Genomic DNA, 115,343 nt, shown 5'->3' on the forward strand with positions numbered 1-115,343 from the left:
GGCAAATGGGTAAAACATGTTTCTCCCCTGCCAGATGTTATCTACGAACGAGTTCCTAATCGAAAAACAGAAAATTTATCATATGTTAAAAATTGCATCACACGTTTAAAGACACTTACCAAATGTCAAATATTTAACCAAGGTTTTTTTGACAAATGGTCTGTTCATGAATGGTTATATCAAGATAAAGAAACACGAAAATATATACCAGAAACGGTACTATCTCCATCTGTCTACATCCTTCAACAAATGCTGGAGAAACACGATATGGTCTATCTAAAACCAATTCGTGGGAGTCTCGGACTAGGCATCTTTCGCATTACACAACATCCGCAAAAAGGATATTATTGCCGTTTTCATGGTGGAGACCGCAATGTACTTCATCGTTTTGCAACTCTTGAATCTCTTTTGGCCCATTATTTCCGTAAAAACGGAGAACGATTTAAAGGATATTTAGCACAACAAGGTATTCGTCTGATCCGTGTGCAAAATAGACCAGTCGATTTTCGAGTTCATTTACACAAAGATAGTACAGATAAATGGAAAGTTATAGGTATAGGTACAAAACTAGCTGGAATCGGCTCCGTAACTACACATATACGAACCGGAGGAACTCTATTATCTACAAAACAATTGTTCGAGAAAAATTTTGGTCGCCGAGCTTCTCGGATCCTGGAAGAACTAAAAGCAACTGCTATATCTATATCAGAAGTACTAGAAGAAAATGCAGATGGACCTCTTGGAGAAATCGGGATGGACATGGGAATTGATCAAGATCATCATATTTGGCTATTTGAATGCAATGCCAAACCCGGAAGACACATTTTTGATCACCCTACCCTACGAGAAGCAGGTCGACAATCTGCGAAATGTATCACAGAATACAGCTTAAGGTTAGCCGAATTTGTTGGAGGGGAGAAACATGCAAATTCCTGAAGTTGGCTGGTTAGAACTAAAATACTCTTCTTCTCCTCTTCGATTTTTTCCAACAGAAGGAAAAAGATATCATCACACAACTCCAATCGATGTCACACTCGGAAAAAACTTTCCTTCGTCTATTCAAATACAATCGAAACCTGTTCATCAATTCCCATTCCATTACCTACCTGTTCATAGCAAGAAAACACCTCAGGGAAATGTGCAACTCGGGCCTTTTGTTGCCATACTCACCAGCGATAGTAGAATTCCTTTTGCTGGTAACCATCGAAATTTTGCAGATTTAATCCAAATGGGAAAACGAATGGGAGTCACGGTTTATGTACTAACTCCAAAAGGAATATTGAACGGGAAACCATACGTAAAAGGTTACTTGTTGCAACAATCAAAGCCCACTCCCACTTTCCGAAAGGAGATCCTGCCATTACCTAATGTGATCTACAATCGGGTTCCTAATCGGAGTGAAGAGCAATCTTATCCTATCGTCCATACCATTGAATATTTTAACCATAAAAATATTCCTATCTTTAATCCAGGCTTCTTTAATAAATGGTCGTTGTTCCGTGCTTTATCTCCTACCGAATGCCGATCAAATCTACCCGCAACTGAAAAATTTGCTGGTTATACCTCCTTTCGCCAAATGTTAATAAAACACAATGAACTGATTTTAAAACCAGTAGATGGAAAAGCTGGGATTGGGATGATAAAAGTAGAAGGTAAAGGACCCTTTATTCTTTATTATCAAACAAAAACATTGAAACAACGAATTGTACTCCCGCGATTGGAACAAGTTTACCAGCAAATAAAGAAGCGTGTTGGAGAACAGAACTATTTAATCCAACAAGGAATTTCACTCGCCACATACCAAGGCAGACCATTTGATATCCGCATGCTGATTCAAAAAGACAGCACAGCAGAATGGCAAGTTTCCGGTATTGGAGTACGCATAGCTGGCCAAACAGCTATTTCTACCCACGTTCCCATGGGAGGAAGAATTGAGAGTTTTCAACGTGTCTTATCTGCAACTTTCCCCAACAAAAAAAATCTCCTCCAACATAAGTTGACACAACTAGGGATAAAATTTGCAAAAGAAATCGAAAAGCAAACTGGAGCAAGACATGGAGAGATGTCAATGGATATCGGGATTGATAAACAGGGGAGACTTTGGTTTTTTGAAGCAAATGCCAAACCACAAAAATTCGATGAACCCACGATTCGAAAAACATCTTTACAAAGAATCTTGGAATATGCACTCTACCTTTCCGATTTCCAACCATATCGAAAGGTAAAAAAAGCATGAAGATAACTACCTTTACATTGCCAAATCTCATGCCTTATCGTCAAAAAGTCATTTTATTTTTACGAAAAAATGGTGAAGGTCGGATTACTCATCGAGCACTGCGCTGGTTATCCAATATTTCAACGAGCGAACACACACCTGGCTCCATCGCTTTGGTCGCTCTAGAAGAGAAACAATTGGCTGGAGTAATGATATTCAGCCGTTATGGAATCGAGGAAGCAATCACAGCCGTTCATCCTCGGTATCGGAAGCAAGGGGTAGGGGAAGCTCTCCTGATGGAGGCAAAAGAGAAATTAGGAAAAGTTTATACAAGAGTGGCTTGTGACAATATCCCAAGTTTAAAACTATGTTTTCGTTGTGGATTCACAGCATTTCAATTATTCAAAGGACCAACTGGAAAGCCTACCTTGTGGTTAGGCGGCGGCGAATATGATCCAAAGGATATTCTTTAATCAAAGAAGCACATGCTTTTAGGATGTGCTTCTTTTTCATGCAATTGAATTGCTATAATTAAGTTATCCCAAGGATGCGGATAATGGCGAGGAGCATGATGGAGACAGATATGGAATCGTTGGAAAAAATGCTAAAAAAGCTTCGAGAAGAAGCAGAAACAAATATCGAACCATATAACGATCAGACTCCTTACTCCCTTGGTAACATTCTGCAAGAGGCTACTAAGTCGTTCGAGGAATAACCTATTCCCCACCTGCTAGTACCTAGAAGGTGGGGAAAAATCTAATGGGATTCCATTATTATGTACCAAACGAAAGACTCTTATGAGCATTTCGTTGTATTTATTTGTTCCGTATGAAAAAACTATCTGACCGACTTCATTGCAAAAAATCTTGTTGAATATCATTTATAATTTCTTTCATAATATCACTGGCACTTTGGTCCTCATCCAAACTCCCAACACCTTGTCCAGCCCAAAGTGATAAATATTGGGGATTGTTTTGTTTACTAGCTGCATCCTGAATATCCCTTGTTAATGTATTTTGAATTGGGAATAGCATCGGTTTCACTCCGCTTTTGTTCCACTTTTATAAACGAATTCACAATTCCTCTTGTATGTTACCAGAAAAAGCTGTTGATGGACCTCTCCCACTTATAGAAGTGGGAGTTTCTTGCTATACCATCTCACTATTTTCACGTACCATGGGTTTCACCATTGGCACTCGACTTTTTTAGATCGGAAAACACTAAAATGGCTTTCACAAGCAACAGACACGGTGTGTCTGGGTCGGAACAAACCATCTACTACTTCATGCCTAAGCAATCCGTAGATACATTGCCTGCGTCGGCACATCGAAATGGCGAATTTCACTCCATATGCCTTTGGCCAAGATGTTTCGTGCCCCGTGAATATCGCGGTGCTCACAATAGCCGCAACAACAACGGTAATTTCTTGAAGAAACTTTTCGTTTCTCCTTGCAGACAGGACATGTCTGACTGGTGTAAGACTCCTCTACTTCATGTAAGCGAATCCCTTGCATCGCCAACTTATACGCTAAATAAGCACGAACTTTACCAAAGGACCAATTCGACAAACGCTGTGCTTGTTTGCGATTCGCCTTCTTTTTCTTGCGCGTATTTCGCTGCACACCATCCGGATTACCGAGGTGTACATCCGAAACTTCTTGCGCTAAGCACCAATCGACGAATTGCTTCGTTGTCTTGTGCAACGCATCACGCAATTGTCGTTCCGATTTCGCACGAATAAATTGTTTCACCTTTTGATATCGCTTCCAATTGCGCGATCCTTTCTTACATTTCGCTAATAAACGCGAAATGGCAGCCAATTTTTTATTGCGCAAACGGTGGATCGAACGCACTTTACGTCCTGTGATCACGACTGCATCACCTGTTTCACAAAAGGCGGCAAGTGTATGAATCTCCCCCGGATCGATCCCGACTGCTCGCTGTTGCTGATAGGGCTCAGCTGTAGTGCTGTCTTCATAGGTAACAGAAAGATAGAGTTCTTTTTCGTAACAAAGCTCCATCTCTTTGATCTCGCCTTCCGGCAAATTGCGCGTACGTATCACAATCGGATTTTCCCGTTTCCCATCATGAATCCCCATACTCAGTTCGATTTTGCCATCCGCATGGATCGTAAATCCATCTTTTGCCCATTTGGTATTGAAGTGTAGTTTTTGCCGGTAAGGATAACGTATCCCTTTGACCTTTTTGTGCAGCGCTTGTCGTGCACTTTCTCGCGCGAAAAGATATTTATGGCAAACGGCTTGCGTCGATTGGCTAAGCAAATGAAATTGCTGCTTGGTGGCACGTTGTAATTGGGTTTTGGAGATCCACTTTCCGGCATGGTTCAGCGCAAATTGTTTCGCGATTTGTACACAGGTATTCCAGACTTTGGCCGATTCGCGATTGCAAGCAAATAAACGGTCAAGGTCGCTGGTAGATGCGCGAAACGATACTTTTTTACCGCGAATCATCGTCTTCACCTCTCGCTACATACAGGAACAAATGATCTGAATACTGAATATGACCAAAAAAGAGAATAAATAACAATAAAAGATGAATGGTGCGTGAGACGAGGTCTGGCACTCCGTTAAGGGTACCAGATCGAAAGTTTTACAATTTTTGGTTCGACTATTTGTTAAAACAGTATTCTCCCCTTTACTTGTGAGCAGCATTTGTTTATAAACTGAGTGAGCACCAGATTCTACAGCTGCCGAAAAAACGCGTGCCCATCTGCACAGCTTGTGCACCAAGAGTTAGAGCTCTCAGAATCCCACAACCATCCATTACACCCCCCGGCTAGGGATCAATCGACTACCTTTCCATTTCCCTTTATAAATGGATCGACCGGCTGTGACAAAGTATGTCACAGCCGGTCTTTTTGCTCACATCAGTTACTAACTCTCACAGGGTTTCCTTGTGAAATAGGAATCCGCCGCTCTTTCGGACTTTCTTATCCCATCGCTCAAGCTTGTTTCGATCATTTTTGCAATAGGTAGCTTTGTTGGCAATTTGAGGAGAATTGTTATGATTAGGGATGTAGATGTAATATTCATCCTCTGGCTTATCTGAAAGCGCAAGCACCAGGACTCGCCCCTTGTTTGTATTATTTGCGGGGTCATCGCGGTGGATTTTCCCATTTGCACGTGCAACGCTTATCAGATAGGAAAGATCATGCACTTGGTTGTTGAGCTTAACACTTGTCATTTCAGACCTTTTTCTCTGGTCAAAAGAAAGCCATTACATACGTAATTATAACAAAAAATCCGTGAAAAAGCTTCACGGACGCATATCTTTCCATTATTTTATTACTCGTTTTGCTCCCACATAACCTTGTTTCAACCATGCTTTATCTAAGCTTTCGTATTGTACTCCTTTTGATCCCCAAGTATGAAGAATTTTGTTATCTCCTGCGTAGATACCAACGTGTCCAATTTTCCCACCGGAACTAGAAAGGGTAAAGAAAAGAAGGTCACCTTTTTTAATTTGATCACGAGCTACGCTTGTCCCTTGTGTATATTGCTGACGGGAACTACGAAGTAAAGAAATACCATTTTGCTTAAAAACATATTGAGTAAAGGAAGAGCAATCAAAAGTTTTCGTCTGACCAGATGCAGCCCCATATTGGTAAGGAGTGCCCAGGTATTTTTCCCCAGTTGCGATAATCTTGTCAGCGAGAGCTACGCTTGATTGATCTGTTGATCCGCTCTCAGAAGGTTTAGTGGTTGAGTTTGAGTTATTTGAATCAGTGTTAGTAGAACCTGTGTTAGCAGAGTCAGTATTGCTTGTAGAACCAGTACTATTCGAGGTGCTACCACTGTTATTATTGAAATTTTTTGTATCTATATTTGCCGTAGGAGCCTTTTTACCAGATATATTGTAATACATTTGGTTTACTAAGCTCATGGTTGAACTAGGAGCAGCATTACTTTGAATAAATGGAAATGCAAATGTGGATATAGCTACAGTTGCTATTGTTGCAACACCTATTTTGATATTTTTTTGAGTTAGCATCAAATCCTCCTTAAGATTGCTTTTTTTCTTCCGCGGAAGTACCTGTAGTGTAACATATATATACCTTAAAATTTTATCCAAAATATGTAATCTGTTCCTAACTTTCCAAGCAGGTGTTGAAATTGGGGAAAATAAACCGTTTCGTCAGAGATTATACTCAGAAGTCATTTTTCATTTGTCTGCTGATTTCCTCAACTCTATAACTACTTACCACAACCCAAACCGTACTGGTTTTGCTGAAAAAAATAGAAAAGAGCTGAACTGATCAGCTCTGTTATTTATGATCTAAAAACTATCCAACGATATTTACTGAGGAAATATCATCGTTTAAACCTTTAATCTTTTTAAAATTAGAGATCTTACTACCAGGATTTAGAAAGATATGTTTACCTTTAAAATTGACATGTTGGAATAAAATAACGCCTTCTCCCGACTTGGATACCTTTACAGAGGAAGCCTTATCATTAAAATTATACTTCGATAGCTTTTTTACATCTCCACAAAGGGTAATACTCCTTCCTTTATAATTAATATGTTCATACAGCGTTACACAAGTATTTTTCGATTTAGCCAGTACAGTTATTGTGGTTGGAAAAACAAGAGCAAAGCTGGCAAATACAACCAAAGGTATAGCAATCCATTTCTTCATAAAAGCAACCTCCTTTTTATTTATCATAATTAAAAATCTTACTAATAGTATAATTGTTGTTAACATTTATATTCTTTGTTACCAATCCCCATCTACATATACCAACCTATCTTTTTTCCATGATAAATTTGGTATATGTTACTCGATTTCGTTTTTTAAATTCTACGCGAAGAGCATCCATAATAAAAACAGTTTTCATACCTATAACTTTTTAGAAAGATTTTGACTCTCTTTCCAACTATTCTAACGTTTAGAGGCGGCGGATTCTTGGATAGTTCTCAGAACCCCAAGGAAATGAACCAAGCTCAAACCGTAGTCCCTATAGCGATTACTCTCAAACTTTCTTGCAAGATATTCGTAGCTGCGTTGATATCTCGATCATGAGGAAGGCTACATCTTGGGCATGTCCATTCTCTTCATTGGAGATCCTTTACCGCTTTGTTTTTGTATCCACAACGAGAACAGCGTTGGCTGGATGGAAAGGTTTTCCCGAGCTTCTCTAGCGTCCTTCCGAACCATTGTACTTTGTATTCGAACATGGAAACAAACTCAGACCAAAATGCATTGGTGATGGACTCGCCAAATAGGTAAAACACAAGAGATGGAAAACTTATAATATGTAGAAAATAAATACAATAGTAGATATACTATAAAAGAATACCAAATCGGTACTCATTAAGATCGAGAGGAACGATCATGCAGATCACACTCTTTCATCATGGGGGTAAGCAGGACCCAGAGGGGCCCAACCCGGACACTCCGGGTGACCGCGAACCGACTCCGCCTGCTCCCCCGATTCGTATAGCAGGGAGTTCTAATTCCTGAATCCAAAGACGGCTCTCCTGCTGTGCAGGAGAGCCGTCCCCGATCATTATAAAAATCTGCGGGCACACTTTTTTCCATTGTAACTAAACACAACATCTCGCTTATCAATCACTGTTTGCAAATGGATGTTTCTGCCCCATAATTGATAAATATGAGGGAGCGTCTTCTCTAGATATTTCACATCTAGTTCCATCCCTTCATACATATGCTGCAAATACATCTCACCATTACGGGAAAAATCTCCATCTTTCACCACAATGACTGGATGCCCGCCATTTACTCTACTGGTCACCAATTGGTCTCGGACATTTTCCCATTCTTTATCTGACACTTTCCAATCATTACCTTGTTTTTGAAATACATACATGTCTAATTGGTCCACAAGGTCACGCGTCAAATAATTACGAATAAAGGATATATCTGAGTCTAGTTCTCTGATTTCAAATAATTTATTTCTCCCCTGTCCCGGCTTCCTCCTGAGTTCTCTTATCTCTTCTTCTGTTGGATTATCCCAACGCCGCTCAATATCTTCCAACATTTTCAACCCCAAGTAATAAGGATTAATGGATGTCTTAGAAGGTTGGAGTACAGATGAATTTAACTTTGCAAATTCAATCGTCTCTGCTTCTGTTAAGTCAAGCTCCCTCATGATTCGAATATGCCAGTAAGAAGCCCAACCTTCATTCATGATCTTCGTCTCTAGCTGTGGCCAGAAATAAAGCATTTCTTCCCGCAAAATAGTTAGAATATCTTGGTGCCAATCTTGTAAAATTCGGCTGTGATTCATAATAAAAAGTAACAAATCTTTTTCAGGTTGTTCGGGAAACTTTCGAACGAGACTTGGTTTTTGGGGTTCTTCTTGGCCATCTAGTTTCCACAGATCATCGTAAGGATTTGTTTTTTGTTGAGTAGGAGAAGAAGGTCTTCTTCGAGGTCGAGGATCAAGTAGACTGGGATTTACATGCTCTTGAATAGCGAGCACATGATCCAAAAAAGTTTCCACTTCCTCTTTTCCATATGTTAGTTCATATTCGCGAATACGTTCTGCACTCGCAGACATGCTCTCTACCATATCGCGGGATGTTTTGGAAAAACGAACATTGTTTTTGAAAAAATCACAGTGTGCTAACACATGAGCAACAATAAGTTTATTTTGAATAAGACTATTTCCTTTTAGTAAAAAAGCGTAACAGGGGTTTGAGTTGATCACTAGCTCATAAATTTTGCTCAAGTTGAAATCGTAGGATAACTTCATCTTGTGAAAAGCTTTCCCAAAGCTCCAATGAGAAAAACGCGTTGGCATTCCATAAGCGCCAAATGTATAAATAATATCTGCCGGGCAAATTTCATAGCGCATGGGATAAAAATCAAGACCAAAGTGAGTCGCAATCTCCGTTATTTCACCGATTGCGTGTTCCAAAGCTTTTTGCTCATCCAACAAGACTCACCCCTTCACTAGTTATATTCTTCTTTTCCCTTCTCCTATCATGATTGAAACGTACATTGCCATTTTATGATTCATTTTTATAGCTGTAATCCAAGATGTATATACTAAAGCAGATTTATCAAAAGGAGGAGAATAAGAGTTGGATTATACACTGTTACAAGATCACGTTCGTTTAAGCTTGAAAGACTCTTCTCACGATGTATACGACATACTCGCATCTCTTCAACCTTATGATATCTCCGAAGTGGTGAAAGGTTTAGAACATGAAGAACAGATAAAACTTCTTCCACTCATACCGATCCCTTTAGCAGCTGAAACATTGGAGTATTTGGAACCAGAATTGCAATACCATATCTTGCAACATCTACCTATTTCATTTTCTACTCCGCTTTTTAAACAAATGTCTAGTGATACAGTCGTGGATATGCTGCTTGCTATTCATCCTCTTCAAGCGGAGCGCTTGTTAGATTTGCTGCCATTGGATTATCGAAAAAAAATCAACCAACTAATGACCTATCCAGAAGATACTGCTGGAAGTTTGATGACAGTAGATTTTATTTCTGCAAGAACCTATTGGAGTTGTGAACAGACACTACAGCATATTCGAAAAGTTGGTCATGAGGCAGAGCTCGTTTCCTATATTTATGTGACAGATACCCGCGGAATTTTAGTAGGAGTGGTGTCCTTAAAAGAACTGATCTTCGCTTCTCCAGATACACACCTAGAAAATATCGTAACGGAAGAAATCGTCAGTGTTCCTGCCGAGATGGAACAAGAAGAGGCTGCCATTATTTTATCTCGGTATGATCTCATTGCTCTGCCTGTCATTAATCACGAACGAAGATTAGTTGGGATTATCACAGTAGATGATGTTTTTGATGTCATCCAAGAGGAAGCTACAGAGGATTTTCAAAAATTAGGCGGTAGCCAACCATTAGAGGATGCTTATTTTAAAACAAGCAGTTTTCAACTCTTTGGAAAGCGAATCATCTGGCTACTCGTTTTATTTATAGGTGGAGCGTATACATCTAATGTCCTGTCTCACTATCAAGATGCTGTCAACAAAGTAGTTGCATTATCTTTTTTCATTCCTTTGCTAATTGGTACTGGCGGCAATACTGGATCTCAAATTGTCAGCACGCTTGTACGTGCCTTAGGGGTTGGAGAAGTGGCTTTCAAAGATGTTTTTCGAGTTATTCGTAAAGAATTGCTAACAGGTCTGTTACTTGGTTTCTCGCTTGGAATTGTCGCCTATATTCGTGCTTTGCTTCTACATGTTGAATTGAATATTGGATATGTTGTTGCTCTGTCAGCATTAGTAATTGTGCTATGGGCTTCTCTTGTTGCGGCGTTTTTACCATTGCTGTTACACCGATTAAAGATAGATCCTGCTGTTGTTTCTGGTCCATTGATCTCTACATTGGTGGATGGGACTGGGTTAATCATTTATTTCACCACCGCCCAACTGATTTTACATGTTTAATTTTTACTTAAATCAAATAATAGTTACCAATTGTCTACACACCCTATATAATTGTAAATAAGGTCTAATCCCTACCCAAGATCGGAAAGACATGCTATCCAAAATCCAAAAGAGAAAGCTATTTCTTGCTGCTGGTGTCCTGTATGCTGCTGCTTCTATTGGACATGCAGTGATGCAACGGCGTTATGCACTTCACTCGAAGAACATGGAGACATCGTCTACGAGGAGAACTGATCTCCCAACGCTTGATGTCATCATTCCCGTACACAACGAAGTGCCAGAAAGGCTTTATGAAACCCTGCAGTCTATTGATGGACAATATCCATCGGACAAGCTGAATGTCTATCTGGTGGATGATGGCTCCAAAAACCGTCATCACCTTGATCCCATTTACGAAAAGTACAGGGGTCGTCCAGGTTGGCATATCCTGCTCCTCGAAGAAAATGTAGGAAAGAGACGAGCTCAGGATGCTGCCTTTCAGATTTCTAATGGGGAAATGTTCCTCACTGGAGATGGTGATTCTCCATTTCTTCCTGACTCGTTTCTCCCGATGGTTACGCGCATGCGAGAAGATGACCAAGTGGGCGCGGTTGCCGGAAAGGTAAGTGTCGCAAACAAAAACAAGAATTGGCTGACACGACTGCTGGCAGAGCGCTATCGGCAGATGTTCGAGCTGGAGCGCGCAGCACAGGGAAAGTTTGGGGCTGTATGGACTTGCACTGGACCTATCTCCCTATACCGCCGAAGTCTGCTTGATCCGCTCTGGTCTGACTATTTGAATCAGACGTACAAGGGGAGTCTGTGTCTTTCTGGCGACGATCTCCAGCTAACAAACCTTGTCATCGCAGCAGGGTTTCAGGCTGTCTACGAAAGCAAGGCGGAGGCAAGGACTTATGTCCCAGAAACACTCCGAGAATACTGGAGCCAGCAGACCCGCTGGAACCGAAGTATGTTCCGTGATCAATGTCCCACTATTCGGTCTTCCATTTACCGATCACGATGTTCTGGTAACTGGTTTCCCCTAGTGGACACGTTGGTGCGAACCTACTTCCCCCTGCTGCTTGTCTTCCCTCCAGCGCTGTCTATCGTACACGCTCTCAAGCGAACGAGTGCACGCGATGGGATGACAGTAATGCTCAGCATGCTTAGCGTTCGTGCAATAATCACCTACTGGAATTCTAAGCCGGAGTTGGTCAGCAGAGCTAGGTACACCGTTGTCTACGGGGCCATCCATGTGTTCGCACTAGTTCCCGCTCGAATCCGGGCCTATCTGACCCGTGGAAATAGCAACTGGGTGACACGTCTCTAACCCGATTGTGGGTAAAATTGAACAAACGCCCCAAGCTGTCAAAGTTTGGGGCGTCCGCATTTACATGAATAACCTATCAAATTTCCCACAACAGCACTTCATGTTTCCCCTTGAAATATAAGGGTCCAACTGTCACTATTACCTATATCGTGTTTGTCTTACATTTTTAAATAACAGAAGTTCTTTTATGGAAAAGGATGAACAGTCGCAATGAAAAGTTATCAAATATCATCACAAACGAAGAGGTATATGTTCATTTCTGTAGTCGTATTTTCCATTTTTGTCGTTACCTTTGCAGAACTGGTTGACGAATTGCTAGAAAAAGAAATCCATCATTTTGATCAAATCATCATTCAGTGGATACACTCCTTTAGACCTAACCTTACTCCTGCGATGAAATTTTTCACTTTTTTTGGTTCCATTGATGCTTTAAGTCTGTTCCTGTTTATTTCTTCCGTTCTGATGATCTGGAAGAGAAAACATTGGGAGGCGGTTTTTCTTATTGTCGGCATAGGAGCAGGAGGTATTTTTAATTTATTGCTCAAATGGATCTTCCAGCGCCAAAGACCCACCTTTCATCGTTTAATTGAGGAAACTGGATTTAGTTTCCCCAGTGGGCATTCCATGGGATCATTTATTTTTTATGGCATGCTGTGTATGGTGGTAATTGTGTTCTTAGAATCCAAACCCGTAAAAGTAAGTATTATTCTCATAACCATTTTTCTTATTTTCATGATTGGCTTTAGTAGAATATATCTGGGGGTTCATTTTCCTAGCGATGTTTTAGCTGGATACGCAGCCGGGGGAGCATGGTTAACCATTTGTTTAATGGGACTGAGAATTATTTTGGAGACAAGAGGAAAAAATCGCAGCTATCATTTCTATTGGAAGAAGTAGTAATAAGGTGTTTGTCTTATCCCCTTTTAGATACTAAATTTTAATAATTATATTATGAAAGGTTTGTGAATTAAATTTAAAAGCATACTAGACGTAATTACAGATGTAAGCCGTCTGATCTTTACATATTCTATTTCTTATAGTTATTCGATCAATTATATGACATAAAAAACCATTTTCGGAAAAATAGATGCATAATTTGGATTATTTCACTAGTTGAAATATCTATTTTTTTTATTTAAAATATAAATACTAGCATACAAATTAAATTCTTAAAAATCAAATATCGATAAGAAGGATTGCGATGAAAGCCATCAATACAGTTTTTTCAAAAAAATTATTAGGTACAGCGTTGTTATTAGGCTCCGTTATATTCACTGCTAGCAGCCAAGTTTATTATGGAAGTTTTATCCAAAATTTTAGTCCATATCTTTTTCTACTCATTAGCTTTTCGATTACCTTGCTTTTTTTTCATCTTATGGACAGGTTATCATTAAAAAAATCTATCTCCATCACGAGCAGTCCAACTGTCTGGAAAGATGTCTTGTTCATGAATATTGTCTCTGCAACCATATTCATCTGTTTTTATATCGCTTTAAAATATATAGAACCTGCGGTAGTAAGCTCACTTGAATGGGGAATTGGTCCAGTTGTCGCTTTAATGCTCGTTCGTTTGCAGAAGCCTGAAAACAAATTAGGAACGCTCAACTTACTAGCTAGTTGTGGCGTATTAATTGGAAGTATCTTTCTGGCTTGGGCTTCATTAAGTGGTGCATCTGGAATTCTAGGCACTTCCCGTTCTTATCTGTTTATTGGTTTGCTTTTTGCTGTTTTCACTGGCATTGGAAATGTGTTGATAACCTTTTATTCCAAAAAATTGAGCGAACAAGGATGGGGTACTGCAAAAATATTAGCTCATCGATTCTATTTGGTCGTCCTCCTTTCTGGTCTAGTAGTTCTATACGAGAAATCATATTTGTTGATCAGTGTGACAGATATGATCGGAATTATTCTTATCACTATAACAGGAACCATTCTCCCGTTGTACTTCATGCAGTCAAGTCTGAAATATACTAGTCCTTTCTCTTTTCTTATTATTAGTTCGTTAGTCCCTTGTTTCACCTATTTGTTCCAATTATTCGATCCTAGAATCAACCTATCTTACTTTACATTAATTGGTGTAATCATTATCACGGTATTCGGATTTTTAGTTATCTTCAAAAAGGAAACTGAATAGGGGGAAAACAAGCATGTCAAAAAAAGTTGCTGTTATCATTGATGCATTCTCAACTGGACACCAATTAGGATCTTACTTTAAAAAACATAACTTTGATTTGATTCACATTGAATCAGCAAAAGGAATTCCAGCCTCCTTTAAAAAATACTATCGTTCAGAAGACTTTCAAATAGACATTCTCCATGAAGGAGATATCAAGCAAACGGCTGAAAAACTGAGAGCTTACCATCCACAATTTGTTATTGCTGGTGCTGAGACAGGGGTTGAATTAGCTGATTACCTATCCCTAGAACTAGGACTTGTCACTTGCAATTCAAAACAACTTATCGAAGCAAGAAGAGATAAATATTTAATGATTGAAACAATTGCTCAAGCTGGCCTTCCAACAGCAAAGCAATTGAAAACGAATGAACTAGACGAATTATTAAGTTGGGTTAAAGAAACCAATGACTGGCCAATTGTCATGAAGCCAGTAAAAAGTGCTTCATCTGACCATGTTACTTTTTGCTACACAGTAGATGAGGTTGAACAGGCTTTTCAATCTATCTTTGGTACAACCAATATGTTTGGATTAGAAAATCAAGAAGTTTTAGCACAAACTTTTGTTACTGGACAACAATATATTGTCAATGCAATTAGCTTTGAGGGAGAACACTTCATCACAGATATTTGGGAAGAGAATTTTATAGAATCTAGCGATAATAACGTGATGTATGACACATTTAACCTAGTAGAAAACCACGGAACCATCCAATCTGAATTAATCGAATATGTAAAGAAAGTTTTGACAGCTTTAGGTATTCAGCATGGTCCAAGTCACACGGAACTTCGTTACACCAAAAATGGCCCTGTAATCATTGAGACAGCTGCTCGTATGATGGGTGAATCATTTGATGAGCAAGTTTATGATGAAACACTAAATTATAATTTACCTTCCATCACAGCCGAGTGCTATATAGATGGTAAAAGCCTCAAACAACGTTTTGCAAAAGGATATCAAAAAAAGCAACACTTAGTAGCAGTATTTATGATTTCACATCATGCTGGAATGATAGAGAGCACAAGCGGCCTTGAACACATACGTTCTTTACCAACATTTGCCCAGATCCGAACAAATGCAAAAGTAGGCTCTATATTAGAAAAAACAACAGCTGCTATGTCTCATACAGGAGTTATTTTATTGGCTGGAAAAGATAGAGAGCAAATAGATAAAGATACCTTAACGATTCGAAATTTAGAAAAAGACGGAAAACTGTTTACTCTCACAGAATCATCGATTCTCATTTAGATTTATCGAACGCAAAAACGCCCCAAATCTTTTGATTGGGGTATTTTTGTTTATATAAAATCAATGTAACCGACTCTTTTCTATACAGAAGTCAGTTACATTAAGTCTAAACGTACATTTTCAAAATGGGATTACTATAACCCTTATATATTAAGGCAACTGAGAAGCTCCCATCAAATATTTATCACATTCTCGTGCTACTTCTCGTCCTTCATGTATCGCCCAAACGATTAAACTCTGTCCTCGTCGCATATCTCCAGCAGCAAACACTCCATCGATGTTGGTAGTGTAGTTCCCATAATCCGCTTGTACTAGGCTGTTTTTGTTATCCAAACCTAACTGATCCAACAACTTCTCTTCTGCACCAGCGAAACCAATGGCCACAAAGATAAGGTCAGCTGGCCATACTTTTTCCGTACCCGCCATTTCCTGGACATACACTTGTCCACTACTCTTTTTGATCACACGAGCTTCGATCGTGTGTACTTCTGTGACTTGCCCATGCTGATCACTGACTATTTTTTTGGTAATCACAGAGTATTGACGTGGATCTGTTTTAAATTTTGCTGCAGCTTCTTCATAGGCGTAGTCTAATGTGAACACATAAGGAAACTCCGGCCAAGGGTTATCTTCCGCACGTTCTTGAGGAAGCTGCGGATGTTTTCCGAATTGCACTACGCTTTTACACTCTTGCCGCAATGCAGTCGCAATACAGTCTGCTCCTGTATCTCCCCCTCCAATTACGATAACATCTTTACCTTTGGCAGAAATCGATAGAGGCTCATTGGGATCTAACATATGCTTTGTCGATTGGGTAAGATAATCCATTGCATAGTGAACACCTGAATAGGTTGATCCTTCTACATCCAATTTTCGTGGTTCTTGTGCTCCTGTGCATAAAATTACAGCGTCATACTTGATTAGAAGTTGATCGAGTGTGATATCCTTACCTAGCTCTTTATTGGTAACGAATTGAACTCCTTCTTGAGTTAACAGATCTACGCGACGCTTGATCACATGCTTTTCTAACTTCATATTTGGAATGCCGTACATGAGTAATCCACCGATTCGATCTGCTTTTTCCATTACGGTTACCAGATGTCCCGCTTTATTCAACTGATCAGCTGCTGCTAATCCAGCAGGACCAGAGCCAACTACCACAACACTTTTTCCCGTTCGTTGTTTAGGAGGCTGTGGAGTAATCCAACCTTCTTCAAAACCTTTGTCCACAATCGCTTGTTCGATACTTTTAATCGCTACTGCGGAATCATGCAACGCAACTGTACAAGAACCTTCACAAGGTGCAGGGCATACCCGACCTGTGAATTCAGGAAAATTGTTGGTCATCATCAAACGATTGAGCGCTTCTCTCCAGTTCCCTTTTGCCACAAGTTCATTCCATTCTGGGATTAAGTTGTAGAGAGGACAACCAAAACTCCCATTTACAAATGCACCTGTCGAACAAAATGGGGTACCACAATCCATACAGCGTGATCCTTGCTCCTCTAGCTTCCTTTCGGAGAAGGGGAGGTAGTATTCTCCCCAATTTTGTTGTCGCTTCAATGGATTTTTTGCCTTGGGAACTTCTCTTTTAATCGTTAACATATTTCTCCCCTCCTCTTAGTTGAAAGATGATGCTTGCAGGATAAGCGATTCTTCGTGTGAGATCTCTTTTTGTTCCAAAATTTGTTTGTATTCCTTTGGAATAACACGGATGAGATTTTCTCTGCACTCATCCCAATTTTCTAACAAATACTTGGCACTTTTGCTGCCAGTAAACTGTATATGCTTTTGTATCATCTGCTTTACCTGGTGTAACTCTTGATCACCAGAGACAGACTCCAATAAAACCATATCAAGATTACAATTCTGGCGAAATTCATCCTTACTTTCAGCAAAAGCATATGCAATCCCACCAGACATGCCCGCCGCAAAGTTCTTCCCAACAGAACCCAGGATCACAACTCGACCACCTGTCATATACTCACAACCATGATCTCCGACACCTTCTACAACTGCGTGTACACCGCTGTTACGGACAGCAAAGCGCTCTCCTGCAATACCACTGATATATGCTTCACCAGAAGTAGCCCCATAAAATGCTGCATTACCAATAATCACATTCTCTTGGGAAGAAAAAGTAGCCTTTCGGGATGGATACACGATCACCTTTCCACCAGATAAGCCTTTTCCAGTGTAATCGTTGGCATCTCCTTCTAGTGACAATGTTATTCCTTTTGGGACAAATGATCCAAAACTAACACCAGCAGATCCATAGAAACGAAAACGGATCGTATGATCTGGCAATCCATCTATGCCAAACTCTCTTGTCACTTCGCTGCCTATAATGGTACTAACAACACGATTGGTATTAGAAATTGGTAAAACAGCATGCACTGCCTGCCCGTCTTGCAGAGCTCTTGTGCTCAAAGGCAGTAGCCTTTGTAAATCCATCGTCGTCTCTAGCTGATGATCTCTCCCTTTATTCGTATAGCTGCCGACTTTTGCATCTGTAGCTGGACGATATAACAAGGAAGATAAATCGAGATACTTTGCTTTCCAATGCTGTTGCTGGCGAATTCCGGCAGTCAAGATATCCGTTCTTCCAACCATTTCTTGCAAAGAACGGAAGCCTAGTGATGCCATGATTTCTCGTACTTCTTGGGCAATAAATTGCATGAAATGTACAACATGATCAGGGTCTCCTGCAAAACGATCACGCAGTTTTGGATTTTGTGTTGCAACTCCTACAGGACAAGTGTCTAAGTGACATGCACGCATCATGATACAACCCAATACAACAAGCGGCGCTGTAGAAAATCCAAATTCTTCTGCTCCCAGCAGAGCTGCCACCACTACATCACGACCAGTCATCAGTTTCCCATCGGTCTCCAAGATGACCTGATCTCGAAGATTATTTAATAATAGGGTTTGATGTGTTTCTGCAAGGCCAAGTTCCCAAGGTAATCCTGCGTGTTTCATACTTGTTTTGGGAGATGCACCTGTACCCCCATCATGTCCACTGATCACAATGACATCTGCTAAAGCTTTTGCTACTCCAGCAGCGATGGTTCCTACTCCTGCCTTCGCTACCAATTTGACACTGATGCGTGCATCGCGATTGGCATTTTTAAGGTCATAGATGAGCTCTGCCAAATCTTCGATCGAATAAATATCATGATGAGGAGGTGGTGAGATTAAACCTACTCCTGGTGTAGAATTTCTCACTTTGGCTATCCATGGATTTACTTTCGATCCTGGTAATTGCCCGCCTTCCCCGGGCTTAGCACCTTGTGCCATTTTAATTTGTATCTCTTTGGCATGTACCAAATAATCACTCGTCACACCAAATCTGCCCGATGCTACTTGTTTGATGGCACTAGAGCGAGAGTCACCATTCTCATCTGCTGTATGACGAGAAGGATTTTCTCCACCTTCACCACTATTGCTCTTTCCACCTAAACGATTCATCGCAATAGCTAATGTTTCGTGTGCCTCCTGACTGAGAGCACCTAATGACATGGCTCCTGTTTTAAAACGCTGAACAATCGATTCCACGGACTCTACTTCTTCCAATGGAACAGATGGTAGTGGTGAATCAAAATCTAGGAGATGTCGTAAAAAGATTAACTGCTCCTTATTTGCCATCTCGGTATACTTTTTAAATAGAGAGTAGTCGTTTTTCCGACAAGCTTGCTGCAAGATGTGAATGGTTTGAGGCTCAAATGCATGAGCTTCACCTGTGCGCCTCCACTGGAAATCACTGCCGGGATCTAGGTCTCGTATCTGTAGGGCTAAAGATTTATATGCATTCGTATGTCGTAAAACCGTCTCTTTGGCGATAACATCAAGGGTTACTCCTCCGAGTTGCGAAGGCGTACGTGTAAAATATTTGTCCAGCACCCCTTCTTCAATTCCAATTGCCTCAAATATTTGCGCTCCCCGATAACTTTGTATCGTGGAAATTCCCATTTTGGACATGACTTTTACTATGCCCTCTGTTGCAGTTTGGATATATCGATCAACAGCTTCGCTCAACTCCATTTCTTGGAGCGATTGATCCCGAATCGCTTGATCCAAAGTAGCAAAAACAAGATATGGATTGATCGCGTCTACTCCATAACTGATCAACATCGATAATTGATGAACATCCCGTGGTTCTGCAGATTCTACAATAATACTCACTTGTGTCCTTGTCCCAGCTCGAACCAAATGATGATGCAGTCCAGCTGATGCCAGCAATGCTGGGATAGGTGCATATTGTTCGCTCATTTCACGATCGGAAAGAATCAGCAGTGTCTTACCTGCTTCAATCGCTTCATCTGCCTTCGCAAATAATTGATCCAGTGCTTCTTCTAGACTCATCTGTGCAACAGCAAACAGCATGGGGATAGTCTCCGTTTGAAATACGGAAAAAGTTTGATTGCGAATTTGCGTCATGTGCACATCAGAAAGAATTGGTGTTTGCAGACGAATTCGTTGACAATCTCGAGAATCGGGTTCCATCAAATTGCCTTCTGCTCCAAGTAACGAAATCGTAGAAGTCACCGATGCTTCTCGTATTGCATCAATAGGAGGATTGGTCACTTGTGCAAAAGATTGTTTAAAATAGTTATAGAGAAGCTGAGGTCTGTCTGAAAGCACAGCTAAGGGAGTGTCACTTCCCATCGAACCAATAGGATCTTTTCCTTCTGTCACCATTGGGAGAAGACTTTTATGCAGTTCTTCCCATGTGTATGCATGTGCTTTTTGCATAACAAATAAAGCATCATCGCTTAACTTAGGAGAAACTTGCCTAGCTGGAATATCTTCTAACTCCATCATATTTTGATCCAACCAACTACGGTATGGATGTTCATTGGCAACTTGTTCTTTCAACTCTTTATTGTCTATAATCCGCCCTTCTTCTAAATCAACCAACAACGTTTGCCCAGCCTGTAAACGTTTTTTATACAAAATATCTTCTTGAGCAATATCCACTACTCCAACTTCAGAGGAGAAAACGATATGATCATCTTTGGTCACACAATATCTTCCTGGACGTAAACCATTGCGATCCAAAATAGCTCCAATCTGGGTACCATCGGTAAATGCAATAGCGGTAGGTCCGTCCCAAGGTTCCATGACACTACTATGGTACTCATAGAAGGAACGAACAGGGTCAACAATTTCTGTGTTTTTCTCCCATGCCTCTGGAATCATCATCATCGCGGCATGCGCGAGTGATCTGCCTGATAAAACTAGAAATTCAAAACAATTATCGAGGATAGCAGAGTCTGTTCCGTCCATATCAAGAACTGGAAGAATTTTCTCCAAATCATCGCCAAATAGTTTCGAGGAAAAAGCCTTTTCTCTTGCAATCATGCCGTTTACATTTCCTCTTAATGTATTAATCTCTCCATTATGCAAGAGATAGCGGTAGGGATGAGAACGCTTCCAGCTGGGAAACGTATTGGTGCTAAAGCGGTTATGAACCATAGAAAATGCAGAAGTAAATGTTTCATCTTGAAGGTCAAGGTAGTAAGTACCTAATTGAAATGCAGTTAACAAACCTTTGTATACGATCGTCCTACTCGATAAACTAACGATATAAACATGATTATCCGTTATCTTTTCAAACTGTTTGCGAATCACATACAACTTTCTCTCAAATGCCAATTGATCTATACCGGCTGCACGTCCAATCACAACCTGTCGAATGACAGGAGCTGTATCTTTAGCAATCGATGTAAGAGTTGTATCATCGACTGGAACTGTTCTCCACCCTATCAGATGCTGACCTTCTTTTCTGATTAACTGTTCTAACTCTTGCTCCCACTTTTTCCGTTCATTTTCTACTTGTGGGAGAAAGATCATCCCTACAGCATAGTGACCCCGTCTTAGTAACTGTTCTGCAAACTGCTGCTGAAAAAAAAGATGAGGAATTTGCATTAAGATTCCTGCACCATCACCAGTACCATCATTTTCTCCACCCCGATGGTGAAGTTGAGTCAACATGTGAATACCTTGTTGGACAATTTCATGTGATGGCTGCCCTTTTAGATGAGCGATAAAACCTACTCCACATGCATCGTGTTCATGTTGAGGGTCATATAGTCCCTGTTTTTGAGGATAGTTAGTGAAAGTCACGAATCTTCTCTCCTTTTGCTTGGAATGGCCACATATCTCAAATTAGAATTATTTTCTTTAAATTTTATACTTATCTTATATTTCCAAAACGATGCAAACAATATATATTTAAGATAGAAATGATCTCGAAATGAGATGGATTTGATTAGAAAGAGGTTTTAGTATGGAACTAAGACAAATTCAATACTTTATCGAGGTTGCAGAACGACAACATATGACAGAGGCGGCGTTGGCTTTACATGTCGCTCAATCAGCGGTCAGTAAGCAGATCGCAAATCTAGAAGCTGAACTTGGAGTCCAATTGTTTATCCGCGAAGGAAGAAATATAAGAATTACACCAATTGGAAAGATATTTTTACATCATGCGAAAGCGGCTGTCCGAGCGATTACAAATGCAAAAAAAGAAATGGATGAGTTTCTCGATCCAGAACGAGGAACCATTCGCATTGGATTCCCTAGTAGTTTAGCAGCACATACCTTGCCGACAGTGATTTCTGCATTTCGCAATCAGTATCCACATATCGGATTTCAGTTGAGGCAAGGCAGTTATCTCCATCTCATTGATGGAGTAAACAAAGGAGACATCGATCTAGCATTGCTTGGTCCAATTCCTATGGATCAAAAGCAGATAGAAGGAAAAATCTTATTTTTGGAACAGATTGTTGCTTTGGTTCCTACGACTCATCCTTTGGCGTCTGAGCGATCGATTGATTTGCATGATCTACGCAATGATTCCTTTGTCTTGTATCCGCCTGGCTTTATTTTGCGAGATATTGTCATACAAGCATGTACCCAAATTGGATTTTCCCCAAATATCTCATTTGAGGGAGAAGATATTGACTCCATAAAAGGTTTGGTAGCCACAGGCTTAGGGGTTACACTTTTACCAGAAGTAACTCTGATTGATAATGTACCAAGGGGAACAGCAAAAATCCCTATTCGCAAACCAAACATAACTCGTAATGTAGGGATCATCACTCCAAAAAATCGTAAACTACCACCTTCTGAGCAATTGTTCTATGATTTTGTCACACGTTTCTTTTCTTTGCTCAATGATTTTAATAACTGAGCCTGTTGCATTATTCGTATCAAAGCGCAGATGTAAGTGGATGGAGCGTCCTTTGTGTTTTTGAACAACAGACGCGGAAAACACAGCGCGACTTGCCACTACAGTGGCATAGTGCGATTTGTGCCTTATGCACATACATCAAGCAACTTTACCCAGATTTCTCATTTATTTATGCAACAATCTCAACTATTAAGGTTAGTCGTTTTCAGGAAAGGAGTGCTCATATGTATAACAATCAAAATTCACTCATTCGTAGAGATGTTCGTTTACTTGGCAATATCCTTGGCGATGTTCTTACCCTTCATGGTGGAGAAGCATTATTTGAACATGTGGAGAAAATCCGCGAGTTGACCAAACAATTGAGAAATGAATTTAGCCCTGAACTTCTAGCAACTTGTAAACAAGAGATCGCACATCTAGAACCAACCATGCGTTACGATGTTATCCGTGCTTTTTCGATTTACTTTCAATTGGTAAACATAGCAGAGCAGAATCACCGGATGCGGCGTAATCGGTATCATCGACGATCAAAAGAAGGGGAAATCCAACAATTTTCCATTGAATATACCATCCAAAAATGGGCGGAATCAGGGGTAACAAAGGAAGAAGTGGAGCAAATACTTTCCTTTTTATCATTAGAAATGATTATTACTGCACACCCTACTGAAGCAGCTCGTCGTACTGTATTAACGATCCATAAAAGAATTGCGAATGAACTGATAAAACTGGATCAATTTGATGCGTATTCAGACGAATATGAGCAAATCTATCAGATGCTGTTCTCTGACATCAGCACCCTATGGCAAACAGACCCCTTGCGTAAAAGAAAGCCTACTGTATTAGATGAAGTGACTAATGGACTTTACTATATGGATCAAACCCTTTTTGATGTACTGCCCCGGGTACACCAAGAGTTGAAACGTTGTTTAACTCACTACTATCCCGATCATCAGTGGGATGTTCCTTCTTTTCTTAAATTTGGATCTTGGATCGGTGGAGATAGGGATGGTAATCCATCTGTCACTCCAGCTATCACTTGGCAAACATTAGTGATGCAAAGAGACTTGGTCATTCGAAAATATGAGAAAGCGATTGAGAATTTAATCCCTTATTTAAGCCATTCCTCAGAAAAAGTTAAGGTTTTACCTGCCTTATTCGAATCAATCGAGAAGGACAAAACAGAGGTAAATGGAGAAGATCTTGTTCAGGGAATATGGCGAAACAAAGAAGAACCTTACCGAATAAAATCTACTTATATACTAGCCCGCTTAAAACATACGCGAAAAAATCAAAAAGAAGCAGGTTTCTATTCCAGTCCTGATGCTTTTCTAGCAGATTTAAAACTGATCCAAGCGAGCTTAAACGCTCATCAAGCAGTTGGATTTGCTAGCAATCAAATCGATTTGTTGATCCATCAAGTAGAAATATTTGGCTTTCACCTTGTTTCCCTCGATTTACGTCAACATAGCGGAGAACATGAAAAAGCGATTGAGGAAATTTTAGATACGCTCCAAATCGCACATGGGTATGCTTCGCTGTCAGAGGAAAAGAAAATCGAACTGCTTACCGATTTGATCGCAGATCCACGACCTCTTACTTCAAGCTTTATGGATTACTCGGATGAAACCAAACAATTATTAGAACTTTTCCAATTGGTGATCCAAGCGAAAGAAGAATTTGGGGAGAACTGCATTGCCAATTATTTAATCAGCATGACACAAGGTACTAGTGATCTGCTGGAAGTGGTATTGTTTGCAAAAGAAGTGGGACTCTATCGACACCATCATGCTTCCCGTCTTCATGTGGTACCTCTTTTAGAGACAATTGATGATTTACACCATGCTGAAGAAATCATGGAAAAATACTTTCAAAACCCAGTATTTAAACCAGGTATTGTTCATGGCAGAGCGTATCAAGAAATAACGCTGGGTTACTCCGACAGCAACAAAGATGGTGGGATGATCAGCGCAAACTGGGAGCTGTATCGTGCACAACTACGACTTTGGAAATTAGCACAGAAGTACCAGCTAGAGGTAAAATTTTTTCACGGTCGAGGCGGAGCATTAGGCAGAGGTGGAGGTCCGCTGCATCGTAATATTATGGCAAATCCTCCACATACCGTACTCGGTGGGGTAAAAATTACCGAACAAGGGGAAGTTTTGTCCTCTCGATATGCGATGAAACCGATTGCTTTGCGCAGTTTGGAACAGGCAACTTCCACCTACTTACATTCTGTTTCGTTAGCACTGAAAAAAGAACAAGGTCAACTGCCGCAACAATGGATGGAAACGATGGAAACGATCTCAAATTATTCCTTAAAACAGTACCAAGACTTGGTATTTCATCATCCTTCTTTCCTTCCTTTTTTTCATGAAGCTACCCCTCTGCAAGAAGTTGGAGAGTTGAAAATTGGTTCTCGTCCAACCAAACGTAAAAATGGACAAAACTTTTCGGACTTACGTGCGATTCCATGGGTATTTTCTTGGACACAAACAAGATATCTCTTCCCTGCATGGTATGCCGCGGGAACAGGAATTTCTAAATATCTAGAGGAAAACAAAGAAGGTTTGGCTGTTCTGCAAGACATGTACCAAAACTGGCCTTTCTTCTCTTCCTTGATCAATAACTTACAGATGGCACTTTCCAAAGCAGATATGGTGATAGCTGAACAATATACATCCCTTGTTCATGAACAGGATCATGCCGTTAAAATCCATCAAATTATTCAAAATGAGTTTCATCTCACCAAACAACAAATACTTGCCATCACAGATCAAACCGAGTTACTGGAACAAAACCCAGTCATTCAGGAATCGATTATTTTACGCAACCCTTACGTCGATCCTTTAAGTTTGATCCAAGTACATCTTTTGCAAGAAAGAAGGCAAGCTAATGCTTCCCAAAATGAAGCATATTTGTTGGAACAAGTACTGCACACCATCAATGGCATAGCAGCAGGGCTTCGTAATACTGGCTGAAAACAGACCCATCCACTTACGGATGGGTCTGCCTCATTATTAAATAAGTCATGGGAAAATTCTCATCTTTTATTTTTCTAAGATTATATGAAAAAATGCTGGAAGCAAATGATATAATAACGACGTTGGTACATTCGTTCCTCTTCATTGGGAGAATCTCTTGAAGAACGTTAATTACTGCTATCAAATCTGGTGACAAAAACACGGATGTCCACGTTCTACTGTGGAGTTCCTTGAGTCTGGAGGACATTAGCGCAAAACCCGAGAATAGGGAAAGTTCTAAGGGTAAGGTTAAACGAGCAATTGCGAATATCGAAGCACTAGTAGCTAGTGCTCCAGCCATGAAGATCCTCAACACACATACAGATGCTTCTGGAGAACTGGCTGAAGCAAAGAAAAAGATGTAAATTCTCCTTAAACGACTGGAGTCTGGCGAAAACTTCGGTACTTCTGGAGCAGTGAACTCCATTAACACTCATATCCGAAATCTGCGCCGGCACTAGGTTTCCCTCCTAAATATCCATAAATGCGTGGATCTTTTAGGTGCAATCGAGTCTCTGAACGTACTGTTCAGAGACTCGATCTAATTTTCATGAGAATAAGCCATTTAAATATATTTAGGATCTCAAAAAACACATATGTCATATACTTACTTCAGTTATATTAATTCCGCTAATCTATTCTTTCACGCTAATCATTTTAACATTACATCTCTTCACTCTGCCAAAGTTATAAACAGAATATAAAATAATCTTTATATACTATTATGCTAAATAAGATGGAGGTGTATATTATCTATTAATCATCTCCATTTCCACAAAGAAATGAAGAGAGACTGTTATTCAAAAAGGAGACAGTATCATGAATCATCTGGCAAATACATTTCAACTAAAAAATTTGCATCTTAAAAATAGAATTGTCATGCCACCCATGTGTCAGTATTCTGTAGAGGCAAAAGACGGAAAACCAAATGACTGGCACTTTGTTCACTACGTATCTCGAGCAATTGGAGGAACAGGACTTATCATCATCGAGATGACAGATGTGGAACCAGATGGTCGAATTTCAGACTATGATCTGGGCCTTTGGTCAGATGAACAAATCCCTGCATTTCGTAAAATTATTGATGAAATACATAAATATGATACAAAAGTTGGCATTCAAATTGCACATGCAGGTAGAAAAGCTGAAGATGCTGTTGTACCGGTTTCTTCCTCTCCAATCGCTGCCAATAAACACTATAAACAGCCAAGAGCTTTGGCAACAGAAGAAGTAAGACAAATGGTTATTCAATTCAGAGAAGCTGCCGAACGTGCGATAAAAGCTGGGGTAGATACAATTGAGGTTCATGGAGCACATGGTTACTTGATCCACCAGTTCCATTCTCCAGGAATCAATCAAAGAGAAGATGAGTATGGAAAAGATCTCGCCTTGTTTGGGGTAGAAATAATCCAAGCTATCAAAAGTGTGATGCCAGAAGGCATGCCGTTGGTCATGCGGATATCTGCGGTAGAGTATATGGATAACGGCTATGACTTAGAGCATAGCATCGAACTATGCCGACGATACCAAAAAGCGGGTGTCGATATGTTTGATGTCAGCAGCGGTGGCGAGGGACCATCTGGTAAGAAAAAACCGGGAAATCACCCTGGATACCAAGTACCATATGCACGTGCGATCAAACAAGCTCTTTCCATTCCTGTGATTGCAGTTGGGATATTGGATGATCCTATACTTGCCGAAGCGACAATCGCAAACGAAGATGCAGACTTAGTTGCCGTTGGTCGCGCGATGCTGCGTGATCCTTATTGGGCATTACACGCACTTAAAGGGGAAGAACGTAAAAGTTTGATTCCCAAACAATATGAACGAGGATTTTAAGCAACATTTATCCTATTTCACCTCGAATCCCTTCTAGCTTTGTCTCCTAGAAGGGATTTCTTCCTATATCACATAAAAATCTAATTCTACCATCTAAAGTTATAAACATCAATGAATTTTCTAAAGAATAACTAATTTGGAAATTACATTATGCAAATAGAGATATTGGTGTATATTATGTATGATCCTTATACATCAATGTGGTGGAGGAATTTCAATGTTAAAGAAATTCAAACGGGTTTTAATCGGAAAACCGATGAAATCGAATGAGGCCCAGAGCCAAAAATTGAGCAATTATAAAGCTTTAGCAATTCTTTCATCGGATGCTCTTTCTTCCATCGCATATGGTCCAGAGCAAATTCTAATCGTCCTAGCTACTGTTAGTGTAATCGCTTTTTGGTATTCCCTGCCGATTGCAGTTGGAGTACTTATTTTGTTAGCTGCACTCATCCTATCTTACCGGCAAATCATTTACGCTTATCCAAATGGCGGTGGAGCCTATATGGTTGCAAAGGAAAATTTGGGAACTATATTTGGTTTGTTTGCTGGAGGTTCCTTGTTAATCGATTATGTTTTAACCGTTGCAGTGAGTGTTTCCGCTGGAACGGATGCGATTTCTTCTACTTTTCCAGAGCTTCATTCACATAATGTAATCATTGCTGTAGGATTAGTGGCGATTATTACATTGGTAAATCTGCGAGGTTTAACGGAATCTGCTTCTATTTTGGCTTACCCTGTCTATGCTTTTGTTGCAGCTCTCCTTTTCTTAATGATAACAGGTATTTATCAGGTAGTAACAGGACATGTCTCATCCCATATTCACCCCCAAGTCGGAACACCTGTGATGGGTATTAGTTTATTTCTTATACTAAAAGCATTTTCATCTGGTTGTTCCGCTTTGACAGGGGTAGAAGCAATATCCAATGCTGTTCCAAATTTTAAAGAGCCAGCTCCAAAAAATGCAGCATCAACCCTTGCAGTTATGGGCATCATTTTAGGTATACTTTTTTCAGGCATTGTATTTTTAGCTTATTGGTATGGCATAGCTCCAACCGAAAAAGAAACCGTATTATCTCAACTGAGTTCTTCTGTCTTTGGACGTAATATTTTTTATTATTTTATACAAGCAACAACCGCGCTTATTTTAATATTAGCAGCAAATACAGGCTTTGCAGCCTTTCCTTTACTTGCATTCAATCTAGCAAAAGATAAATATATGCCTCGAGCCTTTACTGCAAGAGGCGATCGTTTAGGGTATTCAAATGGCATCATAACGCTCGGCCTGGCATCAATGCTATTAATTGTCATTTTTGAGGGGAACACAGAAAATTTAATTCCCTTGTATGCCGTTGGGGTATTTATTCCATTTTCGTTATCTCAAACAGGGATGATCATCAAATGGATTCGAACAAAACCGAATGGTTGGATGGCAAAATTAACAATAAACCTTATTGGTGCTTTGATCTGTTATTTGATTTTGATCATCTTTTTTATCACCAAGTTTGGGCAAGTTTGGATGAGTCTGATCTTCATTCCATTAGCTGTTTTTATCTTCCATAAAATTCATCAACACTACATTGCAGTTGGCGGCCAATTAAAAACAGATATAACAGAGCATCTCATCAACATCAAAGATACAGAAAATGTGGTAATTGTCCCTGTAGCAGGAGTAACAAAAGTAGTGAGACAATCGATCATATACGCCAAATCCTTATCAGATAATGTTATCGCGGTTTACGTAGGATCAAGTAAGGAGTCTCTCCATGATATGCATAAGACTTGGAGCAAATGGAACACAGGTGTCAAACTGGTGACGTTGCTTTCTCCTTATCGAAGTGTACTAACACCACTGAGCCAATTTATTGATACCGTCAAAGCAAAAGCCGATGCATCGCATTCACAAGTCACCGTAGTCATGCCCCAATTTATCGCGAAGAAATGGTGGCACAGCATCCTTCATAACCAATCTGGCTTTCTTATTATGGCGAACCTAATCCGAAGAAAAAGTGTAATTGTCACCATCGTTCCCTACCAATTAGAAGAATAACAAAAAAGCCAAAACTTCTCCTCGGAGGGGAAGATAATTGGTTCGTTTACAAACTCCTGATGGAGTGGTAATTCGTAAACGAACCAATTATCAAAAACACCTATTATCAGCATAAGCTTTCTAAAGAATGAAACGCTGATTTATTAGAACTGATTTGCTTATGAAAACTTGAGGCTAATCAGTTGTTGAGCAGGATGCACTATTATAATCGAGATGACCATGTAACGAGAAGATTTGGAGAAAAACACGGCACTCCCTGGCAAATACAAGAAAAGTAAGCAGAGCACCTTCACTCTGGAGCATGGCAGGGATCCATCCGCTGGAGGAAAAAGCAGATTGGAAGCTCAATGATGAGCATAATATTATCTTCATGGATTTTGATGATAATACAAGTTCCACTACTCCAATTGCCAAATACTCGATTACCTATAAGGGGAAGAAGAATGAAGGTGACGCTTACGAGGTAAGTATTGGCTCCTCCAATCTAAATCATCTTCCGAAAAATGATCCGAAGTATAGTGCTTTCCATATCAGTATCAAAACTTGTAAAGGAAAACGCCTGATGATTAATTTTGGTGATGATAAAAAGATCAAGGGATTTTATGAACTGAACATCCCGCGATAAGATTTCCTATAAATATACGTTTTTCGATAAATGAAACAGCAATACATGATATGGATATAAAACCACATTCGATAGATGGATGTGGTTTTATCTATGCTTCCATATAACCGATAGCAAACCTTGAAAGGAGGTCAATAATAGTAGTGGTTTGTTTTTTTGAACCCCTGTGGTAACTATTCACCATAAAAAGGGATGGATCAACCGAATTCATCTCTTTCCCAACTTATATCTTCCCCTTTACTCCAAACCACTTCCCATAACCCCAATGCTTTATCCTGCTGTTCCTGTTTCTTTGGCGGTAAACAGCCGCATGGAACATCTTTTGAAAAAGAACATCCTCCTGCGATCAAAAGAAAAGCGAAACCCCCTGCTAACACCATCTTTTTCCCAATATAAATCTCACCTCACTCCTATGTAGTAAGCAAATCAAAAACATCCCAGCCTTGTTTTTCACACTGCCAACATAAATGCAAATTCTTCTTCGTCGGCTGCAAAAGCCTAATATGAAATTATTGTCTCGATTTTTACTATTGCCTTTTCTACTACCTCTTGTCTTGGAGCTTGCCTCATCTTACCCAGAGTATAGCAAAAACCTAGCAAATATTTCTTTTCGTTTAGTTCTCTTTTTTCCAAATCAAAATTAATATTTTTCAATTTGACATACTCAACCAAATAGTGTTAACTGTTTATATTATACAAAACATTGTTTTATATACTAAACATAAAGAGAGCGTTTACACCGAGAGGAGCAACAACACATGCAAATGAAAGCTAACCATTTGCGCTGGTTTGGCGTATTTTCGATTTTAGCCATTGTCATCTTCTCTTATGTAGACCGAATTAATGTATCTGTGTTAATTACCAATCAACATTTTTTAAACTATTTAGGCATCGCTGGAGATCGTGTAGCACAAGGGGAACTCATGACCCTATTTTTAATTGGTTATGGGATTGCTGCCTTTTTTCTCAGTCCTATTTACGAGACCTTTCTCGGTGTACGAAAAGGATTACTTATCAGTATTTTTATATGGGGATTTTTCACGATTATCTCTCCATTTGCAGGAACCGTAACGTTATTTTTACTCTTCCGGTTCTTTCTTGGAGCTAGTGAAGGTCCTCTTTTTTCATTGAAAACAATGTATGTAAAGGATGAATTTAAGGTAAATGAGCGAGGTAAACCCAATGCGATTACTTCTATGGGAGTTTCCATTGGACTAGCAATCGGATTTCCGATCATAACCTTTTTGATATACCAATTTGATTGGAAGATGTCTTTCTATATACTGGGTTTACTCAATCTCATTATCGGTGTCCCTCTTATTTATTTCTTTATTCGAACTACTAAAGCAAACAATACCAATCAAAACCATCATACGAGTAAACTTACTTTTCAAGGTTTAGGAAAAACGATGAGGTTGATTGGTTGGCTGTCACAGAACCAGCCATCTTTTATAGCCCTCATCAAGCCGATGAAACACTTTCATATGCGATAGATGATTGATGTAATCAGCCATCTCAAATAACAAAAGAACCGGAAATATTTTACAAAATATTCCATATAACTTAAACTAAAAATAGTTTCCATTATCTCTTCAGGAGGCAAAATGATGAAAAAGAAGCTCTTTGTTTCTTGTATGATGCTCAGTTTTTTCTTAGCACTCACTATGCCACATATGGCTTTAACAGTTAATGCGCAAGCATCGGCTGCTGGCTGTGTTACTGTCTACGAAGATATCAACTATGCAGGAAGATCTACCACTTTTTGCGGGAGCACTGGTTATGTAAGTGACTTTTGGAATGATCGCATTAGTTCATTTAAAGCTGATTGCTCCATGAATGCCATCACGGTTTATGATAATGCGAATTTCGATGGAAATTCGGAGTCGATACGCTTAAATGGCGGATGTCGGAAAATTAGCGATCTGACCATTTATAATTTCAATGATCGGATTTCATCTATTAAAATCGAGTAAGAAGTTTATACAGGAAAACAACCATCTGATATATTGTAGATGGTTGTTTTCCTAAATTTGTATAAGATGAAAACTTCACTTTTGCTTGATAGGAAGACGGAACAATGGATTGAAAAATGCAAAACTTATCAGGCAGAATAACCCTGATACGATTTTTTCACAAACCTCTACCCAGGAAATACAATCGTTTTATTCCCATGCACCAATACCTGATCATTCACATGCCACTTCACTGCTCTAGCTAAAACAATCCGCTCTACCTCACTGCCGATGCGGATCAGATCCTCTGGTCGATGCCGATGACTCACTCGATGTACATCTTGTTCGATAATTGGTCCCTCATCTAGTTCTTCGGTAACATAGTGTGCGGTAGCACCTATTAATTTTACTCCACGTTCAAATGCACGCTCATATGGATTTGCTCCCACAAATGCAGGTAGAAAAGAATGATGGATATTGATGATTTGATTTGGAAAAACATCAATCATACGTTTTGGAATGATCTGCATATAGCGGGCAAGAATGATCGTATCTATCTCTTCCTTTTTCAAATACTTCAGTTGTTCCAAAGCAGCTTCTTCTCTTATCTCTTTTGTCACTGGAATATGGTAGTAAGGCAATCCATATGGTTCTACCAATGGTTGGCAGTCCATGTGATTACTGATTACCATCTTAATCTCTGCATCCAACTCACCGATGCGCCAGCGCCACAATAATTCTTGCAAACAATGATCGTATTTGGAAACAAATAGAGCAACTTTCTTTTTCTGAGAAGATAAGGAGATTTTCCATTCCATCGCAAATTTTTCTGCTACTTGTTGAAATTGATCACATAAAAATACTTGCTTTTCTTCTAAATCATCCAATTGAAAAGTAATCCGCATAAAAAAGATACCATCTTCTCGTTCTATCGCATGTTGATCTGAATGTATAATATTTGCACCGTGCTTATGTAAAAACTCAGAGACTGCTGCTATAATTCCTACTCGGTCTGGACAAGAAATGAGCAGTCTGCCCACATCTTTTTTTACTGAAACGGATTTGAATAGATTCAAATTGGCACACCTCGTTTATAAACATGATAAGTTGACAACTCCACACGGCTAAAGTCGTGGGATTCTTGGGTAATCCTCAGTACTCCAAGGAAGTTTACCAAGCTTAGACCGTGAGCCCCACGGCAAGTAATCTTCTACCTTCTTGCAAAATGTTTTTGGCCGCATTGATGTCTCGGTCATGGTGCTCGTTGCAATTGGGGCATATCCATGCTCGCAGCTTTAGTTGCTTCACTTCTTTGTTTATATAGCCACAACACGAACAAAGCTGGCTGGATGGGAAGGATTTTCCTACTTTCACTACTTTTCTTCCGTATTCTTTCGCTTTGTATTCCAACATCGAAACAAACTCCGACCACGAAGCATCTGTGATCGATTTCGCCAGCTTATGATTTTTCACCATGTTCTTCACTTGTAAATTTTCGAGACAGATGACTTGGTTTTCGTACACCAGTTTCGTTGATAGTTTATGTAAAAAATCATGGCGGGCATGGGTGATTTTTTCATGGATACGAGCAACTTTGATGCGGGCTTTGTGCCAGTTAGAGCCGTCTTTTTTTCTTCGTGCCATCGCTTGTTGCACGTTTGCTAGCTTTTGTTCATACTGGCGAAAAAATCGATTTGGACTCCATTTCGTCCCATCATCGAAAATGGCAAAATCTTTCAGTCCTAAATCAATGCCAATGGCTTCTTTTCTCGCGGGAACGGATTGCAAGTAGCATCCCTCGCAAAGGATGGATATTTTGTATTTTCCCGCCCCGGTACGACGGATCGTAGCTGACAAAATACGACCACTTATTTCTCGTGATGGGATAAACTTTACCCAGCCTAATTTCGGCAATTTGATTTTGTTTGCCTCTATTTCGATGGTTGGTCTGTTATTTTTGGGATAGTTACACTGACTGGTATAAGCTTGTACCCGATTTTTCCTGCTTTTAAAACATGGGGCATCGTTTTGTTTTTGGAAAAAGCGCTGGAAGGCATCAGCAAGATGTTTCAGTGTGTTCTGTAGGGAAGTGGAATCGACTTCTTTTAGCCACACAAACTCCCGCTTTTTCTCCGTCAGGACGCGGGAACAGGTGGTATAGGTCAGCCCTTTTCCGGTTTCTTGATACACTTTGTTCCATTCGCCAAGAAAATGATTGAATACAAAACGGCTACAGCCGATAGATTTGTGGATCAGCGTTGCTTGTGCTTTGGTTGGTCGAAGACGGTAAGAAAATGCTTTATACATGGAATCACCTCCTCGTTGGAATTTTGCGAACATTATAGATCGTATGTTTGCTTTTTGTCAAGTATATCCAGAAATAGTCAGATCTCAAAGATGACAAAAGTTATCCCTCGTCTGACACTCGCTTTCATCCCACGATTCAAACCGTGGGTTTTCTCGCTCGCAATGTTATAAATATAAGGCAACACCTAGTTGAAGGATAATCCATGAGTGAAAGCAAAAAGGACAAGCTCCTTCGCAAAGCGATGAAGGCAGAAGCGAATGGACAGGAACTCGCAGGAGATGGTACAAAACTTCTCTTACTGGCGGTTTTTCCACCGTTCGCGCTGATCGCTTTTCTGGGCTTTCTCCTCTACCTCTGGCTTGCACAGATGGAAGAGAAGGAGGCACGTCGACTGCGGAAGAAGGCAGCGAAGCTGTAATCCTTTCATCCCCGTGTACCTTCACCAGCCCACAGGAGATCCAACTCCTGTGGGCACTACATGTTATTGGCTATACATAGCGGTCCACTATTTCATCTATTTGTATTCCATATGATTCACCATAATAGTTTAGATGGATCAATAAGTAGTATAACTGATAGATGGATTTTCGGTCATGATAGGCCTCTTCTAAGGGCATAATTTCCTGATAGGCATCATAAAAACGAGCAGAAAAACCTCCAAATAGTTCTGTCATTGCTAAATCTACTTCTCGATCCCCATAACTTACAGCTGGGTCAATAAATACAGGTACACCTGATGTATCCACAAACGAATTTCCACTCCACATATCTCCATGTAAAAGAGAGGAAATAGGTTTATTTGGCAAGAAATCATCCAAACGTGCAAATAATTTCTCTATTTTTTCTCTTCTTTTTGAATGCAGTAGTCCTTTTTGTTCGCTGATCTCTTTTTGTACCTGCAATCGATTATCGCGAAAAAAAGAAACCCAATCATCTGACCAGGCATTTGGTTGTGGAAAGATACCCAGGTAATTATCTTCGATAAACCCATAAGATGTATGAGTAGATTGGTGTAATTGAGCTAATTTTCGCCCTCGTTCCTCTTCTGCTTTTTCACAGATCTGCCCAGTGGGAATCCATTCTAACCATAACTGCCCTTCACTTGTAGTCTCTTCGAACTGAAAGTTGTATACCTGTGGAACACGAACGCAACAAGATAATGCCGACAATCCCAATGCTTCCTGTATGAAAAAGTTTTTAGGCACATTTGAATGCGCTTTCAAAATATACTCCTTTTTATCGGTCTGGACATACGTAATCTGATTGATACTTCCACCAGAAATAGATTTCACCTCACGAATAACAGTTGTATCTCCCAACTCAAGCAATGCTTCTTGCAAATGATTCAATGCAGATTCCCTCCCTTTTCTACCCCTTTATTTGAATATTGTTTATGCTACAATATCATTTATACTACTAGAGGGGTGACAAGCATGTTTGGTTTCCGATATCTCAAGACCAGCCCAACACAATTTGTACTGCATTACCAAAAAGGCAAACTTAAGCAAAGCGGAAAAGGACTTTCTTTCTTCTATTTTAAACGTTCTGCATCTATTTCCGTAGTCCCAATTTCCAGTAAAGATACATCTTTTATTTTTAATGAAATAACTGCTGATTTTCAAACGGTAACCGTTCAAGGACAAGTGACCTATCGAATCACAGACCCGGAATTAGTGGCAAGTATGTTAGATTACACCATCAAAGATCGTTCGAACCAATACATATCCGATGATCCTGAAAAATTAGAACAACGTATTGTTAATCTGCTCCAAGTACATACACGCACCGAAATACAAAAAAGATCCCTCAAAGATGCCATCCAAGTTTCTGATGAAGTAGGTCTTGAAGTACGAAAACAATTAACAGGGTCTGGAGATCTAGAAAAATTGGGAGTTGAAGTTCAAACATTAGCTATTTCTGCAATCAAACCAACACCAGAGATGGCTCGCGCACTAGAAGCAAAAGCACGAGAAGAGTTATTAAAAACAGCAGATGATGCTATCTATGAACGCCGTAATGCTTCGGTCGATCAAGAAAGACGTATCAAAGAAAATGAACTCCAAACGGAGATTAAACTAGAAGAAAAACAGCGCCAAATACGCGAAACAAAAGCAGAAGCCAATCTAGCGATAGAGATGAAAGACCAAAAAATTCGTGAAGCAAAACTTCAAGGAAAAGTAAAATTGGAAACCGAAAGGAAACTACTCGTCACAACTAGGGTAGAAAATGCGAAAGCAGAAGCGGATGCTCAGGCTTATGCCTTAGAGGCAACACTCCGTCCACTTGCAGAGCTCGATTCATCGCTCATCCAAGCACTAGCGATTCAAACAGGCGAACCACGTCTAGCGGTAAGCATGGCAATCAAAGAACTCGCGAAAAATGCATCCAAAATAGGGCAACTGAATATTTCTCCTGATTTACTAGAATCTTTGATGGATGAAAAACAAAAGAGACGATGAACTACGAAAAAATCGTTATTGTGACGAGAGAAACTCGACTTGATGGATTAGTCAGACGCTTTAATACCCGATCCCAAGCGAAATTTTATGTCAATCAAAGCTTAAAACAAGCTTCTCATTCACCATCAGAAGAAACGACACAAGACTTTAGCTTATTCGAAGCGGAACATCAAACTTATTTGTCCGCAGTAGAGACTGTGAAAGAACAGTTGCGTGAAAATTATAAACTGCAAGTGATCGATCGTTCTTTTTTACCAAATTATATTTTTTCTCCCCAAGATATTGTGGTGACTATTGGTATTGATGGATTGGTGGTCAATACGGCAAAGTATTTATCTGGACAACCACTCATTGCTATCAATCCTGACCCTGATCATATTGATGGCATTTTGCTACCTTTTCAAGTAACCGATGCTCGTGCTGCTGTTGAAAACGTATTCAATGGAAGAGAAACATACAAACGGATTACTATGGCAAAAGCCACGCTAAATGATGGACAATCTTTGCGTGCATTTAATGACTTGTTCATTGGGGCTGCTACCCATGTTTCCGCTCGATATCGTCTTGGATACCAGCAACCAAGTGAAACGCAGTCTTCCAGTGGAATCATTGTCTCTACTGGTGCCGGTTCGACAGGTTGGATTAGCTCTGTATTCCATATGGCAAACGGCGTAACTCGCTCTTACCAACCGAAAAGTAAACCATTACTAGCTCCAAGAGTCAAATGGGAAGACGAATCCCTCTTGTTTGCCGTCCGAGAACCTTTTGTAAGCAAGACAACATCTGCACAGATCGTCGCTGGTTCGATTACTAAACAAAAACCACTTGTCATCGAATCACAAATGGAACAAAATGGTGTGATATTCAGTGATGGTGTAGAAAGCGATTTCTTAGCGTTTAACGCTGGAACGACAGCTACGATTACGATTGCTGAGCAGAAGACAAATTTAGTAGTGAAATCATAATTTTTCTCATGTAAAACAGCCCAAGTGTATGCTTGGGCTGTTTTACCTTTGGCTATCCAGCTAAAGGTGGAAATATTAATGATACGTACTGCATATATGTCCATTTTTTATTTCTTTCATCAAGTACTTAATAAAATACGCAGCGACTGGAACCCCTAATAGCTAAAGCTAATTAGAGATACCAGTCGCCATTCCCCCATTTCTGGGAGGATTACGAATTACCCATTCTGGAGAATTCGTTCCCCGGTCTCCGCGTTGTAGTGGGCGGTGCGCCGCCCTGCGAAGAGAACCAGCTTGTCGCCATGCTGAGAAGCAAACAGCTTACCTCGTTCGTTACCTTCGCTGAAGCGGCCGCCCTCCTGTGGGTAAAGAGTGATCTTGCTGCTGTCAAGCAGCTCCACCTCCACCACGAACTCATCTCCATTGGGAAGCACACGAACGCTTTTGATCTGATCCAGCATGGATTACTCCTCTACAGAAGCGGTGTATGTGTGTCAGTTTGATCATAGCAAAAAAGCGAGACAAGGATTAGTACTTGCCCATCAGCTATCTCGCTAGAGAAAATCATATAATTACTTGAAGCGATCTATAAGTAGACGTTTTCCATCAGATGAAAGTAATGTTTATTCCGAAAGAGCTGCATCTCTGACTAGAACGAGAACTAGCTGCATCTCTCGTTTTATCGGCAAAATGGTGTATGAAACAAAATCATTTGAAGAAGTAATTAATTTATATTTACAAGCAGAAAAAATTGCAAAATTACATCCAACTAAGACTCTATTAACCGATTTATGTTTTTGTTATGAGAAAATTAATGATTCGGAAATGTTTCAGTCATATTCAAATAAATATTTCTGGTTATCTTACAACAATGACAAATGATTTTTCTGTGATTGACTTAGAGATATCTCAATTATATTTTCAATTTGAAAAACTATTTCATGAGGTCGGTGATTACTTTGTCTACTTACAAACATCTTCCCTTAACCGGTCCTGCTGATCCAGAACTCCCTTAAATATATTCACTTGAATGGTAAAAAAATCATCTGCTATATACTTTACCGAACCTATTTGTAATTTCCATGTACCATCTTAGTATATTGAAACACATCACAGACTAGGTGGTGACTCCATTGCACAATGTAAAAAATCATTTTTACGGAGCTGAACCCTATGATATCTAAGATTGTTAATATATAAAAACGGTTTTCCTTTCCACCTAAGTATAATACATTCCATTTTCTAATCGCCCCACCAACATATGGGTGATTTTTTCATTTCATATACCTTTTTCCTTTTTATCAAAATAGCTTGGATAATTTATCACAGATTTCTCCAAACAACATCATCGATGAAATGATTTTTTCTTCGTACTGTTGTAAGTGCCAGGAAATAAAACTATGCCTCATTTGACAAATTTTTTTTGCAGCGTTAAAATATGAATATGTTCATAAATGAATCCATTCATATTTTTGAAGGTGAATAATCAATGGCTGGTTTACGTGAAGATAAGAAACTTCAAACACAAACACGAATATTAGAGTCTGCAAAAAAGATATTTACTGAAAAAGGATATAAAAAAGCTTCCATGGCGGACATAGCAAAGAGTTCCAATGTCGGGGCTGGAACGATTTATAACTACTTCCCTTCCAAAGGAGCACTGCTGCTGATTATTTTTTCAAAAGAATTCGAGCAGGTACAAAATCGCAATGTATATAAACTGGATGCTGTTTTAAAAGGTGATTTAGTTGATACGATTATCAAGGTTTTAAAAGAGCTCACACTATCTCTAGATCATTATCCCAAGTCATTTTTGAGAGAAATCGTCCACGTATTAACAGAAGAAGCAGAAGAGAGCATCGATCTAAGACGTGTGTTATTTAACCTTGATGAAGAAATGATAGATTGGTTTACCAAGTTGATCAAAGAAAATTCGAAGTGTTTTCTATTTCCGATTAATCCTGAAGACGCTGCATACACGATATATAGTATCGCGATAACAGATACCATGCTCTATATTTACGATGAGAACATGTCCTGTGACAAATTATTAGAACAGATCAAAAAACATATTGAGTTCTTGTTTATGGGAAAACTCAAACAAACAGCTGGAGAATAATAATACGGATTTTTTGATTGCTGGGTACGGTTTCGAGGAGGGTAAAAATGCTAGAGTCAACAAGTATCAACCAACAATATGAACAAGCTTGCAGGGATAATATGAGAATTTTGATTGTCGGTGCAGGGATCGCAGGTATTACAGCGGCACAATTGCTACGACGTTATGGCAGACATCCCGTTTTAATTGAAAGAAATAAAGACAAAGGTCATCCAGGTTATATGTTGGCATTGATGCCAATGGTTGATCAGGTACTCGAAGACATTGGAGTTCGTGAATACTACCTGCAAAATAGCACTGCCCTTGCTCGATTCGGTTTTCATGCCCACACGGGAAAAATGCTGCGTATAGACCCAATGGATAACATTCTTTCCCGGTATGGTGACTACCGGGGTATTGCCCGCGGCAAGCTGATCGAAACGCTAACCAATGATGGTTGTAATGTAAGTTTCAGCACTACAGTCACCGGGATAAACGACTCTGCGACTGGTACCACCGTGAACTTTATCACCGACGGAGAGTCCTATCAACTTGAATTTGACCTTGTCATCATTGCAGACGGTATCCATTCGACCACTCGTGAGCTGATACTAGGTAGCAATACGGTCGAGATGGTAGACACCAAATGGGGTGGCTGGGTTGACTGGACTACCGAAGACACCAATATGGATCTAGGTGAAGAGATTTGGGGCGCTGGTTTTTTTCTTGGTATTTACCCTGTCAAAGGCAAACTCGGTGTCTTTCTTGGTGGTTCTCACAAGGACACAAAAGTAGGACCTGCCTCATTTGTTGAGAATGTACGTCGCAAACTTACTATCATCAATCCACGGATGGATAGCGCTTTAAGAAACGTTGCCAGTAGCCCTAATCCCTACTACTGGCCGCTTAAAGACTGTCGTTCCCCTAAGTGGGTCTTTGGACGAACCGTACTACTTGGTGACGCCGCCGCAGGATTTCTACCAACTGCGGGTATTGGGGCTGGAATGGCGATGGAATCAGCATGGGTACTCACTCGCATTTTACAACACTCCCACTTAGATACTTTAGCAGCTCAGCTTCAATCCTACGAGCAGATGCAGCGTCCCCGAGTCGAAACTGCTCAGAACACTTCCCGTCGTTTAGCGAGATTTATGTTTCATCGAAGCTGGACCCTTGCTGTTCTTCGCGGCATTGCGATGAAATTTGTTAGCGTTGAAGCGGCACTCAAACCCATCCAAAATCTTCTGGCCAACAAACCTAATCCCGACCATATTGCGTGAGATATCTCTGGATTGGAGTAGCATTATACTGCTATAAGCTCTAATATGTATAAGGTGCGTAACAATATCAGATCTATCGAGAGTTGCTACTAATGCGACCATCCATCTATTTTACAACGGAAACGAATTGCGAACGTTAACTACCCAAGAATCCTATCGTCAACAAGCAAGTAGATACAGATGGGTATTGATTGGTAATCGGAAAGGATTGCGATAAAATTAATAAATTTTCAATCCGTATAAATAAAGCTTGAATAATGATCCAACTTAGGCAGCTCCGCAATAGAGAGTTTCTATTTTTTATTAAGTGGTGTTGATTCACAAAGGTACATCCTAGGATAAGGATCATTCATTGTATTTATATTGTTCTGTAGATATAATGAAAGTGTTATTTTACACTCACAGATCAAGAGGAGAAAAGGTGACCAAGAACAAGCAGCCCAGTGAGGATCAGAAGCGCGCTCTCCGAGGTTATTTGAATGAGCTTGGTAACCTTATCGAAGATGCCAAGAAGCTCACAGAAAAGACCTTGAACACATCACCTGCACTCGCTAAAAAGGTGGACAAGATTCATTCGGCCATCTGCAAAATGAGAATCGAGGAGGACGTAACAGGTCATCTACTCACTATTTATTTCTTGCTGGATGGAGCACCTGAGATTGCGCCAAGTCCAGAGTACAAGTCGACATTGCCAGACATCATTCGGTCGGCTGTGAGTTCATGGGAACGTGCAAAACTTAATCTGGAGAAGCTCATTTCCTAAGTGATTTGTGAGGGTGTTAGCATTTTGTGCTAGCACCTGAAAAGATATATAGAGTATCCATTATATATAGCAAGAGAATGCTTACTTTTTTGAAAAAGGAAGATTCTCTTATTGTGTTAATAATCCTAGAATCAGCACCAGTAATAAACTCCTATCCTTATTTCTTTACATTTTTTATTATCTTTTGGACTTGTCTCGAACAAGCAAAGATCTTCCGATTATTTCAGAACATTATAAAATCATCTCCATATATACATATCAAATCCCAGCATTAACAATGCAAATAAATAGTATATTCTATTTTTTCTTATTCGAAACACATCAACGCGAGCCAAATGGAGATTTCCTTGTAAAAATAGAGTGAAATTATTAAGAACAGATCATCATTTACTACAGCATTTCTACTGAAAATAGGATGCGTCTTGACCAAAAAATCTACTAACGATCTGCGAATATATCTTTATTATCATAAAACTAAAACAGCCCAAGATATGGTTTATCTTAGGCTGTACTATGTAAATGTCGTTCTCGTTTAAACTAGAGGTTCAAAATCCCCCAATTGTTGAAGCTGCCGATGAAGTTGATATCCCCGATCAAACTAAAAGCAAATGCTGCTACCGATAATGTAAGTACTGTTTTCATGATGTACGCAACTTCTTTCTGGTTACGGTTTTATTTCATAATTAAACGTCTAGCAATTCCCAGTTATTGAAGCTACCGAGGAAGTTAACATCCCCGATCAAGCTAAAAGCAAATGCTGCTACCGATAATGTAAGTACTGTTTTCATGATGTACGCAACTCCTTTCTGGTTACGGTTTTATTTCATAATTAAATGTCTAGCAATTCCCAGTTATTAAAGCTGCCAAGGAAGTTAACATCCCCGATCAAGCTAAAAGCAAATGCTGCTACCGATAATGTAAGTACTGTCTTCATGGTATTTGCAACCCCTTTTTGTTAACAGTTTTTTTCAAACTAAACGTCTAGCAATTCCCAGTTATTAAAGCTACCAAGGAAGTTAACATCTCCGATCAAGCTAAAAGCAAATGCTGCTATCGATAGTGTAAGTACTGTCTTCATGATATTTGCAACCCCTTTTTGTTAACAGTTTTTTTCAAACTAAACGTCTAGCAATTCCCAGTTATTGAAGCTACCAAGGAAGTTAACATCTCCGATCAAGCTAAAAGCAAATGCTGCTATCGATAGTGTAAGTACTGTCTTCATGATATTTGCAACCCCTTTTTGTTAACGATTTTATTTCAAACTAAACGTCTAATACTTCCCAGTTATTAAAGCTGTCGAGGAAGTTAATATCCCCGATTAAGCTAAAAGCAAATGCTGCTATCGATAATGTAAGTACTGTTTTCATGATATTCGCAACCCCTTTATGTATATTTTTATAAACATTTTTAAATCCGGCTAAATATTCAATACATTCCAATTATTGAAACTATCAATAAAATTAACATCCCCAATTAAACAAGCAAAAGCAGCTATGGATAAAGTAAGTACCGATTTCATGATGTATACAACCCCTTTATTTAAACTGTAATTGTATTATATCAAGTCTGAATACCTTTTCGATATTTCTATATGTATATTTTGTAAACTATCCTTTAAATTTCCATTTTAAATATAAATAGAAATATACTTTTCGAAATAATTTTTTAGAAATTATTGTATAAATAAAGTTTCAACATGTTAAGAAATCGCTTGATGCTTGCGCACTACGGCACAAGTCGCACTATGTCACTTTCGTGGCAAGTTGCGCTATGTTTTCCGGGTCTGCCGCCCTATCCCACCCGCGAGCACCTTCGCTTTTGTATGGAATATTACAACAAACTCTTATAATCATGTTCTATTTGGATATTTCCCCATGCATTTATAAAATGACACTGGGGTAGACAATTAGATTGTCTATCCCAGTTTTGCTAATCCAAAAGACTAGCAGAACGAGACGATTATCGCTTACAGCGACATTCGTTTCGATGAGCAGTGATCGTCCATGCTGCATAAAAATCGCCCTTTGAAGACTTACACTCCAGCGGCACTGGTGTACAGTTGTAATCGAAGGTTGCCGTTACTGACCTTGTGATTCCACCCCAAGACACACTGTGGTTAGTAGCATTTATGGTGAGTTTCGGGGAAGTGCTCTGGAATTTGAGATGAAATGTGATACCACATACAAAGTTGTAGATGACATGAGTACCTGACTCCATAACTTCAAATCCGCTGCTATCAGCACCTGCAAGCGCAATGTCTACACGCCCTACGGTTACGCGTCCACCCTGAGTACTCATGGAGACCCTCTCTGTAGCAGGTACCTTCAACTTCTTTTTTAGAATAACAAAAAAACACCCCATCGTGAATATGGGGTGTTGTCTACTATTCGTGTGGATATTTTTTCATATCATTGGATTCATCCTCATGGTGCTCATCTTCTTCATCCGTTTGATTTTCGCGAGAAGTCAAATCGTGAAAATAAATATTTTCCTCTTCTTCTTGCTCGTTAGAAGAAATTTTGCTTCCTTTGGAAGCAGTATATGTTCGCATGAAACCACCAGCTAGATCAGACAACTTATAGGTACGAAACTTATCAGAGATATTGATCCCTACTTGATTAACCTTTCGTCCTATATCTTTTCCGACTCCCATGAGAAGAGAAGAAAGGGTACCTAGCCATCCACCAACTTTTCTACGTGCTCGTGGAGAAATGAATAAGATTACAACTGCGGAAATGAGTAACCAAATCAAAAAGGAACTGCCATTTGATCTACGTCTATAGGTATAGTACATGTTTCGTCACGCCTCCATTTCTTTCTCCTTATGAGTTTGCGCTAAATTTGCAACTCTATACGAACAAACTGAGTTGATTGCTTTCAGGTAATCCTTTTAAACAACCCATGCGCTGCAAACTCTCTACTACTGTACTGGAAATACGACCACGCCGCTGTAAATCTTCAATAGAAAGAAATTCACCAGCTTGTTGCGCTTCAGCTATTCCTTCTGCAGCACTTTCTCCAACCCCTGCAATCGAAGCAAAAGGTGGAAGCAATCCACCATCGCGGATCAAAAATTTATCTGCATGGGATTGATGAATATCAATTGGCAAAAACTTAATACCACGCGCATACATCTCTTGAGCTAACTCCAAAATCGTCATAAATTGTTTCTCTTTTTGAGAGGCTCCATAACCTTTTTCCTTGATTTCTTTCATCGCATTCGTAATAGATTGATACCCTTTTCCCATCAATTCGATATCAAAGTTGTTAATCGCTTTACTAAAATATGCAGCATAAAATGCTTCTGGATGATAAACCTTATAATAAGCAATCCAAATTGCAGAGATAACATAAGCTGCTGCGTGTGCTCTTGGGAACATATACTTGATCTTTTTACAGGATTCTATATACCACTCTGGTACATCATGTTCTCTCATCAGAGCTTCTTGCTCTTCTGTCAAACCTTTTCCTTTTCGAACTGCTTCCATAATTTTAAAGGAAGTCTTGTTTGGCAGTCCTCTGCGAATCAAATAGAGCATAATATCATCCCGGTTACAGATCGCTTCGGACAGGGTACAGACTCCGTTTTGGATTAATTCCCGGGCATTCCCAGCCCATACATCCGTACCATGTGACAAGCCAGAAACACGAGTGAACTCCCCAATCGTTCGTGGACGAGCAATTTCTAAGATACCTTGTGCAAAAGCTGTTCCAAACTCGGGAATCCCAAGCGTTCCTAGTGTCACACCACTGATATCTTCCGGTTTAATCCCTAGAGAATCCGTACTTTTAAACAACTCAATTACTTTTGGATCGTTTGTGGGTAGCGTAACAGGGTCAACACCTGTCATATCTTTTAACATCTTTAACATCGCTGGAGCTGTATGTCCGAGCAAGTCCAGCTTCAAAATCTTCCCACCGATCGCATTGTAATCAAAGTGTGTAGTAGTTACTGTTGATTTCATGTTGTTTGCTGGACGTTGGACAGGAGTAAAATCTTCTACATCCATCGTTTTTGGTACAACCATCAATCCACCTGGGTGCTGTCCAGTGGTTCGTTTTACTCCGATACAGCCGTTAGCAATTCGAGCTATTTCAGCTTGGCGGAAAGTACGATTGTTTTCCTCTGCGTACTTCTTCACATATCCAAAAGCGGTCTTCTCTTTTACTGTACCAACAGACCCAGCGCGGAAAATACACTCTTTTCCTAATAATTCCTCTGTGTAGGAGTGACATCTAGCTTGATAGTCACTGGCAAAGTTCAAGTCAATATCAGGTGTTTTATCTCCTTCAAATCCAAGGAAAGTCGCAAAAGGTATATCATGGCCATCTTTTTTCATTTGCGATCCACACTTTGGACAAACACGGTCTGGCAAGTCAAACCCAGTTTCAACGGAACCATCTGTCACAAACTCGGTAACAAAGCAATCTTGACAACGATAGTGTGGTGGTAGAGGATTCACCTCTGAAACACGTGACATGGTCGCAACAAAGGAAGAACCTACTGATCCTCTTGATCCTACCAAATATCCATCCTCGATTGACTTTACTACTAATTTACTCGAAATCATATAAATAACGGCATAGCCGTTACTAATAATCCCGTTTAATTCCGTTTCCAAGCGTTCTGCTACAATGTCAGGGAGTGGATCTCCATACCATGCATGAGCAGTTTCATAACATATTTCGCGCAATTCATCTTCTACACCCTCGATTTCTGGAGTGTAGGTTCCTTCTGGAAACGGATTGATATCTTCGATCTGATCTGCAATCAATTGAGTATTGGTAATAACCACTTCTCTTGCTTTTTCGCTACCCAGATAAGCAAACTCCTCTAACATTTCATCGGTTGTCCGCAGATGAGCCCGTGGTAGAGCACCAGTAAAACGCGCTCCACCCATTTGGTTATTGGACACGATCTCTCGGTAAATGGCATCCTTTTCATCCAAATAATGCGCATTTCCCGTTGCTACAACAGGTTTACCAAGTTTCTCCCCAATTTTCACAACTAATTTATTTGCTTGCTTGATCCGATCAATGCTATCTACTAAGCCTTTTTCCACCAAGTGTTGATTCATTTCGAGCGGTTGAATTTCTAGGTAGTCATAAAACTTAGCTACTTCTTCCGCATCTTCGGGTGTCTTGTTGAGAACCGTTTCATACAGTTCTCCTTTTTCACAACCAGAACCGATGATCAGACCTTCCCGATACTCTTCTAATAGACTCTTTGGAATCCTAGGCACTCGATAAAAATGCTCAATATGAGATAAAGACACGAGCTTGTACAAATTTTTAAGTCCCGTTTTATTTTTGGCGAAAATAATAGCATGAAAAGGGCGCAATCGATTGAGATCTCTGTTTTTGCTAGCTTCATTTACTTCATCTAGCTGAGTGATTTCTCTTTTTAATAGGAGTTCGATTAGTTTCCAGTGCACATGACCCGTAGCTTCTGTATCATAGATCGCGCGGTGGTGCTGCTCCAAGGTAACGTCGAATTTTTTTGCTAATGTATTTAATCGATGGTTTTTCAAGTCAGGAAAGAGAAACCGAGCTAATTCCAATGTATCCATCACTGGATTAGTGGCGATCGGATGCCCATTCCTGCGAAAAGCCGCTTGAATAAAGCCCATATCAAATCGAGCATTGTGCGCTACAATCACACTGCCTTCGATAAACTGAATAAAATCTGGTAAAATCTCGTGTAATTCTGGAGCATCTTGTACCATATCATCTGTAATTCCAGTTAGTTCAGTAGTGAATGCAGAAAGTGGACGATGCGGGTTGATAAACGTTTCATATCGATCGATGATCTTCCCTTGTTTCATCTTAACTGCTGCTAGCTCGATCATGACATCATGACTGACAGAAAGACCTGTGGTCTCTACATCAAATACCACATAAACATCGTCTTCGAGTTTTCGATCTGCTGGATTCATCACGATAGAGACACCGTCGTCTACCACATTAGCCTCCATACCCAATAGCATCTTTATGCCATGACTTTTTCCAACATCATATGCCTCAGGAAATGCTTGAATAACACCATGATCTGTTATTGCTAAAGCAGTATGTCCCCACTCTTTTAATCTTTTGCACACTTTGGAAAACTGTGAGAATCCTTCTTTTTCAAATCCATATAAACCATCCATGGCTGACATTGCTGTATGGAAATGAAGTTCTACTCGTTTCTCCTCTGCTTCATCCATCCGATAATCGTCCACTTTGGATACTTCTACCAAATCTCTTGCTGTCAATACAAGATCACGTGAAAAAGTATCATATTGCACAGGACCACGAATTTTGAGCCAAACACCATTTTTGATTTGACGTAATGTTGGCATGTCCTCTTTATCTGCAAATAATTTAACTGCTATCGAATTAGAATAATCGGTTAAGTAACAAGTAAATAATGTTCTTCCGCTTTTCAGATCCTTCCAATCAATCCCAAACACTTCTCCGGCGACGGTAATTCTCTTCTCTTCATCTTGAATCGAATCGATTGGCACCGGGGAATCTTGAATTTGATTTCCGAGTTGGATCTTCTCCACAGCAGGACCTTTGTCTTCTACTTTTGCAGCTTCTTTAATTTGGTTTTGGTAAAGCTCACGGCGAAGCACCTGTTCTTCCTGCTGTTTTTTTTCTTCATGCTCGGTTGTGTCAAGTAACTGTTCATCTGTTTTCAAAACTACTCTGATTTCCTGCCCTGTCAAACGACGATAGTATCCTTGTACCAGTGAATCCAATTCTTTTTGTCTGGCCATTTTTTCCATAAATTGATTGGGGAAAGTTATCTCCAGACTATTGGATACTATCTTCCATTTTGCTTTCCCTAACCAGCCACTAGAAGCAACGGCTGATTTCTCAGCGATTTGGGTTTTGATCCAATGCCAGTATTTTTCCATTACGACTTTTGTTTCTAATGGATCATAGATAAACTGTACCTTGGCTTCGACACTAGGCGATAAATAACGCTGAATCCTTTCTTGGACTCCTTCCCATATTTCGATCGGTACAAGCTCAGGTAAATGTATATGTATCATCCAAGATTTTTTTTGTAATTGAACGTTTACTTCTGTAATGAATGATTGGGTGAAGTATGCTTGATACCATTCGGAAGGGATTTTAGCGACGGAGAATAATTTTTGTAGAGCTTCATAGCCTCTCGACAAATCCCCCACATCCTTTTCTCATAGTAGGAATAAGTTTAACATTTTTCGCTTCAGAAGTCCCTGCATTTCTTTTTCGCAAAACACTTTGTTCTTACCTGATTGGAACAAAAAAATAAAAAACTTTTACATTCTCTTAGCGATAAATCCACAGCATTTTCATAAATTAATGATAAGCACTGCCAGATATTTTCTATGTCTCAAAAGATTCACGCTTATGACAAGGATTTGGACACAAACAATTGCTTACCTGATATAATAAGCAATGGACTACATCCCTATGAATCATAATGATAAAGGTGATACCATGTTAGGTAAGATTATAGCTGGCAGGTACGAGATACTAGAAGATATTGCTGGTGGCGGAATGGCTACCGTATATCAAGGAAGAGACACGATTCTAGATCGTATTGTTGCCATTAAAGTAATGGACCCGAATCTTGGAAAAGATGATGAGTTTGTGAAACGGTTCATTCTTGAAGCACAAGCAACAGGAAGATTATCGCATCCCAATATTGTGAATGTATACGATGCCGGCGAGGAAAACGGCTTGTATTACATGGTAATGGAGTTTGTAGAAGGCATAACATTGAAAGATCACATCATTGAAAAAGGCTTTCTATCGGCGGAAGAAGCAGTAAATATTACCATTCAAATCAGTGATGGTTTAGCTCATGCGCATAGACAAGGTATCATCCACCGTGATATTAAACCGCATAATATCCTTTGTACACCTGATGGCAGATACAAGTTAACGGATTTTGGTATTGCACGATTAGTAGATGGCGCATCCCATCTAACGAAAACGGGAACAGTGATGGGGTCTGTTCATTACTTCTCACCTGAACAGGCGAGTGGTCAAACTATATCCTATCCATCTGATCTATACTCACTTGGTGTAGTGCTGTTTGAAATGTTAACAGGATCTGTTCCGTTTGATGCAAAAGAACACATCTTGGTAGCAATGATGCACCTACATGATGAAGTTCCAGATCCACGATTAGTACAAGAAGATCTATCCGAATCATTGAAACAGGTGATAAACCGAGTACTGGCTAAAAAACCAGAAGAACGATACCAAAACGCTGATGAATTTAAATTTGCATTGCAACAAACTTTGTCTGATCCTGTTCCAGAATCATATCCAGAAACACATATCACCACTTCCTCCGATGAATATGAAGTGGAGTGGAAAAGGGAAACAAGAGAAACACAAAATACTTCTAGCAGATTGAAATATATGCTGATTGGTTTAGGAGTTATTCTTATTGTTTGTTTGGGATATTTTTTCTCGTCACCAGGTGAACCAAATGCAGACAATACAAATAATGTATCAACAGAGCAAACATCTACTACAACAAACGAAAAATCTTATATTATTGTGGTTGGTCTTTTTCAACATCGTGAAAACGCAGAAAAATTAGTAAAAAAACTCAGCAATCATCAACTAAATGCTACTATTTCCCCACAAGATTTAGATGGAAAACAACATTACCGTGTCTACCTTGGGTATTATACGGACAAAAATCAAGCAAATGATCAACTCGCTATTGTACAACAATCTGGTGTGAAGGATTCAAAAGATGCTTATATTTTACAAGTAAAAGCGCAATCAAAAAAAGGCGGTTCATAAGAACCACCTTTTTTTCTATGATTTTATAAACTCTGTGATTAAACACACAGGCTTATCGTCTTCATCATAGCCCCAATAAGTTGGGTAAACTCCGTGTCCATTGCCTGTTTGAAAACAAAACACATTGTAACCTACTTGGTTTAGCATTTTCTCTCCCCAAGTTCGATCATCTTTGTACACTAATTTCATCCAATCTCCATCATCTTCTACTTCATCTCTGCGAAAACGTAATAGTTTGGCTGTCTCTAAATCCATAAAACAACCAACACCAGCATCTACCGCATATCCATAAATCTGATCTTCTTTTAGCGCTCTGATATCTTGCCCTTTGGTAGTGGCTAGCTCCCACCGAGCTACTCTCCCATCACCAAAACGCAACATGGCATGAGCTACTTGTCCGTTGTCTTTTCCCTCAGAAGTAATACGATTTAAATAAACCGGATATCTGCCTTGCGGTACAACTTGTACAAACGGCTCGTATTCTTCTCCTAAAGGATATATGTATGGGTCACACGCCACAATTCGTCCTGTAGGAAGCAGGATAGTACCTAATTTTTGCCACTCTTTTTCCATTATATCTACGTTTTTATCTGTCTGTAAGGAAAATCGACTCATCAAACCCCTCCAATTTTTTTCTTATCATAACATAATGAGAAGATAATTAAATTTCAATCATATTTCATTACAATAACAGAATGTAAACGAAATCTTCGTATCTGATAAACTTTTAAAAGCATTCTCCCAAAACAAACTATAGTGATCAGGCTTGGAACATGCCTTATTCGATTGGATAAATATTGTGAATCTATCTGCCCCAAATCTCCCATTCTCATGGAGAAGTTGTAACAAAACTATCTCTATGTACACCATATTTCATGATCTATCCTCCTAGCTTGATAAGAAGTATCCCTCCAATCAATAAAACAATCCCAATATATTGATTTTGCTTTATTCGCTCTTTAAATAATATCCATCCAATAAGCACACCAAAAGCGATACTTAATTCTCTTGTTGCAGATACATACCCAACTGGTGTCGTTTGCAGGGCATATTGGGTAGCTGCATTCGCCCCAAAAGTAAATACTCCACCAATTATCGCTTTCCTTCTATGCTTTAAAAACACATCATAATAAGTCTGAAAAGGTTTTTGATCCATCATCACTTTCCCAACCAATATTCCAATAAAAACAATATACTTAAATAAAATGCCGGACATCATCGCAGCACCCATACTGTCAAAGGTTAAAGCACATCCATTGATTGCACCTGCTAAAAAAGCCCAGCCCGTTCCTGTTTGTATAAAAAATTTTCCGCTGAACTGCATGAGGAGTATCCCCGCAACCACAACCATGATCCCAGCAATCCCCCAGCCTGTTAGCGTCACTCCTAAGAGAAACGAGATAAGTGTTGACACCAATGGACCTAATCCTCTCACGATCGGATAAGCATAACTGAGAGGCAGTTGTTGATAGGATCGTGCTAATCCATAGAAATAAATCAATTCACATGCGGTGCTTCCCATCATGTACCAAGCAGCATGGATAGGAATAGAATGATGCAAGAATAAATATAACGCTAAAGGAAAATAGATTATTACCGCTATTCCTAAAATTAACGTAAAAAAAGAATCTTTCTCTTCGACTTGTTTGGAGATCGCATTCCACCATGCATGTCCAAGTGCTGCAATCACTAATAAAAACAAGATAAATCCAGTCAATCGATCACTTCCCTAACAAAATGTAATAAAGATTCACTATTTATATACAAGGTTATTTATATTATATATTGGAATTATATTTTAAAAATTAAATATCGAACGATCGTTTATTTTTTAAAATATATTATAACCATTAAAAATATATAATTTTTCCTGCTTATCCGTTTTGTTTGCAAATGTTACTTTCACATTCTTGACACTAATAAATCGCTAATATATTAGTGTGATAAAGTTTACAATGCGCAAAAAAATAGCACTCTACAAAGAAAGTTCTGATAAAAAACATAAGATAGAAAATTTTTTTTAAGAAAATTTAAAGAAAATAGTAGAATATATTTTATCTTTGTATTATAATGAAGTTGTCTCCCAATCCGAGGAGATTTCACCCGCTATTAGCTTAATGAGGAGCTATATAGTCATACTCCATTAGGAGGAATCATGCCTGAGACTCGCTGCCAGCACGGCGCCATCGGTCAGGGTGCCGGTTGCCCCGAGTGCGAGCGTGTTCGCCCGCCGAAGAGCTGATTAAAAGGCCCTAGTAGAGAGGATTGGGTGGATGTCACCGCACGATGGTAGTCATCCTAAGCCTGTACACTTACCTTGGTGATTTAGGTGTCATACATCTAAATATAAGCTGAGTGTACAGGCGACGTAAATAAACACATAACGTGTTTTCCATATAAACAAAAAAGACTAGTAGAGTACACCATTCTCTAGTCTTTTTTCTGTGATGAAATGATAAATCGTCTATAATGGATATAGAATGTTTGGTTTGCAAAACGAATGGAGGAGCTATGGCTTCAACTGATTATCCTTATGAATATGCGTCAGATCGCATTCCGATCAAAGTAGTCGTGGGGGCTTGGGAGATTCAAGCCTATACATTCATGGCTCAGGCAAATCGGCCTGATGTGACCTCATCTACTGATCAATACATCTTTAGACGAGGAAGCATCATCATCGGGAGGTGTACGCTGAGCAAAGGGAATACTCAGTCTATTCGAGTGAAGAAACCCATTCAGGTTTCACCGGGACTTACACTCACTTTTATGTGTTTGCCCCAGAAGTGACCTAAGCTGGACAGCCTGAAAAGGTTGTCCAGCGCGTATTTTCTGTCTTTCCAGTAACAAGATTATTTATATCCAAGGTCAAACAAACCGAATTCCTATCTCGAATGCAAATGATTTTATATCAATTTGTATTTTTTTATGCTTATTATGTAAGAATAGCCCATTTGGGTCATATCAAAAAATGTTTTTCCTTCTATAATAAAGAATGAAAAACAAACGGGAACTAATCTATAGGCGGGACAAGTTTATGCGACGAATCATACCATTTGTACTAATGATTACTGTTTTTTTATGTACATTCTGTATTCCTGATACTGCATCCGCACACACTCACCTGATAGACAGCAAGCCAAAACAAAATGAGGTGCAGCAAGAAGCTCCAAAGACAATCCAGCTTCACTTTAGTGAGCAATTACAACTCGATACGGTCACCATCAGCATCACAAATCCAAGGTCACAATCGCTACCTGTAGCTATCAAATTGGCTCCAAAAAATCCTTCCATTGTGATTGCATCTCTGCCACCGCTTGCAAAAGGTACATATACCGTTAAATGGTCTGTCCTATCAGGAGATGGCCATCCGGTAAGTGGAAGCTATTCGTTTGCTTATGGCCAGAAGGTTGCAACAACAGCTGGAGAAAGTAGTGTATCCCACCCTTTTCTGGCATTTGCCCTCATCTTACTCCGTTTTCTTAACGAAGGTTGGTTGCTGCTTAGTGCAGGCTTTATATGGGTTTCTTTTTTTGCGTCCAAACGAAGCCTCCCAAATGTTACGTGGTTTCCCTCACACCGCTGGAAATGGTTTCTTGCAGTTATTTGGTTATTATTACAGATTGGAATTTGGTTGTTATATGCTTCCGAGCTTCCTCAAAATCTATCAACCAAATTACTTTTGGAAGGCCAGATTGTTCAACTCAGTAAAATTCCATATGCAATGGTACTGATCTTACAAGTTTTGCTGTTTGTGTTATTGCTCATCCCAAATATGGTCCAAACATGGTATCTCTTTCTTTGGATATTGATTACCGCAACCTGTGCGTTTGGTGGACACCTATGGTCCAGCCCAAATATGATCTTAGCATTGACAGCACGACTTCTCCATATATGGTCTGGTGCGCTATGGCTTGGGGGAATCGCTTATCTCTTATTCGTATCGAACAGGCAACAAGCAAAAGTATTAGCTACGCTATCCCGTTTTCGTCCATTCTTCTCCCGAATGGCCTTCATCGCTTCCAGTCTATTAATCATAAGTGGATTTCTGCTAGTTATGATACAAACGAACTTCTCGGCGATTATCACATTTCAAACTTTTTGGAGTCGGTTTCTGGCTGTGAAAGTGATGCTCGTTATGGGAATGATCATCTATGCAACAATTCAAACAAGACAATGGAAAATAAATGGGGCTTTAGAGAGGGATTCGTTACGAACGGAATGGATTTTTGGTTTGATCGCATTACTACTCGGCATCTGGATGAGTCAAATCGCTTATCCAATCTTGCCTTCATAAGGAGAGAATAATGAAAAAATTACACTACTGCTTAGCACTAATCATCTTCTCGTTTTTTGGATTTGTAAAAATCGCTGATGCACATGTTACCGTATGGCCGAAAGAATCAACCGTTGGAACATGGGAAAAATACACCGTTCGTGTTCCATCTGAGAAAGAGAGTAGTACCATAAAAGTCCAGCTTAATTTCCCAAAAAATGCTACTGTGGAGACAGTACTGCCCGTAGCTGGTTGGAACTATCAGTTTGTAAAAGGTTCCGATGGCCGGAATACCGGTATTATCTGGACTGCAACGGGAGATGGTATAAAGGCACACGAATTTTTTGAGTTTGCATTTATAGGTGCAAACCCAAAACAAGCGTCCACCCTTTCTTGGAAAGCTCACCAAACATATGCAGATGGATCAGTAGTTGATTGGACAGGAGCACCTGAAAGCGACAAACCTGCTTCGGTTACCAACATAAGTGTAAAGTCAGACATCGATGAAGCCGATCATTCCACGATGAATGCGAACTCCACTACACAATCGACATCCGTTAGCAAATTTGAATGGATCGCAATAGGTATTGCTTCTCTGGCTCTTCTGCTTTCGCTCATCAGTTTGTTCCGAAAAAAAGCATAACAACAAAAAGTCGCTTCTATAGGAAGGGGCTTTTTACTTTTATAAATGGTAGAAGAAAAAAGTAAGTGTTATCATCCAAAGAAAAACCATTTGTAACCGATTCTTCTTCATTGATATACCTGTTTATACTTATACTATATATACTTAATAAAAAGGACACTACTCTACAGGAAAGATCGGAAAAAGTGCGTCGCTATTGGGTCATTCTCGTTGCTATCCTTGTGTCTTTCTGCGCGGTCGTGAGTTCGCTCATGGATTCCAAAGGAAGACATGTTACCGGAACTGCGAAGAATCACGAAAGCATTCTCTATGTTGAGGTCCACATAAATGATGGATCTTCCGTGGGATGCAGCGGATTTTTGGTCAGCAAGCAAGTCGCTCTCACCGCTGCTCATTGTCTCATTCCTAAATCAGGCGAGGTAGAGGAAGCATTGGTTGCGGTGATGGAGGAAGGCGGAAAGTATCGAACGCTGGGCGTTTCTCGATACTCGCTGAGTTCCAGGTACAATCCAACTACCAGTGAGTATGACTATGCAGCTCTCTTCCTGAACTCTCCCGTAGATCGGGAACCGTACAAGGTTGCAACCTATCAAGGAAATAAGGGAGATCTAGTTGTAACAGCTAACTTCCCGGGACACAAGCAAAAAAAGAAGCACTTAGAAATGTGGGAATACACGCTCATCGTAGATGAAATCAGGAGGAAAAACCATAACAAACTGCATATGATTGGTCCTGCCTATCATGGGCAATCTGGAGCAACTTTCTCTGTAAACGGAGAAAAAGTGGCCTATGGTGTGCTCTCCCAAGGGGACAATGGACCACTCTTCCAAACTTTCGATAAACCAGCTCTGAAAGAAATTTCGGAGTGGAAACGGTTGTCGAAGTAGTGTCCACGTGGATCAACTCAAAGCTATACCTCGGTTGATCCACGGGCAATTTATAGATTTGCGAGCGAGAAATCCAGCGGTTTTAATCGAGGGATAGTGAGCATCAACCAAAGGAGGATTTCCCCTCCTGAAAGTCTGACAATATTTTCAAAATACATCTTTACAAACGTAAGTTCTGTTGGTAGAATATCCCTAGTTGCTCGTTGAAAACAAGATAGTATATCAGGTTGTGCAAACCAATCGTTTTGCACGTAAAATGCTATACGTATGGAAAAACTAGACAGAATTGCGAAAACCAAGCCGTCTGTCTATGTTGATTGTAGCAACAAAGAACTCTAATTAACCGTGGGGCACACGGGGTTAGCTTGGTAAGGAAGTAGTCATCAGACTGCCGTCCCAAGAATCTCACAGCTTTAGCCGTGTAGAGTGTCAAATGCTGTCTTTGTAGGAACCTGAATAAGCAATATACGTAACTTTGCACTTGATTGCAACTCAAAGGTTTGCTCGCTTTCGGCCTCTAGTACAATAAAATCCTTTTCTTGAAACTCTGCTGCATCTTCTTCGATCCACCTACCATCTCCACGCAATACCAACGAGGCTAAACTATATCCCTCTGGAACAGTATGTTCATAGACACGATGAGAGTCCATTTGAATATCCCACATTTGTACATCAGCAGTTAAATCGATTGGGGATCCTTCTCCTATAATCGTTTTGATCTGTACTCCATTGTCTTCAACAGCAGGAAAATCAGTCGCATTATACTGGTGATAAACAGGAGATTTTTTGATCGATTCTTTAATAAATGGCTCAAACCAAATTTGAAATCCTTCCATATTGGGACCAATAAATCTTTCTTCATGCGAAACCCCTGAACCTGTCTGCATCACTTGTGCACCGCCAGCACCTATTATGCTTTTCGTTCCAAGTGTATCTCCATGCTCTGCTTGACCATTTATCATATACGTAATAATTTCAAATGCTTGATGCGGATGTAATGGAATATATCCTTCTCGATCTGCATGGGCCCAAGCCCAATAGAATAAAGGGCCTATCCTTTTCACTGCTGATCCTTCTCCAGAAAACCCAATTGGTTTTTGCTCTGTAATCTTACCTCCATCAAAACTGCCAACTGCTTGTTGATCTGGAGGATAAATTGTTATACCCATAAATACACCTCTCCGAACAATAAAATAATAACCAAACTTATGTGCTGCCTTCCAAAGTATAAACGATAAACTTACTTTTGTGAAGCTGCTCGAAAAAAATAAAGAAACGAGTGTTCGGATATAATTTTATATCCTTTCGAACGAATAACCAAAACCCACAGACCAAGAGTTTTGGTCTGTGGGTTCCATTTTTGGAAACCTTTTATTACTCCACTACATGAAGAACGACATCTATATTTCCTCTTGTAGCTTTGGAATAAGGACATACTTGGTGAGCAGCTTCTAACAATTCTTGGGCTGTATTTTTATCTGCACCTATAATTTGCACATCCAATTGAACAGCTAAAGCAAAACCGCCATCTGTATCTTTACCAATAGAAACATTGGCTGTAACTTTTGTACTCTCTACTTCTTTTAACCGTTTTTTACGGATCACGAGATTTAAAGCACCATCGAAACAAGCAGCATATCCCGCCGCAAATAGTTGCTCTGGATTGGTAGCTTCTCCGCCTGGACCTCCCAGTCCTTTTGGCATTTTCACCTCTAAATCAATAACCCCATCACTTGACACAACTCGTCCATTTCTTCCACCTTCTGCTGTTACTTTTGCTGTATACAAAGCTTCCATTTTTATACCCCTTTTCTTATTTACTTTTTCATGCGTTCATTTGTTTTCGTAATGATTGTAAGCGCACTAACATTTCCTTCATTTCTGCTAGCGTGAAACCGCTCTTCGCTAGAAACTCCTCTGGTATGCAATAAGCTCTTTCCTTTAGACTTTCTCCTTTTTTCGTCAAACTTATGAGTACTACCCTTTCATCCTGCTGAGAACGAAATCGTTTCACCAAACCGTTGTTTTCCATCCTCTTTAGCATAGGAGTAAGTGTCCCCGAATCTAGGTAGAGCCGATTACCTAATTCTTTTACCGTACACTCTTTTTGCTCCCAGAGTACAAGCAGCACCAAATACTGTGGATAGGTTATCCCTAAATCGTCTAATAATGGACGATAAAGGCCTATGATTTCTCTTGAGCAAGCATATATGGAAAAACAAAGTTGTGAGTCTAAGCGAAGCATATCGTCTTTTTTTGCCATCACTCTTCTAACCCTTTGAAACTGCTTCGTTGTTCCTATGTACCAGCAAAACAGCCACCTTCTTTGTAAATATATTGTTAACAATTTAATTGCACACAATCAAGTTAACACATTACAAAATCGTTGTCAATCTGTCTATTTATTTTCTCCACTGAGTACCCTGTATAATCAAAACAATTTTAAAAAATGAAAGATCACCCTTCGGTGATCTCTCAAGTAATTATTTTAAACTCGCTTCACTAGTAGAGGATAAATCATCTGATTGCTTCAACTTTATTTTTTGTAACTCGCTATCTATTTCATCCAAATTTTCCTTCTCTTCTATAGAAATATAATGATCCCTTAAATGTTGTAGTGCTAATACTTTTATATCAGTATCTTTCGTGGAAAGAGCATTTCTTAAATGTGTAATGCCTTTTTTTCTATCTATCGATAAAACATCCTGTTTAGTTGCTCTTTGGAGATATGCTATTCCTAAATTTACCTCGGTAGCGCTTACATCTTTGTCTGCAAACTGATCCAACATGAATTCGTAGATGATAATAGTTTGAGAAAGATTTCCTTTCGCTTTGACAAATTCTGCAAAAGAAACAAATTGTTCAAAAGTATGTGGCTCTGATAAGGAAATAAACCAAAAGCGATAACTAGAACGAATGATATAACAAAGAGCTAGTATCAATGGTAATAAATACGATGTCGAAATCGTGAGTACATATTCGGGTCTTGCAGGAAACTCTATGATTGCATTACTACTAATAAAATAAATAGCCACTAGAACAGAAAAGAAAAAAATCACAAGCCCATATGGATACAAATACCACCGTTTTGGTAAACCCGGATACGCAGGTAGTCCACCTGGTAAAATACGTGATAAAATCTTATCAATTTTTCTTTCCATATAAACACCCCTTATCTTTGTATACTTTGATTTACACGGAAATAGAGGTCAAATCATTATGAGAATATTGAAGTAATCTTATTTTATCATTTTTCAGCTAAAATTTATCTCTTTTTTTCCATATAGAGCCTGTTGCACTATTCCATACAAAAACGAAGATGCTCACGGGTGGGGTATCCTTTGTCGGTTAGGAGCGGCAGACGCGGAAAACATAGTGCGACTTGTGCCGTAGGTGCGCAAGAATCATGCGACTTTCTAACATGTTTAAACTTTATTTATCGACAAGCTCCGTATAAATAATACCTACTAAAGTTCATATGCAGTTTTGGTACAAAAGATCCTCTGAACCAAGTCTTTCCAATTAAAATCTATCTAATTACTGGTTTGTGATTCATATTTATAATAAAATTTAAATCATAATTTATTTACAACAGGATAAGGAGATATAAAATGGATCAATTTCATTTCAAAGTAAATCTCAAAGGTATGATTGATCTACTGTCCAACCACCTATATAGCACACCACAAGTTTTTATTCGAGAACTCATCCAAAATGGTGTGGACGCGATCACAGCACGCCAAAAAATAGAACCCGATCATAAAGGTGAAATTGGATTAGAACTATTTGCACCTAACAATGCTTATCCAACCTTATATATAGAAGACAACGGAATCGGGTTAACAGAAGAAGAAGTTCACCATTTTTTAGCGCAAATTGGACAAACATCAAAAAATAAATTAGATAACGAAGATTACATTGGTAGATTTGGAGTAGGTTTGTTATCATGTTTTATCGTCAGTGATGAAATTGTCCTTCTCACCTGCTCGGTGAAAGAGGACAAAACCATCGAATGGCGTGGTAAACCTGATGGAAGTTATACCATTAAAGTTTTGGAACAGAAAATGGAGCCTGGAACAAGGATTTATTTACAGAGTAAGCAAGGATTTGATTCTTACTTTAAAGTAGACCAAATTCAACAAATGGTTCGCCATTATGGAGAATTTTTGCCCTATCCAATTCATTTTTATGGCAATGAATCAATCCGACTAAATGCCGAAAAAACTCCTTGGGAGATGAACTCACAAGAAGCACTCCAATACGGAAAACAGAAAATGGATATCGAATACTTAGATGCCATCCCACTATTTTCTGCTACAGGCGAAGCACAAGGTGTTGCCTATGTTTTACCGTTTTCTATCCGCGTCAATGCAAAACAGCGACATCGCGTCTATGTGAAACAAATGCTTCTCTCTGAAAAAATAGAAGGAATATTACCTGAATGGGCGTTTTTTGTAACCAGTATCTTAAATGTAAACCAACTGAAACCAACAGCATCACGTGAAGAGTTTTCCAATGATGCGCGTCTTGAACTTGTGCAAAAAGAGCTTGGCGAATGTATCAAGCGATATCTGGTTCAGCTGACCAAAACAAATCCTGACTTATTTGAAAAAATTATTCAGGTACACTATGAATCGCTCAAGTTTTTAGCAAAAGAAGATGACGAGTTATATGCTCTTTTCATTGACTGGCTGCCATTTACCACATCATTAGGTCGTTTGACGGTGAAAGAAATCCGTAAGCATACAAACAACATTTTATACACTCCTAATATGGATGAATTTCGCCAGATCAGCCAAGTCGCAAAATCGCAATCCGTATGTGTGATCAATGGTGCATATGTCCATGACACAGAACTGATCGGAAAATTGGGTTCGGTATTCCCTGAACTGACTGTAGAACAAACAAATCCTAGTACTTTTATGTATCAATTCACTGATCTATCCCTAGAAGATCGTAGAAAAGCTTTTGATTTTGTAGAACTTGCAAATCTTGTTTTGCAACCTTATCATTGCACGGCTGAGATGAGAAACTATCAACCATCTGATCTTCCTGCATTATATACCACAAATGAAGATGCACTTTTTATGCGTACAACAGAACAAACCAAAGAAGAGACCAATGATTTGTTTTCTTCTATCATCGGACAACTAACGAGCAATAAAGTAAAGCCAAATGATGCACAACTATGCTTTAACTTTCAAAATCCAACGATTCAAAAAGTGATTCAATCCAACAACAGAGAACGAAATCAATTAGTTATTGAAATCTTGTATGTTCAAGCTCTCTTACTTGGAAACTATCCGTTGAAAAAACAAGAGTTTCAGCTATTGAATAAAGGATTAATTTCATTTATTGAGCAAGGGATAGGAGAATAGATAATGGTAGAGAAATTTGAAGAATTACTAGAACAGGCTTACTTAGCTCCTAGAGGAAAAGTAAAAATCGGATTGTTAGAAGAAGCTATTCGGATAGCAGATACTCATCTTGACATAGATGCACAGTTCGATGCTCGTATGGAATTAGTAGACACAGCGATTTTTTCTGGACATGGGGAAAAAGCAATTGTTGCCTTTGCATGGTGTCTAGCACAATATGACAAAAATCCTAATATGTACAATGACCATCAAATGATGTGGAATTACAAGTGGGTAACAGATCGATTACTTGAATTTCCAGATATAGAACTCCAAAAAGTGAAAGCCACATTAGAAGATTTAAAAAAGAGATTTACCCAAACTGGACATGGCCCTCACTTTTATTACTATATCAAGCAAGCATTAGCAATGCAGTTAGAGAAGACAGACGAAGTTCAGCATTATTATGAAAAATGGATCAGAGAACCGAGTGACTCTCTATCCGATTGTAGAGCTTGTACATTGGCAAACCAAACAAAAACCCTTTTATACTTAGATAAATTAGAAGAAGCATTGGCAGTCGCAGAGCCTATCTTAAAAAGAAGATTGTCTTGTCATAGCGTCCCTCATCGAACCTATGCTGACTTATTGCTTCCTCTTTTGAAGGCAAATCGCAAAGAGGAAGCAGATGATTACTATCAAAAATGTTATCAATTAATCTATAACCAAACAGGATTTATGGATACCGTTGTTCATTTACTCACCTATGCAACTATCACAGACATACCAAAAGCAATTTCTCTGTTGGAAAAATACTTACCTGAAGCGATTGATTCAGACGAATCCGCTGTACGATATCAATTTTATACCGTGGCTACTGTCTTATGGGATTTATTAGATGAAGAGACGAAAAAGACAGTCAAATTACCTGATACAAACAACATGACTCAAATAAACGAAGAACTAGTGCGACTAGCCAATTTATTTAATAAACAAAACAAAACAGATGTATTTACGAAAAAGATCGATCGTATTCAAACCGAAATTCGACATCTCCATCAAATAAAGAACTAGTATCCAAAATACCCTGACAGTAGTTGTCAGGGTAATTCTTTATAATAAAATGGTAATCATAAACTTGGAGGCGATATATATGTTTGTAACAATTGAGCAGTTTCGTAATGAATCGAAAGGATTATTGGCAAATACACAAAAACTATTTGATACCTTAACAGATGCATCTCTTGAACAAAAAATAACCAGTGACCATCGTTCGTTAGGACAAATCGCATGGCATTTAGTAGAATCTATCCAGCTTCTATCCATGGTAGGATTAACGTTACCAACTGCGAAAGCAGACGAAAGCCAATTAAAATCAGCAAAGTACATAGCCAATCAATACAAAAAGATGACAGAATCACTACTAAATGCAGTTACTACACAGTGGAACGACCAATCTCTACAGGAATCAAAAGAGCTTTTTGGGCAAGTATGGAAAAATGGGGAAACCTTACGTTTTACCGTCATCAATCATACCATACACCACTGTGGACAGATGACAGTCTTGATGAGACAAGCTGGTCTTTCGATCCCTGGACTATTTGGTCCCACAAAAGAAGATCAAATCGCACAAGGGAAAGTACCACTAGTCTAAGAAGCCCGGTAAATATGAGTAAGTATGGCATGTATGTGAAGTTTATTACTCATGATGGGAAACGTGAAGAACTGGCTCATACTTTGTTGCAAGTAGCAGAAATGATGGACTTGGTGACTGGATGTGAACTTTATGTGATCAACCAGTCCATCGAAGATGAAAATGTTCTATGGGTAACAGAAGTTTGGTCCAGCAAGGAAACTCATCAAGCATCTCTATCCATGGAAGACAGTAAAGACTACATTACGGCAAGTTTACCGCTTATCAAACATGTGGAAAAAGTAGAACTTCAACCATTAGGAGGACATGGAATTTAATACCTTCTAGAGGCTTTTGGATGTTGTATTTTATTCTTTATCTTTCCCATTCGAAAAAGGTTAAAATTCAGTAGTTTACCATACAACTGGACTTTGGATAGTGAGTTCCATTGTTATTTAAAGCCATCAATACTCCAGGACGAACTTTTCTAATCGTCCTGGTTTTTGATTTCATGGAGAATGATATAATTACTACAGATAAAACTATTCTGAATTGGGTCGGTAAAATGGATAACAAAAAGTTAAAAAGCAAAAGCAAATTCCTCAGTCTTATTCTACGGCACCAACCAGAGCTAATTGGTATAAAATTAGATCAAAATGGATGGGTTTCCATTTCTGCTATATTAAATGCTTGCAAAGACCATGGGAAACCTTTAACGATGGAAGAATTACAGTTTATTGTAGAAAATAACAACAAAAAACGTTTTGCATTTGATGAAAAACTGCAACGCATAAGAGCAAACCAAGGACATTCGGTAAAAGTTGATCTTGGTTATGAACCCAAATCTCCACCGTCCATCCTATATCATGGAACAGCCATACAACATTTAGGAGATATTATCAAAAATGGATTGGTAAAAAAATCACGTCACCATATCCACCTCTCCGTTTCTGCTGATATAGCTTTGGAGGTGGGAAAACGACATGGTGTTCCTGTTGTCCTTACTATTTATTCCTACCAAATGGAACAAGACGGCTATGATTTTTATGTCTCTGACAATGGAGTCTGGCTAACAGATCATGTACCTGCTAAGTATATCCTTCAAAAAGATCATTTAAAGAAAATTAGCTTTCACCTTTGAAAAAGAAACGGAATTCCCCAATTAGTTACTGCAATCCCAAATAATCACACCAAATCAACTTGATCTGGATTCACTTAATGATCAAGTTTTTTATTTGATAACATCGCTTCTATTGTTCGCTTAGTTACTTGCCATTTGTTGAGTTCTATCAATGGAGAAAAACCTTTTCACCTCACAAATACGCTAGTCCTTATCATGTTTCTGTTCTCCTACCCCAAACTTAAATACTTTTTCATAAGTATCAATTTGATCCAATGCTGATTGCATACTGGATCGATAACGGTCTTCTTGATCTTTGACTTGCTCCTCAGCTTCTGATTTTGGCAAGGGTCCTAGCAGTTGTGGAGGAATTTTAAGGGGTGTGGGTCTCTCATCAATTACCATTAGCCAAACATGGCCTAGTGGAGTGAAACGAATCTCCTCTTCCATCTCAGGAAAATGGATACATGCCTCTTCCTTAGATAAAACTTTATACACTTTTTTGGTAAGTGCACTGTATCTACTTTTCATATCTAACTCCTTTGTATCAATTGCTTTTAAACACTTTCTACAGTGCTTAATTTAATTCCTACTTGGATTGAAGAGAAGGTTCGTGCTTTACTCCATCAAACTTATCTATTTATTCGTCCTCTCGATCAACTGCGATGACTGAAAACTCTTCAGGGGTATATGAAACTACGCTACTGAAACTCGAACCAAAAGGCTTTAGTTACAAGGAAATAAAGCAAAAGGAAGTAAACAAATGCAGCTTTATACCATCTTGCAGTATAGCTATTGCCTAAGCTAGATATTCCAATGAAAGTATCAAGTATTATGGTACTTCTTTAGTGAGTTACTATTCTGTCTACAAGCTGAAACATATATATGACTGAATTGTTTATGTTTGTTGTTATGTTTTGCTTGCCAATCGCTATCAACGAATGCATGATGATCTTATCAATACCTTTCTATTCGTGTAAGCAGTTACCTAGAAGAAGAGTTAGCTTAATCAAAAAAAGAATTAGAAACAGAATAAAAGGAATACTCCCTAATTTCAATGAAGTACTCCTTATTTCACCTTTTCGAGCAGTTAAAATGGACTGGTAATAACTTATCTCTACATGGAAGCTTATTTTAATTTTCAGTGTTCACTATGAACAAAAAATGACTGATTGTCTCTTGCAAAGGTTTCAAAGGATATTGTCTTTTTACCTGTAATTTCTTCCGCCACGTGAGTTATTTCAGGTGTATATCCAAATTTATTCGATTTGATTATCTCAAAATTATCTAACATAGCCTCGATAATTTCATTTGCTATTCCAACTTGTTGCAATGTTTGCCGGAATGAATTAGATGGAACATCTATAAAATGAATTTTTTTTTGTGACATGAGAAAGAATATCTGCGTAAAAAAATATGCCTCTGATTTGCTCAGATAAACAATATAACGGTTAGATTGAAGACTTATAAAATTGAGTGTAGCCCACCACACTATGTATTTGGAGTGAGTGGACTACAAAATTAGTAGTGCATATTATTCCATGAAGGTCAGAATTCTTCGGACTCCACCTCGAATTCCACGTATCCTGTTCCGTTTCCATCTGCCGGCCACTGCCCGTTCGTTTCCTTCCCCATCCACAGGTGGAATCGGGGCATGTGCACGTTGAACGGGAACTGCATGGAGTGGGAATCGGTGAACTGCTCTGGCGGGATGATCAACAGCTCTCCGCATACCTTGCAGTCAGTGGTGGCACCGGCGAGCTGCCTGATCGTCCACTTCGGGTAACGCTTACGCTAGGAGTGACCACACCCGGTGGTGAACCTCGTACCGTACTGACGGCGCGTCGCATTGTCTCTCCTCAATGGTAACTACTATTCTTCCTATATTTTATTGATAATGAAAATCAAAAATCAAGAGTTAATCGACGAAATTTTCTATATTTTATATAACTCCATTTACGTCAAAAAGAAAAAATTCATTTTCCAAAAAATAAAGTTACCTTACACGATCAATACTTAACATTAACCATTAAACATATACTCTATTTTCATCTATGTGAACAATACCTTCGAACCTTTCTCTCTATCGGATCGTATACACAGATATTCAACGCAAAACGGTCTATTGCTCTCCATGCATCCCCCTATTTATTCCCATTCAACAAAAATCCCCTGACAATAAACGATCAGGGGATCAATCATACTATAAATAGATAGCTCTTTTCTCCTTACTACTTTGCTTTGCTAATTCTATGATCTTAATCGTCATCAAGCCTTCTTCTGCTGTTACTGGAGATGGTTTATTCTCAACAATATGCTCATATACTTTCTGATAATAAGTTGCATAGGAACCTGCAATCGTTTTCACTTTTTGCGATATGGTTTTCCCATCCTTGATCGAAGTCAGCAGTCCATACTTATCAGGGTCATCAGCACCCCATTCTTCTCCAATTGGCTTCTTTCCTGCTTTTAATGCTGCTTCTTGACTATCTAATCCGTACTTAATAAAACTCCCTTTTTCCCCATGAACAATATACTTTAAATCATGCGCTGGGACGATAGATCCTGAATGCAGGATAACTCGCATGGTATTGTATCCTAACACAACATGAAAATAATCGTCTGTTACAGCGCCATCTCGTTGATTGAGAACATCAGCCTGTACAAATTGTGGAGTTCCAAACAAATGTAAGGCTTGGTCAATCAAATGAGAACCCAAATCATAGAGGATACCAGATCCTTCCCCTGCTTGCTCTCTCCAACGATTTTGCACATCAGGTCGATAGCGGTCAAAATGAGCTTCATATGTTTTGATTTCGCCTAAAGTTCCTTCAGCTATCAATTGTTTAATGGTGAGAAAATCATTATCCCATCTTCGATTTTGATAAACACTGAGCATAAGATTTCTTTCTTTGGCTATTCTCACTAATTGCTTCGCTTCTTCTACTGTGTTCACCATGGGCTTTTCTAATACCACATGTTTTCCCGCAAGCAAGGATTGTTTTGCCATTTCAAAATGTAATATATTTGGAGTAGTAATAATCACAAGTTGAATAGAAGAATCATCTAGTATATGTTGGATGTTAGACACTACTTCAACATTACCTAGATCTTCATGTACCTTCTCTGGGTTAGATGAAAGAACCTTGGTGATCTCAAAGTTTTCCAATACTGCTAGCAAAGGCGCATGAAATACTGCCCCTGAGAAACCATATCCAATAAGCCCTACTTTTAGTATTTGCATAAACACCCTCTTTTCTTATCCATTCTCCTCTTCTCTATTCTCGGCTAAACCTGCCTTTAAAGCAAACAAAGCTGCTTGTGTCGATCTCGGATTTCTAATTTTTTCAAAATTGATGAAATATGATTCTTTACTGTTCCCTCACTAATATACAGCTTTCTTGCTACTTCTCTATTGTTAAAGCCACTTCCAAGTAAACGAAGTACTTCTATTTCACGATTAGTCAGCTGTTTTAATTTTTTATGCTCTTCTTTTGCTCGCATACTAGGTATTGTGTTGTTTTGATTTCGACCTGCTAGTTCTGCAATAATTTTACCTGTTACATCTTCTTGCATGACAATTCCACCGCGATACACACTATGAATAGCTTAAACGATCGCTTCTGAAGGCATATCTTTGAGCAAGTAACCTCGTGCTCCACTTTGTATGGCAGAAATGATCAGGTCTTTATCATGAAATGTTGTTAGCATGAGAATTTTTGTTTTTGGATACACTGCAAGAATTTGAGTTGTTCCCTGTACGCCATCTAATATCGGCATCCGAATATCCATTAAAACAACGTCTGGTCTGTGTTGTTTTACCAACTCAATAGCTTTTACTCCATTGGATCCTAGATCTACTACTTCTAATGTTTGTTCTAGATCAAGAATCATGGAGAGTCCTTCTCGCATCAGTCGTTGGTCATCTACAAATGATAATTCGGATCATCCATGAGCCACCTCCCTCTGAACGACGGGAATAACAACTCTTGTTTTAAAACCTTTCCCTTTTTCGGTAAAAAATGAACATGTTCCATTCAATTCTTTTACTCTATTTTGCAAATTTTTCAATCCAAATCCTTTTTGTAGATGATCACATCCAATTCCATCATCCCAGATATCTAATTGAAGTTGTTCAGCTGAAAAGCAGAGACGAACCCAAACACTTTTCGCATCACCATGTCGTTTGGCATTGGTTAATGTCTCTTGTAAGATGCGATATAAACCAAAAGTGTACTTACGTGACATAAAGGATGGCAAGCTACCTTTCGCTTCATAGGAAACCTCTAATTTTGTGAAACGGGAAAATTTTTGAATCAGTTGTCTAAACTTCGTATCAAGATCGGTTTCTGCCCAATTGCTCCTATCATTTTCCTCTATGGAAAACCGAATATCTCGATAAATGGAGCGAGCTAATTCTTCACTTGTTTTCATCATTGATATACTCTTTTTTTGATCTATCGATAAAAACTTCTAGGCTGCCTCCAATTGAAAAATAAGAGCTGTGACGGTATGACCAACTGTATCATGAATCTCACGAGATATGCGATTTCTTTCTTCCTGCATCGCAAGTTGTTCCACTGTATCTGCATGTTCACGCAGTTTTTGATAGGAATTTTCTAGTTCCTGATAGAGCTTCATGGTCTGATTTTTCATTTGGTATGCATAACGAATCAATCCTCCTGTCGCACTTGCAAATACGACAAAAGAATAATTGATGATGATTTGCATAGGAGGATGAAGCGATGGCTTTTCACGTTTGATTGAAGAACTCTCACAATCGAAAATATAAGTTCCAAAGTGAGCAATATAAAAAATATGATAGACCAAATAAGTATAAAAACATATTCCTGATAATACAGAAATACACCTAATCCAACTAAGCCCACAAGCAGAGGATAAGGAAAATCCGTATAAACATAAACAACACCAAAAATCAAGGATATCAGCAATTCGATCACAAATAAAATCCAAAATCCTCTTTCTATCTTAAAAATAAAAAAGTAGAAATGACATATACACAAATCGCCATTAGATTAAATATTACATTTACTTCGATAATAAAGAAATTCGCACTAGCCATACAAGTCATGACTAACATTGGTATGTCATCAACGTTGGATATGAATTTTCCAATATGCGTTCCATACTCATGATGAATAATCCTCCTACTACATATGAAGCAGAATAAATTGCCTCCCTTCAAGTGACAATTCCCACTCTTTTGTATTATTCTATATCAAAAGTCATAGGAAATTTTTCATCCTATGACTTATAGATTCTAATATCTCCCAAAAAATAGAATTCCAGCTAATCATCCTTACCAAAAGGTAAGAATTTGTAAGATTATTCAATGGTTTATCGTATTTATTTATACTATGATAACGTTGTACCCAAAAAGAGATGTTTTCGTATCCAATATCAAAGGATGCACAAAGCTCTAATAGAGGAAAAATCATTAATCAAGTTTTGGATCGCATACGTTTTTCAGTAGAACAGGGGAATTTCTTGGAATAGCTGATCATTCATAAAGTCTACTTCGGTTCGATCATAAATAATGAAGCAGATTGCAAAAGTGTGAAGAATGAAATCCCGCTAACATTGTTTCATGGGTAATTCTGTTCTTTCTTCCTATATTAGTAGCAGTTATCATCTTTTATTTGAATGGGTGGTTCTACAAAAATAGTAAGGCATATCCATCATACATATTAGGCATTCAACATTTTTAGTAGAACAGTTGCTTTTGCATTGGGAGTGACAAAAATCAATTCGCTAGTAGAGGTGTTAATCAAATGGAAAACTGGATTATAAATTTTATGGAAGAATTCGGATATTGGGGCATCTTCCTCATGATCATGTTAGAAAATGTATTTCCCCCGATTCCTTCTGAGATTGTCTTAGCATTTGGTGGATTTATGACTACAAAAACAGATATCACTGTTTTGGGAGTTATTATAGCTTCCACCATAGGAGCAGTAGCTGGTGCGATTATTTTGTATTATATTGGTAAATTACTTAATGTCGAAAGATTAGAGAGAATTGTTGACCGATGGGGACATATCTTACGCACTAAAAAAGAGGATGTACATAAAGCTAACAGTTGGTTTGAAAAATACGGCGTATGGACCGTATTCTTTTGTCGGATGGTACCGATCCTACGAAGTCTTATCTCCATCCCTGCTGGAATGAGCAAAATGAACTTTATCATGTTTCTTGTCTTTACGACCCTAGGTTCTATCATCTGGAATGCAGTTTTAGTAAATGTAGGAGCAGCTTTAGGAGCAAACTGGGAACAAGTTCTCGATTTTATGGGCGTCTTCCAAAATATTGTTATCGCCATCTTAGGAATAGCAGCAGTTTGTTTCATCGTCTGGTATATTCGAACTCGATACAAAACATCAAAATAACAAAACAAAACATAGCTAAGAAGTTTGTAACATCTATAAAAAATGTATAACCTAACTAAAAATCCTCTAATAGTAGAGATCATATGTATAATAAAAATCGCCTTCTTTTATAAGAAAAAGGCGATTTTTATTATACATATGATTATTCGTATCAAAAGCGCAGATGGAAGTGGATGAAGCATCCTTTGTATTTTTCAACAACAGACGCGGAAAACATAGTGCGACTTGTGCCTTAGGTGCACATATATCAAGCGACTTTATCCCGTTTTCTCATTTATTTATGCAACAACCTCATATGTTATTTATTTTAGATTAATCTCATTTATTTTCTTGCTACAAAACGTTCTTACGATAATAGTTTGTGTCAATACCAATAATGATGTGGTTTAAATAGTGGTTCTGAATACTTTCGCTTTGCATTTTTCTTTGAAGAAACTTTAGGTGGTCTTTTCTGATTTTTGTTTCGTGTCTCAGCTATACATTCGTCTGTCGGTCCAATCACAATTGTTTCTTGGTGTAGAGGAGCAAGTGTTTCTTTTAGTAGTTTTGGATCTAAGCAATACGTATGGGAGAGAACTTCTATTGGTGTTTTCGTCAAAAGATCAGAACCAAAAATATATTCTGGATATGGAGCATCAAATATAGCAAGTAAATGGGTATCATCTGTTGTCGCCATTTCCCAGTGCCACCACCCCTTTGGGATATTTGCTACTTGCCCAGGGGTTATTGGAATATCAGATCGTTTATTAGTAAATGGATTGATGAGTGAAACCAAAGCACTCCCGGAAATGCAGTAAACTAACTCCGCAGCATTTTGATGATAGTGAGGTTCTACCACTCGACCCTTGCTCAAATAAATATCAAGTAAAGAGTTATTTCCCAGTGTGTTTAAATTGTCTCTTCCTAATCGATTGATAAAATTTTTGTCATTACGTGTATTTAATCGATTTTGATTTATGTCAAAAAAGAATTCCAGTCCCGGTCTAGTATATTCTTTCCATGGATCCTTTGCCATATCAAGGCTCCTCTCCTCATCATCCTGTCTATGCAGTATATGTGGGGTGCATAAATCCGTGACAAATGACTAGGAAAACGAAAAGGTATACGAAGCCCCATAAGATATTCATATATTTTACCTGTATACTACCTATGAGAAGGAGAGAAAAAAATATGACATTTAAAGTATTTATTGTAGAAGATGATGAAATGCTGCTTTCCCTTTTAGAAAAATTTTTGCAGAAATATGGATTTGAGACCTTTTGCGTTAAAAATTTTGATCAACTTTTAATCGATTTTCGAAGCTTTCAGCCGCACCTAGTTTTATTGGATATCAATTTACCAAAATATGACGGGTATGAATGGTGCAAACAAATGAGAAACATCTCAAAATGTCCTATTATCTTTATTTCTGCCCGTGATAGTAAAATGGATCAAGTCATGGCATTGGAATATGGGGCAGACGATTTTATTACGAAACCCTTCGACTACGAAATCACACTGGCCAAAATAAAAAGCCATCTAAGACGCGCCTATGGGACGTATTCTGCGTTATCCCATCAAAGGATAATAGAATTAGATGGTTTGCAATTAAACCTTGATCGTCTAACCCTTACCTGGAAATCCAATACAGTAGAATTACGAAATACGGAAGCGAAAATATTGGATTTATGTATGAAACAAATCGATTGTATTGTCAGTCGTGATCAACTATTAGAAAACATTTGGGATGATCAAGCATTTGTGGATGAAAATACATTGAATGTCTATATCCGACGGGTTCGCAACAAATTAGACCAATTGCATCTAAATGGTGCGCTGCAAACGATTCGAGGAGAAGGATACCGATTGACACCTATCTGGAGGGAGATAATATGAAACTATTTCTTCAAGAACAGATCTCTCTGTTTGTCTTAAATGTACTTCAATTAAGTTTTATCATCCTACTTTTGTGGCTTGATGGATTTCATGAACTACAAAAATTGGTATATCCGATTTTCTTTAGTTTTTTCCTACTCCTTTTGTATCTTTGTTATCGCTATTTAACAAATCGTACTTTTTACGAACGATTATCTACTCCGGTTCAATCGATAAATACATTCAATAGAAAAGTACAGTCAAGCCCTCTATCACAAAGTTTAGGAAAATTATTAAAAGATCAGAGTGAACGATACAGAAAAGAACTACAATCGTACAAAGATCAACTCGATCAACATATTCAATTTATCAATCAATGGGTACACCAAATGAAGACTCCTTTGGCCGTCATTGATTTGATATTGCAAAATCTACAAAATAAGGAAGCGGGCGAAATATCCTATGAGTTAGACCGCCTAAAAAAAGGGTTGGATCTGGTTTTATATACCTCTAGATTAAGTGTTTTCGATCGAGATTTCTTTGTGGAAAAATTGAATTTGGAATCCATCGTACGAACAGTAACTTCTGATTTAAAAAGGCTTTTTATTCGAAAAAAACTGTTCCCACAGTTTCAATTGGAACCTTCTCTAACCGTTACATCTGATGAGAAATGGCTATCTTTTGTAGTCATGCAAATAGTCATCAATTCGGTTCGATACAGCCCAAAAGACAGCAAGATTCTTTTCCGTAGCTTTCATCGTGGGAAGACAACCGTTTTAGAAGTGATAGACTCAGGGGTAGGTATACCTGCAAGTGACTTACCACGTGTATTTGATGCTCATTTTACTGGGCAAAATGGTCGTAATTTTCATGAGTCTACCGGAATGGGACTTTTTTTAGTACAAAAAATTTGTCAGAACTTAAGCCATCAAGTTGAAATAAAATCCATTGTTTCCAAAGGCACTACTGTACGGATCTCGTTCTAAAATCCACTACCTTACCAAACGGTAAGATAGAGTAAGATAAATCATTGGTTAGAAAGCTTTATTTTCATTATGATACATACATACCCGAAAAAGAGGTGTACACGTGTCTATTCTTAGGGTGAATAAAATTTCAAAAGTATATGGAAAACAGCCAGTATTGGATCGTATCAGCTTTTCTATCGAATCAGGTGAATTTGTAGGAATAATGGGACCTTCAGGCAGCGGAAAGACAACTTTATTGCGAAGTTTAGGTACTTTGGATCGTCCAACGTACGGAGAAGTATGGATAAAAGATGAAAGTACATTTGAATTACAGCAGGAAAATCTATCCGTGTTTAGAAGAAAAAAACTGGGCTTTGTGTTTCAACAATTCGACTTACTAGATACATTAACAGTAGAAGAAAATATACTTCTGCCGCTTATTCTGAATAAAAACGATATTCCTTCTATGAAGCAGAGGTTGCAAGAAGTTACCACAGATTTAGGAATAGAGAATCTTCTTAAAATGAGGATTGACTCTTTGTCAGGAGGCCAAAAACAGAAGGCTGCTATTGCACGAGCGATCATTCATCGTCCAGATCTGTTACTAGCAGATGAACCGACAGGTAATCTGGATTCGAAAGCTTCACGCGAAATCATGGAGATATTCAATTCCCTTCATAAACAAAATAAAACCACTATCTTGCTAGTTACACATGACCCTGTCATCGCTAGTTACTGCGATCGGCTATTATTTTTAAAAGATGGCCAATTATATAATGAAATCTACAAAGGTGATGACCAAAAAGGGTTCTTTCAAAAGATATTGGATATGCTTGCGTTATTGGGGGGAGATAGACGTGACTTTTATACAATTAATTTTCCGAAATATGATTCGTAATTATTCGATGTATTTAGCTTACTTCTTTAGCTGTGTTCTATCTATCCTGAGTTTCTTTGTCTATACACTTTTTGTCTTACATCCACAACTTAGCAATCGAGTTGTCTTACAAAACGCCATTGAGTGGATGAATGGAGCTAGTTGGATTATCTATACATTCGCTATATTTTTTATCCTATATTCGATACAAATTTTTTTACAAAACAGACATCGAGAATTTGGAATATGGTTTATGCAAGGAATATCGATGAGACAATTTCGTGGAATGATTTTTTTTGAAAACTTATGTATTGGAATGAGTTCCATTCTAGTGGCAATCGTTTGTGGGATAAGTATAGAAAGGCTATTTCTCTTAGTCAGTACAGCAATAATGGATATTTCTCCTCTGGAATTTTATTTCCCATGGAAAGCAATTTTTATTACGCTTGGGGTATATGCGCTGCTGTTCATCCTTGTAGCCTATGCAGCTCCTTATCTCATGAGAAAGAAAAAAGTAACGGATTACTTTTATCGTCGAAAACAGGAAAAAAAAATGTCCTTTTTCTTGTCTATGCTATCCATTATTTTGCTTATGCTGGGGTATTACTTAACACTTGTCACGACAAAAACCAATATCTTCACTCATTTTTTCCCAATACTTCTGTCGATAGGAATAGGTACTTATTTTTCATTCACACAACTTATTCCTTTCATCTTCTCTCTTTTTAAAAAAAGGCTCCATTGGTATTGGAAAAAAACGAATTTCATTGCTATATCCAACTTATCTAGTTCATGGAGAAACTATGCTCCGATCTTCTTTATCATCACCATGATCTATACTATTTCTTTTTGCGTATTGGGTACATTGGCTTCATCTCAAGCATTAAACAAACAGTTTCGTTTGGACTACCCACTTGATGTCGGTTATATCGCAAACAACAAAAAACCGTTTCAATCGCAAAATATTTTACAAATCAAAAGAGAGCTAAGTGCAAGAGGGATCAATTACACCACATATCAAACAAACATAAAATATATTCCCATTAAATCAACCAAAAAGAAAAGTTATTCCGATATTCCAATTATCTCATATACCGACTACAAAAACATGGTTCTCAAATCCGGAAATACGGTTGCGGAACCTCCCTTAAACGAAAACGAAGTAATGAGTTTGTTGACATCTCAATTAGATGACTATCCTATTTATGATAAATATCAAGTAAGAGACAGCTCTATTATCTTGAATCAAAAGAAAATTGGAAAACATGTCACCATACCATGGCGATTATTACAGAACCAGGCACTCATTGTAAGTGATGCTATGTTTGCGAGATATTCTTCGTCTGTATCTGCGACATTTATTGGGTTTTACAGTAAAGCTCCTCTAGATAAAACTTTGCATTTAGGAGAAACGTTAGTTCGTGAAGGACGTATCATGCCTAGTGATCATAAACCTTACAGCATGATAGTAAGTGGAACTTTATACGAAAACCAAATCCACTTATTTCGCATCTTATTTTTTATTATGTTTCTAATTGCCATCGTTACTTTTGTCTCTTCTGGGAGTTTTCTATACTTCCAGCTTCTTTCCAAAAGAAAAGAGGAAGTGAACCGTTATAACATATTACAAAAAATTGGGTTGACTGATCGCGAATGGAATAGAGCTATCACTCGACAGCTATCGATTTTATTCTTTCTCCCCATATCCATAGCGGCAATACACAGCATATTTGTACTAGTAATCCTGCAAAAATACTTTATCGTATCCATCGTATCAGAATGGATTATAGTAATAGCAACATTTTTAGTAGGTCAATTGTTTTATTTCCTACTCATACGTAGGCGATACAAATGGAATGTACAAACAAACTATTGTAATTAAAAATCGATATCAATTAGTAGACTGAATCATCCCCTTTACGTAGGTGATTTGGTTTCATTCCAAATCGTATATACAAACTTGCTAACAAATAAGGAGGAATGAAGGATGAAGAAAAGACGAAATATTAATACTATTTTGGTAATATCAATCGCCTTTCTGTTTGCTTTTATCAGCCTTTATGCAATGATTCCACCAAGTCCCGATAAAAACGCTGACTTTGTTAAAAATTTCTCAGCTGATCGTGCCTTGCACCATCTCAAAAACATAGCAAATACTGCCCATCCATCAGGTTCCATTGAAAATGAAAAGGTGCGAAATTATCTCGTTGAGCAGTTGAGAGTATTAGGGTTAAAACCTGAAATAGAGCATTCCAATCATGCATCCTTATATCCAAAAATGATTACAGGTGGAGACATGTACAATGTGATCGCCAAGCTTGAAGGTTCTGGAAGTGGTCATGCGATCATGATGTCTGCACACTATGATTCTGTTCAACAAGGACCTGGAGCAAGTGATGATGGGGCTGGTGTAGCTGCGTTACTTGAAACCATTCGCGTTTTAAAATCGGCTCCCACTTTAAAAAATGATATCTACTTCGTATTTACAGATGGCGAAGAACAAGGATTAATGGGAGCTAAAGAATTTTGGACAGAATCGAAACATAAACAAAAAATAAATATGATTATCAATTTTGAAGCAAGAGGGACAAGTGGCCCATCGATCATGTTCCAAACCAGTAAAGAAAACGGTTGGATTGTAAGAGAATTTGCCAAAGCAGCACCAAATCCTGTTACTTCTTCGTTACTTGGAAGTCTATTTGAAATTATGCCTAACGATTCGGATTTAACTGTTTCGAATGAAAATAAGATACCTGGATTAAACTTTGCTTATGGGGATGGATGGACAGGATACCATACACCTAATGATAATATCCAACATCTTGATATTCGTTCACTGGAACATCAAGGACGAAATGCTTTAGAAATGGCTAAACATTTTGGTCAATTGGATTTAAGTCATACTAAACAAGAGAATGCTGTCTACTTTAACTTTTTTGGCCTAGTGATCTCGTATTCTTATTATTGGGTTTATCCTCTAACAAGTTTCATCGTATTTTTGTTTGCTATGGTTACTATCATTGCAGTAAAGAAAAATGCTGCTACTTATAAAGGCTTTGGAATCAGTCTATTGGCTATTTTTTCAGCCATCGTCGCTTCCATTCTTGCAACAGTTTTGATTTGGATGGGAGTAAATGCCTTATGGGCAGAAAAAATGACTCTATTTAGTGGTGCAATCTATGATAGTTCTCTATATCAATCGGCATTTTTGCTGCTAACAGTTGCCGTAAGCCTGTTCATCTGGAAAAAATTCCGATCCATAAATACATGGGAAATGACTTTAGCAGCTATCTTTCTCGGTGTAATCTTCCTCCTATTACTGACACAGTTTCTTCCTGGTGCTAGTTATTTATTCGCATGGCCATTACTTGCGTCCTTGCTTATACTCGGATGGGTGGTATGGAAGGACAAGACAGAAAGTATAGCAGATCAACCCTTGATTCTAACTCTGATGTCATGCCTTCCAGTCGTTTTATTTGTTCCACTTCTCAAGTTACTGTTTACCTTTTTTCCAGTCAGCCTTGCACCTTATCTCATGCTGCTGGTGGTGTGGCTCCTCGCATTGCTATTCATGCATAGTAAACTACTCTATCAATTGGGAAGATGGGTGCCACACACCTTAGTAGGAATGGCAATCATCGTGTTAGCAATTAGTTTCTTCCAAGCTAATCCTGGCTCTGACCGCCCGATTGATAGCAACTTATTTTATGTGGTAGATCAAGATAAAAAACAAGCAAAATGGGTTAGTTTGGAGCCTCCAGATAAATGGACAGAACAATATGTGACTGCAACAAACAAATCAAACATAAAAGAAATTCTTCCTTTTAACTATGACAAAGAAGCTTGGGTTGGAACTGCCCTTGTTCGAAATTACGAAATGGCAAAAATAAAACTAGTAAAAACGGAGAAAAAACAAGGAAAAAAATTCATCCATCTTCGCTATTTGGGTGGAAACGATATTCAAAACATGTATGTTTCAGTACCAGGTGGACGAGTACAGAAGGTAACAATAGGAAAAGAATCATTTGTCATCCCTAAGACAATGCAAACTTTTTACTATAAACAAACTGGTATCCCGAAAAAAGGTTTGGATTTGATCTTGGAAATAAAAGGCGAGAAACCAGTAGAATTCACATTTGCTTCAGAACAACATCCTGACCCCGAAATTCGCTCGAAGCGCCCATCTCGATGGATTTCAACTGGCATATTTGACGAAAGCATATTCATCACTGATCGTGTTACCTATTAGTACTATTATTTAAGTAATTTCACTGCTTATATTTATAAACTCTTTAGAAAAAGAATCTCCTTCTAATACAACATGCGAAGGAGATTCTTTTTTACACCCATTCAAACGGATGCCCAAGTCACACAATTCTTCACTAATTGCCTATAATCTTTTGGCTGAAAAGAATTTATATTATGATTGTTGTGGTATCAGTAGGAAAGACGATAAAATTAGCAAAAAGACGCAAAAATGGATTAGGTAATAATTTTACTGTCAAAATGTAAAACAAAATACGCCCTACTAGAAAAGGGCGTTTGATTTATTTAACCTCTCAACACTAGGAAAATGCTTTAAGACATAGCAATGGATATTGGTGTTTACAGAAAAACACTACTGCTTTTATACCTTCACACCTCTAAACCAAACACATCTTTATAAATCTCTTTTATTTTCTCTGTATCTATGATTTGTTTCTTTTTATGCATTCCGTCCAAAATTGTTAATGATCGATCACGTAACGTGACCCTGCCTAGTTCCGTAACCTTCATCATAACAGGAACTTTATTAAACGAAGAGTCTTTGCTGTACTGTGTGAACTCACAAACTGTTTTAAAGTCATCTATCTTTCTTTCCACTTGTGGAAACTTATAGAGCATAGTCCAATCCGCGTCTTCTTTTTTTCTAAAATCAATGTATCTGGTTCTTCCCTAAATGGTTTAACACGATAATAGGCGTTTAGTATGTGTATCTCTTCCCCGGTTAACGGAATTGGTTTACTGGGAGTATTTCCGCCAAATCCAACATCGACTAAATAATAAACTTCGTTTAAACAAACAATATTCGTCAGATGTGACCCTTGTTTAAACCATGAGCCATTCAAATATACAGTAGCTGCACGCATGGATACAGCAAATCCAAGTTCTTGGAGGAAGAAATGAAAAAGTCCATTTAACTCATAGCAAACTCCTCCTCTTTGATGGTTTACAATTTTTTGATAGAGATGATTGATATCAAAAGATAAAGGAATGCCCTGTATAATATCTAAATTTTCAAAAGGAATATGGGTTACATGGTTTTCTTGTATTTGTGCTAAGTCTTCTAAGCTATTTTTTATATTCCCTGTTACACCAATTCGGGTTAAATAATTTTTGATGTCCATTTCGAGTTACCTCCTTGATTTGGTAATAATCTGACAAAATACTTTGACTTAAATTCATGAGATGTATTTCCTATACGATCGTGTTCTTTTCACTATGAATGGATAATTGTAAACAACTATTGTCTTTCGGTTAAACACGTGACTATATGGTAACTAATTCGATAGTACGTTACCATATAGTCACATGTCAAGAGGAAATGAAACTTTTTTATCCGATTCGATACTCAAGAGTAATCTTATTTCATTAGCTCTAAAAGAGCCCTGTAGTTGATTTAAAAGATTTCTCCGCTTCCTGTAAGGAATTAAAAAACACCTTCACACTAGAATGATGAGAAGGTGTTCCGTCGCAAAAAGTACGATATCAAAGGAAGTATTGGTATATCTTCCAACATAGTATTTTTCCAGATTTCTCGATTGACATATCTCTGAAGATACTTTTTCCAGTTCTTCTTTGTTTACTCATGGTTTGAATTTTCTTGACTGGTATGTTGCTTAATGAGATCAATGGTGTGGTAGAGTAAGCTCTTATCTCCCCATTGCCCATGTCCTGCTATAACAGTTTTGACATTAGGATACTTGTCTATTACCTTCTGAACAGAATCATCCCATTGTTCAACATTTGCATCAGACAAATTTCCAAGATCTTTTGCTCCTAATGCTTTGATAAAACATCCACCAAATAATATTTGATGTTGGGGTAGCCATACCGTAATGTTATCTTGGGAATGACCTTCTCCAGGATAAAAGGCTTCTATTACTGTGTCTCCTACTTTCATCACTGGTTTTGCATCAAGTGTGGGGTTAGGAGAAGGATATCCGCGTTCTTTCGCAAGTTTTGCTGTCAAAAACGTACTACGTACATCGATCCCCTGATCCAGTAACGCCTGAATGCCACCAATGCTATCATCATGTGCATGAGTAACGAGTGCCATCACAACTTTTTTCTTCAGATGTTTTTCGATCATCTCTAATAACTCTTCTGTTTTTGCGTGATTTTCCAATGTATCCCATGCTGTATCAACCAAGACTACCCCTTTGGAAGTAGAAACAACTAACCCATTGTGGTCAACAGTTGTGCCATTGTAATCATTATAGGATGTGTGTGCCCATACTTTATCATTCAACTGAGTTAATACAATCGTCTTATCTGCGTTGGTAATTTGAGTAGGAGACGATTTTTTAGATGAAGACACTGCTTGATCCTTCACTTGATTTGGACTCGTTGGTTGCTTTTGTTTTTCCTCAGCGCTAATTTGCAATGTTCCGTTTGAAAAGAGTATCAAACCTATCAAAACGCTTAATGCGATTAGTCCAACACCCACACCTTTTAACATTCTTTTATTTTTCAAGATAAACAATCCTTTCTACTATTTCATTCTTCAAAATGAAGTGAAGGTAGGATGAACATGAGGATTTACCCGATATCACGGTTTCACTCACTTCACAACTCACAACTGGACTTTCCCTCCAACCTCCTCTTTTTTGCTTTCAGTTTGTACTCCTATGTAAGCTAAAATCGAAGGCTTTCCGGCAGAAACTACTATTAGGAAGTCAGTATATATAAACAGTGGTCAACAATTTGACTACACTTGTAATACAATACTACACATGTAATCATCCTGTGTCAATCTTTTCGTTCCAGAGAGATTACCTTCTTACATTTTTTACAGCTCATAAATTTCCAACTTTGCTAATATTAACAAAATTACCTCCATCATCATCATAAAAAGATATAGGGTTTTAAAATTTTCTGCTATTATGTCATACATAAGGTAAACATCTGGAAATGGAGACGAATCACATGTTCTTTCCTTACTTTGTAGTAAGTTTTATGATGTCTTCTCTTACTGTTGCCATCATTATGCTAATCAGAAAAGTATTTCAAAAGCAATTATCTGCAAAATGGAAATATAATCTATGGTTCTTTCTTTTTATCACCTTAACTATTCCCTTTCTTCCAAATCAATTATTTGATTTTGGGGATTTCTTCACATGGGATATCCATCAAAACAATGGATTAAGTCTATCTAATACCTCTACTCAGGATCATGCATTTAATGATCAAAATTGGATGCAGAACTTTGCCCTATCCGTAAATCGTTTTGACATGACACTCCTAAATGAAACATTGGCAGTTACATGGATCATAGGAATGCTAGTTATGGCTATCTTGACCATAAAAGCTTGGTTACAGCTAAGGCGAATGAAAACCAGTGTACGGATCTTAGAAAATCAAGAAATCCTTCTCTTATTCGAACAGTGTAAACAAAGCTTAAACATATCAAAGCAGTTGATTATTGGTGAATCTCCACTTATCAACTCTCCGCTTACTTTTGGTCTCTTTAAGACGTATGTTTTACTCCCTATTCATTTTGATGAATGGTTGTCTAAAGAAGAAATGAGGTACATCTTTTTACATGAATTAAATCATTACAAATATAAAGATATCCTCACGAATTACCTAGTTGTTTTTTATCAAATTTTATACTGGTTCAACCCATTGGTTTGGGTGGCGTTTAGAGAAATGAAACTGGATCGTGAAATCGCTTGTGATAGTGCTGTCTTACATTCTTTAGATAAGCGATGTTATGCAGAATACGGAAATACCATTATTCATTTTCTCGACAAATTATCCAGACCAAAATATATTACTTTGGTAAATCAGTTAAACGGTGCCAAGAAGCAAATAAAAAAACGCATTGAGAGTATTGCAGCATTTACAGTTGAATCAAGACAATTGCGGCTAAAAAGCTTAACCATCTTTATGCTTATGGGGATCTTTGTTGCAAGTCAGATTCCGATCTTTTCTGTAATGGCTTATGATGACCAACGTTATGAATTTGACGGTAAACGAACCATATACGAAAATCTGAGCAAGTATTTTGCTGAATATGAGGGAAGCTTTGTATTGTATGATTTGCAAGCAGATCAATATCGTATCTATAATGAAAATAACAGTACTTTAAGAGTTTCTCCGAATTCAACCTATAAAATCTATAGTGCATTGTTTGCATTGGAGTCCAATGTCATAACGCGAGAAAATTCCACCATGAAGTGGAATGGTAAGCACTATCCTTATGACTCTTGGAATCAAAATCAAAATTTATCTACAGCAATGAAAAGCTCAGTAAATTGGTATTTTCAGGATTTAGATAAAAAGGTACATTTGAATAAGATCCAACATTACCTCAGCCAAATTAACTATGGAAATAACAACCTTTCTGGCGGATTATCTCAATATTGGATAGAATCATCTTTAAAGATTTCTCCAATAGAGCAAGTCCAATTGCTCAAAGCTTTTTATAGAAACGAATTTGGATTTAAAAATAAAAATGTGCAAACCTTGAAAGAGGTTATTCAATTAGAGGAAAAAAATGATGCGCGTCTCTCTGGAAAAACAGGTACGGGAAGTGTCAATGGAAAAAATGTAAATGGTTGGTTTATCGGATATGTAGAGACAAAACAGAATACTTATTTCTTTGCGACCAATATACAAAATGAAAATAATTCCTATGGCAGTAAGGCAGCAGAAATAACAAAATCTATTTTGAGGGATAAAGCTATATATTAACCGGTTTTTTCGACCAAATGAAGTTTTTAAAAATAAGTAATAGAAGGAGGATTCATATGTCAGATAAAGCACCTAAAATATCAGAAGCAGAATGGGAAGTTATGAATGTTCTTTGGAAAAAGGCTCCATTATCAGCCAACGAGGTAATTCATTCCTTGCAAGAGCAAACAGACTGGAAGCCGAAAACGGTTCGTACTCTTTTGGATCGTCTCGCTAAAAAAAAAGCCATTGGGGTAAATAAGGATCAAAAGATCTATACTTTTTTTCCGCTCTTTTCACAAGACGACTGCCAACATGCGGAGGCTCAATCCTTTCTGAAACGAATTTACGGTGGAACATTAAAATCTATGCTTGTACAATTCATCCAAGAGGATTCGTTGTCAGAAGAGGATATTAAAGAATTGCGTTCTATTTTGGATAAAAAATCTAGCAAATAAGATCAGGGTAATGTCAGCCGACTTGATTTGTGCAATTGTATGTTCATAGAATATAGACCCACACGATTGCCTTTCTTTAAGAAAAGACGATCGTGTAGGTCTTCTAGCTCACTCTCTATCGTTTTCTTCGATTATCCAACATGAGAGTACAAGAAGCGGAGTGCAAGCCAGATGTGTAGAACCAACCAGAGCTAACGATAGCCTACCATATCTGCCAATGCTCCGTACAAGGAACGATAAAACAAACAAAGCGGAAAGCTACTTTAGGAATGACACCATCAGTCCCTTTCTTTTTTCATTGGTAGATACTATTAAAGAGCGTGTTTCGATGTGCCTTGAAACCAAGACACAACAAACAGCACTGATGAATAAGAAAATGCTAACTCAAAGAGTCACCACACTTACACCTGTGACAAACAATCCCCGCCAGCTGTTGATCCTATTTCTAGGCAGAAAAACCACAAGCCATGCACTGATCACTTCACTCATTCTTTTTACGAACATAATGAGTGGGACAAGGAACGTTGTAACATACAAAGGAAGGTAGGTTGCAGTTACACCCATCCCCAATCAAGGAATAAAAGCTAGGAAGCAGATACAATCGACGCTGTTTATATCTATTTTTGTCAGTATCCTATTCGCATATATTTCTTTCTTCAACAAAGAATTTTAAAAAAATAAAGCATTCATAGTTGACCTTTGAGGATTTAAGGTTATAATAGATTTATATTATCTATAATATCTCTTATAGGATGGTGAAGCTTGAATATGGCATACAGTATCGGAGTAGAATATGCCTTGCATTGCCTTGTAAATCTAGTTAATCCACCGGTTCAACAACCTATCGCCATTAAGGACTTAGCTGAATTTCAAGGCGTTTCTGTAACATATCTGTCAAAAATATTCACCAAACTTACAAAAGCAAATATTATTCAATCAACACCTGGCATCAAGGGTGGCTATGAACTGAAAAGAGCACCTGAAGACATATCCTTTTTTGATGTAGTAGAAGCAATAGAAGGTCGCCAACCCATTTTTAAGTGCAGAAACATTAAAGAAAAAGGGTTGATACCTGAATTTGCAAATGAACCAACTCATCATATTCCTTGCCGAATTAATCTGACAATGTTAGAAGCAGAACGAAAAATGGAAGATTATCTAAAACAGAAAACCCTTCTATGGTTAAAAGAAACACTTGACCGAGAATTCGCTCCTGAAATTCTGGAAAAGAAGCAAGAATGGTATATGAGTCTCATGAACAAGTAATATTTTTTTCGACCCTAATGTAGATAACACTTATCCTTGTTATATGAGTTTATGAAAAAAACTGGAGGCATGATGATGAAAACTTTAAAAAAACAACAATATGATGTGGCAGTAATAGGTGGAGGATTGGCTGGATTGACAGCAGCAATTTATGTAGCAAAGGCAGGAAAATCAGTAGTTTTGATTGAAAAAGCGAAGAGATTAGGAGGGTTTGCTCAGACAACGAATCAAAAAGGAGCACTATTTAACTTTGGACCACATGCCATGTATGAAGGAGGCGGAGCACTGGAAATATTGAAGGATCTCCAATGTGTTCCCAAAGGTGGATATGCTTCTAAAGGAGGAATGGTCGGAATTTTTCAAGGTAGGATGATACATATGCCTACTGATTTAACTTCAGACGAGATGAAAGAGTGGGGTCAAGTCATGAGCGGACTAAGTCAAATTGATACTGATTCACTTCGTTCCGTTAGTATCCAAGAATGGGTGAAAAATAATATTGTTCACGATCGTGTTCGCCTTTTCTTCCTAGCTATGTGCAGACAGTGGTCCTATAGTGATAATCCAAATGCGATTAGTGCTGGTTATATTCTCAAACAAGGCCAACTGGCAGGATTTGGAGTTCGCTATGTGGAAGCTGGCTGGCAAAAAGTGGTGGATGAGCTACATAAACTTACAGAGCAACTTGGTGTCACCTTTGTTACCGGAAAGAAAACAAAACAAATTGTAACAGAGAACGGAAATGTGAGTGGAATCTTACTATCAGATGATCAAAAAATCGAAACAACATCTGTAATTACAGCTATAGGACCACATGACGTATACAAGCTCGTGAAAGAAGCAGAACAAACATCCATAAAAAATGGAAAGAAGAATCCTATCCACTCTACGCAGCTTGTCTAGATGTAGCACTAAATCGACTACCCATTCCAGAACGATCTTTTGTACTTGGACTAGATCAGCCCTTTTACTTTTGCATTCATTCGTTATCTGTCCGATTAAGCGAAAATGGAGCCCATGTACTTCATGTGATGAAATATCATGACAACCAATTGATAACAGATGCAAAAGCGGATAAACAACAATTGATCGATCTGCTTCATCTTCTTCAACCTGGATGGGAAGAAGGACTTGTCGCTATTCGATACTTGCCAAAAATATTAGTTGCTCATGACGCACATACCATACACCATGCAGGATCGGGATCAGCATCTAGTCCTATTGTTCCAGAAATAAAAGGTTTATATGTTGCTGGAGACTGGGTCGGACAAGAAGGTCGGTTAGCAGACGCAGCGATGCTTAGCGCGAAATTAGCAGCACAGGAGGTCATCTCACATGAATGATCAAGCAAAAGCTTACTTATATGCTCTATTGAATGCAGTAATAATTGGAATGTCTTTCTTTGTCGTCAAAACTTCACTCGACAGCTTGACTTATTTTTTTTCTGTTGCATTTTTGATAAATGCTGGTACCTGTTGGGATCGGCATTGTGAAGTTGAACTATAAAGGAAAACCCATTTATCAACCCCAGCCATAAAAAATCGCTGAACAGAGAAGATTTTGGAATAAATAACAACTAAGTGGTACTCTCCCTGTTTTTTCGATCCATTTCCATAGCCAAAAGTTTTCTCTCTTTTCTACAAGCCAAGCGAAAAGTCCCATATAACCGATTGCAAGAAGTAGAGAATACATAGCGCATGATCAGATCAAAGATTCCCCTGGAATAAAGACTAGAAAATTCAAGGGAAGTCCTATCAGCAAACCATATTTAAGCATAGCTTTACGAATTTTTTTGCCTTCTTCATTTGGAGAAAATGCACCTTTGCGTATCAACTGTACCCCAATTAAAAACAAGAAAATATTAGAGCAAAAGCCCAAGATCATCTCAAACCGTAGCTCCCAAAAATTGGTGAGACGATATCCCACCAAGTACCATGTTGATATAGTAAAACTGTATTGATGTCCTCTAGAGAAATATTGCCCCTTGATTGCTGCAAAGCAATAATTAGTAAGGTTACACCCAGATAGAAAACAAAATTGATTCCTCCAAAACTGATGAATGCCCATTTAATTGCCCGGTCTCCTGCCTTTATGATCAAGGAGACAATGATTGCAGTCACTGCAAAACTCATCAAAATATCATATTCCATTACAAAAACGAAATTAAGAAATCCCTCGACGAGTAAAATCAGACAAATCCATAAATAAATTCCAGGCCAAGGACGACTTCTCACAATCACCCCCCACCCCGAGGGCTAGCTCAGTGGCGTTACCAGATCATAGTGTTTTACGTAATGATTGCTGATATTTCAACTGCAAACCTACCCCGGAAAGCATTGCCAATACTCTAAAAAATTTTCCGTTGAATAAGGCAAGAGCTAATGTAGTAAAAATGTATCAATAGAACTCCATTATTCATTGTTTTGAAAGGTGAATATATAATTTAGGTTCCCTAAATAAGCAAAAATCCAAATATTAATACCCAATACTAATATTTATAAATTTCTAAATATATCTAATAAACGAATTCGATTTGTTTTGTTTTTATCCATCTGCTTTTTGTCCTCTACAAGCAAATTCTTAGTTCTTCAAGATAGTAATAAATCATGTCATTTACATTTTTCCTAATAATTTACACAATCGTTTATCCTGAATAGCTATTTTTTCTCATTATCAAATGGTTTTGTCTTTGATACTAATATGATTCCTGACACCAAAAGTAAGATATAAAGAGGTAACGCAATAGAACCAGGAATACTACCAAAACTAAAATCCAATGACTTGCCAAGAAACATACTAACAACAGCTCTTATGAATCCTTGTACCGCGAAAAGACAAAAAATAACCCCTGTTACTCTAATTACATCATTTTTACTCATTTCTCCTACCCCTTTTTTCCTAAATAAATACAGAAAACAATTTATAAACTTAATAAAATCAAATATTAAAATTAGCGGCTCGTAATAACGTAAAGATACCGTTTATATTAGTTATACGAGCCTTAATTGGCTATGTTTAGGTGTAGTAAAACGATTAATTTTAAAAAAATAAAGTATTTTTTGAATATTAATTGACACTATTACCTAATCGAATTTATAATGAGCATATATTCATTCATCATAAAAGGGGAAATAATATATGGAATCAGACAATTATAAGTTTATCATTGTGAAAGCAAATACATTAGATTTTGATGTGAGAAAGCAAATGTCTGAAATTTTCTCGGAAGGGTTCTCGCAATGGCTTCGTTTTTTTGCAAAGGATAAAAATAAAATTGCAAAAGCTTTTGCTCATATGTTTGTTTTAGAACATTTCTATGTAGCAATAACTAACAAAAAAGTAGCTGCCATAGCTACATGCACAGATGGTTCTGTTTTATCGATTAAATTAAATAAAAAAGAATTAAGGAAGCATTTAGGATGGTTCAAGGGTACTATGGCTCATCTATTTTTAAAAAAGGAATTTGAAGCACTTGCAGAAAATCCGTCTCCAAGCAAAGGTTTTATTGATTTTGTAGGTACAGCTTTAGAATTCAGAGGAAAAGGTGCAGCATCAAAGCTTATACGATATATAATGGAGAATACTGCATTCAAAGAGTATGTAATTGGAGAGGTTGCTGATACAAATATCCCAGCAATGAAATTGTACACAAAATTGGGATTTAAAGAATACAAACGGAAAGCAATGTCACGGACGATCGCCAAGAAAAATGGAATAAATTATTTAGTTTCCTTAAAGTATGTGAAATCAGATATGGAGTGGTAATCGTTTTATCAGTACAATAGATTCATTATAAATCGAAATGAATTTCGGTTTGTATTTTCACTTTGCAATGGAGGGAAAGTTCTTGCCTAGAACAAAAGCACAATACAAGGCAATGAGAGTGGCAACTAAAAACAAAATACATTCGTCTGCAATTAAACTGTTTGCTAAAAAAGGCTTTGCTGCAACCAGTGTTCAAGATATTGCATTTAGTGCAGGAATTAGCATAGGACTATTGTACAGACACTACAATACCAAAGAAGAATTATTTAATGATCTTGTATCCTATGCTGCAAAAGGATTAGAAACATTGATTAAAAAGTTTCAAAGTGAAACAGCCCCAATTGAATTAATTCAACAATTTACTTTAGAAGTATTGCATGATCTTGAAAATGATGATGAATTTGCACAATTTTTCATGATTATGAATCAATCTTCTGCTATAGAAGATCCTTCCCCACAAATTCAATATTTAAATAGCCAAAGTGAAGCAATGTTAGAACAAACTGCTCGTCTTATAGAAAAAGGTCAAGAACTTGGTCAGTTCAAACAAGGAAATGCTTCCGAAATGGCATTTTACTATTTTGCATCCATACAGGGATTAGCGATGATAAAATTTTCCATAAATGAACGGTTTATTACTCCAAGTCCTAAATTAGTAACAGCGTTTTTAATCAAGGAAGATTATTATAAATAGAGGATCAAGCTTTCTTCGCATTGCATTTAATAAGGCATATACAATGAGACCCTGTGGTATCATTATCCCAAATACTATAGCACTACCAGTTATAAAGTGCTTTACAAGTATTTTCGATATTTATGCATAAATTCTATGATTGTAAGGGTATTAAAGTGAATACCAAAAAGGTCATGGTACCTATCCGCTTCCACTTAAGCAACAATTAGAAGGTGTCCAGTAGTAGGACAAATGTAATTCTGATCTTGCAATTAAATTGATGCCTATCTCATCTCAGAGAAAGGCATCAGACTGAAGGAAAAAAGCCATAGTACTGTGAAAGTTGTATGGATATCGCTGACTAAGATGCATCTAAATAATCACTAAGTTCTTAGGAACGTTTTGATCAAATACAGCTTTTCTTTGTAATTTTACGAACGCGGAAAGCATACTTACCAAGTGAATTTGAAGTATAAAATGACACATGATATCTATTAATCAAGTAATCTTCTCTGAACCGCTTCCACATACTCTTGTGCTTCTCGCAATCCAAGTTTGGAACGATCTCTTACCATCTTAATAGCTGTAACCTTCTTCCCTTCTATAAGAAGCAAGCGAACTTGCTCATTCATCTGTTGGTCAGCAAAAGAAAAGACCTCTAATATCTTTTCATCCTCGCTTAGTTGCTCTGATCGATCTAACTGTTCCCATTTCTGTTTTCGCTGCTTTATCTGTTTTCTTCTATTGATGATAGTTTTAAAGATAGTAACGATTACAAGTAAAATTAACAACAAACTAAGTATTGCTTTGATCAGGTCCATATCCATCCATGTATAGCCTCCTGCTTTTCTATAGATGGATACCATTATACCATTACGATATTTCCGATTCTTTTAATATAATATAGAAAACTGCATCCTCTATTTTGTTTTATTATGATAATGACTGGAAGATTAGAAAAAACAATGAATTACCAAAATACCCTAAAATAGTCTCTATTCAATGCATATTCCATCAGGTAAACTGTATTTAAAAATAATATACCAGTAAGGAAGATAAGTATGGAAACTGCAGAATTCACAATAGAATCCAGCAGAATAAAAGCATCGATTAACATTCTACTGCATTTTTTTCGTTTATTTATCATATTTGGACCATTTACAGCTCTTCAAGTCACAAATGATCGATCACCATTTTCCATCGTGGTTATTGGATTCTTGCTGTTTTTGTTGTTTACTTGTGCTGATTGGGTTTGGTTATTTACTCGAAAGCCAATTGCTGCAGTAACTCCAGAGGGAATTTGGATATATCAAATACATAAACGCGTATTTTTCAATTGGACAGAAGCAAAAAAGTTTCAATTTAAAAGAGATTTGCTATTGCGTGGGGGTAGGATGATTTATTTTTATAATAAACCAGGGAAATACCTTGGCTACATAAATACATCCAGAGCCATTTGGGATCGAAATCAGATAAAAGAAAAATTACAGCTTTATGCAAGATGTATTAACGACCGAAATAATTTGTGGGGCTGAAAAATAGAGCGAGGAGAGAAGCTATGTCTGACAAAGAAGGAAAAAAAACAGAAGAAGCAACAACTGAAAAAGGATTTTGGGCATCTTTAAGGATTGAAGGTTATATTGAATTAATCCTTTGGGTCATCATCATAGTAAGTGGTATCTATAGTCTGATTCAATATTTCAATTGATAGAGAAATGTAAAACTATCTATAACAACCATAAATAGTTTTTGCTAAACGCTGCCACTCAAAGATTTTAAAGATGCTTGTCACTATATTAGAAGACCACAGATTTTATCCATTTATAGTTAAGATACGATATAGCTTTTATCACAAAAAATCGCCTTCTCAATCTGAGGAGGCGATTTCTTCTACTAGGTAGTCATCACTACACACGATTATGATCTTCTCTCCAAGTTTTAATAGTTTTTTTGATTTCCTCAAGAGTTAAATTCCCTTTAACAGTTTTTTTACACAAATCAGGAAATTATTCATCTGAAGCAAAACGCAAGGCAACAATTTGTTTCATGGTTAACTGAGATCAAGTAGATTTCCTGTTCATGCATAGTAACGTAGATTTTCTTCTGCTCGAATCGCACGATCTTGTACTGTCGTGGCAAACATTCGTGTAAAAAAGTCCAATGGTCGTGGTCAATGATAAGAGAAGGATCAGTGTTGAATCTGATCAATGTACCCTCCTCAAACATGGACATCCCCAATAAAAAACGCTGCAAAAATAGTTAATAGCGACAATTAGGAAAAACCGTGGGTTTCTAATAATCTATATCTCTCAGAACAGATATTATCCCCCGATAGCAACGAGGAATTCAAATGCATGTTTTTACCCCGAAGCCTATTAATATTACTCCAATAGATTTTTGAAGGATTTTTTGAATTTTAGGTTTTATGAACCACTTTTTCACTTGATCTAAAAGATAAATCAAGATTAAAAACCAACTCACTGCTATTATAGTAAGAATGAAACCGAAGCCAATTAATTGTTGATTGATATTTTCATTCAGATCAATAAACTGAGGTATAAAAGTTATGTAGACCAAAACCGTTTTAGGATTAAGAATATTACTAAGTACTCCTTGTAAATAGGATTTTCTCCTATGGCGTGATGACTTGTCAGTAAAACGCTGACATTCAGCTTGGACAGCTTCTAATGAAAATGTATTTTTATCTAAAAATACCTGTATACCTATATAAAACAAGTATGCAGCTCCGAGGTACTTGATTACATTGAACAGAATTACTGACTGGACAACGACAACTGACAAACCGAGAACAGCAATAATAGTCCAGCAAGTTAGACCTGTGGCTATCCCGAGTATCGTAGAATATCCAGCTTTTGTTCCATGGTTGAGCGTATTTTTCATAATAAGAACTGTATCTGCACCAGGTAACATAGACATCATAAAGGCCATTAAGATGTATGCAAACAAATTATCCATTCTACTCCTCCCCTTTTACATCCATTCTTTAGATACTCCATTATAAGGAGAATGAACTATAAATCTAGTTCCTATCTACCTAAGTAGAGGCAAACCTCCTGTTAAACGATTTACTTTTTTCTTATCCCCATAGATTCCCAGACCTAAGTAACGATAGCTATTTTTGGATATTTTCTGTAGTTTCGCTATGTATTCTTCGTACGTTTTACAGCTTTGCGCGGTGTCTGAAAAATCTACGACAATGAGATCAGCAAACTCTTCTGTCCTAGTCTTATCTCTTAACCCATGGAGAAGGTCAGCACTTCCTTTTAAAATTGGAACTGGTGTTTTTACAATTCCCAAGTGTTCAATACCTGAATGATCTATTACTCTGCTGCCTACTATGTCGGGAGCATACTTCCCAACGGTAATACCCAAGATTGCTGCTGTATTGGCGATCAAACCTAGAGGTAGATTTTCATCGATGACAAGTACGCATTTTGTTTCAAAATTACTCATTATGATACTCCTTCATTTTCAAAAATTCTCATATATTGCTTTGGTGTTAACCCCACTTGTCTTTTAAAAAATTTAGTTAAGTGACTTTGATCGCTAAACCCTGTTAAAAAACTCACTTCGATAGGCTTTACACCTTGTTCCAGAAGTTTTTTTGCATGATTTACTCGAATCGTTTCTAGGTAGCTGTAAGGGGAGATACCCTTTTGTTTTGTAAATGATCTTAGTAAGTGAAACTTGCTCCATCCTGTTAAGTTACTTAGATCATTAAGTGTAATTGTTTTTGTATAATTTTCCTCCAGATAGTTACATATTGTTTTGATTTCGTTAGAGGTTTCTGAAACTGATGAATGGATGGTAAGATCAGAATGCATCTGGATAAGTTCTTCCAATAAGTATAAAAATAGCTCTTCCTTCTTAAGCTCACTGTCACCCTGCGAAATTTTTAAATGCAGCTCCCTTAAATTACATACAATCTCACTATGATATAAGACGTTTTGTTGGAAGCATGGAAGGCATTCATTATCATTAATTTCTAACATTGCCTTTTTCATAACTTCTGGTGTCACATTGATGCAGCGATAATCTAACGATTTGCCGTCTATCTGCTCGCAACTGTGAGTATCATAAGGGTTGAACAATAATAAATCTCCTGGATTTATGATGTATTCTTCACCTTTGCAAACCAAATAACGCTGACCTTTTTCAATAAAACCGATCACATAATACTCATGAAAATGAGCAGGAAACTTTTGCATGATCCCCTTAAATCGATAGGCTTCGATGTTTAAATCAGAATCAAGATAAACGGTTCGGATTTCATTTAACATCCAGCCATCCTCCTACACTGTAATAACATCCTAAAAATATCATGTGCTAAAAAATTTTTCTTGTATAATATTGCTCTTGAAATTGTAATTCAGTTGTCCCTAAATATAAAAATTTTGCCATGTCATATTGATAGCTGATCTTAATAAGTTTGATTAAATTAGCAGATGCAATATAAATACATACCAGCTCAGGTCTAGTATTGACAACAATATCATTTAATAATATATTATTAAATGATATATCATTAAATGATATACACTATCCATAAGATTTCTGATTAAAGGGAGGCGTGTTCACTTATATAAATAAATTGGTACCTCTACTATTTGACAAGCTTAAGAGATTGGAGAGATACAATATGAAAAAACGATTTAGCTCGATTGCATGGATGATAATCTTTTGTTTGCTTACCCTTTCACTTGTTCCTATAGGAGAAGAAGTAAGTGCAGAAAATGAGGAAAATCCAAAGTGGTCTCAGTGGTTACAAAAAAATGCCTTCCCAATCAAAAAGCTTGATTCAACAAGTAAAGATGCCTATGAGGATTTAGGTTTTCTAAAAAAAGTATTAAAAGGTAAACGAATTGTACTTCTAGGTGAAAGTTCCCATGGTGCTGCAGAATTTAATTCAACCAAAGTTCGACTCATAAAGTATCTTCATGAGAAGTTAGGTTATAAAGTGCTCGCTTTTGAATCAGGGCTTGCTGAGACAAATGCATCGGATGCACAAATGACTACTACTGCACCAATTAAAATGATGCAAGATTCCCTTTACCCTGTCTGGTATACACAAGAAGTATCTCATCTTTTTGAATACATGAAAAAAGAGAAAAAAGAAAGAACACCTCTATCGTTAGCAGGAATTGATATGCAGCCAACAGGATCCTACGCTGCCTTCTTGAAAAATTGGTTCCAAACCATCGATTCTAGTATAGGAGATAAAGCTCATCTATTGGAACAAAAGTATTTAGGTTTGCTGACTCTTTCTAATACAGATACTTTTAATCGAGAACAAACAAAGATGATTCAAGAATACAAGGAATTGAGTCAATTTGTGCAAAAAAATAAGAAGGAGTTAGCAAAAGCATATCCCAATTCCCCGCATATGATTAGAGTCACACAGTATGTGTTACAAGATCGAATTTATTCCATGGAACACGGGATGAAATTCTTAGTATGGAGTAATAAATATGTGAAAGAAAACAATGCTGAACTTGCAAACAAATATTTTGATCAATTCTCTGAAGCTAGAGATGAAGCAATGGCTAAACATTTAACATGGCTTACAGAAAAGCTCTATCCAAAACAAAAAATAATAGTTTGGGCACATAATCTTCATATTCGTAAAGCCAATACAAAAGCAGAAAATCCATATCGAAGTTCTGTGGTAACTTTTGGACAACTTCTACCTAAAAAAATCAAAGATCAATCGTATGTTATTGGCTTATATATGAATCGAGGAGTATCAGCATTTAATAATAGACAACCAGCACCAGTACGCTTTCCTCATCCAAAAGGCACGATGGAATCTATTCTTGGGAATTCGGGATATAAGAATATTTTTGTAGACATGAAAAATCAACAGAAAAAAGAAGGAACATCTTGGATGTTCACGAAACGTGCTGCTCTTGATTGGGGAACGTGGGAAGAACAAATAATCCCTACAGAACAATTTGATGGAATTCTTTTCATTGATAAAGTTCACATGCCTAAGTATGTGAGCAATACAATTTCACACATTCCAGAAAGGAAACTTTATAAAAGAATTCCATAAAGTCCTCTGAGTGAGATAGTAAGCTTAATGAAACGTTTGAAATGTTAATATAAAATAAAGATGCCTTAGAAAGGGAGATGTATGTGTCTAATAAAAAAGAAACAAAAAGAGGAAAAGGAATTGCATTAGGTATATCATTGGGAGTTTGTTTTGGAGTTGCTATTGGTCTGATCATGGATAATTTAGCAATGGGGATCGGGATTGGAATGTGTGGAGGAATAGCAATCGGGTCGATCCTAGAATTTAAAAAATCTTAGACTATTTAAAAATAGTATATGTCTTCAGAACAAGCTGTAGGTTTCAGAAAACATGAACGAATTCTCACCAAACTCGTCCTTTTTATTTCATGTTAAGACCACTTCTTCATCAATTTTAGAAGTGGTCTTTTTCTGCTATTCGCTTCGTTTTGCAGAGAGTATCTAATAATATTTTCACCATAGACGATTGTATCGATGTAGAAAGACTTTCAAAAAAAATTGATTAGAAGTGAGACGATGTGTCTTCACTTTGCAATTTCTTTAGAAGTTAAATGTGAAGTTATAAATGTTGCAACAATCGCGATTACAATCCCAAATGCCCCTATCCAAGTGATAGAAACCAATGAAAATTTCTCAACAAGAATACCGCCTAGTCCTGCACCAAAAGCAATTGCAAATTGCTGAATCGACTGATTTAATCCGATTAATACACTAGACGACTCAGGCTCTATTGTAGCTAGATGATATTGCTGTGTTGGTCCAGTAGACCATGCCGCAAATGACCAAAAAATTAGAATTGCCAATACACCGAAATATGAGTTGGTCACTAGAGAAAGCATAATAAGCATAATGATATGTAGTACCATTCCCCCAGTTAGCGTAATGGAAACACCCCATCGATCAATACTATATCCACCAAACTTGGAACCAAACAAGCTAGCGATACCAAATATAAGAAACGTTCCACTAAGCAGTTTACTGTTTATTCCTGAAACTGTAAGTAGGTAAGGTGTTAAATATGTGTATACAATAGAGTAACCTCCTAGCCAGAAAAAAGTGATGGATAATGCCATGATCACTTTTGGTTTTTTCAAGAGAGCAATCTGTTGAAGTAGAGATACAGGTTTATCCCCTGTTGTACTTGGGATAGCAAAGTATATTATGATCATTGCTATCAATCCGAGTAGTCCAATTCCTAAAAAGATATCCTTCCAGTCAAATAATTCTGCTGTTACCCTTCCTAGAGGAACACCAATTATAAGTGCAGCTGTAAAACCTGTTATTACAGTTGCAATTGCCCTACCCTGCTTCCCTTGTGAAGCGATCTTCGTAGCAATCGTTACTGCATTCACAAGAACCATTCCAGCTCCCAATGCGGTAATAACCCGTGCAACAATAAACCACGCATAACTTGGTAATACAAATGCTATGATATTTCCCAGTACAAACAACCCAAGAGAGAAGATCATTAACTTATGTCTATCCATACTTGCTGTTAATGCCATAAGAATGGGTGTAAAAATCGCATAAACAAGCGCAAAAATCGTAACTAACTGTCCAGCAATGGCTAAAGGAATGTGAAGATCATTTGCAATATTATCCAATATACCTGAAATGATGTACTCCGAAGTCCCAACTAAAAAACTGACAATAGATAGAATAAATATTTTCCAATTGTTAGACAAAATATTCCACTCCTTTTATATTATAAACATATCTAGATAAATAGATATGTTAGTAAAAAATATGTCCAAATATCCATATAATTGGATATTTGGATGTAGGATAAAGCTAAATTCCATTAAAAAATCAACGTTATTTTCATATCTCTCTTTTCAAAAGCTCAGCAATTTCACCAATGGCTCTCTCATCTCTTTTGTAGTAAGTATACTTTCCTATTCGCTCAGCCTGAATAAGTCCAGCTCGTAAAAGTATGGAGAGATACTGCGAAGCAGTCGATTGCGTCATTTTCAATCGTTGTGTAATTTGATTCACGCATACCCCTGTTTTTCTCATATCAATCCCTTCGTGAGGCACAAAATGACGATCTGGCTCCTTCAACCATTGCAAAATTTGCAATCTTGATTCATTGGACAAAGCTTTAAAGATTATAATTGGTTCCATGTAATAATCATATAATAAAATCACGATATGTCAATATAATATAAATCAAACAATGTAATCAGGCAAATCAAAGGAAGAAGATTCATAAGCAAAAAATTAACCATCGACGTGGTCTTCACTATTTATAGTCATCCCCAGTTTTTCATTAGCAGAACGACCATATAATGAAAAAAGCTTCCTCTTCCAGTAAGATGTGATTTCATTTTTAGGAGCCACCAAAATCTAATTCATAAGAAATCACCCCCCCACATCAATGAGAACGCGACTTCTTTTTTTACACTACTTCCTGCATTTGAAAGAAATGTCCAATGCATGGTACATATGGCTCTTTTCTCGGATTACAAATTGAGAAAATATTGGGTCTATCAAGTTACGATAGGCAGTCATACGAGTAGAATGCTTATTATACTGATGTAGTGTTCTAGCACGATCCCATAATCGAACCCAACAGAATGTAGTTTGGCAGTATATGAATTTTTCTATTTACTTCTTTAATACTCTTTTTAACCAACTTTGAATCGTTTCTAGACCATCATCATTAAACAGATAAAAATTTCTCTTCCCTTCTTTTACCAAATAAATTATGTGAGCTTCTCTTAATTCTTTTAGATGGTACGACAATTTGGTATTTGAGATACGAATACCTTCTTCACGTAATACCATTAAAATATCTTCTGGACAAAATCCTTCTTTCGCCTTAGATGTATCAGGTAAAAATTTCCTCCTTTCAGAGTCAAATTGTAACATCTCAATAATTCGAAAACGTATTGGATCCTGAAGTACTTTAAAAACATTAGTTATATGAGTGTCGTTTGTCATGATTTTATTATAAAGGTTTCCTCTTGACATTTCAAATATATTTGAAATAATAGATGATAGTTCAAATATATTTGAAATGAGGTGGCATTATCCCATGAGATTTACCCGACAAGAAATTATTAGTTTGTTAAGTATTTGTATAGGTAGTTTTTTAATCATATTAGATTCAAATATTGTAAACATCATTATTCCTGACTTACGAGAACAACTGAGTTTAACCATTTCACAATCTTCATGGATCGTAAATAGTTATGTGCTGGCATTTGCTTCGCTAATATTGTTCTTTGCTAGATGGAGCAAGAGAATCGGAGCGAAAAATGCCTTTATTGCAGGTATTACTGTCTTTATGGTTGGTTCATTGTTTTGTGGGTTGTCCGATAGCTTTACCAATTTGCTCATCTCTCGCATTATTCAAGGAATTGGTGCAGCTCTGTTTGCTCCCATTGCGACAAAATTGCTATCTTCCATTATTATAGAGCCTCAAAAAAGAGCGATTGCGTTTGGTATTTGGTCGGGAACATCAGGTATAGGATTTGCATTCTCACCCTTAGTCGGCGGATTTTTAAATGAGTTATGGGGCTGGCAAAGTATTTTCTTTATCAATATACCTTTTACTGTGATCGTTATACTAACAGCATTTATCTCCATTAAAGATGTGAAAAAAGAGAACATTTCCATGTTTTTTAAGGAACAAATCACGGTAGTATTTTTCATTGTCACATTTGTGTATGCAACACATGAGTATAAAATAATTGATCAATCATCGCTCTTATTGACTGTAGGAAGCTTTATGTTCCTGTTCTTTGGATGGAGGTACAGTGTGAAGTTCAAACAAGGACAAACAAATGTCATATCAAGACAGATGTTTACAAAGTTAAATATTTCCAGTTTAATTAATGGATTTGCCTATAACTTTTCCATCTATGGAATCATGTATTTCCTTTCTCTTTATTTTCAAGAGAATTTACATTTATCATCGTTTGAGACAGGTATTAAATTTTTACCATTAACGTTATCTGGTATGCTGATATCATCGTTTTTATCACCAATTTTAGTGAATAAACTTGGAAAAGCATTCACACAACAACTTTGTTTATTTGCGATTGTCGCTGGAAGCATGCTTTTGTTTATTTACTTTATAATATTTCAAACACCTATATTCATCGCAATCAGTTTCATACTCTTAGGTTCATCTGGAGCCATTGCTCCTGTATTAATGAATGCGGCATTTTTGGCGACTAATAAAATATATCATAATGAGATATCCTCATTAGTCAATCTCACTCGTCAAATGGGAAGTATTTTAAGTGTAATGACTGTTTCTATCATGTTAGAACTTTTTGCAAAGGAAACAACTATACTTTATTTCTTAATAGTGACGATAATCGTTCTTATTGTGGCTTACATCTACTCATCTTGGGCGAACAAACATGACATTCACAATTATCCATGTACAGCTAGTAGCCATAGTACATGAATCAAGGAAAAAACAAGGGGGCATAAATCTTTTATAGTAATACCACATTTTTCTCTCCTATTTCACTAAATTCTACGTGTGAGAGTAAGAGTAAGAAGAGAGAACTTCATAAAAAAGCTATTCGCACCAATCCATGGCAAAATCGCCTCCACAAATTCATAGAGAAGGCGATCTTTTTTTACAGCACTGCCTGCACTTACGAGAATTGCTGTGAATCTAAGTAACCCACCAGCAAGTTGGAATCAGAGATCACATCATTTAAGCCTAATTCTTCAGTACTAACCTGTGTAGAAAAGTTTCAGTCTGAAGATGTCACCTCCTTCATTATCTATTCATTCTCTGTAAATAAATGATGAGTTCATTTCATTAAACAGTGAAATACAAAGAAATAATCAAGTGATACACGTAAAAAACCAACCATTTGTAAAGCTTTTACTTAAAGGTTGGTTTATTTTTGTAATAAAATAAAGAAAAGTATATTCCCTATTGTCTATAATGTTATATAACGTTATATTATAATAGATAACAAATGAAAGCGGTTTCCTTTTGACAGCAGGAGGATCACCATCAACAAAATGAAAAAACCTAGTTTGTTATCTAACACCTATTCTTCTTTAATGAAGAATTATATCAAACTACTTATTGATAAGAAATGGAGGAGAAGCTTATGGCCAGTCATACCCTAACCCGCAAATTAGGTCTATGGACAGCCTTAGCAATTGCAGTTGGAACTACGATTGGATCTGGTATTTTTGTCTCCGTAGGAGAAGTAGCCAATGCTTCTGGAACACCCACTCTATCAATTTGGGCATGGGTTATCGGTGGACTGATGGTAATTCCACAGATGATGGTGTTCGCTGAATTATCCACAGCGTACCCCGAAAATGGGAGCGGGTATGTATATCTAAACAAAGCGGGTTGGCGTCCACTAGCCTTTTTGTATGGTTGGGCAACTTTTTGGGCTCTCGATCCACCATCTATTGCTATTATGGCCCTTGCCATCGTGTCCTATATGACCATTTTCTTTCCTTTCTTTGGTGGATTTGCCGGAAAGTTGCTAGCTGTGGGCCTCATTACGCTTTTAGCATCCCTCCATTATCGCAGTGTGAAAGAGGGTGGAACTTTTCAAGTTATCATAACCATCATGAAAATCATCCCTTTTGTAGTTGTGATTGGATTAGGATTAATTTATTTTAACACTGATAATTTTACAGTCCATTCAGCTGTCGCTTCTGGAAGTACAAGCTTATTAGGTGGGATATCAGCAACAACTTGGTCTTATACGGGAATGGCTGCTGTTTGCTTTATGGCAGGTGAATTTAAAAATCCAGGAAAAACACTGCCTAAAGCGTTGATAGGTTCCGCGTTAATCATTACGGCTTTATATACCTTACTCTCTATCTCCATCACAGGGATTATGCCTTTTGAAGAACTGATTGGATCACAAGCTCCTGTTTCAGACGCTTTGTCCTATATTCCTGGTTTTTCTGATACAGCTTCCATTATTGTTGCATTGACAGCTATTATTGTCATTTTAGGATCTCTTAGTTCTTGCATTATGTACCAACCAAGGTTGGAATATGCGATGGCACGAGATGGTTTATTCTTTAAACGTTTTGCTCATGTCCATCCCAAATTTGAAACACCTCATTTTTCTATTATTGTACAAGTTATATATGCTTGTATCCTTGTATTTGCTGCTGATTTGCGAACCTTGCTCGGTTATTTCACCTTAATTCAATTGCTGATCAATATGCTAACGTTTGCCACAATTTATAAATGCCGAAAACGAGAAGATTATAAACCTATGTATCGTATGCCTTTGTGGAGAGTTACGACTATTTTAGCAATTATTAGCTCTGGAATTCTTGCTTGGGGCACCTTTGAATGGGCGCCTGTACAAGGTATGATATCAGGTTTGATCGTGGTTGTGACAGGGTTGCCAGTGTACTTCTACTGGAATAAAAGAAACAAAAACAATCAAGCAATAGAAAATTCATAATTAATGGAGGATCAATAATATGTTGCATTTAGATAAAAATAAAGTTGATTTTTTAGTTACTTCAAGTATGGTAGCTGAAGTAGAACGATTTATTCAAAACGGTCAACAGCATATAGAAAATATTGTAAATGAGCTGGTGAATAGAAATATTACGAAAGTATATTTTGTAGGTTGTGGAAGTTCAAAAGCTGTTGGAACAGCTGCGAAATATTTGCTAAATAAGTATAGTACTATTGGTGTCGATGTTTATACAGGCTGGAATTTTGTTGATCATACACCAAAAGCTCTAGATACAACTTCTGCAGTAGTTGTTATTTCACACTCTGGAACGACAGAAGAGGTAGTAAAGTCTCTTCAAATTGCGAACGAACAGGGAGCTACTACGATCAGTGTGGTGAATAAACCAGAAGGAAATCCGTTAACGGAGGGAGCTGAATTTGTTATAGCTTATCAGGCAGAGGCAATGTGGGAATGTCATTTATTGGCTGTATATTTGATAGCACTTCATTGGATACAAAAAACACAACCATCATTAGAAGTAGAAAAAATTCTCAAAGACATCCCCAAATTACCGCATGTACTTGCCTATCACATTGACACATTTGAAGAAAAAGCATTGGAAATGACAAAAGTTGTTAGCCATTGGAAGGGATTTTACACTATAGCAGCTGACCCTTTATTGTCATTAGCCTATAAAGAAGGAGTCATTACAAATATGGAATTCATGTGGGGACATGGTGCTGTCATTGAAAGTGGTGAATTCCGTCATGGTCCACTGGAAATCGTAGAACCAGGTGTACCATTTGTTTTCTTGATTGGAACTGATGAATCACGTCATATAACGGAACGAGCATTACAATTTGTGAAAAAGTACAAAGGGGAAACATTGGTCTTTGATTATGCTGACTTATCACAGGGACTGCATCCTGCACTTGCACCTCTGGTTATGTTTGTACCACTGGAATGGTTTTCTTACTATTTTTCCGTAGTAAGAGATCATAATCCAGACGACCGTCGTTACTATGGTGTGGTGGAATATTAAGAACTATCTCCCCTATTTATGATAAAAGATAGGGGAGGTTCTTCTTCGAGGAGGTATATGATGAAACTAGTATCTGTAGGAGATAATTGCATGGATGTGTATCATACAACAGGTACCTCCTATCCAGGAGGAAATGCTGTCAATGTAGCTGTATATGCCAGACAATGTGGAGCTACTACCTCATATGTGGGATTTGTAGGAACAGATGACTATGGAGAGCAAATGCAACTAGCCCTTAAAGAAAGAGAAGTTGACATTTCTCATTTGCATAGGATCAGTGGAAAAACGGCCGTTACACAAGTCGAGTTAAAAGGAAATGAACGGGTTTTTGGTGAATATCTCGAAGGTGTGATGAATCATTTTACACTAAATGAGGATGATTTGCGCTATATTGAGCAATATGATGTTGTTCATTCGGGATTTTGGGGGCATACAGAAGATTTCTTCCCTCGTTGGAGAGATAAACAACTGATCACTTCATTTGATTTTGCTGATAAACTAGATGCCCCGCTGGTTCGTACATTAATTCCATCCATTCAATATGCTTTTTTTTCATATGGCCAAGATGATGATTTTATTCGTTTATATTTACAAGAAATGCATGAATTGGGTGCAAAAGTCGCTGTAGCTACCCTTGGTGAAAATGGAAGTTTGGCCTATGATGGGAAATTCTTTTATCAACAAAATGCCAAATCGGTTGAAGTGATAGATACAATGGGCGCTGGAGACGCTTACATCGCCGGCTTTTTAGTAGGTGCCATGCAACAAAAGCATATAAAGAAATGTATGGAGTTGGGAAGCCAAAAAGCAGCGAAAACCATTACCTATTTTGGTGCCTGGTAACAGAATGTTATAATGAAGGAGGAATGGTTTTACAGGAGGAATCCGAATGTCAATCAATCATGCAACACAACCATTTTATATGCAAATCCGACAAATGATCCATGAAGATATTAATAATGGAAAATACAAGCCAGATGAAAAATTACCAACAGAAGCAGAACTTTGTGAAATGTATCAAGTAAGTCGAATTACTATTCGCAAAGCTATTAAAACCCTAGTAGATGAAGGATCTCTTGTACGAATTCAAGGGAAGGGAACTTATGTAACTTCTAAAAAAATTAAGAATGAACTCCTCTCGGTGAGTGGATTTTCTGAGTTTAGTCATCAATTGGGCATGATTCCTGACTCTCGAATTATACGTAGCAACGTAATTCATGCAAATCAAGAGATGTCTGAGCGACTACAAGTAAAAAAAGACTCTCCGATTTTAGAATTGGTTCGCCTCATGTATGTAGATCGTAGGCCTCTTTTTTTTGATCAGGCCTACTATTCATTACTCCGGTTTCCTGACTTAGAGAAAAAAATAGGTCTGCAAGAATCAACCTATCAAATTTTGAAAGAAGAATTTCAAACGGAAATCACTACCAATGAAAAAGTAATTGATGTCATATTAGCAAATAAAGAGATTGCTAACCTTTTACAATGTGAAACAGGAGCTACCCTTTTTCGCATTGAAAAAATTGCTTTTGATCACAATGATCAGTCTGTCCATCTATCTATTTTTATGTGCGAAACAAATAAAGTGAGTTTAACTGTTCATCGTTCATCAGGAGCTGAAACAAGTCAATTTTGAGTTTCCTACAAAAGTAATTAGCTTCCTCAAATTTGAAGAAAACCTATTGGCTATGGGAACGGAAATAATTCCCCTTTCGTGCAGGAGATCCACATTCAGAATACTCGATCCTAGCAGGACTGCTACCATCAATTGGTGCACCGATCACCGCTGGATTTAGTTTAAGAGTAGCAGTCTCATGGATAATAATTAAGAGATTTCGTGGAAGAATTTTAAGATTGATTTTGTCTCTATTTATATGGATATTAATCGCCATTGTAATGATAGGAATTATGGACTTTCGCTTATTAGGAACAGCAGCCTATTCGATCGTCTTTTTACTTAGGCATCATTTGACTTTCCACAAGGAGCTAGTTATGTTGGAGATGTGATCATGGAATTGAATTCCATCAATATCGTTTGTTGGATTGGCGTCATTTTATGGATATTAACTAATTAGTTTACAGACGTCAGGAATTTATGTGAAGCTTGCGATCATCCAAAAGCTTCATCTAAACCTATAAACAACATCTTATCTACACCTTGGAGAAAGGCTTTACTTATGCAGCCATAGTAATTCCGATTGGATACTTCTTAACTCGACGGTCATTTTACCTAGGTATTCCATTAGGGACAACACAAGCGTTTCTTGAAAAATGAAACGCGAAACACCAAACGCATAGCTGTATGGTGCTCCATTAGGATCTGTGGCAATTGGGGAGGAATTTTCTTACTTCGGGACTGATTCAACGTTGGGAAAAAGTTTTTCCTCGTTGAGTTCCGTTCTTATCATTTTTAGTCTGATTTCCCGTTTTTAGATTGGTTTTATTTAGGATTCTATATATTCTTATTCGGTTATATCTTAGTAACATAATCGGGTAGATATTTGTAAAAATATTAATTAAGTTGAGTAAAACAATAGTTACAATATCTATATTACTATCTACATCTAAAAATAGTAATACCGATCCTGCCAGCATAAAGACTGCTAAAATCACATGTGATCTCTCACTATTTTTACTTATTTTTTCAAATTCATATAATCCATTTATTGAATATTTTTGTAAATAATAGTTTCTAATAGAAGGTTTGTCTCTTCTGTTCTTCGTTTGATACAACAACAGCCTTTTAAAAAACTTGATCCCCATATATTCATAAAATTTTTCATTTTTTTCAAATGATTTGATCTGATAATAACTTTCATTGAAGATCTTATTTATTAATTTCATCTATCCCCCTACTTTCATACTAAAATAGTACTGACTCACTCTACTATATCCTAATGATTCAAAAACCACGAACCAATTTTTCTCCCTCTCCCGTATCAAAATATTTTACGTTTTCAGAGAGGAGAGAAGCCCTCTTATATAACAAAATAAAAAGATTTTCATCTGCTCGATTTTGCTCTTGCTTATGAGCTTTTTTTTGCTGCTGTATATACATCAAATGTCACCCTTAATTGCGATATAGGGTTTTTTTGGAGTTAGACAGTGCCTTTTGTGCAATCCGAAATTTCGCTCCTAAAGTGCCATCTTATTACTGGTCCTTTAATACAAGAAAGATCAAAAGCGGACTTTCTCAAAATAGAGAAAGGCGTTTTTGATCTACACCACTTCTTTCACTTGAAAAAAATGTTCAAAGCATGGTACACTTTCTTCTTTTCTCTGATAACACAATGCATAAATTTTATGTTTATCAAATGGAGATAAAGCAGTCGTCAGAATAGAGCTACATTGTCTGATATAGCCAAAGTAACGAATCAACTTCGGTTTTTGTTAAATCCACTTACTTCAAGTTTACTTTCTGCAGTTCCGGATATTTTTTTAACAAAGAGTCCAATGAAGGATTCGCTTCGCCTTGCAAGTGTTGGTTAAAAAATGTGGAAATGACATCACCCGAAAGATTTAAGTTTAAAGCTGGGTCCATTTCCCCTTTAATCCCGATAAGTTCGCGAAGCGGGCTTTCTATGAAAAGACCAATATCATTGTATTTCATATGATCGCTGCCTTTAATCGTAAATAAATTGCCAGATTTCTTGAGAACTTGGACTAACCCCAAAGTATTTTTTTGATCCAGCTCATAAGCCTTTTTATATTCTTTTTCGCTACCATACATGGTGAGATTCATGTTTTGTTCATCTTTAGGCATATCTTCAAATTTTTTGAGCAAGCCTTCCCGATTTTGAATGGATTGAGCATGACCTGAATCGCTGGCCAACATCAAAAAAGGAGCGATATGTTTCACATCTTTTTTCGGAGAGATATAGACTCGTCCATCCAGATTAATTGCTGCCTTCACTCGACTATCATTGTTAGCCAAATTATAAGCAACTGCACCTCCCACAGAGTGTCCAATTGCACCGATTTTATCTAAATCTATCCTTCCTTTAAATGCAGTATCCATCTTACCTTTATTTAATTCTCCTAACTTTGTAGTCACAAATTTAGCATCATCGGCCATGATTTGATTAATGATTGCATCTAAATTTCCTGTGTTAAAATTGTCTGGGTTTGCTTCTTTTGCTGAAACGACTCGATCAGGAAACGCCGTTGCTGCAGAGGTATAAGTATGATCGATCGCTACAACGATAAATCCATGACTAGCCAAGTTCTCACTCATAGAAGTTTGGACTTCCATCGAATCACCAGCTCCATGGGAAAACAGCACTACTGGATAGTTTTGTTTTTTAACTGAAATTTGCAGGTTTTCTTTCGCGTGCGTTTTGACCAAATTCAGATGATCGAACATGAAACTGGGCATACCGTAATGCTTGGTAAATAATCGGATCAACTCGGATGAATTATGAAAGTAAGTAAAAAAAGGTTTTGACTCATCTTTTTGGGCTGGATAATAAACTTTCGCCATCACTTCTCTTCTTTTTTTCGATGATTTATCTAAGAACGGATCTTTCCTTTTCTCGTCAATCAGATGAAAATACTTTACTCCTACATCATAACTCCCCGTTGGTTTAGGAAGTGTGAAAACTGGAAGGGCGTATGCTAAAAATGATGTAAGAACAAGTGCAAGTAAAGATAAACTAACAGTAATTACTTTGATAACTTTTGGAATCTTACGTGCAAATAAATCATTATTTATTTTTGCTAAAGCATAAAGAGTAAACAAAATCACAAACAGATACGAAAAAAACATTTGGTATCGGAATCCTTCAAATACCCCATGAAGTGCCAACACTGTTAGATTGGCACTAACAGCCCCTAGCCATATTTTTTTTGCATCTGTCCGATAAGCTAAAATGAATGTACCTAAATGAATGAATATTAATATTATTTCGAAAATACGCATTACATCTCCTCCAATTTTAAAACCTAATCCTTACACTAAATTATCTGTTATTAAGTTCCACTATGAACATCTGCACGTGTATAATAAAAAATGCAGAAACCAAGTGAAACAACAAAAGTTACTATCAAAATAACCAACGCAGGAATCACATACGGGTTAGGCCCCATCTCAGCTAAACCTTGAGCTAGATCACGAACTGGCCAATAAGGTGTAAGCCAAGGAAATAAGATGACGTCCATACTATGACCTAATTCGCATATTGCCGCAATAAGAGAGACCCCTCCTCCTAACACCGCAGTAGGTATGACACTCTTCCAAACCATGCTTATTGCTGCTGCTACTGGAATGGTGCCAAATGAGAGAACACAAATCAATAAATTCATCTTCAACCCCAACAATACCGTAGTTAGATCTAATTGATGTATTACAAATAGCGTGGAGCTGACCACGATCAGAAATGAAAGTATGGAAGTGATCGAAATAAGTATCCACACTACCAATAATTTTACAAAAAGAAAACTGACACGTGAGACTGGATAGGAAAATAGTTGATTGATTGTACGTTCCTGATACTCACGAGCTACCACATATCCGGTCATCAAAGAAAATAATAACGGCCCTAGTATTGTTACAATCATCCCTTGTCGATAAAACAATTCTTGGAGATCTAAAGGTACAATAGTCCCATCGGGACCTACTTTCGGTGACACTGCCATCAAACTCCATAGACAAACAGGTATTAATGCAACGAGGATCAACCAGTATATTTTTGTGTGTTTAAGTTTTATGATTTCGGCATAAACAACATTAAGCAAGTTTGTCCCCTCCCGTTAATTTAAGAAAGTAATCTTCTAAATTCTCCCTAGATAACACGATTTCTTTTACACCAATATTTTGATCGGTCAAGGTCTTATTCACCAGATCAGTTTGGTCTAGACATTCATATATTCGCAAAATGCCAGTTCCAGCTACTTGATAGTCCGTTACCTTTAGCTTTTGTTCTAAAACATAAGCTGCACGTTGATCATCATCAACCTTCATCTCCAAAAAGCGCCTCGTCTTTTGCTGTAGCGTTTTATCGTCTATTTCCTCAAGCAATCTACCTTTATGAATAATTCCAATACGATTCGCCACTTGCTCCATTTCGCTTAACAAATGACTGGAGATAATAAAAGTAATTCCGCGTTGCTTCGCTAATTTTAAAAAGAGTTCTCGAACTTCCCGAATCGCACCCGGATCTAATCCATTGGTTGGTTCATCCAAAATCAAAAGTTCTGGACGATGAAGCAGAGCCCTTGCAATCCCTAATCTTTGCTTCATTCCTAAGGAGTAATGCTTCACTTTTTGCTTTTTTACATCAAAGAGACCAACGGTGGTTAAAACCTCATCAATTGATTCTTGATTACCTATTCCCATCAGACGACGATGAATCTCTAGATTTTCTACTGCACTCAGATTAAGGTAAAATCCAGGATATTCAATGATTGCACCAATTCGTTCTAATGCTTTGATTCGATTGCCATGAAAACTTTCCTGAAATAGTTCAAACTCCCCTGATGTTGGGCGAATCAGACCGATGAGCATGCGAAGCGTGGTTGTCTTACCTGCACCATTCTGTCCCAAAAAGCCATAAATATCACCAGCTTTCACATTCATATTCAGATCACTGACTATTGCATGACTTCCATATTGTTTGGTTAACTGATGGGTTTGTAACACATAATTCAAAGTGATCGACTCCCTTCCATACTTACTATATAGAAGTGTTCTAACATGCTATATAAATATTCCTTACAAAGATCTTAAATTTTCGATTCCTTTTCAATTCCTCATAAATCCAAATGAAAAAATGGTTTTTTCATTTGGAGCACTTGTTACAGTGATCTTACCCCCATGCTTTTCAACAAGATTCTTGGCAATAGTTAATCCCAGACCTGTTCCTTGAGTAGAAGTATTCCTTGAAACAGACCCAGTATAAAGTCTCTCAAAAACATAGGGGATATCTTCTTTAGAAATCCCTTTGCCTTTATCCCAAACATCGACCCAGACAAGATCTCCTTCCTCTCGGAGACCTACCCCAATTTCCTTACCATCATAACCGTAACGCAAGGCATTCGACAAAAAGTTGTTTAAGATCCGGTGTAAACAGTCTACATCAGCCTTGACATAAAAAGGTTCATCAGGCATGTTGATTACAGGTACAATATCTGCCTTTACAAACACTGGATAGAATCCGACAAGAACTTCCGAAATGATTTGCACCAAGTCTATTTTTTGTAAGTTTAGTTTAAAATCGTTTGCTTCCAGCTTTGCCAATTCAAAAAAGTCTTGCAATAGTTTAAGCAAGGAATTCCCTTTATTAGTTATGATTTGTAGAAATTCACCCTTCTCTTTTGTTGTCAAAGTAGGATCATTTCTCATTGCTTCAATATATCCTAATAATGAAGTCAACGGAGTTCGTAAATCGTGAGAAATATTCGCGACCATCCTTTTTCGCTCTTCCTCCAAAAATTCGATGCGCTCAAAATCAACTTGAAAGTGATCCATAAGTTGATTCAATGCTTCAGCCAATTCTTTTACGTCTTTTTGAGATGTACGTAATCGATAGCGTAGATTCAGACTACCTGTCTGTATCTCCTTTGTAATCAAGGTCATCTTTTTTAATTGAAAAAGTAGCTGTATGTGCTTAATAAAAAGAAAGAAGATGACGAATAGAAGTACAAGAAGCAGGTTCCACATATTAGCACCTCTCACCCAATTTGTATCCAAAACCCCACATCGTTTGTAAATAGACAGGATTGGACGGATCTTTTTCAATCTTTGTTCTGAGGCGATTGATATGAACCATGACTGTATTGTAGTCTCCTATACTCTCTTCTCCCCATACTGCCTGAAAGATATGGGACTTTGTAAACACACGTGTTGGATTTTCTAGAAATAGCTTCAAAATAGCAAATTCCTTGGCAGTTACATTTTTTTTCTGCCCGCTAACAGTAATTTCATATGTGCCCATATTCAGCTCTAAATCTCCATGCTTTAATATCTTCTCTCTGTTTTCAGATGCATCGAATTTAAAGTCCATATACCTACGAAGCTGCGCCTTGACTCTTGCGATCAGTTCACCAATGGTGAAAGGTTTAGTCATATAATCATCAGCGCCGAGTTCTAAACTAGATATTTTATCCATTTCACTGTCTCTTGCAGATAAAATAATAATCGGAAAGGTTTTCTTTTCTCGAACAATTCGCAAGACTTCTTGTCCATTAACCTTCGGCAGCATCAAATCTAAAATAATCAGCTGATATTCATATTTTGATAGATAAGCTAATGCTTCCTTTCCGTTATATACACCATCTGTTTGGTAACCTTCTTTTCTTAGATATCTTGTCACTAATTGATTAATCTCTCTATCATCTTCAATCACTAAAATTCGGATATCCATTCGCTTCTCCTTTGTTTTTTCATTTTTAAGGTTTTAGGCTTTTTAAACACGAGATACTACCTTCTCTACTTTTTTATGATAGGTTCATTTTTACTATTAGACTATTTTTCCATAACAAATGTTGATAAGCTTCTGTACTCATTATCTAATAGCACTTGCTACCCATACCAAAGCGAAGATGCTAGCGGATGGAGCAACCTTTGTAATTTTTAGATGGCAGACACGGAAAACATAGTTCAACTTGTGCCGTAGGCACGCAATCATCAAGCGGTTTCCTAACATGTTTAAACGTTATTTATGCAACAACACTAATAAACAAAAAAAACCTTATTTTCATGTATCTGTCCCTGTTATCGTATGTTCAATCATTTTATTAGTTTATCAATAATAGTTATAAACAAGAACAGCATATATGTTTACTTATAACAAATGACAAAATTCGCCTCCTCTACCTCTGAGAAGACGATACACAACTTTTTCCTCGGATTACAAAGCGAGAAAACGTTGGAACTACCAAATGACGATGGCGCGTCATCAAAGTCAAATGCCTGTTGTATGAATATAGATGTCTAAGATATAGTCATAAGGTCAAATATCAATCTGCTAACTCATTGTCCCTTTTAGAAAAATCAGTATTATTTATATATGGACTATTTGAGGAGGTTGACATATCATGCACGATACTTTATTTAATCAATTATCAGCAACGACTACCCCTTTTTATCAAAAGCAGTCTTACGAACATGTACTACACTACCCTCCTGATATTGCAGAAGGAAAAGTGACTCGCTATCTGCTGCGAGATGGTTTTGAATTAATTATCAGAGATTTAAAAATGCATCAGTCGTTCAGATTGGAAACCTATCAAGAATCTCCTTTATTTGAACTTGGTTTCAATCTGTATGGAGATATGTTGTTTCAAGCAAATCATAAAACCTATCACACACATAACAACCAAATTAGTATGAGTTTTTTACATGATTCTTTCGTGAGCCTGAAACAGTCTGCTGGCGATCATATTTTAACAGTGGGTATCCATCTTACTGAATCTGCTATTCACGATTATTTTTTTCAATTTTTGCAAGATGACCAACAAACCATTGATTCCTTTTTCAAAAAGGGTGAAGCTAGATTTCTTCAAAAACCAACTGATATCATTTTACAGGTAGTCCTACAACAGATTCTTCAATGTCCCTATTCGGGAAACACAGGAAAGATGTATTTAGAAAGCAAAGCTTTAGAGCTACTAACTGTCTATTTTGCGAAATACGAAAATCAGAACAAAGCAATTCATACCATCAAATGGTCCAAATCAGATAAAGAGCAAATTGAACAAGCGAAAGAGTGGATTATCCGTCATTTAGAAGATCCCATCACCATTGGTTCGATTTCGCAAGCCATAGGGATCAACGATTTTAAATTAAAAAAAGGATTTCGTGAACTATTAGGGACTACCGTTTTTCATTATATTCGCGAACAAAGACTAGCCAAAGCTCAACAATTACTTATTATAGGAGAAATGAATGTAACAGAAGTCTCCATTGCTGTTGGCTATCAGAACCCAAGTCGTTTTGCTGCAGTATTTAAAAACAAATTCGGCATCACACCCAGCCAATATCGATTTGTTAAGTAACCTAAAAAGAGGTTGCTTTTTTTATTGCTCCCGATTGGATTAAAACTAATCCCAATTGGAGCAGTGCAGATTCATTTAATCATCGATAATTACTACAAAGAAATGAGGTGTCAAATTCGATGCATTCAAAATGGATTATTTTTTTCACTGTACTCAGTGGTTGGATGGGTATCGCAGTAATCAATCCTTTAATGGGTCCTATCGCACGAAACATGGGCTTAACAGAAATGCATGCTGGTTGGCTCATTGCAATCACTGGAATCATGGTGATTGTAGGGAGTCTTTACTTGGGTCAAAAAAGCGATATATGGGGAAGGAAAAAAGTCTTACTCATAGGAATGACTGGATTTACTGTTACCATGCTGTTGTTTGGGATCTTCGTTCAGATTGGGTTAGCAGAACCATCAAATCTATGGGCAATTTTTCTGTTACTGTTGTTGATTCGCCTGATCCAAGGTTTATTTTTTGGAGCTATTCCTTCCACAGGACAAGCTTATATGGCTGATCTCACAACTGGAAAAGAACGAATCTCAGCAATGTCTCTGATTAGTAGTACGAATGGCTTAGGGTTTGTATTTGGACCTATATTAGGGGCTTTAACTGCTGGATTCCACATCGCAACTCCATTTTTTATCATAGCGCTTATAACAGCAATTGTAACCATATGGATTTGGGTTTCACTAGTCAACAAAAAATCGAATAGCAACAATGGTGAGAATGCAGATATAGGAAAACCCATACTTTTCTCTAAAGTATGGCTACCGCTTGCTTGTAGCTTATTGCTCGCAATGTCATTATCCATGATGCAAGTTATTTCTGGTTTTTATATTCAAGATACCTTGCACCTATCGATAAAAGACGCAACACGTTATGTCAGTATCTTCATTACTACCGCAGGTCTAGCCTTGGTGTTTGCCCAAATACTCATCGTCAATCGATTTCGTTGGTCACCTAGAAAACTGATGAGTATTGGATTGCCGATTGTCTGTTTTGGCTTTCTTTTGTTGTCCATCTCTCATGAGATTCTTTATTTCTTTATCTCCTTCTTGCTAATTGGCATCGGGATTGGTATGGCTTTACCTGGGTCTATGTCGGCAACTTCGTTAATCGTTGATCGGACGCAACAAGGGAAAATTGCAGGAATCATTACTGCACTCAATGGAACAGGGGCGGTCATTGCTCCTTTACTTGGAACTTCACTCTATCAATTGTCCCCACAATTTCCCTTTTACACTTGTATCTTTTTGTTATTAGGAGCGAGTCTGTTGATCTGGACTTTAGGTAGAAAGACACTCAATCCATCCAATATTTAAGTAGGTGAACAAAGATGAATATTTTAATTTCAGGTGCTGGAATCGCTGGACTTACGCTAGCAAAACGGCTGTTAATGGAAGGTTATCAACCAACCATTATTGAAAAAGCAACTACCTTTCGCTCAGTAGGATCCATGGTCGAATTGAATCAAGATGCGATTACTGTCTTAAAAAAAATGGGTTTGATAGATGAAATACAAAAAAGAAATGTAAAATTAGCAAAACGACAATTCCTTGATGCAAAGGGAAATCTATTATATGAACTATCCATGAAAACTACCAAAGGCTCGGAGTTAGAAAGAGTTTTGATTCATCGTTTCACCTGGCATGATATCCTATATCGATCAGTATATGAACATATACCAATCCAATTTGGATCAAACATTCAGGCACTATCTGAGGATGAAACAGGAATTCAGGTTACTTTTCAAAACGGAATACAGCAACACTATGATTTGGTCATTGGTGCAGATGGTGTTCATTCACAAACAAGAAAACTCCTACTTGGAAATCAATATGAACAACATGAGGATATTGGGTACATGGTATTTACCATAAAAAATCCGATCATAAAAAAAATGCCTGTTCATCTAGAAATGGGAATAAATTATGCAACTTATCTCCCTGGCTTTTATCTACAATTTGGTTTTGATGAAAACTATGCAGCCGGCTTGTTCATGTATCAAAAAG

At 37.7% G+C, this 115,343-nt stretch carries 107 protein-coding genes and 4 pseudogenes (2 of these 111 running past the window's edge); 59 read left to right on the plus strand and 52 right to left on the minus strand.

Annotated elements, in window-relative coordinates:
• The 4 genes from GSM42_RS10495 to GSM42_RS10510 form a co-directional block, all read left to right on the plus strand.
• Positions 1 to 936, plus strand: the 3' portion of a protein-coding gene (locus tag GSM42_RS10495) for a YheC/YheD family endospore coat-associated protein (RefSeq protein ID WP_160801494.1). The gene continues 453 nt to the left of window position 1, outside the view; only the last 936 of its 1,389 coding nucleotides appear in the window; its start codon lies off the left edge, out of view; its stop codon occupies positions 934 to 936.
• The gene (locus GSM42_RS10500) at positions 923 to 2,236 is read left to right on the plus strand and encodes a YheC/YheD family endospore coat-associated protein (RefSeq protein ID WP_160801495.1); all 1,314 of its coding nucleotides are present in this window, start codon (positions 923 to 925) and stop codon (positions 2,234 to 2,236) included. Before GSM42_RS10495 ends, GSM42_RS10500 begins: the two co-directional genes overlap by 14 nt.
• A complete protein-coding gene (locus GSM42_RS10505; RefSeq protein WP_160801496.1) occupies positions 2,233 to 2,688 on the plus strand; it encodes a GNAT family N-acetyltransferase in 456 nt (151 codons plus the stop codon). Before GSM42_RS10500 ends, GSM42_RS10505 begins: the two co-directional genes overlap by 4 nt.
• Positions 2,689 to 2,771: 83 nt before the next feature.
• A complete protein-coding gene (locus GSM42_RS10510; RefSeq protein WP_160801497.1) occupies positions 2,772 to 2,930 on the plus strand; it encodes a hypothetical protein in 159 nt (52 codons plus the stop codon).
• A 136-nt stretch (positions 2,931 to 3,066) separates the two neighbouring features.
• Here GSM42_RS10510 and GSM42_RS10515 read toward each other — a convergent pair whose 3' ends face one another.
• The 8 genes and pseudogenes from GSM42_RS10515 to GSM42_RS10550 all read right to left on the minus strand — a co-directional run bounded on the left by GSM42_RS10515 (position 3,067) and on the right by GSM42_RS10550 (position 9,138).
• A complete protein-coding gene (locus GSM42_RS10515; protein ID WP_160801498.1) occupies positions 3,067 to 3,249 on the minus strand; it encodes a nitronate monooxygenase in 183 nt (60 codons plus the stop codon).
• A 255-nt stretch (positions 3,250 to 3,504) separates the two neighbouring features.
• Positions 3,505 to 4,686, minus strand: a complete 1,182-nt coding sequence (locus GSM42_RS10520) for an RNA-guided endonuclease InsQ/TnpB family protein (RefSeq protein WP_160801499.1) — start codon at positions 4,684 to 4,686, stop codon at positions 3,505 to 3,507.
• Positions 4,687 to 4,891: 205 nt separating this feature from the next.
• Positions 4,892 to 4,999 (minus strand): hypothetical protein, encoded by a 108-nt coding sequence (locus GSM42_RS21170; RefSeq protein ID WP_338055286.1) that lies wholly within the window; start codon positions 4,997 to 4,999, stop codon positions 4,892 to 4,894.
• 117 nt (positions 5,000 to 5,116) lie between these two features.
• Complete coding sequence (locus tag GSM42_RS10525) at positions 5,117 to 5,419, minus strand: hypothetical protein (RefSeq protein ID WP_160801500.1); 303 nt, start codon at positions 5,417 to 5,419, stop codon at positions 5,117 to 5,119.
• A gap of 93 nt (positions 5,420 to 5,512) precedes the next feature.
• Complete coding sequence (locus GSM42_RS10530; RefSeq protein ID WP_160801501.1) at positions 5,513 to 6,226, minus strand: C40 family peptidase; 714 nt, start codon at positions 6,224 to 6,226, stop codon at positions 5,513 to 5,515.
• A 292-nt stretch (positions 6,227 to 6,518) separates the two neighbouring features.
• A complete protein-coding gene (locus tag GSM42_RS10535) occupies positions 6,519 to 6,875 on the minus strand; it encodes a beta/gamma crystallin-related protein (protein WP_160801502.1) in 357 nt (118 codons plus the stop codon).
• Positions 6,876 to 7,180: 305 nt separating this feature from the next.
• Positions 7,181 to 7,471 (minus strand): annotated as a pseudogene (locus GSM42_RS20610) (zinc ribbon domain-containing protein).
• Between the two features lie 275 nt (positions 7,472 to 7,746).
• A complete protein-coding gene (locus tag GSM42_RS10550) occupies positions 7,747 to 9,138 on the minus strand; it encodes a SpoVR family protein (RefSeq protein WP_160801504.1) in 1,392 nt (463 codons plus the stop codon).
• Positions 9,139 to 9,286: 148 nt separating this feature from the next.
• Between GSM42_RS10550 and mgtE the strand changes: the two genes are divergently transcribed.
• From mgtE to GSM42_RS10575, 5 genes are all read left to right on the plus strand, one after another.
• Positions 9,287 to 10,630 (plus strand): magnesium transporter, encoded by a 1,344-nt coding sequence (gene mgtE, locus GSM42_RS10555; protein WP_237446561.1) that lies wholly within the window; start codon positions 9,287 to 9,289, stop codon positions 10,628 to 10,630.
• A 91-nt stretch (positions 10,631 to 10,721) separates the two neighbouring features.
• Positions 10,722 to 11,939, plus strand: a complete 1,218-nt coding sequence (locus GSM42_RS10560) for a glycosyltransferase (protein ID WP_160801505.1) — start codon at positions 10,722 to 10,724, stop codon at positions 11,937 to 11,939.
• Between the two features lie 210 nt (positions 11,940 to 12,149).
• Positions 12,150 to 12,836, plus strand: a complete 687-nt coding sequence (locus GSM42_RS10565) for a phosphatase PAP2 family protein (protein WP_160801506.1) — start codon at positions 12,150 to 12,152, stop codon at positions 12,834 to 12,836.
• A 304-nt stretch (positions 12,837 to 13,140) separates the two neighbouring features.
• On the plus strand, positions 13,141 to 14,073 hold the full coding sequence (locus GSM42_RS10570) for an EamA family transporter (RefSeq protein ID WP_160801507.1): 933 nt from the start codon (positions 13,141 to 13,143) through the stop codon (positions 14,071 to 14,073).
• Positions 14,074 to 14,086: 13 nt separating this feature from the next.
• Positions 14,087 to 15,361, plus strand: a complete 1,275-nt coding sequence (locus tag GSM42_RS10575; protein WP_160801508.1) for an ATP-grasp domain-containing protein — start codon at positions 14,087 to 14,089, stop codon at positions 15,359 to 15,361.
• 150 nt (positions 15,362 to 15,511) lie between these two features.
• Here the strand turns inward: GSM42_RS10575 and GSM42_RS10580 are convergent, their stop codons facing one another.
• On the minus strand, positions 15,512 to 16,966 hold the full coding sequence (locus GSM42_RS10580) for a glutamate synthase subunit beta (protein ID WP_160801509.1): 1,455 nt from the start codon (positions 16,964 to 16,966) through the stop codon (positions 15,512 to 15,514).
• A 15-nt stretch (positions 16,967 to 16,981) separates the two neighbouring features.
• Positions 16,982 to 21,490, minus strand: a complete 4,509-nt coding sequence (gltB, locus tag GSM42_RS10585; RefSeq protein WP_160801510.1) for a glutamate synthase large subunit — start codon at positions 21,488 to 21,490, stop codon at positions 16,982 to 16,984.
• Positions 21,491 to 21,653: 163 nt separating this feature from the next.
• On the opposite strand from gltB, the gene gltC reads away from it, so the two are divergent.
• From gltC to GSM42_RS10615, 6 genes are all read left to right on the plus strand, one after another.
• Entirely contained in the window at positions 21,654 to 22,559 is a 906-nt protein-coding gene (gene gltC, locus GSM42_RS10590; protein ID WP_160801511.1) for a glutamate biosynthesis transcriptional regulator GltC, read from the plus strand.
• 224 nt (positions 22,560 to 22,783) lie between these two features.
• Positions 22,784 to 25,537, plus strand: a complete 2,754-nt coding sequence (ppc, locus tag GSM42_RS10595; protein WP_160801512.1) for a phosphoenolpyruvate carboxylase — start codon at positions 22,784 to 22,786, stop codon at positions 25,535 to 25,537.
• A gap of 233 nt (positions 25,538 to 25,770) precedes the next feature.
• Positions 25,771 to 25,944: a hypothetical protein gene (locus tag GSM42_RS10600; RefSeq protein WP_160801513.1), complete on the plus strand. Its 174-nt coding sequence runs from the start codon at positions 25,771 to 25,773 to the stop codon at positions 25,942 to 25,944.
• Between the two features lie 454 nt (positions 25,945 to 26,398).
• Positions 26,399 to 27,418, plus strand: a complete 1,020-nt coding sequence (locus tag GSM42_RS10605; RefSeq protein WP_160801514.1) for an NADH:flavin oxidoreductase/NADH oxidase — start codon at positions 26,399 to 26,401, stop codon at positions 27,416 to 27,418.
• 217 nt (positions 27,419 to 27,635) lie between these two features.
• The gene (locus GSM42_RS10610; protein WP_160801515.1) at positions 27,636 to 29,465 is read left to right on the plus strand and encodes an APC family permease; all 1,830 of its coding nucleotides are present in this window, start codon (positions 27,636 to 27,638) and stop codon (positions 29,463 to 29,465) included.
• A 301-nt stretch (positions 29,466 to 29,766) separates the two neighbouring features.
• Positions 29,767 to 30,090 carry a hypothetical protein gene (locus GSM42_RS10615; protein WP_160801516.1) on the plus strand — a complete coding sequence of 108 codons (324 nt, stop codon included), beginning with the start codon at positions 29,767 to 29,769 and terminating at the stop codon, positions 30,088 to 30,090.
• 197 nt (positions 30,091 to 30,287) lie between these two features.
• Here the strand turns inward: GSM42_RS10615 and GSM42_RS10620 are convergent, their stop codons facing one another.
• Positions 30,288 to 30,470 (minus strand): hypothetical protein, encoded by a 183-nt coding sequence (locus tag GSM42_RS10620; protein WP_160801517.1) that lies wholly within the window; start codon positions 30,468 to 30,470, stop codon positions 30,288 to 30,290.
• A 378-nt stretch (positions 30,471 to 30,848) separates the two neighbouring features.
• Between GSM42_RS10620 and GSM42_RS10625 the strand changes: the two genes are divergently transcribed.
• Positions 30,849 to 31,583, plus strand: a complete 735-nt coding sequence (locus tag GSM42_RS10625; RefSeq protein WP_160801518.1) for an MFS transporter — start codon at positions 30,849 to 30,851, stop codon at positions 31,581 to 31,583.
• A 111-nt stretch (positions 31,584 to 31,694) separates the two neighbouring features.
• Complete coding sequence (locus GSM42_RS10630; RefSeq protein WP_160801519.1) at positions 31,695 to 32,063, plus strand: peptidase inhibitor family I36 protein; 369 nt, start codon at positions 31,695 to 31,697, stop codon at positions 32,061 to 32,063.
• A 167-nt stretch (positions 32,064 to 32,230) separates the two neighbouring features.
• Here GSM42_RS10630 and purU read toward each other — a convergent pair whose 3' ends face one another.
• Both purU and tnpB read right to left on the minus strand, forming a co-directional pair.
• Positions 32,231 to 33,118, minus strand: coding sequence for a formyltetrahydrofolate deformylase (gene purU, locus GSM42_RS10635; protein WP_202404876.1), 888 nt, complete (start codon positions 33,116 to 33,118; stop codon positions 32,231 to 32,233).
• 103 nt (positions 33,119 to 33,221) lie between these two features.
• Positions 33,222 to 34,349, minus strand: coding sequence for an IS200/IS605 family element RNA-guided endonuclease TnpB (gene tnpB / locus GSM42_RS10640; protein WP_160801520.1), 1,128 nt, complete (start codon positions 34,347 to 34,349; stop codon positions 33,222 to 33,224).
• Positions 34,350 to 34,552: 203 nt separating this feature from the next.
• Between tnpB and GSM42_RS10645 the strand changes: the two genes are divergently transcribed.
• The gene (locus tag GSM42_RS10645; protein WP_160801521.1) at positions 34,553 to 34,768 is read left to right on the plus strand and encodes a hypothetical protein; all 216 of its coding nucleotides are present in this window, start codon (positions 34,553 to 34,555) and stop codon (positions 34,766 to 34,768) included.
• A 70-nt stretch (positions 34,769 to 34,838) separates the two neighbouring features.
• Here GSM42_RS10645 and GSM42_RS10650 read toward each other — a convergent pair whose 3' ends face one another.
• Complete coding sequence (locus tag GSM42_RS10650) at positions 34,839 to 35,699, minus strand: fructosamine kinase family protein (RefSeq protein WP_160801522.1); 861 nt, start codon at positions 35,697 to 35,699, stop codon at positions 34,839 to 34,841.
• Positions 35,700 to 35,783: 84 nt separating this feature from the next.
• Here GSM42_RS10650 and GSM42_RS10655 point away from each other — a divergent pair, with 84 nt between their 5' ends.
• Both GSM42_RS10655 and GSM42_RS10660 read left to right on the plus strand, forming a co-directional pair.
• Complete coding sequence (locus GSM42_RS10655) at positions 35,784 to 36,809, plus strand: SPFH domain-containing protein (RefSeq protein ID WP_160801523.1); 1,026 nt, start codon at positions 35,784 to 35,786, stop codon at positions 36,807 to 36,809.
• Positions 36,806 to 37,774 carry a diacylglycerol kinase catalytic domain-containing protein gene (locus GSM42_RS10660; RefSeq protein ID WP_160801524.1) on the plus strand — a complete coding sequence of 323 codons (969 nt, stop codon included), beginning with the start codon at positions 36,806 to 36,808 and terminating at the stop codon, positions 37,772 to 37,774. Before GSM42_RS10655 ends, GSM42_RS10660 begins: the two co-directional genes overlap by 4 nt.
• A gap of 218 nt (positions 37,775 to 37,992) precedes the next feature.
• Here the strand turns inward: GSM42_RS10660 and GSM42_RS10665 are convergent, their stop codons facing one another.
• Entirely contained in the window at positions 37,993 to 38,235 is a 243-nt protein-coding gene (locus GSM42_RS10665) for a hypothetical protein (protein WP_160801525.1), read from the minus strand.
• Positions 38,236 to 39,263: 1,028 nt separating this feature from the next.
• Between GSM42_RS10665 and GSM42_RS10670 the strand changes: the two genes are divergently transcribed.
• The 3 genes from GSM42_RS10670 to GSM42_RS10680 all read left to right on the plus strand — a co-directional run bounded on the left by GSM42_RS10670 (position 39,264) and on the right by GSM42_RS10680 (position 41,915).
• Positions 39,264 to 39,893 (plus strand): TetR/AcrR family transcriptional regulator, encoded by a 630-nt coding sequence (locus GSM42_RS10670; protein WP_160801526.1) that lies wholly within the window; start codon positions 39,264 to 39,266, stop codon positions 39,891 to 39,893.
• 47 nt (positions 39,894 to 39,940) lie between these two features.
• Positions 39,941 to 41,152, plus strand: a complete 1,212-nt coding sequence (locus GSM42_RS10675; RefSeq protein ID WP_160801527.1) for an FAD-dependent oxidoreductase — start codon at positions 39,941 to 39,943, stop codon at positions 41,150 to 41,152.
• Positions 41,153 to 41,573: 421 nt separating this feature from the next.
• Positions 41,574 to 41,915 (plus strand): ADP-ribosyltransferase family protein, encoded by a 342-nt coding sequence (locus tag GSM42_RS10680; protein WP_160801528.1) that lies wholly within the window; start codon positions 41,574 to 41,576, stop codon positions 41,913 to 41,915.
• A 1,959-nt stretch (positions 41,916 to 43,874) separates the two neighbouring features.
• Here the strand turns inward: GSM42_RS10680 and GSM42_RS10685 are convergent.
• The 3 genes from GSM42_RS10685 to GSM42_RS10695 form a co-directional block, all read right to left on the minus strand.
• The gene (locus GSM42_RS10685; protein ID WP_160801529.1) at positions 43,875 to 44,213 is read right to left on the minus strand and encodes a hypothetical protein; all 339 of its coding nucleotides are present in this window, start codon (positions 44,211 to 44,213) and stop codon (positions 43,875 to 43,877) included.
• Between the two features lie 85 nt (positions 44,214 to 44,298).
• Entirely contained in the window at positions 44,299 to 44,709 is a 411-nt protein-coding gene (locus GSM42_RS10690) for a hypothetical protein (protein WP_160801530.1), read from the minus strand.
• Between the two features lie 55 nt (positions 44,710 to 44,764).
• Positions 44,765 to 49,084 (minus strand): PolC-type DNA polymerase III, encoded by a 4,320-nt coding sequence (locus GSM42_RS10695; RefSeq protein ID WP_160801531.1) that lies wholly within the window; start codon positions 49,082 to 49,084, stop codon positions 44,765 to 44,767.
• Between the two features lie 304 nt (positions 49,085 to 49,388).
• Between GSM42_RS10695 and GSM42_RS10700 the strand changes: the two genes are divergently transcribed.
• Positions 49,389 to 50,714 (plus strand): protein kinase domain-containing protein, encoded by a 1,326-nt coding sequence (locus GSM42_RS10700; RefSeq protein WP_160801532.1) that lies wholly within the window; start codon positions 49,389 to 49,391, stop codon positions 50,712 to 50,714.
• A gap of 15 nt (positions 50,715 to 50,729) precedes the next feature.
• On the opposite strand, the gene GSM42_RS10705 is transcribed toward GSM42_RS10700, so the two are convergent.
• Together GSM42_RS10705 and GSM42_RS10710 are read right to left on the minus strand one after the other, a co-directional pair.
• Complete coding sequence (locus GSM42_RS10705; protein WP_160801533.1) at positions 50,730 to 51,329, minus strand: DUF4241 domain-containing protein; 600 nt, start codon at positions 51,327 to 51,329, stop codon at positions 50,730 to 50,732.
• Positions 51,330 to 51,594: 265 nt separating this feature from the next.
• Positions 51,595 to 52,431, minus strand: a complete 837-nt coding sequence (locus GSM42_RS10710) for a DMT family transporter (RefSeq protein ID WP_160801534.1) — start codon at positions 52,429 to 52,431, stop codon at positions 51,595 to 51,597.
• Between the two features lie 794 nt (positions 52,432 to 53,225).
• Here GSM42_RS10710 and GSM42_RS10715 point away from each other — a divergent pair.
• The 4 genes from GSM42_RS10715 (at position 53,226) to GSM42_RS10730 (ending at position 56,517) form a co-directional block, all read left to right on the plus strand.
• Positions 53,226 to 53,501, plus strand: coding sequence for a hypothetical protein (locus GSM42_RS10715; RefSeq protein ID WP_160801535.1), 276 nt, complete (start codon positions 53,226 to 53,228; stop codon positions 53,499 to 53,501).
• 247 nt (positions 53,502 to 53,748) lie between these two features.
• Positions 53,749 to 55,008 (plus strand): copper resistance CopC/CopD family protein, encoded by a 1,260-nt coding sequence (locus GSM42_RS10720; protein WP_160801536.1) that lies wholly within the window; start codon positions 53,749 to 53,751, stop codon positions 55,006 to 55,008.
• Positions 55,009 to 55,018: 10 nt separating this feature from the next.
• Entirely contained in the window at positions 55,019 to 55,630 is a 612-nt protein-coding gene (locus tag GSM42_RS10725) for a YcnI family copper-binding membrane protein (protein ID WP_160801537.1), read from the plus strand.
• A gap of 251 nt (positions 55,631 to 55,881) precedes the next feature.
• Positions 55,882 to 56,517 (plus strand): trypsin-like serine peptidase, encoded by a 636-nt coding sequence (locus GSM42_RS10730; protein WP_160801538.1) that lies wholly within the window; start codon positions 55,882 to 55,884, stop codon positions 56,515 to 56,517.
• Positions 56,518 to 56,930: 413 nt separating this feature from the next.
• Here the strand turns inward: GSM42_RS10730 and GSM42_RS10735 are convergent, their stop codons facing one another.
• The 4 genes from GSM42_RS10735 to GSM42_RS10750 all read right to left on the minus strand — a co-directional run bounded on the left by GSM42_RS10735 (position 56,931) and on the right by GSM42_RS10750 (position 59,678).
• Positions 56,931 to 57,686 (minus strand): pirin family protein, encoded by a 756-nt coding sequence (locus GSM42_RS10735; protein ID WP_160801539.1) that lies wholly within the window; start codon positions 57,684 to 57,686, stop codon positions 56,931 to 56,933.
• Positions 57,687 to 57,891: 205 nt separating this feature from the next.
• Positions 57,892 to 58,314 (minus strand): organic hydroperoxide resistance protein, encoded by a 423-nt coding sequence (locus GSM42_RS10740; protein WP_160801540.1) that lies wholly within the window; start codon positions 58,312 to 58,314, stop codon positions 57,892 to 57,894.
• Between the two features lie 28 nt (positions 58,315 to 58,342).
• On the minus strand, positions 58,343 to 58,780 hold the full coding sequence (locus GSM42_RS10745) for a MarR family winged helix-turn-helix transcriptional regulator (RefSeq protein ID WP_160801541.1): 438 nt from the start codon (positions 58,778 to 58,780) through the stop codon (positions 58,343 to 58,345).
• Between the two features lie 220 nt (positions 58,781 to 59,000).
• Complete coding sequence (locus GSM42_RS10750; protein ID WP_160801542.1) at positions 59,001 to 59,678, minus strand: hypothetical protein; 678 nt, start codon at positions 59,676 to 59,678, stop codon at positions 59,001 to 59,003.
• A gap of 450 nt (positions 59,679 to 60,128) precedes the next feature.
• Between GSM42_RS10750 and GSM42_RS10755 the strand changes: the two genes are divergently transcribed.
• From GSM42_RS10755 to GSM42_RS10775, 5 genes are all read left to right on the plus strand, one after another.
• Positions 60,129 to 61,895, plus strand: coding sequence for an HSP90 family protein (locus GSM42_RS10755; protein WP_160801543.1), 1,767 nt, complete (start codon positions 60,129 to 60,131; stop codon positions 61,893 to 61,895).
• Positions 61,896 to 61,898: 3 nt separating this feature from the next.
• The gene (locus GSM42_RS10760) at positions 61,899 to 62,948 is read left to right on the plus strand and encodes a tetratricopeptide repeat protein (RefSeq protein WP_160801544.1); all 1,050 of its coding nucleotides are present in this window, start codon (positions 61,899 to 61,901) and stop codon (positions 62,946 to 62,948) included.
• Positions 62,949 to 63,027: 79 nt separating this feature from the next.
• Entirely contained in the window at positions 63,028 to 63,528 is a 501-nt protein-coding gene (locus tag GSM42_RS10765) for a DinB family protein (protein WP_160801545.1), read from the plus strand.
• Positions 63,529 to 63,542: 14 nt separating this feature from the next.
• Positions 63,543 to 63,845, plus strand: coding sequence for a putative quinol monooxygenase (locus tag GSM42_RS10770; RefSeq protein ID WP_160801546.1), 303 nt, complete (start codon positions 63,543 to 63,545; stop codon positions 63,843 to 63,845).
• A 227-nt stretch (positions 63,846 to 64,072) separates the two neighbouring features.
• Positions 64,073 to 64,648: an RNA 2'-phosphotransferase gene (locus tag GSM42_RS10775; RefSeq protein ID WP_160801547.1), complete on the plus strand. Its 576-nt coding sequence runs from the start codon at positions 64,073 to 64,075 to the stop codon at positions 64,646 to 64,648.
• A gap of 183 nt (positions 64,649 to 64,831) precedes the next feature.
• Here the strand turns inward: GSM42_RS10775 and GSM42_RS10780 are convergent, their stop codons facing one another.
• The 6 genes and pseudogenes from GSM42_RS10780 to GSM42_RS10805 all read right to left on the minus strand — a co-directional run bounded on the left by GSM42_RS10780 (position 64,832) and on the right by GSM42_RS10805 (position 69,601).
• A complete protein-coding gene (locus GSM42_RS10780; protein ID WP_160801548.1) occupies positions 64,832 to 65,158 on the minus strand; it encodes a hypothetical protein in 327 nt (108 codons plus the stop codon).
• A 610-nt stretch (positions 65,159 to 65,768) separates the two neighbouring features.
• A complete protein-coding gene (locus GSM42_RS10785) occupies positions 65,769 to 66,017 on the minus strand; it encodes a hypothetical protein (protein WP_160801549.1) in 249 nt (82 codons plus the stop codon).
• 813 nt (positions 66,018 to 66,830) lie between these two features.
• The gene (locus tag GSM42_RS10790; protein ID WP_160801550.1) at positions 66,831 to 67,871 is read right to left on the minus strand and encodes an oxidoreductase; all 1,041 of its coding nucleotides are present in this window, start codon (positions 67,869 to 67,871) and stop codon (positions 66,831 to 66,833) included.
• Positions 67,872 to 67,886: 15 nt separating this feature from the next.
• Positions 67,887 to 68,576: pseudogene (locus tag GSM42_RS10795) on the minus strand (response regulator).
• Positions 68,573 to 69,064 carry a sensor histidine kinase gene (locus tag GSM42_RS10800; RefSeq protein ID WP_160801551.1) on the minus strand — a complete coding sequence of 164 codons (492 nt, stop codon included), beginning with the start codon at positions 69,062 to 69,064 and terminating at the stop codon, positions 68,573 to 68,575. The pseudogene GSM42_RS10795 and the gene GSM42_RS10800 overlap by 4 nt, the downstream one beginning before the upstream one ends.
• A gap of 36 nt (positions 69,065 to 69,100) precedes the next feature.
• Entirely contained in the window at positions 69,101 to 69,601 is a 501-nt protein-coding gene (locus GSM42_RS10805; RefSeq protein ID WP_160801552.1) for a histidine kinase, read from the minus strand.
• Between the two features lie 818 nt (positions 69,602 to 70,419).
• Here GSM42_RS10805 and GSM42_RS10810 point away from each other — a divergent pair.
• Positions 70,420 to 71,034: a DedA family protein gene (locus GSM42_RS10810; RefSeq protein WP_160801553.1), complete on the plus strand. Its 615-nt coding sequence runs from the start codon at positions 70,420 to 70,422 to the stop codon at positions 71,032 to 71,034.
• 364 nt (positions 71,035 to 71,398) lie between these two features.
• Here GSM42_RS10810 and GSM42_RS10815 read toward each other — a convergent pair whose 3' ends face one another.
• Positions 71,399 to 72,049: a cupin domain-containing protein gene (locus tag GSM42_RS10815; RefSeq protein WP_160801554.1), complete on the minus strand. Its 651-nt coding sequence runs from the start codon at positions 72,047 to 72,049 to the stop codon at positions 71,399 to 71,401.
• 155 nt (positions 72,050 to 72,204) lie between these two features.
• Here GSM42_RS10815 and GSM42_RS10820 point away from each other — a divergent pair, with 155 nt between their 5' ends.
• The 5 genes from GSM42_RS10820 (at position 72,205) to GSM42_RS10840 (ending at position 78,982) form a co-directional block, all read left to right on the plus strand.
• Complete coding sequence (locus tag GSM42_RS10820) at positions 72,205 to 72,909, plus strand: response regulator transcription factor (protein WP_160801555.1); 705 nt, start codon at positions 72,205 to 72,207, stop codon at positions 72,907 to 72,909.
• On the plus strand, positions 72,906 to 73,874 hold the full coding sequence (locus GSM42_RS10825; RefSeq protein WP_160801556.1) for a sensor histidine kinase: 969 nt from the start codon (positions 72,906 to 72,908) through the stop codon (positions 73,872 to 73,874). Before GSM42_RS10820 ends, GSM42_RS10825 begins: the two co-directional genes overlap by 4 nt.
• 103 nt (positions 73,875 to 73,977) lie before the next feature.
• Positions 73,978 to 74,754 (plus strand): ATP-binding cassette domain-containing protein, encoded by a 777-nt coding sequence (locus GSM42_RS10830; RefSeq protein WP_160801557.1) that lies wholly within the window; start codon positions 73,978 to 73,980, stop codon positions 74,752 to 74,754.
• Positions 74,714 to 76,615 (plus strand): FtsX-like permease family protein, encoded by a 1,902-nt coding sequence (locus GSM42_RS10835; RefSeq protein ID WP_160801558.1) that lies wholly within the window; start codon positions 74,714 to 74,716, stop codon positions 76,613 to 76,615. The genes GSM42_RS10830 and GSM42_RS10835 overlap by 41 nt, the downstream gene beginning before the upstream one ends.
• Positions 76,616 to 76,720: 105 nt before the next feature.
• A complete protein-coding gene (locus GSM42_RS10840) occupies positions 76,721 to 78,982 on the plus strand; it encodes a M20/M25/M40 family metallo-hydrolase (RefSeq protein ID WP_160801559.1) in 2,262 nt (753 codons plus the stop codon).
• A 386-nt stretch (positions 78,983 to 79,368) separates the two neighbouring features.
• Here GSM42_RS10840 and GSM42_RS10850 read toward each other — a convergent pair.
• Together GSM42_RS10850 and bla are read right to left on the minus strand one after the other, a co-directional pair.
• Positions 79,369 to 80,120: pseudogene (locus tag GSM42_RS10850) on the minus strand (arylamine N-acetyltransferase family protein).
• Positions 80,121 to 80,575: 455 nt separating this feature from the next.
• Positions 80,576 to 81,469: a subclass B1 metallo-beta-lactamase gene (gene bla / locus GSM42_RS10855; RefSeq protein WP_237446562.1), complete on the minus strand. Its 894-nt coding sequence runs from the start codon at positions 81,467 to 81,469 to the stop codon at positions 80,576 to 80,578.
• Between the two features lie 452 nt (positions 81,470 to 81,921).
• Between bla and GSM42_RS10860 the strand changes: the two genes are divergently transcribed.
• The 6 genes from GSM42_RS10860 to GSM42_RS10880 all read left to right on the plus strand — a co-directional run bounded on the left by GSM42_RS10860 (position 81,922) and on the right by GSM42_RS10880 (position 86,900).
• Positions 81,922 to 83,691, plus strand: coding sequence for a BlaR1 family beta-lactam sensor/signal transducer (locus GSM42_RS10860; protein WP_160801562.1), 1,770 nt, complete (start codon positions 81,922 to 81,924; stop codon positions 83,689 to 83,691).
• A gap of 56 nt (positions 83,692 to 83,747) precedes the next feature.
• Complete coding sequence (gene blaI / locus GSM42_RS10865) at positions 83,748 to 84,128, plus strand: penicillinase repressor BlaI (RefSeq protein ID WP_160801563.1); 381 nt, start codon at positions 83,748 to 83,750, stop codon at positions 84,126 to 84,128.
• Positions 84,129 to 84,896: 768 nt separating this feature from the next.
• The gene (locus GSM42_RS10870) at positions 84,897 to 85,394 is read left to right on the plus strand and encodes an RrF2 family transcriptional regulator (RefSeq protein ID WP_160801637.1); all 498 of its coding nucleotides are present in this window, start codon (positions 84,897 to 84,899) and stop codon (positions 85,392 to 85,394) included.
• Between the two features lie 75 nt (positions 85,395 to 85,469).
• Positions 85,470 to 86,297: a phytoene desaturase family protein gene (locus tag GSM42_RS10875; protein WP_237446563.1), complete on the plus strand. Its 828-nt coding sequence runs from the start codon at positions 85,470 to 85,472 to the stop codon at positions 86,295 to 86,297.
• Positions 86,298 to 86,422: 125 nt separating this feature from the next.
• Entirely contained in the window at positions 86,423 to 86,737 is a 315-nt protein-coding gene (locus GSM42_RS20615; protein WP_237446564.1) for a hypothetical protein, read from the plus strand.
• A complete protein-coding gene (locus tag GSM42_RS10880; protein ID WP_160801564.1) occupies positions 86,730 to 86,900 on the plus strand; it encodes a hypothetical protein in 171 nt (56 codons plus the stop codon). Before GSM42_RS20615 ends, GSM42_RS10880 begins: the two co-directional genes overlap by 8 nt.
• Before the next feature lie 15 nt (positions 86,901 to 86,915).
• Here the strand turns inward: GSM42_RS10880 and GSM42_RS21375 are convergent, their stop codons facing one another.
• The 3 genes from GSM42_RS21375 to GSM42_RS10895 form a co-directional block, all read right to left on the minus strand.
• Complete coding sequence (locus GSM42_RS21375; protein ID WP_160801565.1) at positions 86,916 to 87,086, minus strand: DUF418 domain-containing protein; 171 nt, start codon at positions 87,084 to 87,086, stop codon at positions 86,916 to 86,918.
• Between the two features lie 188 nt (positions 87,087 to 87,274).
• Complete coding sequence (locus tag GSM42_RS10890; RefSeq protein ID WP_160801566.1) at positions 87,275 to 87,628, minus strand: hypothetical protein; 354 nt, start codon at positions 87,626 to 87,628, stop codon at positions 87,275 to 87,277.
• A 423-nt stretch (positions 87,629 to 88,051) separates the two neighbouring features.
• Positions 88,052 to 88,273 (minus strand): hypothetical protein, encoded by a 222-nt coding sequence (locus GSM42_RS10895; protein ID WP_160801567.1) that lies wholly within the window; start codon positions 88,271 to 88,273, stop codon positions 88,052 to 88,054.
• A 259-nt stretch (positions 88,274 to 88,532) separates the two neighbouring features.
• Here GSM42_RS10895 and GSM42_RS10900 point away from each other — a divergent pair, with 259 nt between their 5' ends.
• Together GSM42_RS10900 and GSM42_RS10905 are read left to right on the plus strand one after the other, a co-directional pair.
• The gene (locus tag GSM42_RS10900) at positions 88,533 to 89,159 is read left to right on the plus strand and encodes a GNAT family N-acetyltransferase (protein ID WP_160801568.1); all 627 of its coding nucleotides are present in this window, start codon (positions 88,533 to 88,535) and stop codon (positions 89,157 to 89,159) included.
• 82 nt (positions 89,160 to 89,241) lie between these two features.
• Positions 89,242 to 89,853 (plus strand): TetR/AcrR family transcriptional regulator, encoded by a 612-nt coding sequence (locus tag GSM42_RS10905; RefSeq protein ID WP_160801569.1) that lies wholly within the window; start codon positions 89,242 to 89,244, stop codon positions 89,851 to 89,853.
• Between the two features lie 473 nt (positions 89,854 to 90,326).
• Here GSM42_RS10905 and GSM42_RS10910 read toward each other — a convergent pair whose 3' ends face one another.
• Positions 90,327 to 90,659: a ribosomal protein L7/L12 gene (locus GSM42_RS10910; RefSeq protein WP_160801570.1), complete on the minus strand. Its 333-nt coding sequence runs from the start codon at positions 90,657 to 90,659 to the stop codon at positions 90,327 to 90,329.
• A 234-nt stretch (positions 90,660 to 90,893) separates the two neighbouring features.
• On the opposite strand from GSM42_RS10910, the gene GSM42_RS10915 reads away from it, so the two are divergent.
• The gene (locus GSM42_RS10915; RefSeq protein WP_160801571.1) at positions 90,894 to 91,367 is read left to right on the plus strand and encodes a hypothetical protein; all 474 of its coding nucleotides are present in this window, start codon (positions 90,894 to 90,896) and stop codon (positions 91,365 to 91,367) included.
• Between the two features lie 23 nt (positions 91,368 to 91,390).
• On the plus strand, positions 91,391 to 91,540 hold the full coding sequence (locus tag GSM42_RS10920) for a hypothetical protein (protein WP_160801572.1): 150 nt from the start codon (positions 91,391 to 91,393) through the stop codon (positions 91,538 to 91,540).
• Positions 91,541 to 91,739: 199 nt separating this feature from the next.
• Here the strand turns inward: GSM42_RS10920 and GSM42_RS21380 are convergent.
• The 5 genes and pseudogenes from GSM42_RS21380 to GSM42_RS10935 all read right to left on the minus strand — a co-directional run bounded on the left by GSM42_RS21380 (position 91,740) and on the right by GSM42_RS10935 (position 94,133).
• Positions 91,740 to 91,880 (minus strand): annotated as a pseudogene (locus GSM42_RS21380) (DUF6526 family protein).
• Positions 91,881 to 91,909: 29 nt separating this feature from the next.
• On the minus strand, positions 91,910 to 91,993 hold the full coding sequence (locus GSM42_RS21385; protein WP_420820989.1) for a DUF6526 family protein: 84 nt from the start codon (positions 91,991 to 91,993) through the stop codon (positions 91,910 to 91,912).
• Between the two features lie 185 nt (positions 91,994 to 92,178).
• A complete protein-coding gene (locus tag GSM42_RS10925) occupies positions 92,179 to 92,808 on the minus strand; it encodes a LysE family translocator (RefSeq protein ID WP_160801573.1) in 630 nt (209 codons plus the stop codon).
• Between the two features lie 75 nt (positions 92,809 to 92,883).
• The gene (locus GSM42_RS10930; RefSeq protein ID WP_160801574.1) at positions 92,884 to 93,306 is read right to left on the minus strand and encodes a DUF2000 domain-containing protein; all 423 of its coding nucleotides are present in this window, start codon (positions 93,304 to 93,306) and stop codon (positions 92,884 to 92,886) included.
• Positions 93,306 to 94,133 carry an AraC family ligand binding domain-containing protein gene (locus GSM42_RS10935; RefSeq protein ID WP_160801575.1) on the minus strand — a complete coding sequence of 276 codons (828 nt, stop codon included), beginning with the start codon at positions 94,131 to 94,133 and terminating at the stop codon, positions 93,306 to 93,308. Before GSM42_RS10935 ends, GSM42_RS10930 begins: the two co-directional genes overlap by 1 nt.
• A gap of 359 nt (positions 94,134 to 94,492) precedes the next feature.
• On the opposite strand from GSM42_RS10935, the gene GSM42_RS10940 reads away from it, so the two are divergent.
• Both GSM42_RS10940 and GSM42_RS10945 read left to right on the plus strand, forming a co-directional pair.
• Entirely contained in the window at positions 94,493 to 95,905 is a 1,413-nt protein-coding gene (locus tag GSM42_RS10940; RefSeq protein WP_160801576.1) for an erythromycin esterase family protein, read from the plus strand.
• Positions 95,906 to 95,988: 83 nt separating this feature from the next.
• A complete protein-coding gene (locus GSM42_RS10945) occupies positions 95,989 to 96,162 on the plus strand; it encodes a glycine zipper domain-containing protein (RefSeq protein WP_237446573.1) in 174 nt (57 codons plus the stop codon).
• Between the two features lie 245 nt (positions 96,163 to 96,407).
• Here the strand turns inward: GSM42_RS10945 and GSM42_RS10950 are convergent, their stop codons facing one another.
• From GSM42_RS10950 to GSM42_RS10960, 3 genes are all read right to left on the minus strand, one after another.
• The gene (locus tag GSM42_RS10950) at positions 96,408 to 97,568 is read right to left on the minus strand and encodes an MFS transporter (protein WP_160801578.1); all 1,161 of its coding nucleotides are present in this window, start codon (positions 97,566 to 97,568) and stop codon (positions 96,408 to 96,410) included.
• 136 nt (positions 97,569 to 97,704) lie between these two features.
• Entirely contained in the window at positions 97,705 to 98,007 is a 303-nt protein-coding gene (locus GSM42_RS10955) for an ArsR/SmtB family transcription factor (protein WP_160801579.1), read from the minus strand.
• 483 nt (positions 98,008 to 98,490) lie between these two features.
• Positions 98,491 to 98,754: an ArsR/SmtB family transcription factor gene (locus GSM42_RS10960; protein ID WP_237446565.1), complete on the minus strand. Its 264-nt coding sequence runs from the start codon at positions 98,752 to 98,754 to the stop codon at positions 98,491 to 98,493.
• 166 nt (positions 98,755 to 98,920) lie between these two features.
• Between GSM42_RS10960 and GSM42_RS10965 the strand changes: the two genes are divergently transcribed.
• From GSM42_RS10965 to GSM42_RS10985, 5 genes are all read left to right on the plus strand, one after another.
• The gene (locus GSM42_RS10965) at positions 98,921 to 100,303 is read left to right on the plus strand and encodes an MFS transporter (RefSeq protein WP_160801581.1); all 1,383 of its coding nucleotides are present in this window, start codon (positions 98,921 to 98,923) and stop codon (positions 100,301 to 100,303) included.
• Between the two features lie 667 nt (positions 100,304 to 100,970).
• Positions 100,971 to 102,305: an amino acid permease gene (locus GSM42_RS10970; protein ID WP_160801582.1), complete on the plus strand. Its 1,335-nt coding sequence runs from the start codon at positions 100,971 to 100,973 to the stop codon at positions 102,303 to 102,305.
• Positions 102,306 to 102,324: 19 nt separating this feature from the next.
• Entirely contained in the window at positions 102,325 to 103,347 is a 1,023-nt protein-coding gene (locus tag GSM42_RS10975) for an SIS domain-containing protein (protein WP_160801583.1), read from the plus strand.
• A gap of 60 nt (positions 103,348 to 103,407) precedes the next feature.
• Positions 103,408 to 104,190 carry a fructoselysine 6-kinase gene (gene frlD / locus GSM42_RS10980; protein WP_160801638.1) on the plus strand — a complete coding sequence of 261 codons (783 nt, stop codon included), beginning with the start codon at positions 103,408 to 103,410 and terminating at the stop codon, positions 104,188 to 104,190.
• A 46-nt stretch (positions 104,191 to 104,236) separates the two neighbouring features.
• Positions 104,237 to 104,983 carry a GntR family transcriptional regulator gene (locus tag GSM42_RS10985; RefSeq protein WP_160801584.1) on the plus strand — a complete coding sequence of 249 codons (747 nt, stop codon included), beginning with the start codon at positions 104,237 to 104,239 and terminating at the stop codon, positions 104,981 to 104,983.
• Positions 104,984 to 105,708: 725 nt separating this feature from the next.
• On the opposite strand, the gene GSM42_RS10990 is transcribed toward GSM42_RS10985, so the two are convergent.
• The 7 genes from GSM42_RS10990 to GSM42_RS11020 form a co-directional block, all read right to left on the minus strand.
• The gene (locus tag GSM42_RS10990) at positions 105,709 to 106,191 is read right to left on the minus strand and encodes a glycosyl-4,4'-diaponeurosporenoate acyltransferase CrtO family protein (protein ID WP_160801585.1); all 483 of its coding nucleotides are present in this window, start codon (positions 106,189 to 106,191) and stop codon (positions 105,709 to 105,711) included.
• Positions 106,192 to 106,249: 58 nt separating this feature from the next.
• The gene (locus GSM42_RS10995; protein WP_160801586.1) at positions 106,250 to 106,405 is read right to left on the minus strand and encodes a hypothetical protein; all 156 of its coding nucleotides are present in this window, start codon (positions 106,403 to 106,405) and stop codon (positions 106,250 to 106,252) included.
• Between the two features lie 342 nt (positions 106,406 to 106,747).
• Positions 106,748 to 108,265, minus strand: a complete 1,518-nt coding sequence (locus tag GSM42_RS11000) for an alpha/beta hydrolase family protein (protein WP_160801587.1) — start codon at positions 108,263 to 108,265, stop codon at positions 106,748 to 106,750.
• A gap of 50 nt (positions 108,266 to 108,315) precedes the next feature.
• The gene (locus GSM42_RS11005) at positions 108,316 to 109,080 is read right to left on the minus strand and encodes an ABC transporter permease (protein WP_160801588.1); all 765 of its coding nucleotides are present in this window, start codon (positions 109,078 to 109,080) and stop codon (positions 108,316 to 108,318) included.
• Positions 109,073 to 109,984 (minus strand): ABC transporter ATP-binding protein, encoded by a 912-nt coding sequence (locus GSM42_RS11010; protein ID WP_338055290.1) that lies wholly within the window; start codon positions 109,982 to 109,984, stop codon positions 109,073 to 109,075. The genes GSM42_RS11005 and GSM42_RS11010 overlap by 8 nt, the downstream gene beginning before the upstream one ends.
• 102 nt (positions 109,985 to 110,086) lie before the next feature.
• Entirely contained in the window at positions 110,087 to 111,004 is a 918-nt protein-coding gene (locus tag GSM42_RS11015) for a sensor histidine kinase (RefSeq protein ID WP_160801590.1), read from the minus strand.
• Position 111,005: 1 nt separating this feature from the next.
• On the minus strand, positions 111,006 to 111,707 hold the full coding sequence (locus GSM42_RS11020) for a response regulator transcription factor (protein ID WP_160801591.1): 702 nt from the start codon (positions 111,705 to 111,707) through the stop codon (positions 111,006 to 111,008).
• Positions 111,708 to 112,380: 673 nt separating this feature from the next.
• On the opposite strand from GSM42_RS11020, the gene GSM42_RS11025 reads away from it, so the two are divergent.
• From GSM42_RS11025 to GSM42_RS11035, 3 genes are all read left to right on the plus strand, one after another.
• Entirely contained in the window at positions 112,381 to 113,340 is a 960-nt protein-coding gene (locus GSM42_RS11025) for a helix-turn-helix transcriptional regulator (protein ID WP_160801592.1), read from the plus strand.
• A gap of 119 nt (positions 113,341 to 113,459) precedes the next feature.
• On the plus strand, positions 113,460 to 114,653 hold the full coding sequence (locus tag GSM42_RS11030; RefSeq protein ID WP_160801593.1) for an MFS transporter: 1,194 nt from the start codon (positions 113,460 to 113,462) through the stop codon (positions 114,651 to 114,653).
• A gap of 14 nt (positions 114,654 to 114,667) precedes the next feature.
• Positions 114,668 to 115,343: the 5' portion of an FAD-dependent monooxygenase gene (locus GSM42_RS11035; protein WP_160801594.1), read on the plus strand. Its footprint extends 458 nt past the window's final position; 676 of the gene's 1,134 nt are visible here — the first part of the coding sequence; its start codon is at positions 114,668 to 114,670; its stop codon lies off the right edge, out of view.

Source organism: Shimazuella alba, assembly GCF_009831235.1.
Classification (GTDB): Bacteria; Bacillota; Bacilli; order Thermoactinomycetales; family Thermoactinomycetaceae; genus Shimazuella; species Shimazuella alba.

What these genes read in the sequence shown, in the direction of transcription:
- GSM42_RS10630 (WP_160801519.1), top strand. Translation starts at nt 31,695, where the DNA reads ATGATGAAAAAGAAGCTCTTTGTTTCTTGTATGATGCTCAGTTTTTTC.
- GSM42_RS10765 (WP_160801545.1), top strand. Translation starts at nt 63,028, where the DNA reads ATGTTTGTAACAATTGAGCAGTTTCGTAATGAATCGAAAGGATTATTG.
- GSM42_RS11020 (WP_160801591.1), bottom strand. Translation starts at nt 111,707, where the DNA reads ATGGATATCCGAATTTTAGTGATTGAAGATGATAGAGAGATTAATCAA.
- gltC (WP_160801511.1), top strand. Translation starts at nt 21,654, where the DNA reads ATGGAACTAAGACAAATTCAATACTTTATCGAGGTTGCAGAACGACAA.
- frlD (WP_160801638.1), top strand. Translation starts at nt 103,408, where the DNA reads ATGAAACTAGTATCTGTAGGAGATAATTGCATGGATGTGTATCATACA.
- tnpB (WP_160801520.1), bottom strand. Translation starts at nt 34,349, where the DNA reads ATGTATAAAGCATTTTCTTACCGTCTTCGACCAACCAAAGCACAAGCA.
- GSM42_RS10535 (WP_160801502.1), bottom strand. Translation starts at nt 6,875, where the DNA reads ATGAAGAAATGGATTGCTATACCTTTGGTTGTATTTGCCAGCTTTGCT.
- GSM42_RS10645 (WP_160801521.1), top strand. Translation starts at nt 34,553, where the DNA reads ATGAGTGAAAGCAAAAAGGACAAGCTCCTTCGCAAAGCGATGAAGGCA.
- GSM42_RS10715 (WP_160801535.1), top strand. Translation starts at nt 53,226, where the DNA reads ATGGCTTCAACTGATTATCCTTATGAATATGCGTCAGATCGCATTCCG.
- blaI (WP_160801563.1), top strand. Translation starts at nt 83,748, where the DNA reads ATGTCAGATAAAGCACCTAAAATATCAGAAGCAGAATGGGAAGTTATG.
- GSM42_RS10730 (WP_160801538.1), top strand. Translation starts at nt 55,882, where the DNA reads ATGGATTCCAAAGGAAGACATGTTACCGGAACTGCGAAGAATCACGAA.
- GSM42_RS10560 (WP_160801505.1), top strand. Translation starts at nt 10,722, where the DNA reads ATGCTATCCAAAATCCAAAAGAGAAAGCTATTTCTTGCTGCTGGTGTC.
- GSM42_RS10930 (WP_160801574.1), bottom strand. Translation starts at nt 93,306, where the DNA reads ATGAGTAATTTTGAAACAAAATGCGTACTTGTCATCGATGAAAATCTA.
- GSM42_RS10770 (WP_160801546.1), top strand. Translation starts at nt 63,543, where the DNA reads ATGAGTAAGTATGGCATGTATGTGAAGTTTATTACTCATGATGGGAAA.
- GSM42_RS11025 (WP_160801592.1), top strand. Translation starts at nt 112,381, where the DNA reads ATGCACGATACTTTATTTAATCAATTATCAGCAACGACTACCCCTTTT.
- GSM42_RS10755 (WP_160801543.1), top strand. Translation starts at nt 60,129, where the DNA reads ATGGATCAATTTCATTTCAAAGTAAATCTCAAAGGTATGATTGATCTA.
- GSM42_RS11030 (WP_160801593.1), top strand. Translation starts at nt 113,460, where the DNA reads ATGCATTCAAAATGGATTATTTTTTTCACTGTACTCAGTGGTTGGATG.
- GSM42_RS10995 (WP_160801586.1), bottom strand. Translation starts at nt 106,405, where the DNA reads ATGTATATACAGCAGCAAAAAAAAGCTCATAAGCAAGAGCAAAATCGA.
- GSM42_RS10525 (WP_160801500.1), bottom strand. Translation starts at nt 5,419, where the DNA reads ATGACAAGTGTTAAGCTCAACAACCAAGTGCATGATCTTTCCTATCTG.
- GSM42_RS10900 (WP_160801568.1), top strand. Translation starts at nt 88,533, where the DNA reads ATGGAATCAGACAATTATAAGTTTATCATTGTGAAAGCAAATACATTA.
- GSM42_RS10670 (WP_160801526.1), top strand. Translation starts at nt 39,264, where the DNA reads ATGGCTGGTTTACGTGAAGATAAGAAACTTCAAACACAAACACGAATA.
- GSM42_RS10705 (WP_160801533.1), bottom strand. Translation starts at nt 51,329, where the DNA reads ATGAGTCGATTTTCCTTACAGACAGATAAAAACGTAGATATAATGGAA.
- GSM42_RS10625 (WP_160801518.1), top strand. Translation starts at nt 30,849, where the DNA reads ATGCAAATGAAAGCTAACCATTTGCGCTGGTTTGGCGTATTTTCGATT.
- GSM42_RS10500 (WP_160801495.1), top strand. Translation starts at nt 923, where the DNA reads ATGCAAATTCCTGAAGTTGGCTGGTTAGAACTAAAATACTCTTCTTCT.
- GSM42_RS10620 (WP_160801517.1), bottom strand. Translation starts at nt 30,470, where the DNA reads ATGGTGTTAGCAGGGGGTTTCGCTTTTCTTTTGATCGCAGGAGGATGT.
- GSM42_RS10800 (WP_160801551.1), bottom strand. Translation starts at nt 69,064, where the DNA reads ATGATGAAAACAAGTGAAGAATTAGCTCGCTCCATTTATCGAGATATT.
- GSM42_RS10935 (WP_160801575.1), bottom strand. Translation starts at nt 94,133, where the DNA reads ATGTTAAATGAAATCCGAACCGTTTATCTTGATTCTGATTTAAACATC.
- GSM42_RS10690 (WP_160801530.1), bottom strand. Translation starts at nt 44,709, where the DNA reads ATGTACTATACCTATAGACGTAGATCAAATGGCAGTTCCTTTTTGATT.
- GSM42_RS10750 (WP_160801542.1), bottom strand. Translation starts at nt 59,678, where the DNA reads ATGGAAAGAAAAATTGATAAGATTTTATCACGTATTTTACCAGGTGGA.
- GSM42_RS10745 (WP_160801541.1), bottom strand. Translation starts at nt 58,780, where the DNA reads ATGGCAAAAAAAGACGATATGCTTCGCTTAGACTCACAACTTTGTTTT.
- GSM42_RS10675 (WP_160801527.1), top strand. Translation starts at nt 39,941, where the DNA reads ATGCTAGAGTCAACAAGTATCAACCAACAATATGAACAAGCTTGCAGG.
- GSM42_RS10810 (WP_160801553.1), top strand. Translation starts at nt 70,420, where the DNA reads ATGGAAAACTGGATTATAAATTTTATGGAAGAATTCGGATATTGGGGC.
- GSM42_RS10580 (WP_160801509.1), bottom strand. Translation starts at nt 16,966, where the DNA reads ATGTTAACGATTAAAAGAGAAGTTCCCAAGGCAAAAAATCCATTGAAG.
- GSM42_RS10895 (WP_160801567.1), bottom strand. Translation starts at nt 88,273, where the DNA reads ATGAGTAAAAATGATGTAATTAGAGTAACAGGGGTTATTTTTTGTCTT.
- GSM42_RS10925 (WP_160801573.1), bottom strand. Translation starts at nt 92,808, where the DNA reads ATGGATAATTTGTTTGCATACATCTTAATGGCCTTTATGATGTCTATG.
- GSM42_RS21170 (WP_338055286.1), bottom strand. Translation starts at nt 4,999, where the DNA reads ATGGATGGTTGTGGGATTCTGAGAGCTCTAACTCTTGGTGCACAAGCT.
- GSM42_RS10655 (WP_160801523.1), top strand. Translation starts at nt 35,784, where the DNA reads ATGTTTGGTTTCCGATATCTCAAGACCAGCCCAACACAATTTGTACTG.
- GSM42_RS10910 (WP_160801570.1), bottom strand. Translation starts at nt 90,659, where the DNA reads ATGGATATGGACCTGATCAAAGCAATACTTAGTTTGTTGTTAATTTTA.
- GSM42_RS10960 (WP_237446565.1), bottom strand. Translation starts at nt 98,754, where the DNA reads ATGTTACAATTTGACTCTGAAAGGAGGAAATTTTTACCTGATACATCT.
- GSM42_RS11015 (WP_160801590.1), bottom strand. Translation starts at nt 111,004, where the DNA reads ATGTGGAACCTGCTTCTTGTACTTCTATTCGTCATCTTCTTTCTTTTT.
- GSM42_RS10820 (WP_160801555.1), top strand. Translation starts at nt 72,205, where the DNA reads ATGACATTTAAAGTATTTATTGTAGAAGATGATGAAATGCTGCTTTCC.
- ppc (WP_160801512.1), top strand. Translation starts at nt 22,784, where the DNA reads ATGTATAACAATCAAAATTCACTCATTCGTAGAGATGTTCGTTTACTT.
- GSM42_RS10575 (WP_160801508.1), top strand. Translation starts at nt 14,087, where the DNA reads ATGTCAAAAAAAGTTGCTGTTATCATTGATGCATTCTCAACTGGACAC.
- GSM42_RS10785 (WP_160801549.1), bottom strand. Translation starts at nt 66,017, where the DNA reads ATGTCACAAAAAAAAATTCATTTTATAGATGTTCCATCTAATTCATTC.
- GSM42_RS10880 (WP_160801564.1), top strand. Translation starts at nt 86,730, where the DNA reads ATGAATGATCAAGCAAAAGCTTACTTATATGCTCTATTGAATGCAGTA.
- GSM42_RS10700 (WP_160801532.1), top strand. Translation starts at nt 49,389, where the DNA reads ATGTTAGGTAAGATTATAGCTGGCAGGTACGAGATACTAGAAGATATT.
- GSM42_RS10610 (WP_160801515.1), top strand. Translation starts at nt 27,636, where the DNA reads ATGTTAAAGAAATTCAAACGGGTTTTAATCGGAAAACCGATGAAATCG.
- GSM42_RS10520 (WP_160801499.1), bottom strand. Translation starts at nt 4,686, where the DNA reads ATGATTCGCGGTAAAAAAGTATCGTTTCGCGCATCTACCAGCGACCTT.
- GSM42_RS10615 (WP_160801516.1), top strand. Translation starts at nt 29,767, where the DNA reads ATGGCAGGGATCCATCCGCTGGAGGAAAAAGCAGATTGGAAGCTCAAT.
- GSM42_RS10725 (WP_160801537.1), top strand. Translation starts at nt 55,019, where the DNA reads ATGAAAAAATTACACTACTGCTTAGCACTAATCATCTTCTCGTTTTTT.
- GSM42_RS10790 (WP_160801550.1), bottom strand. Translation starts at nt 67,871, where the DNA reads ATGCAAATACTAAAAGTAGGGCTTATTGGATATGGTTTCTCAGGGGCA.
- GSM42_RS10955 (WP_160801579.1), bottom strand. Translation starts at nt 98,007, where the DNA reads ATGGAACCAATTATAATCTTTAAAGCTTTGTCCAATGAATCAAGATTG.
- GSM42_RS10985 (WP_160801584.1), top strand. Translation starts at nt 104,237, where the DNA reads ATGTCAATCAATCATGCAACACAACCATTTTATATGCAAATCCGACAA.
- GSM42_RS10720 (WP_160801536.1), top strand. Translation starts at nt 53,749, where the DNA reads ATGCGACGAATCATACCATTTGTACTAATGATTACTGTTTTTTTATGT.
- GSM42_RS10530 (WP_160801501.1), bottom strand. Translation starts at nt 6,226, where the DNA reads ATGCTAACTCAAAAAAATATCAAAATAGGTGTTGCAACAATAGCAACT.
- GSM42_RS10915 (WP_160801571.1), top strand. Translation starts at nt 90,894, where the DNA reads ATGGAAACTGCAGAATTCACAATAGAATCCAGCAGAATAAAAGCATCG.
- GSM42_RS10760 (WP_160801544.1), top strand. Translation starts at nt 61,899, where the DNA reads ATGGTAGAGAAATTTGAAGAATTACTAGAACAGGCTTACTTAGCTCCT.
- GSM42_RS10815 (WP_160801554.1), bottom strand. Translation starts at nt 72,049, where the DNA reads ATGGCAAAGGATCCATGGAAAGAATATACTAGACCGGGACTGGAATTC.
- GSM42_RS10740 (WP_160801540.1), bottom strand. Translation starts at nt 58,314, where the DNA reads ATGGAAGCTTTGTATACAGCAAAAGTAACAGCAGAAGGTGGAAGAAAT.
- GSM42_RS10870 (WP_160801637.1), top strand. Translation starts at nt 84,897, where the DNA reads ATGGCATACAGTATCGGAGTAGAATATGCCTTGCATTGCCTTGTAAAT.
- GSM42_RS10505 (WP_160801496.1), top strand. Translation starts at nt 2,233, where the DNA reads ATGAAGATAACTACCTTTACATTGCCAAATCTCATGCCTTATCGTCAA.
- GSM42_RS10605 (WP_160801514.1), top strand. Translation starts at nt 26,399, where the DNA reads ATGAATCATCTGGCAAATACATTTCAACTAAAAAATTTGCATCTTAAA.
- GSM42_RS10665 (WP_160801525.1), bottom strand. Translation starts at nt 38,235, where the DNA reads ATGCTGGATCAGATCAAAAGCGTTCGTGTGCTTCCCAATGGAGATGAG.
- GSM42_RS10735 (WP_160801539.1), bottom strand. Translation starts at nt 57,686, where the DNA reads ATGGGTATAACAATTTATCCTCCAGATCAACAAGCAGTTGGCAGTTTT.
- GSM42_RS10970 (WP_160801582.1), top strand. Translation starts at nt 100,971, where the DNA reads ATGGCCAGTCATACCCTAACCCGCAAATTAGGTCTATGGACAGCCTTA.
- GSM42_RS10990 (WP_160801585.1), bottom strand. Translation starts at nt 106,191, where the DNA reads ATGAAATTAATAAATAAGATCTTCAATGAAAGTTATTATCAGATCAAA.
- GSM42_RS10840 (WP_160801559.1), top strand. Translation starts at nt 76,721, where the DNA reads ATGAAGAAAAGACGAAATATTAATACTATTTTGGTAATATCAATCGCC.
- GSM42_RS10825 (WP_160801556.1), top strand. Translation starts at nt 72,906, where the DNA reads ATGAAACTATTTCTTCAAGAACAGATCTCTCTGTTTGTCTTAAATGTA.
- GSM42_RS11000 (WP_160801587.1), bottom strand. Translation starts at nt 108,265, where the DNA reads ATGCGTATTTTCGAAATAATATTAATATTCATTCATTTAGGTACATTC.
- GSM42_RS10565 (WP_160801506.1), top strand. Translation starts at nt 12,150, where the DNA reads ATGAAAAGTTATCAAATATCATCACAAACGAAGAGGTATATGTTCATT.
- GSM42_RS10775 (WP_160801547.1), top strand. Translation starts at nt 64,073, where the DNA reads ATGGATAACAAAAAGTTAAAAAGCAAAAGCAAATTCCTCAGTCTTATT.
- GSM42_RS10685 (WP_160801529.1), bottom strand. Translation starts at nt 44,213, where the DNA reads ATGAGTACTCAGGGTGGACGCGTAACCGTAGGGCGTGTAGACATTGCG.
- GSM42_RS10920 (WP_160801572.1), top strand. Translation starts at nt 91,391, where the DNA reads ATGTCTGACAAAGAAGGAAAAAAAACAGAAGAAGCAACAACTGAAAAA.
- GSM42_RS10965 (WP_160801581.1), top strand. Translation starts at nt 98,921, where the DNA reads ATGAGATTTACCCGACAAGAAATTATTAGTTTGTTAAGTATTTGTATA.
- GSM42_RS10515 (WP_160801498.1), bottom strand. Translation starts at nt 3,249, where the DNA reads ATGCTATTCCCAATTCAAAATACATTAACAAGGGATATTCAGGATGCA.
- GSM42_RS10570 (WP_160801507.1), top strand. Translation starts at nt 13,141, where the DNA reads ATGAAAGCCATCAATACAGTTTTTTCAAAAAAATTATTAGGTACAGCG.
- GSM42_RS10860 (WP_160801562.1), top strand. Translation starts at nt 81,922, where the DNA reads ATGTTCTTTCCTTACTTTGTAGTAAGTTTTATGATGTCTTCTCTTACT.
- GSM42_RS10875 (WP_237446563.1), top strand. Translation starts at nt 85,470, where the DNA reads ATGAAAACTTTAAAAAAACAACAATATGATGTGGCAGTAATAGGTGGA.
- GSM42_RS10975 (WP_160801583.1), top strand. Translation starts at nt 102,325, where the DNA reads ATGTTGCATTTAGATAAAAATAAAGTTGATTTTTTAGTTACTTCAAGT.
- GSM42_RS10780 (WP_160801548.1), bottom strand. Translation starts at nt 65,158, where the DNA reads ATGAAAAGTAGATACAGTGCACTTACCAAAAAAGTGTATAAAGTTTTA.
- GSM42_RS21375 (WP_160801565.1), bottom strand. Translation starts at nt 87,086, where the DNA reads ATGTATTCTCTACTTCTTGCAATCGGTTATATGGGACTTTTCGCTTGG.
- GSM42_RS10940 (WP_160801576.1), top strand. Translation starts at nt 94,493, where the DNA reads ATGAAAAAACGATTTAGCTCGATTGCATGGATGATAATCTTTTGTTTG.
- GSM42_RS10660 (WP_160801524.1), top strand. Translation starts at nt 36,806, where the DNA reads ATGAACTACGAAAAAATCGTTATTGTGACGAGAGAAACTCGACTTGAT.
- GSM42_RS10510 (WP_160801497.1), top strand. Translation starts at nt 2,772, where the DNA reads ATGGCGAGGAGCATGATGGAGACAGATATGGAATCGTTGGAAAAAATG.